85 protein-coding genes and 2 tRNA genes (1 of these 87 cut by a window edge) are annotated in these 90714 nt (G+C 61.0%); 48 read left to right on the top strand and 39 right to left on the bottom strand.

Going from position 1 to position 90714, the window contains the following annotated elements:
• The first annotated feature begins 519 nt into the window (after nt 1-519).
• The 23 genes from HBO24_RS19625 to recX all read left to right on the top strand — a co-directional run bounded on the left by HBO24_RS19625 (nt 520) and on the right by recX (nt 16112).
• On the top strand, nt 520-1248 hold the full coding sequence (locus HBO24_RS19625; protein WP_081044189.1) for an XRE family transcriptional regulator: 729 nt from the start codon (nt 520-522) through the stop codon (nt 1246-1248).
• A 599-nt stretch (nt 1249-1847) separates the two neighbouring features.
• The gene (locus HBO24_RS19620; protein ID WP_057439345.1) at nt 1848-2192 is read left to right on the top strand and encodes a phage holin family protein; all 345 of its coding nucleotides are present in this window, start codon (nt 1848-1850) and stop codon (nt 2190-2192) included.
• A 21-nt stretch (nt 2193-2213) separates the two neighbouring features.
• Nucleotides 2214-2726: a hypothetical protein gene (locus tag HBO24_RS19615; protein ID WP_170060129.1), complete on the top strand. Its 513-nt coding sequence runs from the start codon at nt 2214-2216 to the stop codon at nt 2724-2726.
• Nucleotides 2727-2730: 4 nt separating this feature from the next.
• Entirely contained in the window at nt 2731-3342 is a 612-nt protein-coding gene (locus tag HBO24_RS19610) for a phage baseplate assembly protein V (protein WP_057958617.1), read from the top strand.
• Nucleotides 3343-3351: 9 nt separating this feature from the next.
• Nucleotides 3352-3684, top strand: coding sequence for a hypothetical protein (locus HBO24_RS19605; RefSeq protein WP_057439347.1), 333 nt, complete (start codon nt 3352-3354; stop codon nt 3682-3684).
• Nucleotides 3681-4676: a baseplate J/gp47 family protein gene (locus HBO24_RS19600; RefSeq protein WP_057439348.1), complete on the top strand. Its 996-nt coding sequence runs from the start codon at nt 3681-3683 to the stop codon at nt 4674-4676. The genes HBO24_RS19605 and HBO24_RS19600 overlap by 4 nt, the downstream gene beginning before the upstream one ends.
• On the top strand, nt 4673-5311 hold the full coding sequence (locus tag HBO24_RS19595) for a phage tail protein I (RefSeq protein ID WP_057439349.1): 639 nt from the start codon (nt 4673-4675) through the stop codon (nt 5309-5311). Before HBO24_RS19600 ends, HBO24_RS19595 begins: the two co-directional genes overlap by 4 nt.
• Nucleotides 5308-5838 carry a phage tail protein gene (locus HBO24_RS19590; RefSeq protein WP_170060128.1) on the top strand — a complete coding sequence of 177 codons (531 nt, stop codon included), beginning with the start codon at nt 5308-5310 and terminating at the stop codon, nt 5836-5838. The genes HBO24_RS19595 and HBO24_RS19590 overlap by 4 nt, the downstream gene beginning before the upstream one ends.
• Before the next feature lie 70 nt (nt 5839-5908).
• Nucleotides 5909-6769: a hypothetical protein gene (locus HBO24_RS19585; protein WP_170060127.1), complete on the top strand. Its 861-nt coding sequence runs from the start codon at nt 5909-5911 to the stop codon at nt 6767-6769.
• A 5-nt stretch (nt 6770-6774) separates the two neighbouring features.
• Nucleotides 6775-7053 carry a hypothetical protein gene (locus HBO24_RS19580; protein ID WP_170060090.1) on the top strand — a complete coding sequence of 93 codons (279 nt, stop codon included), beginning with the start codon at nt 6775-6777 and terminating at the stop codon, nt 7051-7053.
• 81 nt (nt 7054-7134) lie between these two features.
• The gene (locus HBO24_RS19575) at nt 7135-7338 is read left to right on the top strand and encodes a hypothetical protein (RefSeq protein WP_057444703.1); all 204 of its coding nucleotides are present in this window, start codon (nt 7135-7137) and stop codon (nt 7336-7338) included.
• Nucleotides 7339-7340: 2 nt separating this feature from the next.
• A complete protein-coding gene (locus HBO24_RS19570) occupies nt 7341-8507 on the top strand; it encodes a hypothetical protein (protein ID WP_057439351.1) in 1167 nt (388 codons plus the stop codon).
• Entirely contained in the window at nt 8507-9013 is a 507-nt protein-coding gene (locus tag HBO24_RS19565) for a phage major tail tube protein (protein ID WP_170060126.1), read from the top strand. The genes HBO24_RS19570 and HBO24_RS19565 overlap by 1 nt, the downstream gene beginning before the upstream one ends.
• A 168-nt stretch (nt 9014-9181) precedes the next feature.
• Nucleotides 9182-9748, top strand: coding sequence for a phage tail assembly protein (locus HBO24_RS19560; protein ID WP_057439353.1), 567 nt, complete (start codon nt 9182-9184; stop codon nt 9746-9748).
• 128 nt (nt 9749-9876) lie between these two features.
• Nucleotides 9877-11241, top strand: coding sequence for a tail tape measure protein (locus HBO24_RS29645; RefSeq protein WP_233092098.1), 1365 nt, complete (start codon nt 9877-9879; stop codon nt 11239-11241).
• Nucleotides 11241-11624, top strand: a complete 384-nt coding sequence (locus HBO24_RS19550; protein ID WP_115128871.1) for a phage tail protein — start codon at nt 11241-11243, stop codon at nt 11622-11624. The genes HBO24_RS29645 and HBO24_RS19550 overlap by 1 nt, the downstream gene beginning before the upstream one ends.
• Nucleotides 11617-11829, top strand: coding sequence for a tail protein X (locus HBO24_RS19545; RefSeq protein WP_057439355.1), 213 nt, complete (start codon nt 11617-11619; stop codon nt 11827-11829). The genes HBO24_RS19550 and HBO24_RS19545 overlap by 8 nt, the downstream gene beginning before the upstream one ends.
• A gap of 9 nt (nt 11830-11838) precedes the next feature.
• Nucleotides 11839-12849, top strand: coding sequence for a contractile injection system protein, VgrG/Pvc8 family (locus HBO24_RS19540; protein ID WP_057439356.1), 1011 nt, complete (start codon nt 11839-11841; stop codon nt 12847-12849).
• Between the two features lie 17 nt (nt 12850-12866).
• On the top strand, nt 12867-13418 hold the full coding sequence (locus HBO24_RS19535) for a glycoside hydrolase family 19 protein (protein WP_115128869.1): 552 nt from the start codon (nt 12867-12869) through the stop codon (nt 13416-13418).
• A complete protein-coding gene (locus HBO24_RS19530) occupies nt 13409-13912 on the top strand; it encodes a lysis system i-spanin subunit Rz (RefSeq protein ID WP_170060125.1) in 504 nt (167 codons plus the stop codon). The genes HBO24_RS19535 and HBO24_RS19530 overlap by 10 nt, the downstream gene beginning before the upstream one ends.
• 81 nt (nt 13913-13993) lie before the next feature.
• A complete protein-coding gene (locus HBO24_RS19525; RefSeq protein WP_032858393.1) occupies nt 13994-14494 on the top strand; it encodes a CinA family protein in 501 nt (166 codons plus the stop codon).
• A gap of 83 nt (nt 14495-14577) precedes the next feature.
• Nucleotides 14578-15636, top strand: a complete 1059-nt coding sequence (recA, locus tag HBO24_RS19520; protein ID WP_029295312.1) for a recombinase RecA — start codon at nt 14578-14580, stop codon at nt 15634-15636.
• An 8-nt stretch (nt 15637-15644) separates the two neighbouring features.
• Nucleotides 15645-16112 carry a recombination regulator RecX gene (gene recX, locus HBO24_RS19515; RefSeq protein WP_057439357.1) on the top strand — a complete coding sequence of 156 codons (468 nt, stop codon included), beginning with the start codon at nt 15645-15647 and terminating at the stop codon, nt 16110-16112.
• A gap of 107 nt (nt 16113-16219) precedes the next feature.
• Here recX and HBO24_RS19510 read toward each other — a convergent pair whose 3' ends face one another.
• Nucleotides 16220-17332 (bottom strand): TIGR00730 family Rossman fold protein, encoded by a 1113-nt coding sequence (locus HBO24_RS19510; RefSeq protein WP_057439358.1) that lies wholly within the window; start codon nt 17330-17332, stop codon nt 16220-16222.
• Nucleotides 17333-17687: 355 nt separating this feature from the next.
• Nucleotides 17688-18122 (bottom strand): PA3611 family quorum-sensing-regulated virulence factor, encoded by a 435-nt coding sequence (locus HBO24_RS19505; RefSeq protein WP_057439359.1) that lies wholly within the window; start codon nt 18120-18122, stop codon nt 17688-17690.
• A 192-nt stretch (nt 18123-18314) separates the two neighbouring features.
• Between HBO24_RS19505 and HBO24_RS19500 the strand changes: the two genes are divergently transcribed.
• The 3 genes from HBO24_RS19500 (at nt 18315) to HBO24_RS19490 (ending at nt 20276) form a co-directional block, all read left to right on the top strand.
• The gene (locus HBO24_RS19500) at nt 18315-19025 is read left to right on the top strand and encodes a tRNA-uridine aminocarboxypropyltransferase (protein ID WP_057439360.1); all 711 of its coding nucleotides are present in this window, start codon (nt 18315-18317) and stop codon (nt 19023-19025) included.
• Nucleotides 19026-19187: 162 nt separating this feature from the next.
• Complete coding sequence (erdR, locus tag HBO24_RS19495) at nt 19188-19835, top strand: response regulator transcription factor ErdR (RefSeq protein ID WP_057958630.1); 648 nt, start codon at nt 19188-19190, stop codon at nt 19833-19835.
• Between the two features lie 72 nt (nt 19836-19907).
• Nucleotides 19908-20276 carry a diacylglycerol kinase gene (locus tag HBO24_RS19490; protein ID WP_170060130.1) on the top strand — a complete coding sequence of 123 codons (369 nt, stop codon included), beginning with the start codon at nt 19908-19910 and terminating at the stop codon, nt 20274-20276.
• On the opposite strand, the gene HBO24_RS19485 is transcribed toward HBO24_RS19490, so the two are convergent.
• Nucleotides 20273-21199 (bottom strand): LysR family transcriptional regulator, encoded by a 927-nt coding sequence (locus HBO24_RS19485; protein WP_032858383.1) that lies wholly within the window; start codon nt 21197-21199, stop codon nt 20273-20275. The two genes, HBO24_RS19490 and HBO24_RS19485, sit on opposite strands and share 4 nt — an antisense overlap.
• Before the next feature lie 126 nt (nt 21200-21325).
• On the opposite strand from HBO24_RS19485, the gene fpr reads away from it, so the two are divergent.
• On the top strand, nt 21326-22105 hold the full coding sequence (gene fpr / locus HBO24_RS19480; protein WP_003172178.1) for a ferredoxin-NADP reductase: 780 nt from the start codon (nt 21326-21328) through the stop codon (nt 22103-22105).
• Nucleotides 22106-22253: 148 nt separating this feature from the next.
• On the opposite strand, the gene tsaA is transcribed toward fpr, so the two are convergent.
• From tsaA to rimO, 5 genes are all read right to left on the bottom strand, one after another.
• Nucleotides 22254-22949, bottom strand: coding sequence for a tRNA (N6-threonylcarbamoyladenosine(37)-N6)-methyltransferase TrmO (tsaA, locus tag HBO24_RS19475; protein WP_057439363.1), 696 nt, complete (start codon nt 22947-22949; stop codon nt 22254-22256).
• A 3-nt stretch (nt 22950-22952) separates the two neighbouring features.
• Nucleotides 22953-23414: a DUF1456 family protein gene (locus HBO24_RS19470; RefSeq protein ID WP_057439364.1), complete on the bottom strand. Its 462-nt coding sequence runs from the start codon at nt 23412-23414 to the stop codon at nt 22953-22955.
• Nucleotides 23415-23480: 66 nt separating this feature from the next.
• The gene (locus tag HBO24_RS19465; RefSeq protein ID WP_057439365.1) at nt 23481-24191 is read right to left on the bottom strand and encodes an rRNA pseudouridine synthase; all 711 of its coding nucleotides are present in this window, start codon (nt 24189-24191) and stop codon (nt 23481-23483) included.
• Between the two features lie 128 nt (nt 24192-24319).
• On the bottom strand, nt 24320-24790 hold the full coding sequence (locus tag HBO24_RS19460; protein WP_057439366.1) for a GNAT family N-acetyltransferase: 471 nt from the start codon (nt 24788-24790) through the stop codon (nt 24320-24322).
• 103 nt (nt 24791-24893) lie between these two features.
• Nucleotides 24894-26222, bottom strand: a complete 1329-nt coding sequence (gene rimO / locus HBO24_RS19455) for a 30S ribosomal protein S12 methylthiotransferase RimO (RefSeq protein WP_169959842.1) — start codon at nt 26220-26222, stop codon at nt 24894-24896.
• A 321-nt stretch (nt 26223-26543) separates the two neighbouring features.
• Here rimO and HBO24_RS19450 point away from each other — a divergent pair, with 321 nt between their 5' ends.
• Nucleotides 26544-28445, top strand: coding sequence for a potassium transporter Kup (locus tag HBO24_RS19450; protein ID WP_169959690.1), 1902 nt, complete (start codon nt 26544-26546; stop codon nt 28443-28445).
• Nucleotides 28446-28645: 200 nt separating this feature from the next.
• On the opposite strand, the gene HBO24_RS19445 is transcribed toward HBO24_RS19450, so the two are convergent.
• The 4 genes from HBO24_RS19445 to HBO24_RS19430 all read right to left on the bottom strand — a co-directional run bounded on the left by HBO24_RS19445 (nt 28646) and on the right by HBO24_RS19430 (nt 33195).
• Nucleotides 28646-29926, bottom strand: a complete 1281-nt coding sequence (locus tag HBO24_RS19445; RefSeq protein WP_170060124.1) for a virulence factor family protein — start codon at nt 29924-29926, stop codon at nt 28646-28648.
• The gene (gene mprF, locus HBO24_RS19440) at nt 29926-32568 is read right to left on the bottom strand and encodes a bifunctional lysylphosphatidylglycerol flippase/synthetase MprF (protein WP_170060123.1); all 2643 of its coding nucleotides are present in this window, start codon (nt 32566-32568) and stop codon (nt 29926-29928) included. Before mprF ends, HBO24_RS19445 begins: the two co-directional genes overlap by 1 nt.
• 279 nt (nt 32569-32847) lie before the next feature.
• Nucleotides 32848-32924, bottom strand: a tRNA-Met gene (locus tag HBO24_RS19435).
• A gap of 194 nt (nt 32925-33118) precedes the next feature.
• Nucleotides 33119-33195 (bottom strand) — tRNA-Met (locus HBO24_RS19430).
• Between the two features lie 291 nt (nt 33196-33486).
• Between HBO24_RS19430 and dinB the strand changes: the two genes are divergently transcribed.
• Nucleotides 33487-34545 (top strand): DNA polymerase IV, encoded by a 1059-nt coding sequence (dinB, locus tag HBO24_RS19425; protein WP_057439370.1) that lies wholly within the window; start codon nt 33487-33489, stop codon nt 34543-34545.
• Nucleotides 34546-34682: 137 nt separating this feature from the next.
• Here dinB and HBO24_RS19420 read toward each other — a convergent pair whose 3' ends face one another.
• The 4 genes from HBO24_RS19420 to HBO24_RS19405 form a co-directional block, all read right to left on the bottom strand.
• A complete protein-coding gene (locus tag HBO24_RS19420; RefSeq protein ID WP_057958637.1) occupies nt 34683-35636 on the bottom strand; it encodes a hypothetical protein in 954 nt (317 codons plus the stop codon).
• A 20-nt stretch (nt 35637-35656) separates the two neighbouring features.
• On the bottom strand, nt 35657-37372 hold the full coding sequence (locus HBO24_RS19415) for a proline--tRNA ligase (RefSeq protein ID WP_057439372.1): 1716 nt from the start codon (nt 37370-37372) through the stop codon (nt 35657-35659).
• A gap of 129 nt (nt 37373-37501) precedes the next feature.
• Nucleotides 37502-39034, bottom strand: a complete 1533-nt coding sequence (locus HBO24_RS19410) for an AmpG family muropeptide MFS transporter (protein WP_057958638.1) — start codon at nt 39032-39034, stop codon at nt 37502-37504.
• A 43-nt stretch (nt 39035-39077) separates the two neighbouring features.
• Entirely contained in the window at nt 39078-39431 is a 354-nt protein-coding gene (locus tag HBO24_RS19405) for an MGMT family protein (protein WP_170060122.1), read from the bottom strand.
• 166 nt (nt 39432-39597) lie between these two features.
• On the opposite strand from HBO24_RS19405, the gene HBO24_RS19400 reads away from it, so the two are divergent.
• Nucleotides 39598-40605: a DUF481 domain-containing protein gene (locus HBO24_RS19400; protein ID WP_115128859.1), complete on the top strand. Its 1008-nt coding sequence runs from the start codon at nt 39598-39600 to the stop codon at nt 40603-40605.
• 128 nt (nt 40606-40733) lie between these two features.
• Here the strand turns inward: HBO24_RS19400 and HBO24_RS19395 are convergent, their stop codons facing one another.
• Nucleotides 40734-41492, bottom strand: a complete 759-nt coding sequence (locus HBO24_RS19395; protein ID WP_057958641.1) for an SDR family oxidoreductase — start codon at nt 41490-41492, stop codon at nt 40734-40736.
• 75 nt (nt 41493-41567) lie between these two features.
• Between HBO24_RS19395 and HBO24_RS19390 the strand changes: the two genes are divergently transcribed.
• From HBO24_RS19390 to groL, 4 genes are all read left to right on the top strand, one after another.
• Nucleotides 41568-42299 (top strand): HugZ family protein, encoded by a 732-nt coding sequence (locus HBO24_RS19390; protein ID WP_057439376.1) that lies wholly within the window; start codon nt 41568-41570, stop codon nt 42297-42299.
• Between the two features lie 66 nt (nt 42300-42365).
• The gene (locus tag HBO24_RS19385; protein ID WP_057439377.1) at nt 42366-42842 is read left to right on the top strand and encodes an FxsA family protein; all 477 of its coding nucleotides are present in this window, start codon (nt 42366-42368) and stop codon (nt 42840-42842) included.
• 229 nt (nt 42843-43071) lie between these two features.
• Nucleotides 43072-43368 (top strand): co-chaperone GroES, encoded by a 297-nt coding sequence (locus tag HBO24_RS19380; RefSeq protein ID WP_017846112.1) that lies wholly within the window; start codon nt 43072-43074, stop codon nt 43366-43368.
• Nucleotides 43369-43417: 49 nt separating this feature from the next.
• Complete coding sequence (groL, locus tag HBO24_RS19375; protein WP_057439378.1) at nt 43418-45064, top strand: chaperonin GroEL; 1647 nt, start codon at nt 43418-43420, stop codon at nt 45062-45064.
• A 74-nt stretch (nt 45065-45138) separates the two neighbouring features.
• On the opposite strand, the gene HBO24_RS19370 is transcribed toward groL, so the two are convergent.
• Entirely contained in the window at nt 45139-47088 is a 1950-nt protein-coding gene (locus HBO24_RS19370; RefSeq protein ID WP_170060121.1) for an LTA synthase family protein, read from the bottom strand.
• Between the two features lie 201 nt (nt 47089-47289).
• On the opposite strand from HBO24_RS19370, the gene colR reads away from it, so the two are divergent.
• From colR to HBO24_RS29640, 5 genes are all read left to right on the top strand, one after another.
• Complete coding sequence (gene colR, locus HBO24_RS19365) at nt 47290-47973, top strand: two-component system response regulator ColR (protein ID WP_029295378.1); 684 nt, start codon at nt 47290-47292, stop codon at nt 47971-47973.
• Nucleotides 47963-49243, top strand: a complete 1281-nt coding sequence (locus HBO24_RS19360) for a HAMP domain-containing sensor histidine kinase (protein ID WP_170060120.1) — start codon at nt 47963-47965, stop codon at nt 49241-49243. The genes colR and HBO24_RS19360 overlap by 11 nt, the downstream gene beginning before the upstream one ends.
• A gap of 189 nt (nt 49244-49432) precedes the next feature.
• Complete coding sequence (locus tag HBO24_RS19355) at nt 49433-50113, top strand: class I SAM-dependent methyltransferase (RefSeq protein WP_115128856.1); 681 nt, start codon at nt 49433-49435, stop codon at nt 50111-50113.
• A gap of 4 nt (nt 50114-50117) precedes the next feature.
• A complete protein-coding gene (locus HBO24_RS19350) occupies nt 50118-50834 on the top strand; it encodes a lipopolysaccharide kinase InaA family protein (RefSeq protein ID WP_170060119.1) in 717 nt (238 codons plus the stop codon).
• Nucleotides 50834-51061 carry a hypothetical protein gene (locus tag HBO24_RS29640; RefSeq protein WP_057958645.1) on the top strand — a complete coding sequence of 76 codons (228 nt, stop codon included), beginning with the start codon at nt 50834-50836 and terminating at the stop codon, nt 51059-51061. The genes HBO24_RS19350 and HBO24_RS29640 overlap by 1 nt, the downstream gene beginning before the upstream one ends.
• 303 nt (nt 51062-51364) lie before the next feature.
• Here the strand turns inward: HBO24_RS29640 and HBO24_RS19345 are convergent, their stop codons facing one another.
• The 7 genes from HBO24_RS19345 to HBO24_RS19315 form a co-directional block, all read right to left on the bottom strand.
• Entirely contained in the window at nt 51365-54403 is a 3039-nt protein-coding gene (locus HBO24_RS19345) for a multidrug efflux RND transporter permease subunit (protein ID WP_057958646.1), read from the bottom strand.
• Between the two features lie 3 nt (nt 54404-54406).
• Nucleotides 54407-55570: an efflux RND transporter periplasmic adaptor subunit gene (locus tag HBO24_RS19340; RefSeq protein ID WP_170060118.1), complete on the bottom strand. Its 1164-nt coding sequence runs from the start codon at nt 55568-55570 to the stop codon at nt 54407-54409.
• Nucleotides 55571-55745: 175 nt separating this feature from the next.
• Complete coding sequence (locus tag HBO24_RS19335) at nt 55746-58781, bottom strand: multidrug efflux RND transporter permease subunit (RefSeq protein WP_170060117.1); 3036 nt, start codon at nt 58779-58781, stop codon at nt 55746-55748.
• Nucleotides 58778-59938 carry an efflux RND transporter periplasmic adaptor subunit gene (locus tag HBO24_RS19330; RefSeq protein WP_170060116.1) on the bottom strand — a complete coding sequence of 387 codons (1161 nt, stop codon included), beginning with the start codon at nt 59936-59938 and terminating at the stop codon, nt 58778-58780. Before HBO24_RS19330 ends, HBO24_RS19335 begins: the two co-directional genes overlap by 4 nt.
• Nucleotides 59939-60162: 224 nt before the next feature.
• Complete coding sequence (locus HBO24_RS19325; protein WP_057958650.1) at nt 60163-61260, bottom strand: DUF1513 domain-containing protein; 1098 nt, start codon at nt 61258-61260, stop codon at nt 60163-60165.
• A 2-nt stretch (nt 61261-61262) separates the two neighbouring features.
• The gene (locus tag HBO24_RS19320; protein WP_057439384.1) at nt 61263-62327 is read right to left on the bottom strand and encodes an imelysin family protein; all 1065 of its coding nucleotides are present in this window, start codon (nt 62325-62327) and stop codon (nt 61263-61265) included.
• Between the two features lie 31 nt (nt 62328-62358).
• Nucleotides 62359-63789 (bottom strand): di-heme oxidoredictase family protein, encoded by a 1431-nt coding sequence (locus HBO24_RS19315; RefSeq protein WP_170060115.1) that lies wholly within the window; start codon nt 63787-63789, stop codon nt 62359-62361.
• Nucleotides 63790-63936: 147 nt separating this feature from the next.
• On the opposite strand from HBO24_RS19315, the gene HBO24_RS19310 reads away from it, so the two are divergent.
• Complete coding sequence (locus tag HBO24_RS19310; RefSeq protein WP_170060114.1) at nt 63937-64500, top strand: nitroreductase family protein; 564 nt, start codon at nt 63937-63939, stop codon at nt 64498-64500.
• A 147-nt stretch (nt 64501-64647) separates the two neighbouring features.
• Here the strand turns inward: HBO24_RS19310 and HBO24_RS19305 are convergent, their stop codons facing one another.
• The 7 genes from HBO24_RS19305 to gap form a co-directional block, all read right to left on the bottom strand.
• Complete coding sequence (locus tag HBO24_RS19305) at nt 64648-66786, bottom strand: methyl-accepting chemotaxis protein (RefSeq protein WP_170045684.1); 2139 nt, start codon at nt 66784-66786, stop codon at nt 64648-64650.
• Between the two features lie 126 nt (nt 66787-66912).
• Nucleotides 66913-67317: a YbaN family protein gene (locus HBO24_RS19300; protein WP_057439386.1), complete on the bottom strand. Its 405-nt coding sequence runs from the start codon at nt 67315-67317 to the stop codon at nt 66913-66915.
• 161 nt (nt 67318-67478) lie between these two features.
• A complete protein-coding gene (locus HBO24_RS19295) occupies nt 67479-68087 on the bottom strand; it encodes a biliverdin-producing heme oxygenase (protein WP_115128847.1) in 609 nt (202 codons plus the stop codon).
• Between the two features lie 127 nt (nt 68088-68214).
• Nucleotides 68215-70782, bottom strand: coding sequence for a TonB-dependent receptor (locus tag HBO24_RS19290; RefSeq protein ID WP_170060113.1), 2568 nt, complete (start codon nt 70780-70782; stop codon nt 68215-68217).
• A 115-nt stretch (nt 70783-70897) separates the two neighbouring features.
• Entirely contained in the window at nt 70898-71866 is a 969-nt protein-coding gene (locus tag HBO24_RS19285) for a FecR domain-containing protein (protein ID WP_169989570.1), read from the bottom strand.
• An 82-nt stretch (nt 71867-71948) separates the two neighbouring features.
• On the bottom strand, nt 71949-72467 hold the full coding sequence (locus tag HBO24_RS19280) for a sigma-70 family RNA polymerase sigma factor (RefSeq protein ID WP_057439388.1): 519 nt from the start codon (nt 72465-72467) through the stop codon (nt 71949-71951).
• 186 nt (nt 72468-72653) lie between these two features.
• Nucleotides 72654-73655, bottom strand: a complete 1002-nt coding sequence (gene gap, locus HBO24_RS19275) for a type I glyceraldehyde-3-phosphate dehydrogenase (RefSeq protein WP_029295415.1) — start codon at nt 73653-73655, stop codon at nt 72654-72656.
• 221 nt (nt 73656-73876) lie between these two features.
• On the opposite strand from gap, the gene edd reads away from it, so the two are divergent.
• The 4 genes from edd to HBO24_RS19255 all read left to right on the top strand — a co-directional run bounded on the left by edd (nt 73877) and on the right by HBO24_RS19255 (nt 78958).
• Entirely contained in the window at nt 73877-75703 is a 1827-nt protein-coding gene (edd, locus tag HBO24_RS19270; RefSeq protein WP_057439389.1) for a phosphogluconate dehydratase, read from the top strand.
• Complete coding sequence (locus HBO24_RS19265) at nt 75700-76656, top strand: glucokinase (RefSeq protein WP_115128844.1); 957 nt, start codon at nt 75700-75702, stop codon at nt 76654-76656. The genes edd and HBO24_RS19265 overlap by 4 nt, the downstream gene beginning before the upstream one ends.
• A 126-nt stretch (nt 76657-76782) precedes the next feature.
• Nucleotides 76783-77514 (top strand): response regulator transcription factor, encoded by a 732-nt coding sequence (locus HBO24_RS19260; RefSeq protein ID WP_057439391.1) that lies wholly within the window; start codon nt 76783-76785, stop codon nt 77512-77514.
• A complete protein-coding gene (locus HBO24_RS19255) occupies nt 77504-78958 on the top strand; it encodes an ATP-binding protein (protein WP_115128843.1) in 1455 nt (484 codons plus the stop codon). Before HBO24_RS19260 ends, HBO24_RS19255 begins: the two co-directional genes overlap by 11 nt.
• A 104-nt stretch (nt 78959-79062) precedes the next feature.
• Here HBO24_RS19255 and HBO24_RS19250 read toward each other — a convergent pair whose 3' ends face one another.
• Nucleotides 79063-79992 carry an AraC family transcriptional regulator gene (locus HBO24_RS19250; protein WP_057439392.1) on the bottom strand — a complete coding sequence of 310 codons (930 nt, stop codon included), beginning with the start codon at nt 79990-79992 and terminating at the stop codon, nt 79063-79065.
• Nucleotides 79993-80320: 328 nt separating this feature from the next.
• Between HBO24_RS19250 and HBO24_RS19245 the strand changes: the two genes are divergently transcribed.
• Both HBO24_RS19245 and HBO24_RS19240 read left to right on the top strand, forming a co-directional pair.
• A complete protein-coding gene (locus HBO24_RS19245; RefSeq protein ID WP_057958661.1) occupies nt 80321-80662 on the top strand; it encodes an antibiotic biosynthesis monooxygenase family protein in 342 nt (113 codons plus the stop codon).
• Between the two features lie 8 nt (nt 80663-80670).
• A complete protein-coding gene (locus tag HBO24_RS19240; protein ID WP_057439394.1) occupies nt 80671-80952 on the top strand; it encodes a hypothetical protein in 282 nt (93 codons plus the stop codon).
• Nucleotides 80953-81114: 162 nt separating this feature from the next.
• Here HBO24_RS19240 and HBO24_RS19235 read toward each other — a convergent pair whose 3' ends face one another.
• From HBO24_RS19235 to HBO24_RS19215, 5 genes are all read right to left on the bottom strand, one after another.
• On the bottom strand, nt 81115-81747 hold the full coding sequence (locus tag HBO24_RS19235; RefSeq protein ID WP_057439395.1) for a flavin reductase family protein: 633 nt from the start codon (nt 81745-81747) through the stop codon (nt 81115-81117).
• Nucleotides 81748-82048: 301 nt separating this feature from the next.
• Complete coding sequence (locus HBO24_RS19230; protein ID WP_057439396.1) at nt 82049-83368, bottom strand: MFS transporter; 1320 nt, start codon at nt 83366-83368, stop codon at nt 82049-82051.
• A gap of 274 nt (nt 83369-83642) precedes the next feature.
• Nucleotides 83643-84977 carry a sigma-54 dependent transcriptional regulator gene (locus HBO24_RS19225; protein ID WP_170060112.1) on the bottom strand — a complete coding sequence of 445 codons (1335 nt, stop codon included), beginning with the start codon at nt 84975-84977 and terminating at the stop codon, nt 83643-83645.
• Complete coding sequence (locus HBO24_RS19220) at nt 84971-86737, bottom strand: ATP-binding protein (RefSeq protein WP_057958664.1); 1767 nt, start codon at nt 86735-86737, stop codon at nt 84971-84973. The genes HBO24_RS19225 and HBO24_RS19220 overlap by 7 nt, the downstream gene beginning before the upstream one ends.
• Nucleotides 86738-86959: 222 nt before the next feature.
• Nucleotides 86960-88483 carry a fumarate hydratase gene (locus tag HBO24_RS19215; RefSeq protein ID WP_057960547.1) on the bottom strand — a complete coding sequence of 508 codons (1524 nt, stop codon included), beginning with the start codon at nt 88481-88483 and terminating at the stop codon, nt 86960-86962.
• Between the two features lie 248 nt (nt 88484-88731).
• On the opposite strand from HBO24_RS19215, the gene HBO24_RS19210 reads away from it, so the two are divergent.
• Entirely contained in the window at nt 88732-89664 is a 933-nt protein-coding gene (locus HBO24_RS19210; RefSeq protein ID WP_170060111.1) for an iron-sulfur-binding ferredoxin reductase, read from the top strand.
• Between the two features lie 28 nt (nt 89665-89692).
• Entirely contained in the window at nt 89693-90442 is a 750-nt protein-coding gene (locus HBO24_RS19205; protein WP_057960545.1) for an enoyl-CoA hydratase, read from the top strand.
• Nucleotides 90443-90621: 179 nt separating this feature from the next.
• Here the strand turns inward: HBO24_RS19205 and pyk are convergent, their stop codons facing one another.
• Nucleotides 90622-90714, bottom strand: the end of a protein-coding gene (gene pyk, locus HBO24_RS19200) for a pyruvate kinase (RefSeq protein WP_029295454.1). 1359 nt of this gene lie beyond the right edge of the window; only the last 93 of its 1452 coding nucleotides appear in the window; the start codon falls outside the window, past its right edge — the gene reads right to left on this strand; it ends in the stop codon at nt 90622-90624.

Here is a 90714-nt window from a genome sequence, read left to right as displayed (position 1 = left end):
TCGATGTTCATGGTGGGTCAATCCGAATGCTGTATGTGCATACAGTAATCGAGGTTTGCAGGTTGTGCGATGTGAGGCGACGAGCTGTAGGGGATTTTGGTTTGGTGTTCGGTCGGCAGGACGCCGGTGGAGGGGTGTTTTTGCTGTCTAATACTACCTCATCGTGCCGCGCATTCATTGAGCTTAAACTCGTTTAAATGACGGTAGAGTTTTAGACAGTAAACCTCTGCAAGCCGCGAGTTTAGCGGCGCGCGACCTTCTCCCGCCCATACTGCTGCATCATTGGGGTGTGGGAGGACAGATCGGAGGTGTTTTTACTCATTGGATAGTAGGCAAATTCGTTGAAAGTGATGGGGCAAAGGGGGCGCTTGGCCCAGCATTTTTTGCGATGGCGGCAAGGTTAACATGCAAGGTCCGTGCTTCGCAGTTCACAAACGGCCAGTACATCCACATACCCCATGCACAAAATATGCAAATTAGCATTTGCCAACCCCAAAAACTCCCGTCACTATCCCCGTTATGCAAAAACGCAACGTTTCAATCGTCTTAAGAGAGCTGCTCGATCGCGACGGGATCTCCCCCACGGAGCTTCACCGGCGTACCGGCGTGCCTCAATCCACTCTGTCACGGATTCTCAGCGGCAAGATCGTTGATCCGTCGGACAAGCACATCTCGCGTATCGCCGATTACTTCCGGGTGAGCACCGACCAGTTGCGCGGGCGCGCGGGGTCGGCGTGGCAGGATGAGCGCGACCCGATGCATTCGGAGCTCAAGGATATAAGCCTGTGGGACGACGACACGCCCGTTAATGATGACGAGGTGTCGATCCCCTTTTTGCGCGAGGTTGAATTGGCTGCTGGATCAGGAAGATTCGTCATCGAGGAAAGCGAGAAGGCCAGCCTGCGTTTTGGTAAGCGCAGCCTGCGGCATAACGGTGTGCAGTTCGACCAGGCCAAGTGTGTGACGGTACGCGGCAACAGCATGCTGCCGGTGTTGCGTGATGGCGCCACGGTGGGGGTGAATGCCGGCAAGAGCGGGATCGGCGATATCGTCGATGGCGACTTGTATGCCATCAATCACAACGGTCAATTGCGGGTCAAACAGCTCTATCGTCTGCCTTCGGGGATCCGCCTGCGCAGTTTCAATCGTGATGAGCACCCGGATGAGGACTACAGCTTCCAGGATATCCAGGAAGAGCAGATCAGCATCCTCGGTCACGTTTTCTGGTGGGGCATGTACGCCCGCTAACCCTTCTCTGTAAGAAACAGCCCGCCTGAGAGCGGGCTTTTTTTCGCCTATGGAAAACCGCCCAGGGCCCACCACTCAAGGGGTTTATGCGCCAATGCATTATCCGAGTAAAAATAAATGCATTTGTGCATTGACTGTATATGCATACATGCATATTCTCCATCTCAAGCCAGCCAACAAGGTCTGGTGGAGGCGGCAAGGATGCTGCCAAGGAAGACAAGGAAGGCACGCAACACTGGCATGGACGCCACCGAGTGATGGCAAGGACGCCAGGCAACACCGGCAAGGATGCCGACGCTCTTTAGTTCCACGGTTTACAACAGGCAGCGATGAACCGGCCTTGACGGTTCAGAGGGTTGGCAACTGACCCGGGTGTGCAGCGTAAAGCACCACAAGCAGTTATCCGGCAGACAGGGATCGTGGTCGGAAAAACATCGAGGAAAGATCCGTACCGCGCCAGTAGCGCCGAAAGATCCAAGGACCGCATTACTGAAAAGCCCGGGCTACCGGGCTTTTTGGAATGCCTACCGACACACCCATCCATCTATTTATCAAAGCACCGGCCACCTGCCGGTTTTACGCATTCCAGGAGGCGTGACATGACAAACGAGCAGCAAGCGTTGGCAGAAATGCCTATCTGGCTGGTGATTATTCTGGCCCTGATCGGCGGCGTGTCCGGGGAGATGTGGCGCGCCGACAAGGAGGGTGCCCGCGGTTGGTCGCTGGTCCGCCGCCTGGCCCTGCGTTCCGGGGCGTGCATGGTGTGCGGGGTGTCGGCGTTGATGCTGCTGTATGCCGCCGGCATGTCGATCTGGACGGCGGGCGCCCTCGGCTGCCTGACCGCCATGGCCGGTGCCGACGTCGCCATCGGCCTCTACGAGCGCTGGGCCGCCAAGCGCATCGGGGTGAATGAGCCGCCCGGTTCGCCCCCGGACTCAAAGTGATCGTTGCAAGGAAGCCACACCATGACCCTCATTGAAAAACCGTCACAACTGCCAATAGCCATCGGCCAGGCCCTGCGTACGGCGTTCCCGGCGTTACGGGTGGGCAGCCCGCCGGGCATCCTGGCGGCGGATGAAACCGCCGTGGCAATCACAGTCGAGCGTAATGGCCCGGGCGTACGTTCCCTTGAAGGACGCAAGGCCCATGTGTTGTCGATCTCGCTCAAGGTCATGGCCGCCGAAGGCGCGCAAGCTTTTGACGCCTGTGACCTGGCGAGCCGGCTGATGGACCTGGTGCTGGATAACCGTTGGCAGTTGCCGGCGGCCCAGTGCGATGTGCCAGTCAACATTGTCGCGCTGCCATCGACCCTGGCGGGGGCCGACACCCAGTACGACAGTTGGACCGTGTCCTTCAACCAAACCCTCTACATCGGCCCGCCGCTGCTTGACGACCCTATGGGCAAGCCGCTGTTTGCCCGCACCTGGGAGGTGTCGAATATCGACGACCCCGATCAATACCGGCCCCTGCAGGAGTAGCCCCATGTTCGACGCACTGTTACGCCTGCAATTGGCGCCCATCGTCGAGCGCCTGGCGCAGATGGAAACCCAGCTTGAAGACCTCTATCGGCGGGCCGAGAGCTTTTGCCGGATCGGCGTGTGCCAGGAGGTCGACGCGGCCAGCAACACCTGCAAGGTCAGGCATGGCGAGTTGCTGACCCCGGCGATTCGCTTTTTCAACCCCAGCGCCGGGGCGCAGACCGAAACGCGGATCCCCACGGTGGGGGAGCAATGCCTGCTGCTCAACTACGGCGGCGGCGAGGGCGGGGGGCAGTCGGTGGCGCTGTTTGGCCTGAACAGTGATCGCTTCCCGCCGCTGTCCAGTGTCGCCAGCCTGACGAGCCGGCGTTACCCGGACGGCACGCAAAGCGCCTACGACGCCGCCGGTCATGTGCTGGATTGGAGCAACGGCCCCACGGCATTCACTGGCTCTCGCGAGCAGGTGGAAATGAGTCTGGGCGCTGCCCGTTTGGTCATGACCGCCGCAAACATCAGCGTGCAGGTCGGTGCAGTCGGCCTGCTGCTGGATGCGTCCGGCGTTCACTTGAGTGGCCCGGTGGTGGACCACCAGGGTCGAGTTATCAGCACGGCATAAGGATTTGCCATGATCGGAATAGAGAGAAACACCGGAGCCGTGGTGGACGACTGGCCGCAATTTGTCCAGCGCGCCACCCGGGCCCTGACCACACCTTTGGGCACACGGCAGAAACGCCCGCTGTACGGTTCGCTGATCCCGCAACTGCTGGGGCAGAACCTGGGCGACGACCTGTTGATCCTCGCCCAAAGCCACGCTGCCCAGGCTTTTTACAACCCACAGAACGGCATCGCCGATTTTGATCCGCAAGTCATCGTCGCCAATCGCCAGGGCGCTGGCCTGTTGCTGCGGTTTGCCGGCACCTGGAAAAACCGCAAGCAATCCTTCGAGGTGGTGACATGAGCATGTTGATCCCCGGGCAGAACCAATTGGCGCCGCCCGACCTGATCGCCGTCGACGAGTTCGAGCCGCTGTTGGCGCAGTTCAAGGCGTTTGTCGTCGACTATGTCGCCGCCCGCGCCCCGCAAAGCGCGGCCAAGCTCAAGGTCAGCCTGGATAACGAAAGCGAGTTGCTGACCCTGGCCCTGGAAGCGTTTTGTGTGCGCCTGCAAACCCATGAGCGCAAGTACAACGCGCGCATCCAGCAGATGCTGGCGTGGTGGGCCACCGGCAGCAACCTGGATGCGCGCCTGGCCGATATGGGCCTGGAGCGCCAGGTGCTCGACCCCGGCGACCCGGCGGCGTTCCCGCCCGTGCCGCCGACCCTGGAAAGCGATGATGATGCCCGTCTGCGTTACTACCTGGCCCCCCACGCGCCGGCTGCCGGCTCGCGCATGCAGTATCGGCGCGAGGTCTTTACCCTCGGCGAGCGGCCGGCGGTGAAAGTCCACGGTACGGCTGCGGGGGTGGTGACGGTCAGCTATACCTTCGACCCGGATGGCTATGCCGCCCAGGTCAAGGACGGCAACGCCCGGCGCACCGCGCCTGGGCAAGTCATGGTCACCGTGCTGTCCCGCACCGGCAATGGCACGCCGTCGGCGGATTTGCTTGAAGGGGTGCGGCGCCATTTCGCCCGGCCCGATGTACGTCCGGAAACCGATTGGGTCACGGTGCAGGGCGCGCAGATCGTGCCGTACAAGATCCGCGTGGTGGCCAAGATCAACGCCGGCCCGGACTCGGGGCTGACACAAGTGGCGGCCCAGCAGTTGCTGCAGACCTATGCCGAGTCCTGTCACTGCCTGGAAGGGCGCGTGGACCCGAGCTGGATCGACTACACCATCCACACCGCCGGGGCGGCGCAGCTGGAGATTCTCGAGCCGCTGGCGCCGATCATCACCACGGCGTTCCAGGCCCCGTATTGCACGGGTGTCGAGGTGGAGGTGCGCAGCTTATGACTGAACAATCTCCCAGCCTGTTGCCCGCCAACAGTTCACCGCTGGAGAAGGCGCTGGACCTGGGCTTTGGTCGACTGCTCGAACGGGTCGTCCCGCCCTTCCCGGCGCTGATGAACCCGCTGCAAACGCCTGCGCCGTTCCTGCCTTACCTGGCCGCCGACCGCGGCGTCAGTGAGTGGAATGCCTCTGCCGACGAAACCGAAAAACGCCTCACGGTGGCGCTGTCCTGGCAAATCCAGCGCCAGGCCGGTACGCCCAAGGCGTTGAGCCACGCGGTCGAATCCCTGGGGTTTACCCCCAATATTCTGGCCTGGTACCAACAGCGCCCACAGGCCCAGCCCTACACCTTCGACGTGCAGGCGATCATCGGGCGCAGTTGGTCCAGTGGCGACCACAACCGCTTGATCCGCCGTATCAACGCGGCCAAGAGCGAGCGCGACCTAGCCACCATCACCCTGGTGCATGAAGTGCACGGTGGGCTGCCGATGACCGGCGCCGCCCACCGGGCGTTGAGCGACGGCGAGTTGTCGCTGTGGGGCGCGCTGCCGGAACTGATGCTCAGTTCAAGGCTTAACAGTGCGGGCGTGGCCCAGCACTACACCATTAACGACTACGACCTCAGGGCGCAGCCATGACCGATGACATCACACGCCTGGTGCGCTTCACCTCCAAGGGATTGGATGAAGTGCTGCAGGCAAAGAACCAAGGCTTGAAAGGCGAAATCACCCACATCGCCGCCGGCACCGGCCGCTACAACCCCACCGGCAACGAAACCGCCCTGCGCAATGAGCGCCAGCGGGTGGCGATTGTGGACTACGAAGACCTGGGCCAGCGCCAACTGCGCATGGCCGCGCTGTTTGATGGCGATGGCGAGTATGAGATTGGCGAGTTTGGGTTTTATCTCGCCAGTGGGACGTTGTTGGCCGTGTATTCGGTGGCGGGGCAGTTGCTGACGTATAAGGCGGCGGCTGCTCGGGTGCTGCAGAAGTTTACGTTGGATATTTCGCCGTTGCCGGCGGATAGCGTGACGATTGTGGTGGGGAGTGAGAACCTTAATCTGTTAATGGCTGAGGAGTTAGCGGTGCTTTCTGTTGCCACTATCGACAATATGAACAGAGGAGTGGCTATCTTGTTTCGTGTTATGGCTTTAGAGAATGGCTAGTGGTTTGATGTTTTGGTTTGTGTGATAGGTAAACTATGGATTTTGCAGGCTAATTAAAAGGAATTATATTTTGAGCGCAGAGCAAAAGTTGGTTGCGGTAGTTGATGCTGCGAATGATTTGACAAAAATGATCGCGGCTAAGATTGGTGATATTGATCTAAAAGTACAGCAGGCGGTCACTGTTGTTCCTCAAACAGTACGAAGGACGATGGATGTTGCGCTTTATGTAGATGCTGTCGCTGGGAGTGACGCGAACGATGGTGTCAGTTGGGCAACGGCAGTGAAGACTATTGCTGGAGCCTTTGCAAGAATGACTTCAGGAGGTAGGGTTTCTATTATTCTCAGGCCCGGCTCTGTGTATTCATTGGCAAAAGATCAGGTCTGTGACAATAAGACGATTTCTATCCAGCCTAGTGAGTTTGAAGCTTATGATACTAGCTCCTATGTGGAGCTGCAGACTGATTCTATTATAGGCGAAGATGATAGGGTTCAGTCGGGCGGTTTTCATCTTGGGTACAACTCGGTGTTGCTCTTTTATGGGTGCAGATTAAAAACGGCGAAACTTTCCTCTGCGCTTCAAGGTAAAGGGCATGATATTTGGCGTACGTCATTTGTGAAAACCCATAATTCTAAAAGCTTTGTTATGCTTCAGCATTGCGCAGTAGAGTTGAATAATGGTGCCTTTATGTATCAGCATACGTCTGGGTCAATTGGGGTTGCTGACTTGTTTATGCGGAATGTCTTATTGAATAAGGTGTCTGTTAGCACTTTGCCGATTGCTACAGGGTATCAGTTTTTAATGGGGAGCTACCATAACGTTTCTATCCCTTTTTCTTTATATGGGATAGAAATGGTTCGGCAGGGTGCTCCTACATGGGCTGGGCTTATTTCTCAGGATATGTCAAATGCTCTAACGAATCTTAGGGATTAAACTAAATGGAAACTATAAAAAGTTTGGAGTTTGCTTCGCGCAAATATAGTGAGTGTTCTTACGAGTATCTTGTTGGTGTTGGCGTTCCAGTAAATGTTATTGATGAAGCGTTAGTGGCGCAGCATGTAGTTGCTACCCAGCAAGTGCGGCGCGCGGCTTACGTCGCAGAAGCAGACCCACTTTATCTGGAGTGGCAATACGATCAAAAACCGGCTTCTGAAAAGGTGTGGCGGGATAAGGTTGCCGATATCAAGGCTCGCTTCCCACTGCCTGAAGGTAAGTAGTCCCCCCCACCGCGAAAGCGGTTTTTTTTCGCATCCAAGAAAGCCCCATCGCTGGGGCTTTCGCATTTCTGGAGTCCCCCCATGGCCAACCGCCAAACCTACACCGTCCTCATCCCATTCCCCACCGGAGGTGGCCACTGGTCCGCCGTCGGCCAGGAACTGGACCTGCTGGACGTCGAAGCAACCGCCCTGCGCACCGCCGGCCGCCTGGAATTGACCAGCGTGCTGGCTGCCGCCCAAGACACCCCACCGGCCAAGAAGGCCGTCACCAAGAAGGCTGAATAATCATGGCTGAGGTTTTGAACTTCGAGCATAACGGCATCACCGTCAATGCCAGCGAATCCCCCGAGGCCATGGGTGGCCTGGGTGACAACGTGATCGGTCTGGTCGGCACCGCGCCCAATGCGCACCTGTCGATCCCGAAAAACGCCCCGTTTCGCATCAACAGCTTCACCGCCCAGGCGCTGCTGGACCCGACGGGCGCCGAGTCGGGCACGTTGTTTCATGCGGTGTACCAGATCCTCAAAGTGGTCAAGGTGCCGGTGTATGTGGTGATCGTCGAAGAGGGCGCGACCCCGGCCGATACCCTCAACAACGTGATCGGCGGCAATGAGCCGGTAACCGGTCGCAAACTGGGCCTCGCGGCGCTGAGCAGCGTCCCCGAAGACCTGACCATCATCGGTGCCCCGGGCTTTACCGGGACCAAGGCGGTGGCCGGTGAATTTGCCGCGTTCGGCAAGCGTATCAAGGCCCGTGTGGTGCTGGACGGCAAAGACGCCAGCGTCGCCGACCAAGTGACCTACAGCGGCGAGCTGGGTGGTGCCGACCTGGGTTTCGACCGCTGCCTGCTGGTGCACAACATGCCGTCGGTGTACTCCAAGGCGGCGAAGAAAAACGTGTTCCTCGCGCCGTCGTCCCTGGCCATCGCCGCATTGGCCAAGGTCAAGCAATGGGAAAGCCCGGGCAACCAGGTGACCTTCGCCGAAGACGTGTCCCGCGTGGTCGAGTACAACATCCTCGATACCTCCACCGAAGGCGACCTGCTCAACCGTTACGGCGTGAGCTACTACGCGCGCACCATCCTCGGCGGCTTCTCGCTGCTGGGTAACCGCTCCATCACCGGCAAGTTCATCAGCTATGTCGGCCTGGAAGACGCCATCAGCCGCAAGCTGGTCAAGGCCGGGCAGAAAGCCATGGCGCACAACCTGACCAAGTCGTTCATGGACCAGGAGGTCAAGCGCATCAACGACTGGCTGCAAACCCTGGTGGCCGACGAAACCATCCCTGGCGGCAGCGTGTACCTGCACCCGGAACTCAACAGTGTCGAGAAGTACAAGAACGGCACCTGGTTCATCGTGATCGACTACGGCCGCTACGCGCCGAACGAACACATGGTTTATCAACTCAATGCCCGCGATGAAATCATCGAGCAGTTCCTGGAGGACGTTCTCTAATGTTTACCAACCGAGTCAGACAGGCCATTGCGGCCACCCTCCAAGGCCTGCCGCTGTCGGCGACCGTTGAGGAATTCAGCCCGCCGAAGATCGAGTTCGACATGGAGTCCATGTCCGGCGGGCGCTTTATCGCCGAAGAAATGGCCAAGAGCGCCAAGGTGCTGAACGCCAAGCTGGTGCTGCAAGGCGCCGGTCCCGAAATCATGCTGGCCCTGGGCGTGCGCCTGGGCGAAGACATCCTGCTCAACGTGCGCGAAGCGGGCCAGGACCAGGACGGCAAGACCTACTTCACCTACCACACCGTCGGCGGCAAGCTCAAATCCCTGGAGGAAGCCAAGCTGAAGATGGGCGAAAAGGCCACCACCACCCTGGACCTGTCCTGCCGCACCTACCATCGCCTGGACAACGGCGTGCCGGTGATCGACATCGACGTGCGCACCCAGAAGTTTGTGCTCAACGGCGTCGACATCCTCGGCGATGCCCGGCGTGCGGTGTTGATGCCGTAAGCCCTTCCACGAATCGGAAATAGGCACGGCCAGTGTGGGAGCTGGCTTGCCTGCGATAGCGGTCTACCAGTGACAAATGAGGCTGCTGACACAGCGCGATCGCAGGCCAGCCAGCTCCCACATTGACCGTGTCCACGTGTTCACATTGTTCATCAAGGAATTTCGCCCATGGCCTGGAAGCCACCCCTGCATATCCTGCTGGCGCCCATCACCGCCGACAGCGGTGCGACGATCGAGCAGATCCAACTCAAACCCTTGTTCTACGCCCCACAAAAACAGGCCCTGGCCCGTGCGGGCGATGATGAGGACGACCAGTTCTTCGAGCTGGCCAAACTGGCCACCGGCCTCTCGGAAAAGGAACTCGACCAACTCAAGCGCCCGGACTACGTGAGCATCGTCCAGTACGTGCACGACCTGTCGACGCGCCCGGCTTCGTTCTTTCTGGAAGGTTCCACCGAGCCTGGCGAGGAGGTGCAACTGCTGCTGCCACTGGAAGTGGCCGGCCGCGTATTGACCAGCGTCACCCTGGAAATGCCTGCCCTGCGTGCCACCAAAGTGATGAAAAAACTCGCCACCAACAAAGAGCGCGCCGAGTTCATTACCTCGCACTGCACCGGCCTGATGATCCCCGATCTGGACGGCCTGACGGTGCCTGATTGGACGGAATTGCAGGAGCGCATCGACGATTTTTTAAACAAACCGGCGGACTTCTTTCGCAGCGCGACATCGAAGTAATCCTCGACGTTGTACCGCTGGTTTACTCGGTAAACGAAGCGGAAATCCTCGAATGGGATGCCGCAAAAGCATTGCGCCGCTACGACATCGCGATCAATCGCCTTGGCGTCAAATAGGAGTAGAGCGAGATGCAAGACCCTCGATATACGCTCAAGCTCGCCGACGAAGACAAACGCTGGATGACCTTTCCCGCACTGGCCGAAAGTGGCGCCTTGCAACTGCCGGGCCTGCTTGAAGCACAGGACGAAAGTCTGGTTGGCGCCTCCAGTGTGGGCGGCGCAACCGAGCCGCCGTCTGAGCTGAGCCTGGCCCTGGCCAACGCCAGCCTGCATATCCACGCGTTGACCGAGGAACAGGTGCGCCTGCGCGAGAGCCTGGAAACCCTTAATGGCACCCTGTTTATCACGGGTGGGCCGCTGGGCGGCACGGTCGCTGAAACCATGACCAGTGCGCCGCAAGCTGCGCCCGAAGACAAGGCCTCGGCGACTGAGTCCTGGTTGAGCAAGAGTTCCAAATGGGTGGGTGAAAGCTTGCTTGATACGGTCAAGAGCCGGGTATCGGGCAAGGTAGTCGATGCAACGCTGGGCAAGTTGCCCTACGTCGGGAAATTGTTCCGGGATGATAGCAAGGACTGCTGCTGCCCAGGCGCCAGCGAACCCTTGACCGGGCGGGCTCGTTACGGGCCCAAAGGGTCACGAAAAACGGTGAGGCAAAACGGCACTGGCCGCACAAGTCCACCGGTGCCGAGAAAAACCTCAGGGACCGGCAGGAGCGCCACTGGGCCCATGGCAATCATGAGGAGCCTGGGCGAGCGCGCAGGCAAGGTGTTTGACGGCCTGAAAACGGGGTTCCTGGCGCGGGTGAGTTCGGTAAGCGCTAGCCTGCGAAGGGTTTCTACCCGTGGGTTGAGCGCAGGCAAGGCGTTGCTATTAAAGAGTGCATCAGCCCTCGGCCTGCGCAAGGCCCCAGCCTCCCGCCTGGTCCCAACCCTGAGCCGGCTGGGGTCTATAGGCGTGCGCAGGTTGACGCCATTGCGCTCCGCCGATGCCGCCATCAACGTCGTCCGGGGCGTGCGCAGCGGCAACATGCGAGCCGTCGGCAGCGGCCTCGGTACAGCCGGTGCCGCATGGGCCGGCGCTTCTGCCGGAGCGGCCCTTGGCACCCTGGTATTCCCTGGCGTGGGCACTGCGGTGGGCGGCGTTATCGGTAGCCTGTTGGGCGGCGAGGGCGGTAGTTGGTTCGGTGAAAAATTGTTCGGCCCCAGTGACCGCCTGCCATCGCCCGATGCCGTGAGCAAAGAGCTCAACAGCGCCCGCTCGGACAACGTCCAGGTCACCCTGGCGCCGAGCATCCAGATCACCGGCGTCAACCCTGCCGATGCCCAGCAGGTGGTCGACCGGGTCCTGCAAAGCCTGCAAAACCAATGCGTGCCGATGCTCAGCGATTCACTGGCGGTTCGGCGCAATGCGGCACTGACCGACGGAGGTGATTGATGCGACAGCAGATGGTGTTGGGCGACTTTATTTTCGGGCTGTCCCGAGGGTTCGCCTATTCCGCGCTCCAGCGCAGCAGTGATGGTGGCTGGGGCGACCTGGAGATTATTGCCAGCAAGCCCCAGTCGCGACAGAACGGTCAGAAGCTGGAAAAACTGACCTTCAATGGAACCGCCATGGCGGCCGTCGGCATGCAGCGCCTGGACCAATTGCGCGCCTTGCAGGATGCACGGGCACCGCTGCCGCTGGTCGATGGCATCGGCCGCAATTGGGGGTTGTGGCGCATTACGGCGGTCACGGAAAACCAGGCCAGTGTGATTGATGACGGCACTGCCATGGTGATCAAGTGGACGCTGGTGCTGGAGGAATTTATCAATGCGTAGAGTCCGAAGTATTGCCGGTGATTCGGTCAACCTCCTGCTCTACCGTGAGCTGGGGCGGTGCGATGACGCGGCCGAAGAAACCCTCTGGCGCTTGAACCCCGGGCTTGCCGAGTATGGCCCAGTGTTGCCGGCGGGCATCGGGGTGATCGTGCCCGAGATGGACGCGCAACCGGGTGTTGCAAAGCCGGTTTCGGCCTGGGATTAAGGAGGCAACATGGCAATGGGATTTACCCCGGTCGTGGAGATTTATGGCGCCAACGCGGCCTTGATCAACCCACGGCTGATGCAGTGGAAGCACACCGACGCGGCGGGGATCGAATCCGACCGCCTCGAACTGACCATCAATATCGAGGGCCTGGAAGGCCTGCCGAGCCTGGGCGCCAAGATCGGTTTGCGCGTGGGTTACCGCGAGTCGGGCCTGGTGGAAAAAGGCGAGTTTGTGATTACCCAGCGCACGCCTTACCTGTTTCCCATGCGCCTGGTGATTGTGGCCACGGCGGCGCCGTTCAGCGTGATGGACCAGAGTGGCTACCGCCAGCGCCGTTCCGCCAGCCATGGGCCCACGACCCTCGGTGCGCTGTTTCGCCAACTGGCGACGCGGCATGGGTTTTCGCCCAGGGTGGCGCCGTCGCTGGATGGGATTGCGATTGATCATATCGACCAGTCCAACGAGACGGACATGGGCTTTATCACCCGCCTGGCCGGGCGTTACAACGCGGTGACCAAGCCGGTCAACGAGCTGTATGTGCTGGCGGAAAGCGGCCAGGTCAAGTCGCTCTCGGGCCAGCAACTGCCGGATGTGCGGCTGTCGGTGACCCATGACAACCGTCCCGGCGAGCAGGCGTTTATCAGTGCCCGGGTTGATGAAAATGCGCGGGCCAAATACCAGGGGTGCCGTGTCAGTTGGTGGGATGCCGCGGCCTCTCGCCAGCGCGTGGTCGAGGTGGGGATCGCGCCGTTCAAGACGTTGCGCCAACGGTGCCAGAGTGAAACCGAAGCGCGCTCAGTGGCACAGGGCGAGTTGCGCCGGGTGGGGCGTGAAGGTTTGAGCATCACCATCGACTGCCCTGGTAACCCGTTGCTGTCCGCCGAAGGCCTGTTGTTGCTGGATGAAACCTGGCCGGGCTATATGCAGGGGCGCTGGTCGATTGACAAGGTGACCCATGTAGGCGACACGACGACGGGGTATCGCAGTTCGATCATGGCCCGTGGATTGGCCTCTTAAATGGTTGGAGATCAAGGATGATCACGCTGAAGCAGTTGCAACAGATCCTGCCTAACGCCCGCGCCCAAGCGGGCGTTTTTATTCTGGCGCTGAACGCCGCCATGCTCCATCGACACATCACCGGGCCTAAGCGGATGGCGGCCTTTATCGCCCAGGTCGGGCACGAGTCCGGCGAGCTGCGTTACGTGCGTGAACTGGGCGGCGAGCACTACCTGAGCAAATACGACACGGGCGCCTTGGCTGCACGCCTGGGCAACACTCCCGACGCCGACGGTGACGGCCAGAAGTACCGGGGCCGCGGCTTGATCCAGATTACCGGGCGGCGCAATTACCTGGCCTGCAGCCGGGCGCTGTTTGGCGATGAACGTCTGCTGCATTTCCCCGAACTGCTGGAGCAGCCGCAATGGGCGGCCGAATCCGCCGCCTGGTTCTGGCACAGCAACGGCTTGAATGAATTGGCCGACCAGGACCAATTCACCACCATCACCCGCCGTATCAATGGTGGCCTCAACGGACTGGAGCACCGCCAACAGCTGTGGGAAAAGGCGAGGGCGGTGTTATGCCGTTGAGCGGGCGCATATGGGCGGTTGCCCTGCTGATGGCTATCTCGGCGGCAGCCAGTTGGCAGGTCCAGGCCTGGCGTCATGGCCTGGCCTTTGAGCGCCAGGCCGCACGGCATTCAGCCCTGCTCAACCGGCAAAGCCAGGAAGCACAGGGCCAATACCGGGCCGAACAGGACAGGCGCCGGGCGTTGGAGCAACAGCTTCACGCCAGCGATCAACAACACACGCGGGAGTTGAGCGATGCACAGCGTCACCAGGTTTATCTGCGCGATCGGTTGGCCACTGCTGATGTGCGCTTGTCAGTCCTTCTCGACGCCACCGACCCCGCCAATGGCCGCGCAATGCCGGCCACCGCCGCCAGCAGCGTGGTTCATGGAGCCCCGCGAGGTCGACTTGACCCGGCGCATGCTCAACGAATTATCGGCATCACCGATGCCGGCGATAACGGACTGATCGCGTTGCGGGCCTGCCAGGCGTATGTAAGTGCCATCACCCGGTAATCTGTTGAAGCCGTCTGCAGCTTGCGTGGCCGATGAGCTCCTGTAGGGTAGGCAAACCCCCGCACTTTCCTGGAGACGACCGTGAAGGAAATTACCCAACTCGCCGCCGAACTTGGCCGACGTTTGCAGGTGCTCAATGCCCACGTCACCACCGCCGAATCCTGCACCGGTGGCGGCATCGCCGAAGCCATCACCCGTATTCCGGGGAGTTCGGCCTGGTTCGAGGCCGGGTATGTGACCTATTCCAATCGCCAGAAGACCCGTCAACTCAATGTGCCGGAAGGGTTGTTTCCCAAGGTCGGCGCGGTGAGCCGTGAAGTGGTCGAGGCCATGGCCCGGGGCGCCCAGGAAAAAAGCCTGGCGCGGTTTGCGGTGGCGGTCAGCGGCGTGGCGGGCCCCGATGGCGGCTCGCCGGACAAACCGGTGGGTACTGTCTGGCTGGCCTGGGGTGTCGGTGACGAGGTTACGGCTGAGTGCCAGCACTTCCCCGGCAACCGCGACGAGGTCCGCCGACAAACGGTAAAAGCCGCATTAGAGGGGCTGTTGCGACGAGCTGCAGCAGAAATAGAAAATCAGGGGTAGGCGATCCCCGATCTTTATGGAACAATACTGTCTACTTATACAGGTGTTGGCCGTCAGGCCTTATTGATTACGTGAGGACTTTAATGGACGACAACAAGAAGAAAGCCTTGGCTGCGGCCCTGGGTCAGATCGAACGTCAATTCGGCAAGGGTGCCGTAATGCGTATGGGCGATCACGACCGTCAGGCGATCCCGGCTATTTCCACTGGCTCTCTGGGTCTGGACATCGCGCTCGGCATTGGCGGCCTGCCAAAAGGCCGTATCGTTGAAATCTACGGTCCGGAGTCTTCTGGTAAAACCACCCTGACCCTGTCGGTGATTGCCCAGGCACAAAAAATGGGCGCCACCTGTGCGTTCGTCGATGCCGAGCACGCCCTGGATCCTGAATATGCTGGCAAGCTGGGCGTCAATGTCGACGACCTGCTGGTTTCGCAGCCGGACACCGGCGAGCAAGCCCTGGAAATCACCGACATGCTGGTGCGCTCCAACGCCATCGACGTGATCGTGGTCGACTCCGTGGCAGCCCTGGTACCAAAGGCTGAAATCGAAGGCGAAATGGGCGACATGCACGTCGGCCTGCAAGCCCGTCTGATGTCCCAGGCGCTGCGCAAAATCACCGGTAACATCAAGAACGCCAACTGCCTGGTGATCTTCATCAACCAGATCCGGATGAAGATCGGTGTGATGTTCGGCAGCCCGGAAACCACCACCGGTGGTAACGCGCTGAAGTTCTACGCTTCGGTCCGTCTGGACATCCGCCGTACCGGCGCGGTGAAGGAAGGTGACGAGGTTGTCGGTAGCGAAACCCGCGTCAAGGTTGTGAAGAACAAGGTGGCTCCGCCATTCCGTCAGGCTGAGTTCCAGATCCTCTACGGCAAAGGTATTTACCTGAACGGCGAGATGATCGACCTGGGCGTGCTGCACGGCTTTGTCGAGAAGTCCGGTGCCTGGTATGCCTACAACGGTAGCAAGATCGGTCAGGGCAAGGCCAACTCGGCCAAGTTCCTGCAGGACAACCCGGATATCGCGGCGACCCTCGAGAAGCAGATCCGCGACAAGCTGCTGACCCCGGCGCCAGACGTCAAGGCAGCAGCCAACCGCGAACCTGTTGATGACATGGCAGAAGCCGACGCTGATATCTGAGTCCAACGATGACAGTTGTACTCGATACGCTGGTTGCCGTACGGCGTACGGCAATGGACCTGCTCGCACGACGCGAGCACGGTCGTGTCGAGCTGACGCGTAAACTGCGTCAGCGTGGCGCCCCTCCCGAAATGATCGAAACAGCCCTCGACCGCTTGACGGAAGAGGGGCTGCTTTCCGAAGCCCGTTATCTCGAAAGTTTTGTTTCCTATCGGGCACGCTCGGGCTACGGCCCTGCGCGGATTCGCGAGGAACTGAGTCAGCGGGGCTTGCAGCGCGCCGATATTGAACTAGCGTTGCGTGAGTGTGGCATCAGTTGGCAAACGCAACTGGAAGACACTTGGCGTCGCAAGTTTGCCGGCCATCTGCCGATTGATGCCCGTGAGCGTGCCAAGCAAGGGCGCTTTTTGAGCTATCGCGGGTTTTCAATGGAGATGATCAGCCGCTTGTTGAGCGGTCGAGATCTGGACGACTGATTCTTCGGCAAGCGGCGATCAAAGGGGCTCGACAGCTCCCACATAAAACAGCACTAAAACAAAAGGCCCGCTATGAAAATAGCGGGCCTTTTTTGCGTTTTACGGCCTCACGCCGGTTCCGGCGCTACGCGTTGCTGTGTTTTACCCTGGGCTTGGGCCCAGTTCTCCGGCAAGTTGATGTAATCCACCAACTCCCGCAACCGCCCCTGATTACGCCCGGTGAAGTTGAACACCAGTCGCGTCAGGTGGCTGAAGTGCGCTTCATCGTGCTCTTCGCCCCCATAGGCCAATTGCTGGAAGTCATCACTCAGCCGCAGGTCAGCGAATGCCGTCTGTATATGCGCCAACGCACGCTCGCTGAGAGGGTGGTTCATGCGCACCACAAACTGGCGTTTCAACCAGCGGGTGGAGTGGAAGTTCGCGTAGAACTGGTTGATTTCGTTCACTGCCTCTTCGGCGCTGTGCACCAGGCGCACCAGCTTGAGGTCGGTGGGCAAGATGTAGCGGTTGGCCTCCAGTTGGCTGCGAATAAAGTCCAGGGCGCCTTGCCAGAATCCACCGCCGGGCTCGTCCAGCAGTACTACTGGAACCAGCGGGCTCTTGCCGGTCTGGATCAGGGTCAAGACTTCCAAGGCTTCATCCAGGGTGCCGAAGCCACCCGGGCACAGCACCAACCCATCGGCTTCCTTGACGAAAAACAGCTTGCGGGTAAAGAAGAAGTGGAACGACAGCAGGTTTTCCGTGCCATCAATGGTCGGGTTGGCATGCTGTTCAAAGGGCAGGGTGATATTGAACCCCAGGCTGTGGGCCAGTCCGGCGCCTTCGTGGGCGGCAGCCATGATGCCGCCGCCACCACCGGTGATGACCATCAGGTCCGAACGGGCCAGGGCCGCGCCCACTTCGCGGGCCAGGGCGTAGAGGGGGCTTTCCACTGGGGTGCGGGCCGAACCGAAGACGGTGACCTTGCGGCGGCTTTTGAACTGTTCGAGCACACGAAACGCGTGGTCCAGTTCATTGATTGCTTTCAAGGTGATCTTGGCGTTCCAGCGGTCACGGTCATCCTGGGCCATGCGCAGCACGGTGAGGATCATGTCGCGATACAGCGAAATATTCGGGCTACTGGGGGCAATCAGGTTGAGTTGCGCTTCGACCTGCTGGGCGAGGTCGGTCCCGTTTCCTGGAAAATGACGATTCAGCAGGTCATTCGGTTGATCAGGCATTCAGCTTCTCCTTCGTTACAGAGCCCCGGCGTCTTAGTGCAGGCTGCTGACGGCGACGAAACAGGCTCTGTATGTTCCTTGTGATTAAAAACCTTTGCACTGCAAGTCGCGCGAGGGCAACCTTTTTTGCCCTGGAAATGTTACCGGATGGCTCGATCATGAGCCCCTAAAGTCTTGTCTGGCAATAACTTAATAGGGATTGATCAAGGTTTTGCAGGAAGGGCTGTGGCGAGGAGGCTTGTCTTCCGTTGGGCTGCTTAGCAGCCCCCCTGAGGTCTGGCAGATAGGCCGACAACTCAGGTTTCAGGGCTGCTGCACAGCTCAACAGGGGCCATGTTGGCGCTTGGGGAGGGACTTACTTTTTCTTCTTGGCCGGAGCCGGGCAATCCGCTTCGACGAACTTGACCGACGCCACCGGGCGGTTGGTCTTGTTTTCGGTGATTTCGTAGCGCATCACCGCGCCCTTGGCCATCAATTCGCGATAGCCTTTATTCAGGCAGACGCTCTGTCCCAGCTGGAAATACACGGCCTTGGGGTTGGCGCGCATCTGTTCGGCGCGCTCTGGCAGGACGCTCAGATGGTCAATCAGTTGCATGCCTTCGACGGTGTAGGCCACTTCCAGGGTTTGTTCATCAATTTCCCTGGGCAGGTCCTTGTTGCTTTCTGCCGCGACGCTTTGCAGTTTCTTGTTCATTTGCAGCTCCACCAGGGAGGCTGCCTGGGCGCCTACGGGTAATACCAGCGCCAGGGCGACGGTCGGGGCGGCAAGACGCAACATAAGACGCAGCATGAAACTCTCCTGATTCGGTTACTGGTCCATAGACCCGTCACTGCGCTATGCGTTCAGTGGCGCGGGATTATAGGTGACCTGTCGCCGCGACGGCCAGGCGTATTGGTTGGGCGGCTCTGGTAAACTGCCGGCACTTTTGCTGCCCCGAGTTTTGCCCGTGTCGATTTTCATCGCTTCACAACGGCGCCCGCTATGAGTCATGCGGTCTTCCGTCTGCGTACCCAACGCCTGGCCCGTGCCGTCAGCCCCTTTGTCGCACGCGGCTCGCGTGCCGAACGTTGCCCCAGATGCCGGGTCATCCCCGAATACTGCTTGTGTGCGTGGCGCCCCAAGGTCCAGGCCAGGTCGGCCATGTGCCTGTTGATGCATGACGTGGAACCGATGAAACCGAGTAATACCGGTTGGCTGATAGCGGATGTAATCGACGATACAAGTGCTTTTCCCTGGGCGCGCACGGCCGTCGAACCTGAGCTGCTGGCGCTGCTGGCCGACCCGCAATGGCAGCCCTATATCGTCTTCCCCGGCGAGTTTGTAGCGCCGCAGCGGGTGGTCAGCGAGGTCAAGGTGGCGGATGGCAAGCGTCCATTGTTTATCCTGCTGGACGGCACCTGGAGCGAAGCGCGCAAGATGTTCCGCAAGAGCCCGTATCTGGAGCACCTGCCGGTACTGAGCCTGGAACCGGAGCAGTTATCGCGCTACAAGTTGCGCCGCTCCAAGCGCGATGACCATTTCTGCACTGCCGAAGTGGCTGCCTTGTGCCTGGAATTGGCCGAGGACCAGCAGGCCAGCGAAGTGCTGGACGCCTACCTGGATGTTTTCAGTACCCATTACCTGGCTGCCAAGTTCCAGTTGGCGCTGGATCCGACGGACAGTGTCCATACCCGTCTTGCACCTTATCTGTAGGACTTCGCGGCCAGATGACATTTGCATGATGGCACTGCATCGCCTGAGGCGGCTAAAATGCCATCAAGCGTAACTGTTCGTGACAGCCGCTGGCTGGCACCTCGTACGTTGGTGAGCACCGAACCCATCGGTACTCCCATAAAAAACAGGATCATTTAATAAATGGCCACATACGAAATCCTGATTGCCGATGACCATCCGCTGTTCCGTAGCGCGCTGCACCAGGCGGTTACGCTGGAGCTGGGCGCGGATGTACGCCTGGTTGAAGTGGGCAGCATCGCTGAACTGGAAACCCAGCTCACTGACAAGACTGATTGGGATCTGGTGCTGCTGGACCTGAACATGCCCGGCGCCTACGGGTTTTCCGGCCTGGTACTGTTGCGCGGGCAATATCCGCAGATTCCGGTGGTGATGGTGTCGGCCCAGGAAGAGGCAGACGTGGTAGTGCGCTCTCGTGAGTTCGGGGCCAGTGGCTTTATCCCCAAGTCCAGTTCCATGGAGCAGATTCGAGCTGCGGTGCGTACGGTGCTGGACGGTGATGTCTCATGGCCGCCCCAGGCATTTGAAGAAATCAACGTGTCTGCCGAAGCCAAGGCCGCCCAGGAAGGGCTCGCCAGCCTGACGCCCCAGCAGTTTCGTGTGCTGACCATGGTCTGCGAAGGCTTGCTGAACAAGCAGATCGCCTATGAGCTGAGCGTATCCGAGGCGACCATCAAGGCGCACGTCACCGCGATTTTCCGTAAGCTGGGCGTGCGCACCCGCACCCAGGCGGCGCTGCTCTTGCAACAGCTTGAGTCAATTTCCCATTAATAGAGCGGCGCTGTTCACGCTTTTTTGACTTGACGTGCTCTAGCTTCCTTCCATCATTTTTTGCTCAGTTGCCTGCCTATGTCGCCGTTCAAGGGTCAAACCGGTATCAAACGTATCTTCAACGCCGGGGGCTATTCCCTGGATGGTTTGCGTGCGGCTTTCACCGGCGAGGCGGCCTTTCGCCAGTTGGTCCTGCTCAACGTGATCCTGATTCCGGTGAGCTTCTTCCTCACGGTCAGCCGCGTAGAGCGCGCACTGTTGATTGCCGTGTGCCTGCTGGCGCTGATTGTCGAGTTGCTCAACTCGGCCGTGGAGGCGGCGATTGATCGGATTTCCCTGGATCGCCACCCGCTGTCGAAAAACGCCAAGGACATGGGCAGCGCCGCGCAATTCGTGGCGCTGACCATGATCACCGTGGTGTGGGCAGTCATCCTGATCTAGGCGATATTCGGCAGCACGATCTCGTCACTGCGCTGTACCCCGGCGGTAAAGGCGCGGCACAGCTCGAGAAATTCGCGCATGGCCGAGGTCTGGTACTTCTGTTTATGCCAGATAAAGTAGAACTGCCGGGCCAGGTCCAGGTCCGGGGTCTCCACCGGCACCAGGCTGCCGCGCCGGAACGCATCCCGTAGTGCCAGCCGGGAAATGCAACCAATCCCCAATCCCGACTCCACTGCGCGCTTGATCGCCTCGGTGTGCTCCAGCTCCAGGCGAATATTCAGCGCGCTGCGATGATGGCGCATAGCCTGATCAAACGTCAGGCGCGTCCCGGAGCCCTGTTCCCGCAGGATCCAGGCTTCATGGGTCAACTGCTCCATGGTCGCCTGCCCGCGCAGGGCCAGAGGGTGCTGGGGCGCGCAGAACACCACCAGTTCATCCTCGACCCAGGTTTGCACCTCGATGTCCGGGTGGCTGCAGTCACCCTCGATTAGACCCAGATCAATTTCGTAATGCGCGACCTGATGCACGATATGTGCAGTGTTCTGTACATGCAGCTTCACCTGGCTCTCGGGATGCTGCTGCATGAAGCTGCCGATCAGCAGCGTCGCCAAGTAATTGCCGATGGTCAGGGTGGCGCCGACCGCCAGGGAGCCGAAGCCGGACTTGCCGTTGAGCAGGTCTTCGATTTCCTTGGCCTGGTCCAGCAGCGCCACCGCCTGGGGCAGCAATTGATGACCCAGGGCATTGAGGCTCAGGCGTTTACCGGCGCGGTCGAACAATTGGCAGCTGGATTGGCGCTCCAGCTCGGTGATCGAGGTGCTGGCGGCGGATTGAGATAAGGCCAGAAGGCCAGCAGCGCGAGACACGCTTTCCTGCTGGGCGACGGCGACGAAGACTTGCAGTTGACGGAGAGTAAATCGCATATCTATATAACCGATAACCCTTATCTTAATAATCCAGTTAACAGATATTGTCGCCGCCATTAGAATACTGTGCAATTGCGCACCTATCATTTTTGGCGCTGACCCATTTCCAGGAGTTCCCCGTACATGAGCAACATGAACCACGAGCGTGTCCTCAGTGTTCATCACTGGAACGACACTCTGTTCAGCTTCAAGTGCACCCGCGACCCGGGCCTGCGCTTTGAGAACGGTCAGTTCGTGATGATCGGCCTGCAACAGCCCAATGGCCGCCCGCTCATGCGCGCTTACTCCATCGCCAGCCCTAACTGGGAAGAGCATCTGGAGTTCTTCAGCATCAAGGTTCCGGATGGCCCGCTGACTTCCCAATTGCAGCACTTGAAGGAAGGCGACGAGATCATCATCAGCAAAAAACCGACGGGCACCCTGGTGCTGGACGATTTGAAGCCGGGCAAACACCTGTACCTGCTCAGCACCGGTACGGGCCTCGCGCCCTTTATGAGCGTGATCCAGGACCCGGAAACCTACGAGCGCTTCGAAAAAGTGATCCTGTGCCACGGCGTGCGTTACGTCAACGAAGTCGCCTACCGCGAGTTCATCACCGAGCACCTGCCGCAGAACGAGTTCTTCGGCGAGGCGCTGCGTGAAAAGTTGATCTACTACCCGACCGTGACCCGTGAGCCGTTCGAAAACGAAGGCCGCCTCACCGACCTGATGCGCAGCGGTAAGCTGTTCAGTGATATCGGCCTGCCGCCGATCAATCCTGAAGACGACCGCGCCATGCTGTGCGGTAGCCCGAGCATGCTCGACGAGACCAGCGAAGTGCTGAACAGCTTCGGCCTGAAGGTTTCGCCACGCATGCGTGAGCCGGGTGACTACTTGATCGAGCGTGCGTTCGTCGAGAAGTAAGCACGACTATAAAAATGTGGGAGCCGCCCGGTGGGGGAGCTGGCTTGCCTGCGATGGCATCACCGTGGTGTAGCTGATACACCGAGGTGCCTATATCGCAGGCAAGCCAGCTCTCACACCGGCCAGCTCCCATATTTGTTTTTGGCGTTTATTCGGCCGCAACCACTTCAAGCACGCAAATCACCCCTGCCTCGGGATAGTGCCAGCGCACGTCCACATCCCAGAACCGCACACCATATTCGCGCTCCGGCCCTGGCGTCTGATACGCCGGCCGGGGGTCCTGTGCCAGGCACTGCTCAATCAGCTCCACCAACGGCTCGCCAAGGCGCTGGGCGTGTCCTTGTGCCTGGTGCAGCGCGGTCTTCAGCCACTGCACGGGAATCAGCTGTGGCGCGCTGCTTGCGATGCGGTTGGTGGCCGTGTCGATGATGTCGGCATAGGGTACATACGGCTTGATATCCAAGACCGGCGTGCCATCGAGCAAGTCGATCCCGGAAATCCACAGCCGGCCCGGCTCCACCTTGTCCAGCTTCACCACCGACTGACCGATGCCATTGGGGCGATGGGTCGCGCGGGTGGCAAATACGCCCATGGACGTGTTGCCACCCAGGCGCGGCGGGCGCACTTTCAAGCGCGGCTTGTCTTCCAGGGCCTGATGAAACAGGAACAGCAGCCACACATGGCTGACCTGCTCCAGGCCCTGTACGGCCTCACCCTGGTCGAACGGCGCCACCAACTCCAACACGCCCCTGGCGGCGGGCGCCAGTTGGGGTTGGCGCGGGATGGCGAACTTCTCCTTGAAGCAGGAGCGCACGAAACCTACGGGTGAGACGTTGTAATTCATGGCTTACGCGCGAACCCGCAGGGTCAGGCCCTTGAGGAAGTTACGCAGCAACTGGTCGCCGCACGGGCGATAGTTGGTGTGGCCGAACTTGCGGAACAGTGCGCTCAATTCCGGCTTGGACACCGGGAACTCGGCCGCCTTGAGGATGGCGTGCATGTCGTCTTCCTTGAGCTCGAAGGCCACGCGCAGCTTCTTGAGGATGATGTTGTTGGTCACCGGGGTTTCGATCGGCTGCGGGGGACGGCTTTCGTCCTTGCCGCGCTTGAAGATCACCAGGCCATCGAGGAAGTGCGCCATGACTTCGTCGGGGCAGAACACAAAGCCTTCTTCCTCGTCTTTCTTGAGGTAGGTCAGCAGGTCGTCCTTGGACACTTCCATGCCGCCGATCTTGATGATCTCGACCATCTTGTTGTCGCTGATGTCGAGCATGTAGCGCACGCTGCGCAGTACGTCGTTGTGAATCATGGTGGGCAATCCTGGTATTCGACTGTAGACATCGCCCGGGCGGGCGATCTCGAGAAATAGGGTGGCTTAGAACTTTTCCTTGCCGGACATGTAGCGCCATTGGCCGACTGGCACCTTGCCGATGGACACGCCGCCAATGCGGATGCGGCGAATGGCCACAACCTTCAGGCCAATGGCTTCGCAGAACAGGGCGATGATGCCGGGCTGCGGGTTTTTCAGGGCAAAGCGCAGGCGGTTCTCGTTCTGCCAGCTGGCTTTGACCGCAGGCAATTCCTTGCCTTTGTACATCAGGCCATGGGCGAGGCGGTTCAGACCGTGCTCTGCCACGTCGCCGGAGACCTCAACCACATACTCCTGCTCGATCTTGGCGGCATCGGCCGTCAGCTTGCGCAGGATTTTCCAGTCCTGGGTAAACACCAACAGGCCGCTGGCCTTAGCCTGCAGATCGGCGCTGGCGGTCAGGCGCAGGAAGTGGCCCTTGAGCGGGCGCTTGCTGAAGCGGTGCTCTTCAGACAGGGTTTCGGCGCTCAGGGACTGCATCGCGCTGTCGACATCCACACCAACCGGTGCATGAAACAGGATAGTCACAGGCTCTGGAGCCGTGGCCTTGGCCTCGGGATCAAGTTCGACTTTTTGTGTCGTGACCTTGAACTGTGGCTCATCAATCACTTCGCCATCTACCGAGACCCAGCCGCCTTCGATGAACAGCTCGGCCTCCCGACGGGAGCAACCGACCAGTTCGATAAGGCGTTTGGAGAGGCGTATGGGGTCAGTCATGACAAGGGCCGTAACAAAAGGGGGCGGCTATTGTACCTGCCTGGAGCCGGTTAATCCCGGCCCCATTTCGCTGCAGTTGCTTTTTGTGGGCGCAGGCAAGCCAGCGCCAACATTTGATTTGGGCTGTGTCAGCCGCTGCGTGTTTGCTGCACCTGGCGCAAACGCATATGCAGCAACGGATAGGGCTGGCCCATGCCGTCATGCTCGGTGCGCCCGATCACTTCAAAACCCTGCTTGAGGTAGAAGCCCAGGGCCTGGGGGTTTTGTTCGTTGACGTCCAGTTCATCGGCATTCATCGACGTAACCGCATACTGCAGCAACTGCTGCCCAAGGCCCTGGCCCCGGTAGTGCGGGTCGATAAACAGCATTTCCACCTTGCCCGCCGCAACGCCGGCAAATCCGGTGATCCGTTGGCGCGCGTCCTTGGTGCAGATCAACATCACGGCATCCAGGTAGCGCGTCAGCACCAAGTGTCTCAGGCGCTCGATGTAGCTATCCGGCAGGAAGTCATGGGTGGCTCGCACCGAGGCCTCCCAGATCCGGGTCAATTCCGGGTAGTCGCTGGTTTTCGGGGTGTGGATAACCGAGTGCTGGCCCATGCCCGCTGCTCCTTGCTGCTTGTTGGCGGTGATGGGGCAAACGATAGACCTAAAAAAGCCCCGCATCTTGTCCAGAAGCAGGGCTTTTTCAATTTTTTACCGCTTAGTCGCGTTTTTGCGCCCAGAGGTCGTACTCGTCGGCGTCGGTGACCGTGCACCAGACCTTGTCGCCGGGCTTGAGGCCGCTGGCATCGTCGATAAATACATTACCGTCGATTTCCGGCGCGTCGAAGAAGCAGCGGCCGACCGCGCCTTGCTCGTCCACTTCGTCGATCAGCACTTCGATTTCCTTGCCGATGCGCAGTTGCAGGCGGGCCGAGCTGATGGCCTGTTGATGGGCCATGAAACGCTCCCAACGGTCCTGCTTGACATCATCCGGCACCACCGCCAGGTCCAGCAGGTTGGCCGGGGCGCCTTCCACCGGCGAGTACTGGAAGCAGCCGACGCGGTCCAGTTGGGCTTCGGTCAGCCAGTCCAGCAGGTACTGGAAGTCTTCTTCGGTTTCGCCGGGGAAGCCCACGATAAAGGTCGAGCGGATGATCAGGTCCGGGCAGATCTCGCGCCAGTTCTTGATCCGCGCCAGGGTCTTGTCTTCGAAGGCCGGGCGTTTCATGGCCTTGAGTACTTTGGGGCTGGCGTGCTGGAACGGGATGTCCAGGTACGGCAGGATCTTGCCGGCGGCCATCAACGGGATCAGTTCGTCGACGTGCGGGTACGGGTACACGTAGTGCAGGCGCACCCACACACCCAGGCTGCTCAGGGCTTCGCACAGTTCGGTCATGCGGGTTTTCACCGGCGCGCCGTTCCAGAAACCGGTGCGGTACTTCACGTCGACGCCGTAGGCACTGGTGTCCTGGGAGATCACCAGCAGCTCTTTGACCCCGGACTTGACCAGGCGCTGGGCCTCGTCCAGTACATCGCCCACCGGGCGGCTGACCAGCTTGCCGCGCATCGACGGGATGATGCAGAAGCTGCAACTGTGGTTGCAGCCTTCGGAAATCTTCAGGTACGCATAGTGACGCGGGGTCAGCTTGATGCCCTGGGGTGGCACCAGGTCGATCAGCGGGTTGTGGTCCTGGCGCGGTGGCACCACATCGTGCACGGCGTTGACCACCTGCTCGTACTGCTGCGGACCGGTCACCGCCAGCACGCTTGGGTGCACGTTGCGGATATTGCCTTCTTCCACGCCCATGCAGCCGGTGACGATGACCTTGCCGTTTTCCTTGATGGCTTCGCCGATCACTTCCAGGGACTCTGCCTTGGCCGAGTCAATGAAGCCACAGGTGTTGACCACCACCACGTCAGCGTCCTGGTAGGTGGACACAACGTCGTAGCCTTCCATGCGCAGTTGCGTGAGGATGCGCTCGGAGTCGACCAGAGCCTTCGGGCAACCCAGGGAAACAAAGCCAACCTTTGGGTTGGCTTTTGCGATGGTGGTGGACATGTCTAACCTCGGTATTGAATGACGCCGCCAGTCGGGCACGACAGGGCAACGGATGGGCACTTGATGTGCCTCTGATCAAAAAGTGCGCAATTCTAGCGACGGGAAACGCGCTTGACCAGCTTTATGCAGGGAAATACGACGAGTGCTGCGTTATGCTGCGCGCCGTTGCACCGGGGGTAGATCGGTAGTCAACAAATAATCTGTTACTAGAAGTACAGCAGCACGCGCTGTGTATAGCTTAGCGTTGGGCTTAAGTGTATAGCTGTGCTGTTTATAAAAGACCTCAGGTCAAAAGGGCAGGAGTGGTTGATGGGTCAGGTAAATAGTCAGGCGGCAGGTGCCGGGCATTCCAGTGCAAAGCCAATCGGCATGTTGGTGGCGGCGGTCGGGGTGGTTTATGGCGATATCGGCACCAGCCCGCTCTACACCCTTAAAGAGGTGTTTTCCGGCAATTACGGGGTCCAGGTCAATCATGACGGCGTGCTGGGGATCCTGGCGCTGATTTTCTGGTCGCTGATCTGGGTGGTGTCCATCAAGTACATGTTGTTCGTGCTGCGCGCCGACAACCAGGGCGAGGGCGGCATCATGGCCCTGACGGCGTTGGCCCGACGGGCGGCGGGCAATCACCCGCGGCTGCGCAGTTTCCTGGTGGTGTGCGGCCTGTGCGGCGCGGCGTTGTTCTATGGCGACAGCATGATCACCCCGGCGATTTCCGTGTTGTCGGCCATCGAGGGCCTGGAACTGGCGTTCGACGGCCTGGAGCATTGGGTCGTACCCGTGTCACTGGTGGTGCTGGTGGGGCTGTTCCTGATCCAGAAGCATGGCACCGACCGCATCGGCAAGCTGTTCGGGCCGGTGATGGTCACCTGGTTTTTGGTGCTGGGTGGCCTGGGTATCTATGGCATCGTCCAGCACCCTGAAGTGCTTAACGCGATGAACCCGATGTGGGGCGTGCGCTTCTTCATGGTCCACCCGGGTATCGGCGTGGCGATCCTCGGCGCCGTGGTGCTGGCCCTGACCGGTGCCGAAGCGCTGTATGCCGACATGGGCCATTTCGGCCGCAAACCCATTGCCCGCGCCTGGTTTATCCTGGTGCTGCCGGCCCTGGTGCTCAACTATTTTGGCCAGGGCGCGATGCTGCTGGGTGACCCCGAGGCCGCGCGCAACCCGTTCTACCTGCTGGCGCCAAGCTGGGCACTGCTGCCGCTGGTGGGCTTGTCCACCCTGGCCACGGTGATTGCTTCCCAGGCGGTGATTTCCGGTGCGTTCTCGTTGACGCGCCAGGCGATCCAGCTTGGTTACATCCCGCGCATGCATATCCAGCACACCTCCAGCGCCGAGCAAGGCCAGATCTACATTGGCGCGGTGAACTGGTCGCTGATGGTTGGCGTGATCCTGCTAGTGCTGGGCTTCGAGTCTTCGGGCGCCCTGGCCTCGGCCTACGGGGTGGCCGTGACCGGGACCATGCTGATGACCACGATCCTCGTCTCCGCGGTGATGCTGTTGCTGTGGAAATGGCCGCCGGTCCTGGCAGTCCCGGTGTTGCTGGGCTTTTTGCTGGTGGATGGCCTGTTCTTTGCGGCCAACGTGCCGAAAGTAGTGCAGGGCGGTGCGTTCCCGGTATTGGCGGGGATCGTGCTGTTTGTGCTGATGACCACCTGGAAGCGCGGCAAGCAATTACTGGTAGAGCGCCTGGACGAGGGCGGGCTGCCGCTGCCGATCTTTATCAGCAGCATCCGCGTCCAGCCGCCCCATCGCGTGCAGGGCACGGCGGTGTTCCTCACCGCCCGCCCGGACGCGGTGCCCCACGCCTTGCTGCATAACCTGTTGCATAACCAGGTGCTGCACGAGCAGGTGGTGCTGCTGACGGTGGTCTATGAAGATATCCCGCGCGTTCCGGCCCAGCGCCGTTTCGAGGTGGATTCCTATGGCGACGGTTTCTTCCGCGTGATCCTGCACTTTGGCTTTACCGATGAGCCGGACGTGCCCGAAGCCCTGAAGCTGTGCCATCTGGACGACCTGGACTTCAGCCCTATGCGCACCACCTACTTCCTCAGCCGCGAGACGGTCATCGCCTCCAAGCTCGAAGGCATGGCGCGCTGGCGCGAAGGGTTGTTTGCTTTCATGCTGAAGAACGCCAACGGCAACCTGCGCTTCTTCAAGCTGCCGGTGAACCGGGTGATTGAGTTGGGCACCCAGGTAGAAATGTAGATCCAACAAAAAGCCCCCGTTGCCTTGCGGCAGCGGGGGCTTTTTGTTGTGCTGGCTATTAACCTGCAATGCGATCAACTGTGGGCGCTGGCTTGCCTGCGAGGGTTCATGATGACAGATGAACACCTGGCACCCCGGGGCGTGCCTACTGGCGTCATCGCAGGCAAGCCAGCTCCCACATTGACCGAGTCCATCAGACGTTACTCTGCCTTGACCTGACGCTTCTCGATGATATCCACCAGGCGCTTGGCCAATGCCGGGTAGTTTTCGTCGAAGTGATGGCCGCCCGGTAACTTCATGGCTTCGCCCACGGCGGTCTTGTCGGTGCAGCCGCTCTCGTCGACTTCTTCCTCACCGTAGATGCACACCACCTTGGCCGCTGGCAGCTTGGCCATTTCCGGGCCGGTGGCGGCTTCCTTGCCGGCGTTGCCCAGCCAGCCTTCCACTTCGATTTCGAAGCTGCCGGTGCGGGCAAAGGCCAGCAGGATAATGGCGTCGACCCGCTGCTGTTCGGCTTCCGGCAGGCGGTTGTAGATAGCTGGCAGTACATCGGCACCGAACGAGTAACCCGTCAGCACAAAGCGTTTGGTGCCCCATTTCTGCCGGTAGTGCTGCATCAGCTCGGTCAGGTCTTTGGCGCTCTGTTCCGGGCTTTTGTGCTGCCAGTAGTAGCGCAGGGTGTCGACGCCGACCACCGGGTAGCCGATCTTCGCCATTTCGCCGGCCACGTCGCGGTCCAGGTCGCGCCAGCCGCCGTCGCCGGAGAGGAACAGGGTCACGGTGTCCTTGGCCTGGCCGGCCGGCACTTCGACCACCGGGATCGCCAGGCCGCCATTGTCCGAACCCACCAGTTGCTTGCGCAGTTCATTGTTCAGCACTTGCGGGTAGTTGATGTCGTAGTCGCTGATGCTGGTGGTGGCACGCGGGGTGTCGCGTACGAAACTGGCGCTTTCGTCGTCGGGGTTGTCGTTCCAGGCCACCAGCCAGTTGCCGTGGGCGGCGGTTTTGGGCAGTGGGTCCGTGCAACCTTCCTGGACCAGGGCAAAGCCCACCGAGATGGCGTTGGCCTTGTCGTCGTTCTGCGTCGCCAGCCAGCGCCAGGCCAGGCCGGCGCCGGGGCCGATGCCGCTGACCAGGGTGGCCGGGCCCTTGAGTTGACCCAAGGCCGCTTGCAGGGCTTGTTCCTGCAGTTTGCAGTCTTCCTTGGGCAGGATCACTTGCACGATCTGGGCGCTGCCGCCCTGGCTCAAGGCAATCAGTTGGTGATCGGTCAGGCTGGCGTCGGCCATCACGGCGACCACTACGCGGGCCTTGGTGGTAGTGCCAGGTGTTACGCGGGTCATGCTCGAGCCGTCGGCCTGGGGCAACTGTTCCAGGGTCGGTTGAGGAGCAGGGCGATTCCAGTACCAGTAGCCGCCACCCAGGATCAGGGCCAGCACCACCAGACCTGCCAATACATACCGCCAGGAGCGTCGAATCATCAGCGTTTCACCAATCCAGTCAAGCCGCCCGCGATCAGGGCGGCGGTATCGGCCAGTGCCACCAGCGGATCAAGTCCTGCGGGCACGGCCATGTAACGAGGTTCCCAGTCAGGCTGGAACTTGTCTTTGAAGCGGCGCAAACCTTGGAAGTTATACAGTTGCTCGCCACGGCGGAACACCATCGAGCCCAGGCGCTGGGTCAGCGGTGCGCCACGACGCGGTTGCAGGCCCGACAACGGCACCATGCCGAGGCTGAAGCGTGCATAGTTGTGGCTTTTATAATGCTGGATCAAGCCGATCATCATGAACTCCATGGTCTGCTTTGGCGCGTCGGGGTGCGCGCGCATCAGGTCCAGGCTGGCCAGGTCATGGCTGTAGGTCTCCAGCAGGTTGGCGAAGGCCACCGGCTGCCCCTCGAAGCGAATCACCGCGATGCGAAAATGCTTGAGGTATTCATCGCTGAAACGGCCGAGGGAGAAGCCCTTTTCCCGCACGTTCTTGCCGGTCAGCCAGGCATCGGAAATGACTTTCAGCGCGTCCATGGGCGCCTGCCCCGGCTCGAAGATTTCCAGGGACAGGCCGTCCCGCGTCCCGCGGTTCCAGGTGTAGCGCAGGTCCTTCATCTCCTTGCCCTTGGCTTCCAGGTCAAAGCGCTTGAGATCGACCCGGGCTTCTTCGCCCAGCTTGATCGCCGTCAGGCCGATGTCCATATAGAAGGGCAGGTTCTCTGCGCGCACCTGGTAGAACACCGGGCGGGCGTGATGGATGTCGCACAGGTCGCGGAACTGCCAGATCATCTCGGCCCGTGGCTGGGTCGGGCCGATCGGGTCGTACAGCGCCACCAGGCTGCGGCCACGGCGGGCATACATCAGGAAGGCTTCGTCGTTGGGGTGGAATAGCAGGGCCTTGTCGCCGGTCAGGGCCAGGCCGCCGTCGGGTTGCGACGAGGCCATCAGGATCTTGGTGGCCCGCTCCAGCTCATCGGCGCTCGGCAGGTGGATCACCGGGCGGGCGGTGCGCAACAGCCAGGTCAGCGAGACAATCACCAACAGGATCGCGGCACCCAGCAGTGAGCGCAGGCCACGCGGGGCGTTGGCGTCGAGGGTGAACTGCCACCACAGTTGATGGCTATAAGGCACATCCTGATAGGCAAACAGCAGCAGCCAGATCGACGCACCGAGCACGCAGACGCTGGCCACCAGGTACAGCGGCGAGAACGGCAACTCGGTCAGGCGGCTGGCACGGTAGAACGAGCGGCGGAAGATCGCTAGCAGCACGGCGGTTATGGTCATCAGGCTGGCTTCTTCCCAGTCGAAGCCTTTGAGCAGTGAGAGCAGGGCGCCCACCAGCAGCAGCACCATGGTCAGCATCCACGCTGCCGACAGGCGCCGACGCAGGCCCTGGGCCAGCAACAGGCACAGCACGCCGATCAGGCTGGCGCCAAAGTGCGAGGCGTCAATCAGGCGGTGGGGAATCAGGAAGCCGATGTTTTCCAGGCGTGAGTCGATTTCCGGGGTGGCGCCGGAGAACAGCAGCACCACCCCGGACAAAAAAACCAGCACGGCCAACACCGGTGCCGCGAGGCCCGAGGCCACCCGCAGGCTCTGCTGGGTCTGGAACAGACGCTGAGCCTCGCTGATCAGTAGGAAGATGCACGCGATCAACAGCGGCAGCACCACGTAGATCATGCGGTACAGCAGCAGTGCGGCGGCCAGCGGTGCGGCGCCGAGCGTATCGGCAAATGCGGCCAGCAGGATCGCTTCGAATACCCCAACGCCGCCTGGTACATGGCTCAGGACACCGGCGGCAAGTGCCAGCAGGTAAACCAGCAGGAACGGACCGAATGGCGGCGCTTCTGGCAGCAGCAGATAAAGCACGGTAGCGGCGGCGGCGACGTCCAGGGCGGTGATGATCAATTGCAGGAAGGTCAGTCGGCGCCCTGGCAGGCGCAAGGTGCGGCGGCCGGCCCGGACCAGCAGGTTGTCGGGATAGGGCTGTTCTGGCAGTCGACGGCGGTAAATCCCGATACACAGTACGATCGAGAGCAATAGCACCGCACCGGCGATCCCGCCGAGCAACGTTGCGGGTAAGTGCAGGGCATTGGAGGCGGCGGGCAGGTTGCTGAGGGTGGCCAGGGCGGCGAGCGGCGGTAGGGCACAACCCAGGGCCAGGCTGGCAAACACGGTCATCCGGGCAACTTCCGAAGCCCCGACGCCATGCCGTGCATATAAGCGGTAGCGCACCGAGCCGCCGGACAGCATCGACAGGCCAATCGCATTGCCAATGGCGAACGCGGTAAAGCCGCCGTAGGCCAAAGTCTTGGCCGGCAGTTTTACCCCGGCGTAGCGTGCGCCGGAAAATTCGTAGCCCAATAGAATGATGAAACCGGCAATTGCGGCGGCGAAGGCGCCCAGCAAGGCGGGCTTCGGCACTTCCAGGATCGAGTCGTGGAGGGCGTAAAGGTCCAGCTCTAGCAGCAAGTGGCGGCAAGCGATCAAGGCAATGGCAAACAGCAGCAAAGTGACCGCCAGCCCAATGGGTTGGCGATACTTGCTCAACAGATCCAGCCAGCGCAGACGGGTGGGGGCGATCGGTTGTGTGGCTGTGACGGTGTCTTGTGGTTCAGACGAATTGGCGCGCATCAATCACCTCGTGGATTGTGCGCGACAGGATGGGGGTATCCAGCCAAGTTACCAATCCCTATGTACAAAATAATTACAAATAGTAACGCGGATCACCGGGTCCGGCGACAGCGTCCATTGGTCGCGCAAAAATGGGCTCGACACATGAGCATAGCTTGCAAATGGACGGGCTCTGAAACCCATGGGCGGTTTCATCTAAGATGCCATGCCATTGTTTCAAAAGAACTTTTCCATCAGACACAAAAAAGGCCACTCTTTCGAGTAGCCTTTCTTGATGTTTGGTTGCGGGAGCCGGATTTGAACCGACGACCTTCGGGTTATGAGCCCGACGAGCTACCAGACTGCTCCATCCCGCGTCTGTGGGCGGCATTCTACAGCGCAACGACGAGGTGTCAACCGTTAATGGCATAAAGGGCCAAATAACTGCAAATTAGCCTAAGTGCTCGATTGAACACGACTTTTCACTGCGTCGGCATATTGCATCAGGCGGCAGGGCAAAAACCTGCGCGCACAAAAAAGGCCACTCTTTCGAGTAGCCTTTCTTGATGTTTGGTTGCGGGAGCCGGATTTGAACCGACGACCTTCGGGTTATGAGCCCGACGAGCTACCAGACTGCTCCATCCCGCGTCTGTGTGTCGGCATTCTACAGAGGAATGACACTGTGTCAACCGCGGATTCAAAGAAAAGCGCTTGTGCTTCAATCGCTTAGCTCTCCAAATCAACTGCTGGAACGGTTTGCGGCCAGTCTGGCCGTGGCTTCCAGCTCTATTGGGGCGTGTTCTTCGATTGAGAAAATAAATTCATCCGGGCTTTTTCCTACCGCTTTGTCAGATGATTCAAAGTACTGGTGCTATATACAGGTGTGAATGCGATACTGGCGATCCGTCCACTTTATGTCCTGATCACGCCTCTCTTTATATGACGCAGCGCAAAATCATCCACGTCGACTGTGACTGCTTCTACGCTGCCATCGAAATGCGGGATAACCCGAGCCTGGCGCAAAAGCCCCTGGCGGTAGGTGGCTCGGCGGACCGGCGCGGGGTGATCGCCACCTGCAATTACGAGGCGCGGGCCTATGGCGTGCGGTCGGCCATGTCTTCGCGCCATGCGTTGAAACTGTGCCCCGACCTGACCATCGTCAAGCCGCGTATGGATGCCTATAAAGAAGCATCGAAAGAAATCCACACGATTTTCCGTGACTACACCGATCTGATCGAGCCGTTGTCGCTGGACGAAGCCTATCTGGATGTTTCCGATTGCGCGCATTTCGGCGGCAGCGCCACGCGTATTGCCCAGGATATCCGTCGGCGGGTCTCCAATCAGTTGCATATCACGGTTTCTGCGGGGGTGGCGCCGAACAAGTTCCTGGCCAAGATCGCCAGCGACTGGAAAAAGCCCAATGGACTGTTTGTGATCACCCCGGATCAGGTGGAGGACTTTGTTTCGGCGCTGCCCGTGAGCAAGTTGCATGGCGTCGGCAAGGTCACTGCTGAAAAACTGGCGCGGCTGGGAATAGAGGACTGCCTGCAACTGCGCGAGTGGAACAAGTTGGCGCTGGTGCGGGAATTCGGCAGTTTTGGTGAGCGGTTATGGAGTTTGGCGCGTGGGATTGATGACCGTGCGGTGCATAACGACAGCCGCCGGCAATCCATCAGCGTAGAGAATACCTACGATGTCGATCTACCGGACCTGCCCAGTTGCCTGGAAAAACTCCCTGAGCTGATGGAGACCCTGGCCGGGCGCATGCAGCGTATCGACAGCAGTTATCGGCCGGGTAAACCCTTTGTCAAAGTGAAGTTCCATGATTTTACCCAGACCACCCTGGAACAGGCGGGGGCAGGGCGGGACCTGGAGAGTTACCGGCAGTTGCTGACCCAGGCGTTCAATCGCGGGGGTAAGCCGGTGCGATTGCTGGGGATTGGTGTGCGCTTGCTCGATTTGAGCATGGGCAATGAACAGCTGGAGCTGTCCTGGTAGACGGCTGAAGGTGGGCCTTATGTGGGAGCGGGCTTGCCCGCGATGGCAGTGGGTCAGTCGAATAAATCTAACCTGACACTCCGCTATCGCGGGCAAGCCCGCTCCCACACAAGCCCGCTCCTACATTGAGTGCTGCCTCAGCGGGTACCCGGGTCAGCCACCAGACGGCCGCCATCCTGGGTCAGCGCCTTGAGAAATTCCTGCTGCAACTCCGGATCATTGCGCGTCAGTTCAATCAGGCTCTGTTCCAGTTCGCTGGCTTCTTCTTCCAGGCCCAGCTCCGACAAGCGCTTGACCCGATGCACCCATTGGCTGACTTCGTCATCCTCCAGGTCGTCGTAGATCAAGGCATGGGCTTCCAGCAGCTTGCCGCGCAAAGTGGTGCTGATGGCCAGGGATGAGTCCGAGTGCACGTCGTCCTGGGCATCTTCAATGCTGATCCGCAAGGTGCGGACCTGGCTCAGGTCCTGCTCGGCAAACGGGCTGTCCAGCAGGTTCAGGCGCAGGACGCCATTGCGGTCGGTGGTCATCTCGTGGGTCTGCTTGCCGGCCTTGACCTGCACCGGTCGCTCGCTCCACGGCAGGCTGGTGTATTCCAGGCGGCGGTCACGCTGGATTTCGTCGATGCCTGCCAGGTTCTGCTGCGCCCGGCCGTGTGACTGCACGTTCATGAACGGGTTGAGCCCGGCCACGCCGTAGCTGATCCAGTCATGGGTCATGCTGTCGGGCAGGTTGCCCAGGGCAAAGATGTTCGCCACGTTGGCCCCGGCGCCCGCGACCACTGCCACGGCACCCAGCGGGATCTCATAGAGTTCGCGCCAGGGCTGGTAGGGCGTGTAGCGATCATAGTGGCGCGTGACTTCAAACTCAGTGACTTCGAAAGTCCGCTGTTCATGAATACGCACGCGGCGTTGCGGCAGCTCAAGTACTTTGGGTTCGCCGACATCAATCTGCAGGCTGTGGTCGAGCAATTTGCGCTCGATCCGTTCCTCGTGCTCGCTACGCTGCGACATGTGATTGGCGCAGCCGCTGACCAGCAGGGCGCCGCACAAGGCGGCGCCCCCCAGGGCTTTGGTGTTTCGCTTGAACATGACTTCTCTTGATCTGGTTTTCAGCGACGAATACGCGCCTGAAGGAAGGGCAGCACGTCAGCCACCGGCAACGGTTGGGCTTCGGCTTCGGTCCGGCTCTTGTATTCCAGATTGCCATCGGCCAGGCCGCGGTCACTGACCACGATCCGGTGAGGGATGCCAATCAGTTCCATGTCGGCAAACTTGATGCCCGGGCTGGTCTTCTTGTCGCGATCATCCAGCAGCACTTCGAAACCGGCGGCCGTCAGTTCGGCATACAGTTTGTCGGTGGCTTCGCGAACCTGCTCGGTTTCGTAGCGCAGCGGTACCAGGGCGATCTGGAACGGCGCCAGGGTGTCGCTCCAGATAATGCCTTTGTCGTCGTGGTTCTGCTCGATGGCAGCGGCCACCACGCGGGAAACGCCAATGCCATAGCAGCCCATTTCCAGGGTCACCGGCTTGCCGTTTTCGCCCAGCACTTCGCACTTCATCGCCTTGCTGTACTTGTTGCCCAGCTGGAAGATGTGCCCCACTTCGATACCGCGCTTGATTTCCAGGGTGCCCTTGCCGTCCGGGCTTGGATCACCGGCCACCACGTTGCGCAGGTCGGCCACGGTTGGAACCGGCAGGTCACGCTCCCAGTTGACGCCGAAGTAGTGCTTGTCATCGATGTTGGCACCGATACCGAAGTCGCTCATCAGCTCGACCGAGCGGTCGATGATGATCGGCAATGGCAGGTTCAGTGGGCCCAGGGAGCCGGCGCCGGCGCCAATGGCGTCACGCAGTTCGGCGTCCGAGGCCATGACCAGCGGGCTGGCGACGCCAGGTTGCTGGGCAGCCTTGATTTCGTTGAGTTCGTGGTCGCCACGGATCACCAGAGCGATCAACTTGCCTTCTTCCTCGGCATGCACGATCAGGGTCTTGATGGTCTTTTCAATCGGCAGATTGAATTTTTCGACCAGGGCCGCAATGGTCTTGGTGTCTGGGGTATCGACCAGGCGCAGTTCTTCAGCCGGCGCAGGACGGGAAGTTTCCCGTGGCACCGCTTCGGCTTTCTCGATGTTGGCTGCGTAGTCGGAGCCGTCGCTGAAGACGATATCGTCTTCGCCGGACTCTGCCAGCACGTGGAACTCATGGGAGCCCGCGCCGCCTATGGAGCCGTTGTCCGCTTCGACCGGACGGAATTTCAGGCCCAGGCGGGTGAACACGTTGCAATAGGCCTGGTGCATGCGGTCATAGGTGACCTGCAGCGAAGGCTGATCGGCGTGGAACGAATAGGCGTCCTTCATGATGAACTCGCGGCCACGCATCAAGCCGAAGCGTGGGCGGATTTCGTCACGGAACTTGGTCTGGATCTGATACAGGTTGAGGGGCAGCTGTTTGTAGCTGCTCAACTCGTTGCGCATCAGGTCGGTGATCACTTCTTCATGGGTCGGGCCTGCGCAGAAGTCGCGACCATGACGATCCTTGAAGCGCAGCAACTCAGGGCCGTACTCTTCCCAGCGCCCGGATTCCTGCCACAGTTCAGCCGGCTGAGTGCTCGGCATCAATACTTCCAGAGAGCCGGCGGCGTTCATTTCTTCGCGAACGATCGCTTCGACCTTGCGCATCACCTTCAAGCCCATGGGCAGCCAGGTGTACAGGCCAGAGGCCAGTTTGCGGATCATACCGGCGCGCAGCATCAGCTGGTGGCTGATCACGACCGCGTCGGAAGGCGTTTCTTTCTGTGTGGCGAGCAAATATTGACTGGTGCGCATGGTAGGCCGTTGTCGGTTGCTTGGACTTGAAGTGACCTGGGATTGTACGGGCGGTCGCCGCCAGAGTACAGGCATCAGGTGGTGACTGGATTTCTGTGGGGTGCTGGCTTTAGCCAACCCCCACAGGTATCAGCCTTCTTCGGGCGGGTTCAAACGGATCCGCCGGCTTTCCTGGTACCAATGCAAGGCAATCAGCAGCAGTGTCGGCACACCGAGCATCGCGGTGATCAGGAAGAAGTTGTGATAGCCGAACTTTTCCACCATGACCCCCGAGTAACCACCGATCAATCGTGGCAACAGCAACATGATCGAGCTGAGCAGGGCGTATTGGGTGGCGGAGAACTTCAGGTTGGTCAGGCTCGACAGGTAGGCGACGAACGCCGAGGTCGCCAGGCCCGAGCTGAAGTTGTCCAGGGAAATGGTGAAGATCAGCATCTGCAGGTCGGCGCCCATGTCGGCGAGCATCAGGAACAGCAAGTTGGTGCCGGCCGAGGTGATGCCACCGATAAACAGGATCGGCAGGATGCCGAATCGCACGATCAACAGGCCACCCATGCCAGCGCCGACCAGGGTCATGATCAGGCCGAAGATCTTGCTGACACTGGCGATCTGGTCCTTGGTGAACCCCTGGTCGATATAGAACACGTTGGCCATCACGCCCATCACCGTGTCCGACATGCGGTAGGTGGCGATCAGCCCCAGCAGCAACAGGGCCTGCCAGCGGTAGCGCAGGATAAAGTCGTTGACCGGCGTCAGCACCGGCGCCAGGCCTCGACGGCCCATGGCCGAGAGGCACAGGGCGGTGAGGGTGATATAGAGGATGGCGCGCAGGAAGGCGCGGTCTTCCAGCAGCAGGTCGAGCAGGCTTACGCCTTCGAACAGCACGCTGGCGAAATCGGTGTTGTACAACTGGGTGAACATCGCCGGGACCGACACCAGCAGGACGATCAGCACAAACACCGACATCAGTTGGTGGGCAAACGTGTAGCGCCCGGCCTGCAACTGGGTGCGCAGGGGCACATCGGGTTCACGCATGAAAAAGCTGGTGAGCAGGGCAGGGATCATCAACACGCCGAACAGCACGTAGGTGCCGGTCCACGCCGAATGCTTGTAGTTGAAGCCGGTGGAACCAAAGCCTTCGGCAAAGAACAGCGCGCCCGCCGTGGCCAGCAGGGCGGCGATGCGGTAGCCGGACATATAGCTGGCGGCCAGCGCGGCCTGGCGGCTGTCATCGGCGATTTCCAGGCGATAGGCGTCTACCGCGATGTCTTGGGTTGCGGAGGCGAACGCGACGATAACGGCAATGGCGATCAGCCACGACAGGTGTTTCTGCGGGTCGCAGAAGCCCATACCGATCAAGCCGAGAATTACCAGGGATTGGGACAGCACCAACCAGGAACGACGACGACCCAACTTGCCCAATAGCGGCAGGCGCCATTGGTCCAGCAGGGGTGACCAGACCCACTTGAACGCATATGCCAGGCCGATCAGGCTCGCATAGCCAATGGTCTCGCGTGCCACACCGGCTTCGCGCAACCAGACTGAGAGCGTCGAGAACACCAACATGTAAGGAAGACCGGCGGCAAAGCCGAGCAATAACAGCACTAACGTCGAGGGGCTGGCATAGGCAGCGAGCGCGGCGCGCCAGGTTTTACGGGGCATGGGCTGGAGTCTGCCTCAGATTTACGGAAACAAAGCGCGCACTCTAACCGCTGTGCTCTACCGGGCGCCAGCCATGGCGCTGAATATCAACGCGATTGTTCAGGATACTGACACCTTCGCTGCGCAAACGCGCACGTTGTTCATCACCTGAAGCGCTGCCCGCCGGCAGACTTATCCGACCGCCGGCGGCGACCACCCGGTGCCAGGGCAATTTCGAACCCTCTGGTAGCTGGCTCAGGGTGCGGCCTACAAAGCGTGCGGCACGCCCCAGTCCAGCCAGGTGCGCCAGTTCGCCATAACTCACCACGCAGCCTTCGGGCACTTGGGCCAAGGTCAGGTACAGCGCGGTACGGCGCATTTCGGACGGGGTTTGCGGCGCTTCGACGGGCTCGTTCACTGTTCTGGCTGGCTCGGTTGAAATCAGTCGTTTCTATGTAAGAAACATCTGTAAAGATGGCGTTGAGAATTGAACTCAATAGAAAACCTTGAGTCAGTCCTTGCTAAGACTTCAGCTACGCCGATAATGCCCCTTTTTTCGCCAAACTTGAGCCCCGTAACCGCTTATGTTGTCCAGAACCCTGCTGTGCCTCGCTGTTTTTACTGCCTCTACCCCTGTGCTGGCCGATACCATCTGGTTGAAAAACGGTGATCGCCTGACCGGCAAGATCAAGGTTTTCGACGGCGGCAAGCTGTTGATCCAGACTGAATACGCCGGGGCGATCCCGGTGGACTGGAAACAGGTGAAAACCCTGGAAAGCGACCAGGAGCTGCTGGTCAAGCAAGACGCCTACACCGGCGAGAAGGCCAAGTCCCTGCACCCGGCCGAGGATGGCAAGGTGATCCTGGCCAACGGCGAGGCTCCCAAGACGGTGGAGTTGGCCAGCATCCAGCAGATCATCAAGCCAAAGCCGGTGATCGAGGATCTGGTGTGGAAGGGCAATGTCGACGTGGCGCTGGACTACAAGCGTGCGGAAAAAGACACCGACGACTACGACATCGACTTCAAGACCACCGCCCGTCACGGCAAGTGGCGGCATATTGCCGAAGGCGAATACAACCGCGAATTCCAGAACGATGTGGTCACCACCGACAACTGGAGCGCCGAGTACGCGCTGGACCGCTTTATTACCGACCAGTGGTTCTGGCAGGGGCGCTTGACCTACAAGCACGACAAGGTTGAAGACCTGCGTCGCCAGCGCACCGTCGGTACCGGTCCGGGTTATCAGTTCTGGGACGATGAACTGGGAGCGTTCTCCCTGGGCTCGCTGCTCAACCGCACTGACTATGAGTACCAGGACGGCGGCAAGGACAACTTCTATTCCCTGGCCATGAAGTGGGACTACAACCGTTACCTGATCGGCAAGACCGTGGAGTTCTTCACCAACGGCGAAGTGGGCAAACCCCTGGCCGGTCCGGCCGACTACGCCCTCGATGCCGAAATGGGCCTGCGCTATAAAGTCACCGAATGGGCTTCGCTCAATCTCAAGGCCGAGCGCGACATCATCAGCGGCGCCTCGGACAGCAGCCTGAGCAAGACCCGTTACACCGCAGGGTTTGGCGTGACCTGGTAACTGGAATGTAGGAGTTGGCTTGCCTGCGATAGCGCCACCGCGGTTTCTCAGTATTACCGAGGCGATGCTATCGCAGGCAAGCCAGCTCCCACACAAGCCCGGCCCTACACGAGATTTTGCGGTGTCAGTTACAACCGCAGCCCGCCATCCAGCTCCAGGATGCGCCCGGTGTAATAGTCGTTCTCGAAGATGTACGCCGCCGAATGGGCGATTTCTTCCGGGCGGCCCATGCGCTTGAGCGGGATCCCCGACGTCATCTTCTCCAGCGCTTCAGGCTTCATGCCCAGCGTCATCTCGGTCTCGATAAAGCCCGGCGCAATACCCGCCACGCGAATGCCATAGCGCGCCAGTTCCTTGGCCCAGGTCACCGTCGCTGCGGCCACGCCGGCCTTGGCCGCCGAATAGTTGGTCTGGCCCACGTTACCCGCGCGGGAGATCGACGAGATGTTGATAATGGCGCCCTGGTTGTTCAGCTCCACCATTTTTGCTGCCACTTCGCGGGTGCAGAGGAACACGCCGGTCAGGTTGACGTCGATCACCGCCTGCCACTGGGCCAGGCTCATCTTGGTCATTTCGCCGTCCTTGACCTTGAGCAACAGGCCATCACGCAGGATCCCGGCGTTGTTGATCAAACCGTGGATCGCGCCGAAATCCTCGGCGATCTGCGCTACGGTATGAGTTACCTGATCTTCATCTGCCACATTGCACAGATAGCTGCGTGCGGTGACACCGTGGGACTGGCAGGCAGCCACGGCCGCGTCGAGCTTTTCCTGATTGAGGTCCACCAGTGCCAGATGGGCACCTTTGCTTGCAAAATACTCGGCCATGGAGCGGCCCAGGCCCTGGCAACCGCCGGTGATAATGATTACTTTGTCGTTGAGATGCATTCGCATGTCCTATGAGCAGATTTAAGCGGTTGCCCCAGTCCGTTTTCTGACGGAATTTATCGAAGGAGTCATAAATTGAGCGTCCACGTTGCCAAGAATGCACGAGAACTACTGCTCAAGGAATACCGTGGGGCGCTGGCCACCCACTCCAAGGCCATGCCCGGCTTCCCCTTTGGTTCGGTGGTGCCTTATTGCCTGGATGCCGAAGGCCGGCCGCTGATCCTGATCAGCCGTATTGCCCAGCACACCCACAACCTGCAAAAAGACCCCAAGTGCTCGTTGTTGGTGGGCGAGCGCGAGGCTGATGATGTGCAAGCTGTCGGGCGTCTGACCTATCTCGCCGAAGCCGAAAAGCTCGAGGACGAGGCGGCCATTGCCGCCGCCGCCGAACGCTACTACCGGTATTTCCCGGACTCGGCCAACTACCACAAGGCCCATGACTTCGATTTCTGGGTGCTCAAGCCGGTGCGGCATCGCTACATCGGCGGTTTTGGCGCGATCCACTGGGTCGATCAGTTGACCCTGGCCAATCCGTTCGCCGGCAAGGCCGAGTTGAGCATGATCGAGCACATGAACAGCGATCACACCAAGGCCATCGCCCACTATGTCGAACTGGCGGGCCTGCCGACGTCCGAGCCGGCGCAACTGGCCGGTATCGACAGCGAAGGCATGCACCTGCGCATCGGTCAGGGCCTGCACTGGTTGCCCTTTGCGGGTACTTGCAACACGCCGACACAAGTGCGCGAGGCCTTGGTTTTCCTGGCTCACGCCGAGGCTTGGCCGAAAAAAGCCACCTCGCAAGCTTGAATTCACGAAAGGGCGACGTCATCTAGGGTCTAGTAGCAAGGCATTCTTGCGTTGAGGAACCATTTGATGCGCCCTTTTTTATTGCTCTTTCTGCTGTTTCCGGTGCTGGAGCTGTTCGTATTCGTCAAGGTCAGCGGGGCTATAGGGTTTTTCCCGGCGCTGCTGCTGATTATTCTCGGCTCGATGCTCGGCGTGTTCGTGCTGCGTATCGCCGGCCTGGCCACTGCACTGCGTGCCCGTGAAAGCCTGAATCGCGGCGAATTGCCGGCCCAGACCATGCTTGAAGGCTTGATGATGGCTTTGGCCGGTGGCCTGTTGATCGTGCCGGGTTTTGTCAGTGATGTGCTGGGTTTGATCCTGCTGCTGCCATTCACCCGGCGCTTGTTGGCAGGCAAGCTGCGCCAGCGTGCCGAAGAAGCGGCGATCCGCCAGCGTGCGTTTGCCGATGACCTGCAGCCTCGTGGTGGCCCGGCACCTCGCCAGCCGTTGGGGCGTGAAGGTGATGTGATCGAAGGTGAGTTCGAGCACCGCGACTCCAAGTAACGCCATCCCTGGCAGGGCACCTTCGGGTGCCCTGCTGACACAAAAATTTTCATCTGCGGCCCTTGTAATAAGCATATACGCCCTTATGTAACGGTCACCGCAAGGTTTCTGGTGGCGACACCAGACAGACTTCCGCGTTTCGCTTGGCGAACCGCGACCGGCACCGCCGGAATACCACCCGCCGGTACTGATACCGGCCGATGAAACTTACAATTAGGAGAGATCGACAATGAGCAAGCTTCGTCCTCTGCACGACCGCGTCGTTATCCGTCGCAGCGAAGAAGAAAAGAAAACCGCTGGCGGTATCGTTCTGCCAGGTTCGGCTGCTGAAAAAGCCAACCACGGTGTGATCGTCGCTGCAGGCCCAGGCAAGACTCTGGAAAACGGTGAAGTGCGTGCGCTGGCCGTTAAAGTCGGTGACAAGGTTGTATTCGGTCCTTACTCCGGCAGCAACACTGTGAAAGTCGACGGCGAAGACCTGCTGGTTATGGCTGAGAACGAGATTCTCGCTGTACTGGAAGGCTGATTCCCCGCTCATTTTCCCGTTACTACAAAGTATTTAAGGAATATCGATCATGGCTGCTAAAGAAGTTAAATTCGGCGATTCCGCCCGTAAGAAAATGCTCACCGGTGTCAACATCCTGGCTGACGCAGTAAAAGCGACCCTGGGCCCGAAAGGCCGTAACGTGATCATCGAGAAGAGCTTCGGCGCTCCGACCATCACCAAGGACGGCGTTTCGGTCGCCAAAGAAATCGAACTGGAAGACCGTTTCGAAAACATGGGCGCGCAGCTGGTCAAAGACGTTGCCTCCCGTGCCAACGATGACGCCGGCGACGGCACCACCACCGCCACCGTTCTGGCTCAGGCCATCGTCAACGAAGGCTACAAAGCCGTCGCTGCCGGCATGAACCCGATGGACCTCAAGCGCGGCATCGACAAGGCGACCATCGCCATCGTTGCTGAGCTGAAAAACCTGTCCAAGCCATGCGCTGACACCAAGGCTATCGCTCAGGTAGGTACCATCTCCGCCAACTCCGACAGCTCCATCGGCGACATCATTGCCGAAGCCATGGAAAAAGTCGGTAAAGAAGGCGTGATCACCGTTGAAGAAGGCACTGGCCTGGAAAACGAACTGTCGGTTGTAGAAGGCATGCAGTTCGACCGTGGCTACCTGTCCCCGTACTTCGTCAACAAGCCAGAGACCATGGTTGCCGAGCTGGACAGCCCGCTGATCCTGCTGGTCGACAAAAAGATCTCGAACATCCGCGAAATGCTGCCAGTACTGGAAGCCGTTGCCAAAGCCGGCCGTCCACTGCTGATCGTTTCCGAAGACGTTGAAGGCGAAGCCCTGGCGACTCTGGTTGTGAACAACATGCGCGGTATCGTTAAAGTCGCAGCCGTCAAGGCTCCAGGCTTCGGCGACCGTCGCAAGGCCATGCTGCAGGACATCGCCGTCCTGACCGGCGGTACCGTAATCTCCGAAGAGATCGGCCTGAGCCTGGAAAGCGCCACCCTGGAAAACCTGGGTAGCGCCAAGCGCGTGACCATCTCCAAAGAAAACACCATCATCGTTGACGGTGCTGGCGTTGAGCAGGACATCCAGGCGCGCATCACCCAGATCCGTGCCCAGGTTGCCGAGACTTCCTCGGACTACGACCGTGAAAAACTGCAAGAGCGCCTGGCCAAGCTGTCTGGCGGCGTTGCAGTGATCAAGGTTGGCGCTGGTTCCGAAGTTGAAATGAAAGAGAAGAAAGCCCGCGTTGAAGACGCCCTGCACGCAACCCGTGCGGCCGTTGAAGAAGGCGTGGTACCTGGCGGTGGCGTTGCGCTGATCCGTGCTCTGGAAGCCCTGACCAACCTGACCGGCGACAACGCTGACCAGAACGTCGGTATCGCTGTGCTGCGTCGTGCTGTTGAAGCACCGCTGCGCCAGATCGCTGCCAACTCCGGCGACGAGCCAAGCGTTGTAGTCAACGAAGTCAAGAACGGCAAAGGTAACTACGGTTACAACGCTGCGACTGGCGTCTACGGCGACATGATCGAAATGGGCATCCTGGACCCTACCAAGGTGACTCGTTCCGCGCTGCAGGCTGCAGCCTCCATCGGTGGCCTGATCCTGACCACCGAAGCTGCAATCGCTGACAAGCCGAAAGCAGAAGGCTCGGCTGGCGGCGGTATGCCAGACATGGGCGGCATGGGTGGCATGGGCGGCATGATGTAAGCCAGCCTTACCCCCGATGCATAAAAGCCCCGCCTGAGTGATCAGGCGGGGCTTTTTTATGGGGGCTTACCGGGTCAACGCTGGCTCAGTTGAGGGGCGGTGGTTTTCGGGGGTTTCCAGCTCAGCAGGTGTTGCTTGAAGCCATAACTGGCCGCCTGGTAATAAGTGATCGCACGCTGGATCAGCGGGTCATTGCTGTCGACCCGGAACTCCTGGCTTGCGCCCAGGGCCTGGTCATGGCGACGCAGGCCTTGGCGCGGGCTGAGGATCGCCAGGTTGGTGCCGTCAAACAAACCCAGGTGCTGATAGTTGCCGACTACCACACGAGGAGGAAGTGGGTTGTCTTGCAGCAGGTTGCGTCCGAAAAACGTCGATTCATAGCTCAGGTTCAACAGGCCCAGGAGTGTCGGGGCGAGGTCGATCTGGCTGGCCAGTTGCGCGCTTTCACGGGCCTCGACCCATTTCGGCGCATAGATAAACAACGGAATCTGGTAGTTGGCGATGGGCAAGTCTTCCTTGCCCGCGCTGCCGGCGGTGTGGTCGGCGACAAACACGAAGATCGTATTGTCGAACCACGGTTTCTGGCGCGCGGCCTGCAGGAATTGACCGATTGCGTAGTCGGTGTATTTCACCGCACCGTCGCGCCCATTGCCGGACTTGATATCAATCCTGCCATCCGGGTAGGTGTAGGGGCGATGGTTGGAGGTGGTCATCAGTTGCAGGAGGAACGGCTGCTGCCTGGCGTAGTCGGCATCTGCCAGTTTCAAGGTCTGGTTAAACAAGTCTTCATCGGCCATGCCCCAAGCGTTTTTAAAGCTGATGTCTGCCTCGGCAACACTGCTCTGGTCGACCACCCGGTAACCGTTACCGCTGAAAAACGCATTCATATTGTCGAAGTAGCCGCGGCCGCCATACACAAACACGCTGTCATAACCGATTGCGCCGAGCTGTTGGCCCAGGCTGGAAAAGCCGCTTTCCCGGCCAACCCGCTTGACGATGGAGCGCCCCGGAGTGGGCGGAATGGCCAGGGTAATGGCTTCCAGGCCTCGGTCGGTGCGGGTGCCGGTGGCGTAGAAGTTGCTGAAATACAGGCTGTGTTTACGCAACTCATCAAGGTTGGGGGTCAGGTTGCGGTCGTCGCCATTGCTGCCCATGTATTTGGCGCTGAAGCTTTCGATAGTCACCAGCACGATATTGGGTTTGCGCAGGGTGCCGGGGTTGTCGATGGCACGGCGGATATCCAGTGGGTCGCTGCCGATGAAGCGGGCATTGGGTTCACTCAGCTCAGTGCGTAATTGGCGGGCCACGATATCGCTCGGCAGGCTTTTGTAGAACTGGCTGTAGTCCAGTTCATTGTTGCGGAACGCGGCGAAGAATTGGTACGGGCCATTGCTGGCCAGCTCATTGTTATAGGCGTTGCCCCCCTGGGTGCGCGGGCTGTCCTGGCTGACCAACTGTAGGCTCAGGCCGGCAACCACCAACAATCCCAAGGCATTGAGCAGGCGCCCGCGCATGGCCGGCAGCGGCGAGTCGAGTGCCACGTTGAACAGCTTGCGCAAGGCCAGGCTCAAGACAATTGCCAGTATCGCCAACAGGCCCAACAGTTTGCCGATTGGGTAGGACTCCAGCAGGTTGTTCAGCACTTCATCGGAATACACCAGATAGTCGACGGCGATAAAGTTGAAGCGCACCCCGAACTCATCCCAGAACAACCATTCGGCCACCGAGGTGAACAGCATGGCGAACAGGCTGGCGGTCAGTACGCCTTGCAGGAACCAGCGGTGGCCGCGCCGCCGCCACAAAGCCGGCGGGCACAGCAGCAGGTACAGGCCCAGGGGCAGCGCGGCATAGGCCAGGAACCCCAGGTCGTAGAGCAGCCCCACGCCGAATACCGGTAGCAGGTTGCCGCTGACTTCATCCAGGTGGGTAAGGAGCAGTACGCTGCGGGTCAACACAAAAATGGCCAGCCAGGTGCAGGTCAGCAGTAGCAAATAACGCATTGGCGCAGTCTTGGGCGGGCCCATGTCTATATTCCTGAGAGCGATGGGCGGCGATCTTCACCCTGACACTGTGGTCAGCTTGTGAACCTATAGTGAAAAACTCGTTAAGCCGCTCAATCGGTTGAAAACAGTAATCGGTTGACCGTTCAGGCCTAGCGGTAAGCCATACTTGGCCTTAAGCTGCGCGAGCCAACACGGCTGTTACCGCGTACGGAGACACTGCCCATGCGAATTTTATTGGTTGAAGACAACCGCGATATTCTGGCCAACCTGGCGGATTACCTCGGACTCAAGGGCTATACCGTTGACTGTGCGCAGGACGGTTTGTCTGGCCTGCACCTGGCGGCCACCGAGCATTACGACCTGATCGTGCTCGATATCATGCTGCCTGGAATTGATGGCTACACCCTCTGCAAACGCCTGCGTGAAGACGCGCGCCGCGACACACCGGTGATCATGCTCACCGCCCGCGACCAATTGGACGATCGCCTGCAAGGCTTCAAGTCGGGGGCCGATGACTATCTGCTCAAGCCGTTTGCCCTGTCGGAACTGGCCGCACGTATCGAAGCCGTGCTGCGTCGCGCCCAGGGTGGCGGCCGGCGCGAGCTGCAAGTCGGCGATCTGTCCTACGACCTCGACACCCTGGAAGTGACCCGCGAAGGGCGCCTGCTCAAGCTCAACCCTGTCGGCCTGAAATTGCTCGCGGTGTTGATGCAGAAAAGCCCGCATGTCCTGCGCCGCGAAGTGCTTGAAGAGGCCCTGTGGGGCGATGACTGCCCGGACAGCGACAGCCTGCGCAGCCATGTCCACCAACTGCGCCAAGTGATCGACAAGCCATTTGCCAAACCCTTGCTGCAAACCGTGCATGGCGTGGGTTATCGCTTGGCCGAGGGGCGTGATGGAGTTTAAGCAAAGCCTTGCCCAGCGGATCATCATTGCCTTTGCGCTGATGAGCGCGCTGGTGGCGGGGGCCTTCGCCATGGGCATCGTCGCCACGGTGCACCTGGTGGAAGAAAAACTGATTTCGGCGGGGCTGGGCGGCGACCTGCAGCGTCTGCTGTTAATGGACAGTGTCGAAGACTGGCGCCACCGTCCCGAGCCGGACCAACTGTTCTATTTCAGCGGCGGACGCGGGGATTTCCAACTGCCCAAGGACTTGCGGCATCTGGACGCCGGCTTTCACGAAGTATTTCGCGACGCGCTTTCCTACCATGCCATGGTCGAGATCGTCGACGGCCGTCGATATGTCCTGCTGCAAGACCAGAGCGATTTCGAAGAGCGCGAGCGCGTGTTGTTTGCAGTGGTGCTGGTAGGGTTTGTACTCAGCCTGGCACTGGCGGTATTCCTCGGCTGGGTCCTTGCCCGTAAGGTGATGGCACCGGTGGTGCGCTTGGCGCGCCAGGTGCGGCATCGTGACCAATTACTGGGGCTGGCGCCGCCGCTGGCGCCGGACTATGCGGCCGACGAAGTGGGCGAACTGGCAGTGGCCTTCGACGCCACCCTTGGCCGTCTGCGCCAGGCCCTGACCCGTGAGCGCTTGTTCACCAGCGATGTCAGCCATGAACTGCGCACGCCGTTGATGGTGCTGGCCAGCTCCTGCGAACTGCTGCTGGAAAACCCGGCGATTGATTCACGGGGGCGTAAACAGGTCGAGCGTATCGCCCGGGCCTGCGAGGAAATGCGCGAGCTGGTGCAGACCTTCCTGATGCTGGCCAGAGCCCAGCATGACGACACCACGATGTCGCCCCAGGTCAGCCTCTCCGAGGTTGCGGAGGGCTTGCTGGGGATCTGGCGCGAACCTATCGAGCGCAAGGGCATCGAGTTGTTCTACCTGCAGGGCAACCCACTCGACACCCGCTACAACGCCACCTTCCTGCATGCGGTCATGGGCAACCTGCTGCGCAACGCCCTGCACTACACCGAACACGGGTTTATCCGCCTGACCCTGGAGCCTACTGGCTTTGTAGTGGAAGACAGCGGGGTGGGGATTCCCGAAGACAAGCGCGAGGCTATGTTCGAGCCGTTTGTACGCGGTAACGAAAAACGCGGTGACGGCCTGGGCCTGGGTTTGTCACTGGTCCAGCGCATCTGCGAGAGCCAGGGCTGGGTGGTCAGCCTCAGTACCATGGAGCCCAGTGGTTGTCGCTTCCATGTTGAATTGAATCAGGTCAAATCCTGAGCCCTTTCCTGCCCCTTCCCCAGGGGCAGGTTCCCGCCTGTTCGGCGAAGATGGCTTCATGCCATGCTTTTTCCCTGTAAAACCTTGTAATTCTTTAGGGTTAGACGGGACGTTTTTTTCACAAAGGGTTGACCTGCGGATGACGTGCGACTGCTTAAGGTTGCAGGCATCAGTCTAGGAGATCCGTTGATGGCTACCCCTATCAAACTTGAATTTTCCGCCAAGTACGACGACCGGCACGCTCAACAATATCTGCTTAAACATCAGGGCAAGTTGGCGCGGCGGCTGTCGCACAAACGGGATGAGCAATTGGCCCGCGGTGCGCTGGCGATGGCCGGTGAGCCTGGTCTGGTGTTGGATTTACCGTGCGGTGCCGGGCGCTTCTGGCCACTGCTGGCCGAAAAGCCCAACCGGGTGATTATCGGCGCGGACAATTCCGAGGCCATGTTAAGCATCGCCACTGCGTCGCAACCGGCGGATGTGCTCAAGCGGGTACGGCCCTTGCAGACATCAGCGTTTGATATCGACCTGCCAGACAACGCAGTGGACAGCATTTTCTGCATGCGTCTGCTGCACCACATCGGCGACCCGGCGCATCGGCTGGCGTTATTGAAAGAATTTCAAAGGGTTACCCGCGATAGCGTGATCATTTCGTTGTGGGTGGATGGCAACTTCAAGGCCTGGAAACGCAAGCGCCTGGAAGTGCAGCGCCGCAACAAAAGTGAGCAGGAGAGTTACCGAAATCGTTTTGTGTTACCGGCTGCTACTGTTGAAGCTGAGTTTGAGCAAGCTGGTTTCCGCGTCCAGGAGTATTTGGACTTCATACCGCTGTACGCCATGTGGCGAGTGTATGTATTGCGCAAGAGGTAGCAGGATGGCAGTTGAGTACGCAGCAGGCAGTCACGTAGCTCCCGAAGAGCGCTTCGATTACTTCTGGCGGCAGCAGGGCGAGTGGGTCGAGGAGCCCAATCGGCGTCGAGGGGGCGAAAGCGGTGTACAGCGGGTAATCGGCACCAGTGGGCGCTTGCTCTACAGCAAGCGCCAGACAGGTCACACTTATCGCAGCTGGCTGCATCCTTTTGGGCGGCCCACGGTGTTGCGCGAGCGCGATGCGCTCAGGGGCCTGCGCTTGCTCGATGTGGGGGTTCCGGAACTGGTGTTCTGTGGCGCCCGTCGTGATCCGGACCAACAGTGGAAGGCTTTGCTGGTGACGGCGGCTTTGGATGGCTTTGTGGATATCGACAGCTGGTACGCCGCCGGTGGCCGCGCGCAATGTGGGGAACTGGTGCATGAGCGCCTGCTAGCTGAGTTGGCGCAAACCCTGGCGCGCATGCACAAGGGGCGCTGGCAGCATGGCTGCCTGTACAGCAAGCATATTTTTGTGCGGGTCAGCGGGGCGGCAGAGGGCGCGACGGTCGAAGTGGCGCTGCTGGATCTCGAGAAGAGTCGCCAACGCTTGACCGCCCGCCGGGCCGCTGACCATGACATGCAGCAGTTGCGGCGCCATTCGTCGTGGAATGCCGCCGACTGGCAAAAACTCAGCTACTTTTACGAAGCGGCGTTTGGCAGCGCTATCAAGGGTTTAACCTAATGAAGCTAGAAATAGCACGAGGTTTGTTTCTGTTGGGGGCCTTGGGCATCGCCTCCCTGGCCCTGGCTGCCTGGGAGCAGCCCCGCACAGAAGTCCTCAGCGCGGCGCACAACGGCGGGCAATGCCCGGTGCCGCGGATCGCCAAGACCACGGGGGTTACGCAGCCTGATCATCAGCTTTTGCTGTTTATGTTTGGGATGTCCCAAGGGATGAGGCCTGCGAGTTGAAGAGATTGACGCCCCTGTAAAAGGCCCCGCAGTGCGGGGCCTTTTGTTTTTTGCGTGTTGCTGCGTTCTTGGTCTGGGATGGCGGCTATACGCTCAGCCCTGGCGGGGCGCCTCAGATCAAGATCAAAAGCAGAGCCACAGTAGAACCGGAGCGCGAAGCCGCGTTCCCCGGTGGGTGTGGGAGCTGGCTTGCCAGCGATGGCGCCGGCACTGCTAGCCTTTATGTTGTCTGACACACCGCTATCACAGCCTCGCAGGGCGAGACAGCTCCCACAGGGGCCGCAGAAACGGATAGGTACTCAATCAATCCGCCGCCGCCAAGGCCTCACGCTTGGCCAACAACGTATAAACACACGGCAACACAAACAGCGTAAACAACGTACCCACAGACATCCCCGTAGCAATCACCATCCCGATATCAAACCGACTGACCGCCCCGGCCCCTGTGGCAAAGATCAACGGCACCATGCCAAACACCATCGCTGCCGTGGTCATCAATACCGGGCGCAGGCGAATCGCCGCCGCTTCTTCCACTGCTTCACGGGGCGTAAGGCCCTTGTCCTTGCGCAGCTGGTTGGCAAACTCGACGATCAGGATACCGTGCTTGCTGATCAGCCCGATCAAGGTCACCAACCCCACCTGGGTGTAGATGTTCATGCTCGACCAACCCAGGAACAAGGGGATCAACGCGCCGCAGATCGACAGCGGCACCGTCACCAGGATCACCAGCGGGTCACGGAAGCTCTCGAACTGTGCCGCCAGCACCAGGAAGATGATGGCCAACGCCAGGCCAAAGGTGACCCACAGCGCGCTGCCTTCCTGGATGAATTGGCGTGAGGCGCCGCTGTAGTCGAAGGCGTAGCCGGCCGGGGTTTCTTCGATGGCGATCTGGCGCACGGTGTCGATGGCCTCGCCCATGCTGACAATCGGGAAGCCCGATATCAGCGCCGAGTTGAGTTGCTGGAACTGGTTCAGTTGGCGCGGGCGCGCGCGGTCACTGATGCTGATCAGGGTCGACAGCGGCAACAGCTCGCCCTGGGTGTTTTTCACGTAGTAACTGTTCAGCCACTCGGGGTTGTCCCGGTAGGCCCGCTCGACCTGGGCGATGACCTTGTAGCTGCGCCCATCAATGGTGAAACGGTTGATTTCCGCTTCCGCCAGCAAGGTCGCCAGGGTGCTGCCCAGATCCTGCATCGACACCCCCATCTGCGCCGCCTTGGCGCGGTCGATGTCCACCACCACCTCGGGTTTGTCGAATGCCAGGTCGATATCGACAAAGGCGAACTTGCCCGACTCCATGGCCCGTTTCTTCACGCGGTCGGCCACTTGCAGCAACGACTCATAGTCATTGGGTGTGTTGATCACAAAACCGAAGGGCAGGCCTTCGCCGGTACCGGGCAGTGATGGCAGGTTGAAGCCGAATACCTGCAAGCCGGGGATCTGCTCCAGGCGTTTCTGCACCTCAGGCAGGATCTGCATCTGCGTGCGGTCGCGCTCGTTCCACGGTTTGAGCAGGAAGCCGCCGATGCCCGATTGCACCCCGTTGAACCCATTGATCTGGAACGAGGAGTAGTACTCCGGGAAGTCCTTGAAGATCGTGATGAACTCGTCGGTGTAGGTGTTCAGGTAGTCCAGGTTGGTCGGCTGCGGTGCGCTGGCCATCATAAAGATGATGCCCTGGTCTTCATCCGGGGCCAGTTGCGACTGGGTGAATTTGAGGAATACCGGGATCAGGCACAGCACGATCAGGGCAAATACGATCACCACCGGCCGGGTGTTCAATGTGCCGTGCAGCATTGTCTGGTAGCGGCGCTTGAGGCCTTCGAAGATGCGGTCCAGGCGATGGGCCAGGCCCGTGGGGTTTTCGTCGTGGCGCAACAGCAGGGCGCACATCATCGGTGACAGGGTCAGGGCGACGATGCCTGAAATCACCACCGCACCGGCCAGGGTCAGGGCGAACTCCTTGAACAACGCCCCGGTCAGCCCCTCGAGGAAACCGATGGGCGCATACACCGCCGCCAGGGTGATGGTCATCGACACCACCGGCACGGCAATCTCCCGCGCGCCTTCCAGCGCAGCGTCCAGTGGCGTCTTGCCTTCTTCAATATGGCGGTGGATGTTCTCCACCACCACAATGGCATCATCCACCACCAGGCCGATGGCCAGCACCATCGCCAGCAGTGTCAGCAGGTTGATGGAGTAGCCCATCAGTTGCATGAAAAACAGCACGCCAATCATCGACAGCGGGATGGTCACCACCGGGATCACCACCGAGCGCAGCGCCCCGAGAAACAGGAACACCACGACGATCACGATCAGCACCGCTTCAAACAGGGTCTTGACCACTTCGTTGATGGACGCCTGGATAAACAGCGTGGCGTCGTAGGCGATTTCTGCCTTGAGATTGGGCGGCAACTGGGATTCCAGCTCCGGCATCAGCTTGCGTACTTCTTTGATCACATCCAGCGGGTTGGCACTGGGCGTGGCCTTGATGCCGATGTACACCGAAGGCGTACCGCCAAAGGAACTGATGGCGTTGTAGTTTTCCGCGCCCATTTCCACCCGGGCCACGTCGCCCAGCAGCACCCGGCTGTCGCCATCGGTCTTCACGGTGATGGCGGCGAAGGCCTCGGCGGTCTTCAAATCGGTGTTGGCGTTGATGCTGGTGACCACATACTCGCCCTTCACTTCGCCGGCGGCGGAGAGGAAGTTGTAGTGGCGCACGGCATCGGTGACGTCACTGGCGCTCAGGCCAAAGCCCGCGAGCTTGACCGGGTCCAGCCACAGGCGCATGGCAAATACCTGGTTGCCGAGGATCTCGGCTTCGGCCATGCCGGGCAGGGTCGCCAGCTTGGGCTGGATCACCCGCGACAGGTAGTCGGTGATCTGCGGGTTGCTCAGTTGCTGGCTGGAGAAGCTGATGTACATCAGCGCCGAGGCATCTGCGGCCTCCTTGCTCAACACCGGGTCTTCGGCGTCCTGGGGCAGTTTGTTCTTGACCTCGTTGGCCTTGGCCAGCAGCTCGGTGAACAGCCGGTCGCTGTTGGCGCCGATCCGCGCATAGATGGAAATCACCGAGAAGTTCTGGCGACTGACCGAAGTCATGTAGTCGATGCCTTCGGCACTTGCCAGGCTTTGCTGCAGCGGCTGTGTGATGTAGCCCTGGATCGTCTCGGCATTGGCCCCGGGGTACGCGGTAGTCACCGTGATCAGGGCATTTTCCATGGATGGGTATTGGCGCAGAGGCAGTTTGCTGTAGGCCTGGAAACCCAGGAGCACGATCAGCAGGCTGACCACCATGGCCAGCACCGGGCGGCGGATAAACGTGTCAGTAAACGCCATGGCTCAGTTCCTTGAACCGTCGTTGCGCGGAGGTTGGCCAGGGGCGGCCGGCAGGTTTTTATCCGCAGTGATGGCGATATGCGCACCGGTGTCGAGCTTGATCTGCCCGGCGCTGACCACTTGCTCGCCACTGCTCAGGCCTTTGGTGATCAGCACCAGGCCATCGCGCCGTTCGCCGGTTTCGATAAAGCGCCGTTCGGCGATCAGTATCGGTTGACCGTTGGCATCTTTTTCGAGGCTGCCGTCCTCGGTCTTTTTCTGTGTTACCACGTAGGCTGAGTTGCCGTAGAGGGTGTAGGTAATGGCACTTTCCGGTATCACCACCTGCGCTTGCGGGTCGGGCAACAGCACTTGCACGCTGCTGAACATGCCCGCTAGCAGTTTATTGTCCGGGTTGGCCAGGGTCGCTCGAACCAGCACGTTACGGGTGCTGCTCTCGACTTTCGGGTTGATCGCACTGAGGGTGCCGGGGAAGGTCAGTTTCGGGTAGGCCGAGACTTGCACCTGCACCCCCTGGCCCACGGCCAGCTTGGGCACCGACTGCTCGGGCACATAGAAATCCACATAGAGGCTGCTCAGGTCCTGCAAGGTGGCAATCACCGTGCCGCTGGCCAGATAGTCGCCCACATCGACCTGACGAATGCCGATAGTGCCGCTGAACGGCGCGACGATGTGTTTCTTGGCCAGAGACGCCTTGAGCTGGTTGACCGTGGCCTTGTTTTTTTGCAGTTGCGCCGAGAGCCGGTCGAACTCGCCCTTGGAGATCGCCTGGCTGCCCACCAGTTGGCTGCCGCGCCCGTAATCGAGCTGGGCCAGGCCCAGGTCGGCCTGGGCGGTTTGCAGCAGGGCGTCTTCCACCGCACTGTCGAGTTGCACCAGCGGCTGCCCGGCCTTGACCTTCTGCCCCGACTCGAACTGCACGTCCTTGACCGTGCCGGCAATCTCCAGGGCGAGGTTCACCCCCTGCAAGGCCTTGAGCGTACCCACCGCCGGCAGGCGCTGTTGCCACGGTTGTTCGACCGCGGTGGCCACCGCCACGCTGATCGGCGGTTTGGGCGCGGAAAAGACCTGGATCTGCTGATAGATGGAAAAGGCTTTATAGCCCCCCAGCAGCAGGACGATGAGCAGCACAACGGCCAACATGATCAGCATGCGACGACGCAGCATATTCCGGTTCCTTGGAAAAAACTGAGGCAGACGAAGACGAACGATTCGGCACATTACTCCGAGTTTCGGGGGGATTCCAACTGGTAAATTTCAGCGCTCGCGGGCAGGCTCAAGCGCAATGGTTTTAAGGCGCAGGGGAATAGGGAAAGGGGTGTCAGGCCTTTCCCATATGAGGTCAGGGGGCGGGCATGTCACGCTTGGCCAGCGCCGTATATACCGACGGCAGGACGAACAAAGTGAACAAGGTCCCGATCGACATCCCGGTGGCGATCACCATGCCGATATCAAACCGGCTGACCGCGCCGGCACCGCTGGAAAACACCAGCGGGATCACCCCCAGCACGGTAGCGATGGTGGTCATTAGCACCGGCCGCAAGCGGATCGCGGCGGCTTCTTCGATGGCGGCACGCGCCGACAGCCCCTGCTCCTTGCGCAACTGGTTGGCGAACTCGACGATCAGGATGCCGTGCTTGCTGATCAGGCCGATCAGCGTGACCAGGCCGATTTGTGTGTAAATGTTCAGGGTCGACCAGCCGAGGAACAGCGCAATCAATGCCCCGCAGATCGACAGCGGCACCGTCACCAGGATCACCAGCGGGTCACGCAGGCTTTCAAACTGGGCCGCCAGCACCAGCCCGATGATCGCCAACGCCAGGCCGAACGTACCCCATAGCGCATTGCCCTCCTGCACAAACTGGCGCGTGGCGTTGCTGTAGTCGAAGGTGTAGCCCGCCGGAGCCTCTTCCTGGGCGATGGCTTGTACGGTCTCCAGGGCGTTGCTCATACCGACAATCGGGTAAGCCGAGACCAGCACCGAATTGAGCTGCTGGAACTGGTTCAACTGTCGCGGGCGTACCTGTTGGCTGGAGACGGTGATCAACGTCGACAGGGGCAGTAATTGGCCCTTGGCATTTTTGACGTTGTAGTGACTCAGCCAGTCCGGGTTGTCGCGGTAGGTGCGCTCGACCTGGGCAATGACCTTGTACAGATTGCCATCAATCCTGAAGCGGTTGATTTCCGTTTCAGCCAGCAGGGTCGCCAGGGTCAGGCTCAGGTCCTGCATGGACACGCCCATTTGCGCGGCCTTGGCCCGGTCAATGTCGATCACTACTTCGGGCCGGTCGAAGGCCAGGTCGATATCCACGTAGGCAAACTTCCCGGAGTCGATGGCCCGCTGTTTGACGCGCTCGGCCACCGCCAGCATCGACTTGTGGTCCTGCTGGGAACTGATGACAAAACCAAAAGGCAGGCCTTCGCCCGTACCCGGCAAGGACGGCAGGTTAAAGGCAAATACTTGCAGGCCGGGGATGCTGTCGAGCTTTTTGCGCAGCGGCGCCAGCACCTCCATCTGCGTGCGCTCGCGCTGGTCCCACGGGCGCAGTTGGAAACCGCCCACCCCCGAATGCACGCCATCGAGGCCATTGATCTGGAACGAGGCCTGGTACTCGGGCAGGGTCTTGAACAGCGCGATAAAGTCCTGGGTGTAACGGTTGAGGTAGGCCAGGTTGCTCGGCTGCGGTGCGCTGGCGAGGATAAAGATCAGGCCCTGGTCCTCATCGGGGGCCAGCTCGGAGAGGGTGAAGGTGAGCATGGCGGGAATCAGGCCGAGGATCAGCAGGGCGAACACGATGACCACCGACTGCGCCTCCATGATCTGATGCAGGCGGCGCTGGTAACGCTGCTTCAGATGGTTGAACAGCCGGTCCAGGACCAGGGACAGGCCCCGTGGCTGTTCTTCAGGGCGCAACAACAGGGCGCACATCATCGGTGACAGGGTCAGTGCAACGATACCGGAAATCACCACGGCCCCGGCCAGGGTCAGGGCAAACTCCTTGAACAGCGCCCCGGTCAACCCCTGCAGGAAACCGATGGGCGCATACACCGCGGCCAGGGTAATGGTCATCGAAATGACCGGCACGCACACCTCCCGCGCGCCTTTGATCGCGGCCTCAAGGGGCGACTTGCCTCGTTCGATATGCCGATGAATGTTCTCCATCATCACAATGGCGTCATCCACCACCAGGCCAATGGCCAGGACCATGGCCAGCAGCGTCAGGACGTTGATCGAGTAGCCCATCAGTTGCATGAAGAACAGCGTGCCGACCAGCGACAGGGGAATGGTGATGACGGGAATCACCACGGCGCGCAAAGAGCCTAGAAACAGGAACACCACCAACACCACAATCAGGATGGCTTCCAGCAGGCTCGACAGCACATGGTCGATAGAGGCGTTGATATACAACGTCGAGTCGTAGGCGATATCGGCTTGCAGATGAGGCGGTAACTGCGCCTGCAGCAGGGGCATCAGTTCGCGTACGCGCTTGCCCAGTTCCAGCGGGTTGGCGTCGGGGGTCGGCTTGATGCTGATGTAGGTCGCGGGCAGGCCATTGAATGAACTGAAGCTGTCGTAGTTCTGCGCACCCAGCTCCACCCGCGCCACATCCCCGAGGCGGACCTGGCTGTCGCCGTTGGTTTTCAAGGTGATGGCCCGGAAGCCTTCAACCGACTGCAGTTCGGTATTGGCCGTGACACTGGTAACGACTAATTCACCTGTGGCGTCGCCGGCAATGGACTGTACGTTGTAGCGCTTGATGGCCTGGGTCACATCGCTGGCGCTCAAACCAAAGCCTGCGAGTTTCAGCGGATCAAGCCAGATACGCATGGCAAAGCTTTGGTTGCCGATGATCTGGGCCTCGGCCATGCCCGGCAGAGTCACCAGGCGAGGCTGGATCACACGCAGCAGGACGTCGGTGATTTGCGCATTGTTCATGGTGTCGCTGGAAAAACCCAGGTACATCAGCGCGGTGTTATCCGCCGCGACCTTGTTCAGCACCGGATCCTCTATGTCCCGGGGCAGTTGGTTCCTCACTTCATTGGTCTTGGCCAACAGCTCGGTGAACAACCGGTCGCTGTCGGCCCCGACCCGCCCGTAGATGGAAATAATCGACACATTCTGCCGGCTGGTGGAGCGCATGTAGTCGATGCCTTGCGCGCTTGCCAGGCTTTTCTGCAGAGGTTGTGTGATGTAGCTCTGCACGGTCTCGGCACTGGCGCCTGGAGAGACCGTGGTCACCGTGACCAGCGCACTTTCCATCTGCGGGAATTGGCGCAATGGTAATTGCCCAAAGGCCTGCCAGCCCAGCAACACGATCAACAGGCTGACCACCAGGGCCAGTACGGGGCGGCGGATAAACAGGTCGGTGAACGTCATTTTTCGTTCTCCCGTTGGGCCGCCAGTGGACGCTCATCAGGTTGGTTCCGGTGGATGCTGATGCGCACCGGGGTACCGTTTTGCAATTTGATCTGGCCGGCAGTAACGACCTGTTCGCCCTTGGCCAGCCCTTTGGCAATCACGATGGTGCCGTCGCGTCGCTCGCCCGTTTCGACCAGGCGTTGTTCGGCGATCAGCAGCGGCTTGCCCTCGGCATCCAGCTCGTCACGGCCTTCGCTGTTTTTGCGCGGGGCTACGACGTACACATACTGGCCATAGGGGCTGTAGGCGATTGCGCTCTCCTCGATCACGATATGCAAACCCGGGTTCGTCAGCAGCACCTGCAAGTGGGCGAACATACCCGGCAACAGGTCGGCGGGCGGATGAGTCAGGGTGGCGCGTACCAACACATTTCGCGTGTGGGTGTCGACGATGGGGTCGATGGCGCTAATGGTGGCGAGACTGGAAAGTCCTGGGCGTGCCGAGACTTCAATGCGCACGGACTGGCCGATCTTGATCAGTTGAACGGCGTGCTCGGGGATGTGGAAATCGACGTAAAGGCTATGGGCGTCCTGCAGGCTGGCGATCACGGTGGCGCTTTGCAGGTAGTCACCGATGTTGACTTGGCGGATGCCAAGGGTGCCGTTGAACGGGGCGACGATGCGTTTTTTGTCCAGCGCCGTGCGACGTTGTGCAACGACGGCATTGTTGCGGTTGAACTCGGCGGACAGTCGGTCGAACTCCTCTTGGGAGATGGCGTTGATCGCCACCAGCTCGCGGCCGCGCTGGAAGTTCTGCCGGGCCAGGCTGCGGTCCGCCAGGGCTACGTCCAATGCGGCCTGCTCGGCCTGGTGTTCGAGTTGCAGCAGGGTTTGCCCTTGCTTGACCACTTGCCCGGAGTCGAAGTGCAACTGGGTGACGACGCCGGGCACCTCGATACTCAGGTTGATGCCCTGCAATGCCTTGAGGGTGCCAGCGGCGGGCAACTGGCGCTGCCAGGGTTGTTCGAGGGCGGTTGCCACCGCCACGCTGACGGGCGGCTTTGGCGCATGCAGCAGCTGAAGCTGTTGGTAAACCCAGAACGCTTTATAGCTGGCGAGCATCAGCACGACCAGCAGTACGATGCTGAGCATGGTAATCATCCGGCGGCCCGGCATAGTTGCTTCCTTGTGAAGGTGACAGGGTGCGGAGGGCGCGCGCAGGGGCGCTCGCTGGCACGATGAGCCAGGCAGTCTTCATCAGAAAGGCGAGTGCTATAAGGCGGAAAGTCGGACGTGTCTGTGAGATGAGTAGTCCCCGTGGCGGGGTTTTTTCACAGGTTGCGTAGGGTTTTTCTGGTGAGTCGGCTCCCAGGTGTGGGCCTGGGAGCGCGACAGTGGCTTTAGATCAGATGCAGGTGGTTATCCCAAAACCCAGCTGGCAGATCCAGGGGCTTGGCCACCAGTTGGGGCTGCCGGCAATCGTAGAAACGGCAACGACCCTGGCCAGAGGTCACGACAAACCCGTCGGCCACTGCGCCGACGCCGGCGCAGTCAGGCAACGGCCCGTCCAGGCGCAGTTCGCCACTGTCCATGTCCCAGATAAAGAAGCGATTGCCCCGTGGCGCGGTCAGTGCCACCAGACGCAACTCGCTGTGTACGGCCACGCTGGCGGTGTAGTGCCCCATGGCCTGCAATTGCTCATCGGCCACCGGGAACGCCACGAACGGTTGCCCTGGACGCTTGATCGCCAACAGTTCGGAACGCTCCTGGGAAGGCCCCATAAACTGTTGCCCGGTGAGGATCGTGCCATCGCTGGCGATCCCCATATGGCGCACGCTGTTCATTGGCTGGCTCAGGGTTTCCTTGCTCAGCAGGGTGCCGTCGCGCTGCATCAGCACCAGGCTCGGCTCCATGGCGTTGAGGTTCATCTCGACCCGGCTTTCGGCCTCGGTGCGAATGCCACCATTGGCCACGATCAGAGTCTCGCCATCGGGCATCCACGACACCTGGTGCGGGCCGATGCCGTGGGTGGACATCTCCCCGCTGTGTACCAGGCGCTCACCTTCGAACCTGTACACGCCCAGTAGGCCGCGACCGGGGTCGGTGGTGTCGTTTTCCGTGGCGTATAGCCAGTCGCCGCTCTTGTGGATGACTGCATGCCCATAAAAGTGCCGGTTGGCCTGGGACGTCACGGTTTGCAGCAGCGTGCCGTCGCGCAGGTCCACCAGGTAGCTCTCGGTGCCCGGACGGCGCGCCACGAACAGCGCGATGGGCAGGCTCGGGTGGTTGATGATGTCGTGGCAACGCTGGCCAACCTGGGTGGCGAACACCTGGCTGCCGTCCAGGCGATAGCCCACGGCGTAGTGCTTGCCGTCGGCATCATCCCGGGCCGACAGCAACAGCGGGCTGTCGCCCTTGCGCTTGAACAGCGTCCAGCCGCCCAGGGTGATTGCACTGAGCAGCACGCTGCCGATGGCCAAAGCCTGTCGCCTGAGCATCATCAGTCACCGTCGTTGGCATTGAAGCCCAGTTGGATGCCCAGCGCCTTGGCCAGTTCGCCTTCATGCAGGCGGTGGACCACGTTGAGGCTGTCGTAGATAGCGTTGAGTTGCTCGCGCCCGGCGTCGTCGGCCAGCAGTTCATTGAGCGAACGCTGGTTGCTGTCGAACAGCTTCAGGGCGGCGGCGTAGGCGGCGTCGATCTTTTCGGCCAGAGGTTTCTGGTCGGCAGGCAGCAGGCCGCGCAGGCCTTTGTTGTCGACCCCGACCCACACGGTCTGGGCCGCCGCGAGGCTGGCTCGCAAGCCTTGCAGGGACGACTGGCTGCGCCACGCATCGGCCTGGAATGGCTGCGGGATGCCCTTGGACAGGCGACCCATCGGCGTGCCGAGTTTTTTCTTCAGGGTATCCAGGGCCGTGACCTGCACGCGCAGCAGTTCGGCGATGGCTTCGTGGGAATCGGCGTAGCGCTGGTTAGGAAACTTGGTCATCTGCGCGAGCATGCCGTCGGTGCTGTTCCAACTGGCCAGAATCTCTTCGGCCAATTGCTTCTGGCGCTCGCCGATGGCCATCAGCAGCGGGCAGTAGCGGGCTTTCTGGGCGTCGTTGGCGATGTCGGTCTTGGCGTCATACAGGATGTATTCGTAGGCCGACAGGCCTTGCACTACCACGCTGGACTTGGCCAGGGCGGCGGCGTCGATCTGTGGCTGGGCGGTGGCCAGTTGCTCGACCTGGCGGCCGACGAGGTTTTTCTTGTCGGGCCAGAACTGCACCTGCCAGGCGCGATTGCCTTCGGCCAGCGGGCCGATCAGCAGCGGTTGCAACTCGGCCCAGGCTTTTTGCGCATGGAGGAAGTCGGCGCGGGCGGTCTCCAGGGATTCCTTGCCTTGGCAGTAAGCCAGGGCGCTGACGGCCAACTGCCGGTCAGCTTCGACCCAGCGGCTGTAGGTCGGCAGGATCACTTGCTTGGCGATGGCTGCCGAGGTGACCGCTTGCGGATCCTGCGGTGAGCAGGCGCCAAGGGCCAGGGCGGCCAGGCTGGTGAACAATAACTTGGGACGGAACATGTCGAGCTCCCTTCAATAATTGGGGCAAAGCTTATAGAGAATTCAGGAACGCGAGCAATGCTGCTCGCTGCTGCGCATTAAAAGACAACACCTGTTGCTGCGCCGCCTGGGCCTCACCGCCGTGCCACAGCACGGCTTCGAGCAGGTTGCGGGCACGGCCGTCATGCAGGAGCTGGGTGTGGCCACTGACGTTTTGCGTCAGGCCAATGCCCCACAACGGCGGCGTGCGCCAGTCGCGGCCACCGGCCTTGAACTCGCTGCGGTTATCGGCCAGGCCCTCGCCCATGTCGTGCAGCAGCAAATCGCTGTACGGGCGGATGACCTGGTTGGCCAGCTCCGGTTCGGCAGCATTGCTGGCGGTGGTGAACTTCGGTGTGTGGCATGCCTGGCAACCGGCCTGGAAAAACAGGTTCTTGCCGTCCAGCACTTGTTGCGTGTTGACGTCGCGTCGGGCGGGCACGGCCAGGTTCCGGGTGTAGAACAGCACCAGGCGCAGGATGTTATCGCTGACTTCCTGCTCGCCATTTTCGCCGTTGCCGTTGGGCGCCTGCTTACAGGCAACCTGTGCGTCGGTGCAGTCGTCCATGGGCCGCAGGCTGGTGGTCAGGCCCATATCACCAGAGAACGCGTGAACATTTTGTTGATTGAGGTTCGGCTGCCCGGCTTTCCAGCCAAAGCGCCCGAGCACGGTTTTTTGCTGGGCATCGTCCCAGACCCAGTTCGGGCGGCCGAGCACACCGTTTTTGTCCGGGCGTTTGCTGGCGTTTTGCAGGATGTCCGCGTCGCTGATGGCTTCGAGCAGGCCCAGGCCGATCATCGGCGGTGCTACACGGGCGGAAAACCGCGTATCCGGGTGCATCGGCCCGTAGCCGAGCTGGGTGATCTGCAGGCTCGGCTTGCGCAACTCCACCACCGTACCGTCCTTGAACGTGACGTTGACCGGTGTGTAGTCGACCCGCACCTTGCCTTCCGGGACGACACCGGGCACGGCCATGTCCTGCAACTGCCCGCCATACACCGGCTCGGGCACGATCCCCAACTGTTCGATGACCTTGGCATAGGGCGGCGAATCCGGGATCGACAGGCGTACCAGCATCGACACCGCATTGTTGGCCTCAGGCGCGGGCGGATGGCCGCGCCCGTCCTTGATATGGCAGTTCTGGCAAGCATTGGTGTTGAACAGCGGCCCCAGCCCGTCGCGGGCGGTGGTGGTGGCCGGGGCGATCACCCATGGATTGCGGAAAAAACTGTTGCCGACGCTGAAGTCCAGGCGGCGTGTTGGTGCCAGGTTGGCCGACGGCAGTGAAAAGGCATTCTGGTCGGTCTTGCGCACCGTGGTGCTGTCCCCCGAACGGGCTTCACCGGGCTCGGCCTGGGTAAACGTCGGCGGCGGGGCGTCATCGCAGGCACTCAGGCTCACGGCCATCAAGAGTGCAGACAGGCGAAGAAGCAAACGGGGCATCAAGAATCCTGGAAGACGGGCGAGGGTGGATGAAACTCAGGGGCAAAGTCTAACAGGGCGGGGCGGATTGAATAAGAGCAATTATCGTTTGCTCCAATCTGATGCATTCCCGCTAGAATGACCGCACATTTTTTTTGGAGGTGGCCAATGCAGGCTCTCGACGCTTTGCTCAACCGTGTTTCCGTACCGCGCCTGCTGGAACCGGCCCCTACTGCCGAGCAGCGCGAAGTGCTGTTCGCGGCAGCCATGCGTGCGCCGGACCACGGCCAACTGCGGCCGTGGCGCTTCCTCACCGTGGAAGGCGCAGCTCGCGAGCAAATGGGCACCCTGCTGGCCGAAGCGGCCCGCCTGCAAGACCCCGAGGCCCCGCAAGCGGTGATCGACAAGGCGCAGAATGGCCCGTCGCGTGCGCCGTTGGTGGTGGTGGTGATTGCCCGTCTGCAGGAGCACTTCAAGGTGCCCAAGTCCGAGCAATTGCTGGCGGCGGCCTGTGCGGCCCACGGTATTTTGCTGGCGGCGTATGCCCAGGACATTGGTGCGGTGTGGCGGACCGGGGATTTGTCGTATTCGGCGCATGTGGCCAAGGGGTTGGGGTTGAGTGCGGGTGAGGAAGTGATTGGCTTCCTTTATTTGGGCACTGCGCAAAACCCGCCGCGGACGGCGGCGAAAGAAGACATCACGGCGTTTGTCAGCGCCTGGACCGGTGTCTGACTCACCGCAAATCTGCTGGTGCTTTATGTGGGAGCGGGCCTGCCCGCGATAGCGCAGTGTCAGTCGCCGGATTTATTGACGGGTCCACCGCTATCGCGAGCAAGCCCGCTCCCACATGGGGTATTTCATCGTTTTCCGGACCTGGGTCTACACCCGGAACTGATCCATCAGTTTCATCTGCTGGTTGGCCAATGCATTCAACTGGCTGCTGATCGCCGCCGATTCAGTGGCCTGACCGGTCAAGGTCTCGGTCACGGTACGGATCGCTGAAACGTTGCGGTTGACCTCTTCGGCCACGGCGCTCTGTTCTTCGGCAGCGCTGGCGATTTGCAGGTTCATGTCGCTGATCACCGTCACCGCATCGCTGATCTTGCCCAGGGCCTGGACCGCCTGCTGGATCTGCCCGGCGTTGTTCTGCGCCTGGCTCTGGCTCGAATGCATGGTGGTCACTACCCCACGGGTAGCGCTCTGGATACGTTCGATGACCAGGCGGATTTCTTCCACTGAGTCCTGGGTGCGTCGCGCCAGGTTGCGCACTTCGTCTGCCACTACCGCAAAACCCCGTCCGCTTTCCCCGGCGCGTGCCGCTTCAATCGCCGCGTTGAGCGCCAGCAGGTTGGTCTGCTCGGCAATGCTGCGGATCACCTCCAGCACCGAGCCGATCTGCTCACTGTTGACCGCCAGGGCTTCGACCTCGGTCACTGCCTTGCTGACTTCTTCGGCGAGGGTGGTGATATCGCGGGTACTGCGCTCGATAATCGCCATGCCTTCACGGGCCGATTGATCGGCGCCGCGTGCTGCACTGGCCGCATTTGAGGCACTGTTGGCCACCTCATGGGCGGTGGCGCTCATCTCGTTGGAGGCGGTGGCCACCTGGTCGATCTCGCGAAATTGCACCTGCATGCCTTCGCTGGTCTGACGCGCGATTTCCGAGGACTGATCCGCAGTGCCACGGGCTTCAGTGATGCTCTGCTTGATCTGGGCGATGGTCGGCTGCAGCTTGTCGAGGAAGCGATTGAACCAACTGACCAGCTCCCCCAGTTCGTCTTTTTTCGTGTAAGTCAGGCGCTGGGTCAGGTCGCCGTCGCCGCTGGCAATATCCTTGAGCATCGCCGCCACGCTGTTGATCGGGCGAGTCACACCCGTCGCGGTCAGCCATATCAGCAGCAGGCCCAGCAGGCCAGCCACGGCGCCCACCAGCAACGCCTGGAGTGTGCCGCGGGCCTGGGCGTCGTCGAGCACGCCTTGCAACTTGACCGAATCAGCCAGCAGCACGTCCTTGGGCAGCGAAATCAACACGCCCCAGGGCTTGGCACCGGCAATCGGCTTGAGCGGATATACCGCGCGGATCGTGTCGTTTTGCTCGCGGACCTTGCGCGTTTCACTGGCCAGTAGTTGCACGATCTCTTTGCCTTCGCCGCCAAGCATATCGACGATGCTCTTGCCGACCTTGTCCGGCTCGCCACTGTAGCCGGCGATCAGGCCACTGCTGGAGAGGATTTCCATGATCCCGGCGCCGTCGAACAGCTCTTTTTGCGCGGTATTGGCCGCCGCTTGCAGGGCGTCCAGGGCAATGTCGATGCCGATCACCCCAATCACCTTGCCGTCGGCCAGCAGCGGCAGGGAGATGGTGGTCATCAGCATCGACTTGCCGGCCACTTCGTCGGCGTACGGGTCCAACAGGCAAACGCTGCGGGTATCCCGTGGGCAGGTGTACCAGATGTTGTAGGGCGTGCCGCTGAGATTGAGGGTGGTCTTGGTCAGGTCCGCTTCCACCATGATCGTGTTCAGGCCTTCACCGCCGGCCCGGCTCCAATAGCTGGAGAAACGCCCGGCTTCGTTGGAGGCGCGCAGCTTGTCGTCGATAAATTCGCTGTCCTTGCCATCCAGGCCGTTGGGTTCAAACGACAACCAGATCCCCAGTACCTTGGTGTTGCGCTCGAAGGCGGTCTTGATCTGCTGATTGAGCTCCTCGCGCACGGCCCCTGCTTCCAGCGAACGCTTGGCGGCCATGTTGCGCAAGTCCTTGACCTGATCGGCGAGTGCGGTGACCACCAACAGGCTCTCGCCGAAGGCTTTCTGTACTTGCACCGCCTGCTCGGCGGCCTTGGCCTGGAGCAGGTTTTCCACGCTGGTGGTGAGCATCTGCGAACTTGAGGCGCTGACCAGTTGGTCGTTCTGGTTGGTCTGGTAGATGTTCAGGCTGACGATCAGCGCAATCACCCCCAACAGGCAGAGGCCGGAGAGCAGCACGATTTTCAAGCGGATGGAGAGGGTGTCGAACATGGGCTTACTCGCGATTGGACTTGTTGGTGTGCAAGCAGGGCAACGGCCAAGTCCATTCGGCGCTATGCCCGGAACATCGGCACCGACGGGTAATTCATGAGGAACAGGCGATGAGCGGTAGGGCGCTCAGGCGGGGGTTCGCGCCAGGCGTTCGGGGCGTGACCAGATCCACAGGTTGCCCAGGCTCATGCCGGCGATCGCCAGGTAGATCGGCCACCCGTGATCGAGCATCACCAGCATCAGGCCGGCACACAGCAGCATGCTCACGGTGGCGCTGACCTTGGCCCGGCGCGCGATGATCTTGCCGTTGCGCCAGTTGAACAGGATCGGCCCGAACAGCCGGTGGTTTTCCAGCCACGCGCTCAGGCGCGGCGAGCTCTTGGTGGCAGCCCAAGCGGCCAGCAGGATGAATTCGGTGGTGGGCAGGCCCGGTATGACAATTGCGATCAAGCCGATCCCCAGGCTGACATAGGCCAGCAGGCCGAACAGGATTCGGGCGAGCTTGGAGGAGGAGGGGGCGGGGGCTGTCATAGGTACGATTTGTCTGGGTTTCGAAAAATCTGCAAATGGAGCGCGATCAACATGTGGGGGCTGGCTTGCCTGCGATGCGGACGCTTCGGTGTATCAGTTAGACCGAGGCGATGCTATCGCAGGCAAGCCAGCTCCCACATTCATGACATGCCAGCAGCGGGTCAGGCCAGTTCTGGGGCGCTAGCGTACGCCTGTTCCAGCAACACGGTGAAGCGTACAAAGGCATCCACTGCACCTTTTTCCGCCGCCGCTTCTTCTTCGGCGCTCAGCTCCAGGCTATCGAGGGTGCGGGTGAAGCGCTTCCAACCTTCGGCACGGCCACCGGCCGGCTCGCCGAGGTGGCGGGCCCCGAAGGTTTCGCTCAGGCCCAGGCCAACGGCACGTTTGATCAGGAATGCCGCGCCCAGCTTGGAGCCTTCGGAGACGAACAGCCAGCCCAGGGCCTCGGCCTTGCTCGGGTTCTGCACGGCACCGGCCACGGGGGCAGGCACTTCGGTTTCCAGGTCGGCCAGGTCCAGCTTGGCGGCGTCGGCGCGGCAGCGCTCGGCCAGGTCGGGCACCAGCTTGATCAGCTCGGGATCGTTGTACAGCGCCACCAGTTCCGACTGGAACAGGTACTGCGCGACCACGAAACGGGCGAAGTTGGCCTGGGTTTCAAACGGGGCGTGAGCCTTGACCAGGGCGTCGAGCTTGGTGTGTGGCTCGTGGGTGATCTGGTTCAGGCGCTGGGAGCGCAGGCTTGCGCGTTCTGTGGTGGTGGAAGCGGTCATTGGATGTCCTTGAGAAGGAAAAGCGCCTTGTTGCCAGGCTGTTATTACTAGACGAACAAGAAGACGCGTCACAGTAAAAAATCCTCACCCGGCCGGCGATAAAGCCGGCGAGGCGGGGGGGCGTGGGTCAGATGTCCCAGATCAGGTTGATCGCAAAGTTACGCCCTGGCTGGGTCAGGCGGTCCAGGCTGGCCGGCGAGGTCACGCCGGCTTCGCCCACGCCGTCGTAGCTGCGCACGTCATCCCAGTTCCAGTATTTCTTGTCGGTCAGGTTGTACAGGCCGCCGTTGACGGTCAGCTCGTCGGTGACTTTGTAGAAGCCGGTCAGGTCGACGATGCCAAAGCCCGGGGTCTTGAACGGGCCGTTGGCCTTGATGCCGGTCGGGGTAAAGAACGTGGCGCTGTCCACCCGGTTCTGTTTCTTGACCAGGGTCCAACTGACCAGCGCACCGTAGGTGTCCTGGTCGTAGCCCAGGCCGAATACACCCTTGAGCGGGTTGACGCTGTTCAGCGGCTGGCCGGTTTCATCGTTGCGGCCGTGGGCGTAGGCAATCGCGCCTTTGCTGTACAGGCCTTGCGGTGCACCGAAGGCGTCCAGGTTCAGGCGCCCTTTGACCTCCATGCCCTTGATGGTGGCGCGCTTGATATTGCCGGGCTGGAAGATGGTACCGGTTGGGCTCAGCGCGGCGTTGTCCTCGTCAATGAAGTCACGGTACTTGTTATAGAACACTGCGACGTCGAAATTGCCTGAGTCGAAGTTGCCACGGATTCCGGTTTCGTAGCTTTTGCTGGTTTCCGGCTTGAGGTTCGAGTTGGGCTCGACGACATAGTTTTCTTCCAGGTTTTCAAAACGGCCATACAGCGCTTTGGCTGATGGCGTGCGGAAACCTTCGGCGTACTGGCCAAACCAGGTGTACTGCTCGGTCAGTGCGTAGGTCACGCCCAGTTTTGGCGAGAAGCGATGCCAGGTTTTGTTCGAGTCGTCGTGGGGGTACTTGCGGTCCGGGTCGGTGGTATTGAGGAACGCTTCGGTCAGTTTGGGTTTGAGCTGGATGTAGTCGTAGCGCAGGCTGGGCAGGAAGGTCCAGTCATTCCAGCTGATCTGATCCTGGGCAAACAGCGCGTAGCTGTTGATGGTCGGATCGGGGAAATCGCTGGCTTTTTTCACGCTGTCGGCAGGGGTTGGGCTCGGTGCGCCGATGGCAGTGCAGCCCGCGCCTACAGCCAGGCAGGTCGCCGCACCTTCGCGCGAACCGGTGACTTTCTGCTGCTTGATCGTGGTGCCGTAGGTCAGCAGGTGATCGGTAACGCCGATGACGAAGGCCTTGTCCAACTGCGCGTCGAACACCCACTGCTTTTCTTCGTAGAGGGTGTCGCGGGTACGCAGCACGCGGCGGCCGGCCTGATAGATTTCGCTGGTGGCCTGGTCGGTCTTGGCGATCTGGTAGTTGAGGCTGGTCTTGATGTGATCGGCAATCGGCGAGTCGAGTGAAAACTTGTTCTCCAGGCCAAAGCGTTCGCGGGTGATGGTGTCGTTACCGCGGCGGTCACGGTACATGTTCGTGCCCTGGCCCTCGAGGAAGATCCCGCCTACCGCACTTTTCTGGTTGATGTCGCGGTCGTCCTTGTACTTCTCGTAGGTCAGGCCCAGGCGGTTGTCTTCGCCGTAGTTCCAGCCCAGCTTGGCCAGCACGTTGGTGGTGCGCACGTCTTCCGGGTTGGCGCCGGTGCGGGCCAGGCCGGTGGCGTTGTTGCCGTTATGAGACTCCATCTCGTGGCCGTTGCGCTGGCTCAGGTGCAGCAAACCGTCGAAGTCCTGCACCCGGCCGGCGACGGTGCCGGAGGTCAGCCAGCTTTCGTCCGCCGAGCTGTAGCCGGTCTTCAGCCGCGCGCCCACATCCTGGCCGGGCTTGATGATGTCATCCGGATCGAGGGTGAAGTAGCTGACGGCGCCGCCGATGGCGCTGCTGCCGTACAGGGCCGAGGCCGGGCCACGGATGATTTCCACGCGCTTGACGATTTCCGGGTCGACATAGTTGCGCCGGGTCTTGGCGTACGGGCCGTTGAAGAAGTTGTCCGGCACCTCTACACCGTCGACCTGGGTGAGGATGCGGTCGCCGTCGATCCCGCGAATGTTGTAGCCGGAGTTACCGGAGCGGGTGCCCGCGCCACCGACCGAGACGCCCGGTTCGTAGCGCACCAGTTCGCGGATGGTGTTGACGTTCTGGCGGTCCAGCTCCTCGCGCCCATGCACGGTGACGGTGCTGGGCACGCTGTCTACCGCTTGTTCCTGACGGGTGGCGCTGATGGTCATTTGCTGCAGGGTGATAGCACTGCCCGCCGTGCGCTTTTCCAGGACGATGTTGTTGTTACCCAGTTTGCGGTAGTTCAGGTTGGTCCCCACCAACAGCCGATCCAGGGCCTTTTCCGGTGTCAGTGAGCCCCGTGCGCCGGGGGAGGAAACCCCTTGGCCCAGTTCGGCGGGCAGGCCGATCTGCCAGCCGGTGACGGCGGTAAAGGCGTTGAGCGCCGACACCAGGGATTGCTGCTCGATGCTGAAGGTGTAATTGGCGTGGCTGCGCGCAGCGGGTTCGGCGGCAGTGGCCGTCAGGACCGGGCTGCCTGCCAACAGGATCGCGGCGGCCAGCAGGCAAAGCGTGGGCGAAGAGGACCGGCGGTTGAAACGAGAGGACATCGAGAGCGCTCCGAGGTACGAGTCTTATAGTTGCGAGCCTGAATCAAATAGGAATCAGTTGCATTGGCTAAGACGAGACGTACCAGCAGAGGTTATCGAGTAAAAATAATTATTCTCAATTGAGAATGACTAGCGCGGGGAACTCCGAGAGCCTGGCCGAGGTGATATGCGCCAGGGAGCGCACCACGTCCAGGGGCTGGTCCAGGCGGTAATTACCGGTCACCGCGACGCTGGCCAGTTGCTCGTTGGTGTTGACGATCCAGCCCGGGTAATAGCGCCGCAGCTCTGCCAGCACTTCACTCATCGGGCAGTTTTCAAAGACCAGTCGGCCCTGGACCCACGCCAGCTCCTTGGTCGCATCGAGCTTGGAGGGTTGGCCGAAGCCCTTGGGGCCGACGCGGATGCTTTCGCCGGCACTCAGGCGCACCCGGTTGTTGCCGAAGGGGGTACTCAGGTCAACGTCTCCGCGTTGCACCTGAACCTGGGCCTCACCGTTGAGATAACGCACAGCGAATGCCGTATCGCTGACACTGGCGCGCACTGGGCCGGCGTCGATTTGCAGGGGCAGGCCACGGTTGGCCGCGACTTCGAAAAACGCCTCGCCCTGGTACAGGCGGGCGATGCGCTGATGTTCGTCGATGGTGCTGGAAAACGCCGAATTGGTATTGAGCAGCACCTTGGAGCCGTCATCCAGCTGCAGGCGCTGGCGCTCGCCGACCACGGTCAAATGGTCGGCCTGCAGGCGCACCGGCAGGTTGCTGAAGCTGAACAGCCCGAGCAGCAACACCGCCGCCGTGGCCAAGGGCTTCCAGTGCGGCTTGATGCGCCGCCAGGCGCTGGGCTTGCGCGGTGCATTGAGGGCCACGGCGGCGCTGTGTACCGGCGCACCGCCCCAGGCGGCCTGGGCTTTGGCGAAGGCTTGGGCGTGACTCGGGTCGGCGGCGAGCCAGGCCTGGAACTCGGCCTGCTGGCCTGGCTGCGGGCATTGCAAAGCGATCAGCCAGTCGAGGGCTTGGTCCATGGCCGCATGTTGCAACACCTCATGAGCCAGCTCATGGGGGTGCAGTTTGTTCGGGTCCGTCACGGTGTTCCTCGGGTCTTCGCCACGTTTTATTCAGTGTCTTGCGTATTTTTGCGACATTTCTGTCGGCTTGTCCCGACAAAGCTTAAGGGTGATCGAGTCGTTCGGCCACACCTATGCAGATGGCCATGATCAATTTCAGTTCCTTTTGCACGGTGCTCAAGGACACCTGCAACTGGTCGGCAATCTCCTGATAGCTGCAGCCGTGCAGGCGGCTGAGGATAAAGATCTGCTGCTGGCGGGCGCTCAACTGTCCGAGGCTGACACTCAGGTGCTCCAGCAATTGCTCGGCGTGGGCGGCATCTTCGGGCGTCGTGACCGGGGAGGCGACGCTTTGCAGGACATCCAATGGGACATCTTCCTGCAGGGTGCGGGACTGGATCCGACGCGCGCGCAGATGGTCGAGGGCCAGGTTGCGTGCGGTCTGGAACACGAAAGGTTCGAGGTGATCAATCGGTCGCTCGCTGAGCGCCCGGGTGACGCGCAGGTAGGTTTCCTGCAACAGGTCCTCGGCGGTGCTGTGGTTATTCACCATCCGCTGCAAGGTGCGCAGTAGCACCACCCGTTGGGTGAGGAAGACTTGATTGAAGCGAGATAGGCTCACAGTGATACCGGACCAATTGGCAGTTAATGATAATGCTTATCATCAACGCAAATGGCAAGTGGCTATTTCTCTGAACCCACGCAAGACAAATGTGGGAGCGGGCTTGCTCGCGAATGCGGTGGGTCAGTAATGAATGTATTGACTGACCCACCGCATTCGCGAGCAAGCCCGCTCCCACAGGGGGGGTTACTCGGCGTTACACAGCGCCAGGCAGTTATCCAGCATACGGTTGGAGAAGCCCCATTCGTTGTCGTACCACGCCAGTACCTTGAGCAGCTTGCCGCTGGACTTGGTGTGGTTGGCGTCGAAGATCGACGACAGCGGGTTATGGTTGAAGTCACTGGAAACCAGCGGCAGGGTGTTGTAGCCGAGGATTTTCGAGTGTTGGCTGGCTTCTTTGAGCAGCGCGTTGACCTCATCGGCCGTGGCTTCTTTTTTCAGTTGCACGGTCAGGTCCACCAGCGACACGTTGATCACCGGCACGCGCACCGCCATGCCCGTCAGCTTGCCCGCCAGTTCCGGCAGGACCAGGCCCACCGCTTCGGCTGCACCGGTCTTGCTCGGGATCATGTTCTGCGTGGCCGAGCGGGCGCGGTACGGGTCGGTGTGGTAGACGTCGGTCAGGTTCTGGTCATTGGTGTAGGCGTGGATGGTGGTCATCAGGCCGCTTTCGATACCCAATTCGCGGTGCAGCACCTGGGCCACCGGCGCCAGGCAGTTGGTAGTGCAGGAGGCGTTGGAGATGATCTGGTGGGATTGACGCAAGATGTCATGGTTGACCCCGTAGACCACGGTGGCATCCGCGCCCTTGGCCGGGGCCGAGATAATGACCTTGCGCGCGCCGGCGCTAATATGGGCCGCGGCCTTGTCACGGTCGGTGAACAGACCGGTGCATTCGAACACCACGTCGATCTTGTGCGCCGCCCACGGCAGGTCGGCGGGGTTGCGAATGGCACTCACGGCGATCCGGTCGCCATTGACGGTCAGGCTTTCCTGATCGTGAGCAACCTCTGCATCGAAAGTGCCATGGACGGTGTCGTATTTGAGCAGGTGGGCATTGATCGAACTGTCGCCCAGATCATTGATGGCGACGATCTGCAAATCCTGGCGGTAACCTTGGGTATAAAGTGCGCGCAGGACGTTGCGGCCAATACGGCCAAAACCATTGATTGCAATCCGAAGAGTCATTTGAAAGCGCCTGTCGTCGATTTGTTGTAAGAATTACAAGATTATTCGCATAAAAATAGAAAACAAGCCTTTTTAGTGGCAATATTTTGTTCAATCTACAACGAGTGACCTGAATCAACTGGTCCGATGATCCAAACGACTCCCTGCCATCCCATGAGCGGTGGGCGTTTGATCAGCATAGACACTCAGGTCGCCACATCCGTTAGCCTGGAGTTCTACACATGCATCCCCGCGTACTTGAGGTCACCGAACGCCTTATCGCCCGCAGCCGGGCAACCCGTGAGGCGTACCTTGCGCTGATTCGCGGCGCGGCCAGCGACGGGCCGATGCGCGGCAAGCTGCAATGCGCCAACTTTGCCCACGGCGTGGCCGGGTGCGGCACTGAAGATAAAAACAGCCTGCGGATGATGAATGCCGCCAACGTGGCAATTGTTTCGTCATATAACGACATGCTCTCGGCGCACCAGCCGTACGAACATTTCCCGGAACAGATCAAAAAAGCCCTGCGCGAAGTCGGCTCGGTCGGCCAGTTCGCCGGCGGCACCCCGGCCATGTGCGACGGTGTGACCCAGGGCGAGCCGGGCATGGAACTGAGCCTGCTCAGCCGCGAAGTGATTGCCATGTCCACGGCGGTAGCGCTGTCCCATAACATGTTCGACGCCGCGCTGATGCTGGGGATCTGCGACAAGATCGTCCCGGGCCTGATGATGGGCGCCCTGCGTTATGGCCATCTGCCGATGATCTTCGTGCCCGGCGGGCCGATGCCCTCGGGGATCTCCAACAAACAGAAGGCCGATGTGCGCCAGCGCTATGCCGAAGGCAAGGCCAGCCGCGAAGAACTGCTGGAATCGGAGATGAAGTCCTACCACAGCCCCGGCACCTGCACCTTCTACGGCACCGCCAACACCAACCAGTTGCTGATGGAAGTGATGGGCCTGCACTTGCCCGGCGCTTCGTTCGTCAACCCGTACACACCGCTGCGCGATGCACTGACCCGCGAGGCCGCGCACCAGGTCACGCGCCTGACCAAGGCCAATGGCAACTTCACACCGATCGGCGAGATCGTCGACGAAAAGTCCCTGGTCAACTCCATCGTCGCTCTCAACGCCACCGGCGGCTCGACCAACCACACCCTGCATATGCCGGCCATCGCCATGGCCGCGGGCATCATCCTCACCTGGCAGGACATGGCCGACCTCTCGGAGGTGGTGCCGACCCTGTCCCACGTGTACCCGAACGGTAAAGCTGATATCAACCACTTCCAGGCGGCGGGCGGCATGTCGTTCCTGATCCGCGAGTTGCTGGAAGCCGGCCTGCTCCACGAAGACGTCAACACCGTGGCCGGCCATGGCCTGAGCCGCTACACCCAGGAGCCATTCCTGGTGGATGGCGAACTGGTCTGGCGTGAAGGCCCGATCGAAAGCCTCGACGAAAGCATCCTGCGCCCGGTGGCCCGTGCCTTCTCCCCGGAGGGTGGCTTGCGAGTGATGGAAGGCAACCTCGGCCGTGGGGTGATGAAAGTCTCGGCCGTGGCCCTCGAGCATCAAATCGTCGAAGCGCCGGCCGTGGTGTTCCAGGACCAGCAGGACCTGGCGGACGCGTTCAAGGCCGGCCAGTTGGAGAAGGATTTTGTCGCGGTCATGCGCTTCCAGGGCCCGCGCTCCAATGGCATGCCGGAATTGCACAAGATGACGCCGTTCCTTGGTGTGTTGCAGGACCGGGGTTTCAAAGTCGCATTGGTGACAGACGGGCGCATGTCCGGCGCCTCGGGTAAGATTCCCGCCGCGATTCACGTCAGCCCCGAAGCCCAGTGCGGTGGGGCGCTGGCGCGGGTCAAGGATGGCGATATCATTCGCGTCGATGGCGTCAAAGGCACCCTCGAGCTTAAGGTGGACGCCGAAGAATTTGCAGCGCGCGCGCCTGCCACGGGCCTGTTGGGCAATAACGTGGGGGCCGGTCGCGAGCTGTTTGCATTTATGCGCCTGGCCGCAAGCTCCGCAGAGCAGGGCGCCAGCGCCTTTACCTCTGCCCTGGAGACACTTAAGTGAAACTTGCGCTGGTTGGTGACATCGGCGGTACCAACGCCCGGTTTGCGTTATGGCGGGACCAGGCACTGCATTCGATCCGGGTGCTGGCCACGGCGGATCACGCCAGCCCTGAAGAGGCGATCAAGGTCTACCTCGCCGAGGAAGGCCTGGCGCCGGGTTCCATCGGCGCGGTGTGCCTGTCGGTGGCCGGGCCGGTAAGTGGTGATGAGTTCAAGTTCACCAACAACCATTGGCGCCTGAGCAAGACCGCGTTCTGCAAGGCCCTGCAAGTGGACGAGCTGCTGCTGGTCAATGACTTCTCGGCCATGGCCCTGGGCATGACCCGCCTGCAACCCGATGAGTACCGCGTGGTCTGCGCCGGCACCCCGGAGCCGTGGCGCCCGGCCGTGGTGATCGGCCCAGGCACAGGGCTGGGCGTGGGCACCTTGCTGGACCTGGGCGCCGGTCGCTGGGCCGCGTTGCCGGGCGAGGGCGGGCATGTCGACCTGCCCCTGAGCAGCCCACGGGAAACCCAGTTGTGGCAGCACATCTACAACGAGATCGGGCATGTCAGCGCCGAGACCGCCCTGAGCGGTAGCGGTCTGCCACGCCTGTACCGGGCGATCTGCGCGGTGGACGGCCATCCGGCGATATTGGAAACCCCGGAGGCGATTACTGCGGCAGGGTTGGCTGGCGATCCGGTGGCGATGGAGGTCCTCGACCAGTTCAGCATCTGGCTGGGCCGCGTGGCCGGCAATAACGTGCTGACCACCGGCGCCCGGGGTGGGGTGTATATCGTGGGCGGGGTGATCCCGCGGTTTGCCGAGTTCTTTATCAACAGTGGCTTTGCCAAGAGCTTTGCGGACAAAGGTTGCATGAGCGACTACTTCAAAGGGATCCCGGTGTGGTTGGTGACGGCGCCGTATTCCGGGTTGACCGGGGCGGGTGTGGCGTTGGAGCAGGCATTTGCGTAGGCAGTGATGGCCCCATCGCGGGCAAGCCCACTCCCACATTTGATTGTGTTCACAAATCAAAATGTGGGAGTGGGCTTGCCCGCGAAGAGGCCCTAGAGAGCACCCCATAACAACAAGGAGGCCCCCGTGAGCGTAATCAGTAAATCCATTCTTCTCGTCGATGACGACGAGGAAATCCGCGAGTTGCTGCAAACCTACCTCAGTCGCGCCGGCTTCCAGGTGCGGGGCGTGCCCAATGGCGCAGGGTTTCGCCAAGCCATGGACGAAGCCCCGTGCGACCTGGTGATCCTCGACGTCATGCTGCCCGACGAAGACGGCTTCAGCCTCTGCCGCTGGGTACGTCAGCACCCGCGCCAGGCCCAGGTGCCGATCATCATGCTCACCGCCAGTTCCGACGAGGCCGACCGGGTCATCGGCCTGGAGCTGGGCGCCGACGATTACATCGGTAAACCCTTCAGCCCCCGTGAGCTGCAGGCACGCATCAAGGCCCTGTTGCGCCGCTGCCAGTTTGGCCAGGAGCGCAGCGGTGGCGATGTGCTGGTGTTTGATGAGTGGCGGCTGGACATGATCAGCCATCGCTTGTTTCACGTTGATGGCGAGGAAGTCATCCTCTCCGGCGCCGACTTCGCCCTGCTCAAACTGTTCCTCGATCACCCGCAGCAAATCCTTGATCGCGACACCATTGGCAATGCCACCCGTGGCCGTGACCTGATGCCCCTGGACCGCATTGTCGATATGGCCGTCAGCCGCCTGCGACAACGCCTGCGCGACACCGAGAAACCGCCACGGCTGATCCGCACCGTGCGCGGCAGCGGTTACCAACTGGCGGCCAGTGTGGTTGCCAGCAATGCCCACTGAGCGCCGGCGCATTCCGGTCCCGCGTTCCTTGTTGGGGCGCATGCTGCTGCTGACCCTGTTGGCGGTGCTGTTCGCCCAGGCTTTATCCAGCGTGATCTGGGTCTCGCAGCTGCGCGCCACCCAGCTTGAGGGCCTGGTCACCAGCGCCCGCAGCCTGGCCCATTCGATGACCGCCAGCGTCAGCTATTTCCGTTCCCTGCCGGTGGCTTATCGCCCGCTGGTGCTCGACCAGTTGCGCAGCATGGGCGGCACGCGCTTTGTGGTGACGCTCAACGACAAGCCGCTGGATATGCAGATCTTGCCGCAAACCCCGCGCAAACAGGCGGTGCTCGGCGCGGTGGACGAAGTGCTGCGCCAGACCCTGGGCAGTGATGTGCATTTTTCGGTGGAGTTTGTCAGTGCCGAAGACCTGCGCATCTTCAATGCCGGCCTGAAACTCGATGAGCTGCCACGTTCCTGGGCGCATTACGCGCTGACCCTGGAGCCGGTCAACCCGCCGGTACTGGTGACGCAGATCGAATTGGGCGCCGGCGAATGGCTGTATATCGCCTCGTTGCTGCCCGAGCCCTACACCAGCCTCGAAGAACAGGGCCTGCCGTCCCAGCAAGTGTGGTTTATCGTGCTGACCAGCGGCTTTCTGTTGCTGTTTATCGGCTTGCTGGTGCACTGGCAAAGCCGGCCGCTCAAGCGCCTGGCGCGGGCGGCGCGGGACCTGTCCCTGGGCGCCGACGTGGAGCCGGTGGCCGAAGGCGGCGGCAGCGAAGTGGTGGAGGTAGGCCGCGCGTTCAATGCCATGCGCGAGCGGATCAGCCGCTACCTGACCGAACGCAGCCAGTTGTTCAGCGCAATTTCCCACGACTTGCGCACACCAATCACACGCCTGCGGCTGCGGGTGGAACTGCTGGAAGACGAAAAGCTGCAAGCCAAGTTCGGCCGTGACCTGGATGAGCTGGAACTGCTGGTCAAGGGCGCGTTGCAGTGCGTCAAGGACACGGACATCCACGAGAACATCGAGCCGGTGGACCTCAACCATGTGCTCGACTGCCTGGTGGAGCCGTATCTGGCGCCCAACGGCAATGGCCGGGTGACCCAGCACGGCCGGGCGTTGACGGCCTATCCGGGCAAGCCGCTGGCGCTCAAGCGCTGCATTGGCAACCTGATCGACAACGCCTTGAAGTACGGGCAGAACGCCCATCTGCGTATCGAGGACGATGGTGCGCAGTTCATCCTGCATGTGGATGACGAGGGGCCCGGTGTACCGGAGCAGCGTCTGGAGCAGGTCTTCGAACCGCACTTTCGCCTGGCCGGGCAGCAGCAGGGCTATGGCCTGGGGCTGGGGATTGCACGCAATATCGCCCATAGCCATGGCGGCGAAGTGAGTTTGCAGAATTTGCGCGAAGGTGGCCTGCGGGTGACCTTGCAACTGCCCCGCACCCCGGACTAAGTAGCGCTGCCGAGCCTATGTGGGAGCGGGCTTGCCTGCGATAGCGGTACATCTGACCCACCGCCATCGCAGGCAAGCCAGCTCCCACAGCGGTCCGCAGTAGGTCAGAGGCTCTGGCGCAACCTGGCCAAATCTCTAAGCGGCGGCGCCCCAAACAATCGGCTGTATTCCCGGCTGAACTGCGACGGGCTCTCATACCCCACCCGATACCCCGCCGCCGAGGCTTCCAGGCCTTCGGCGATCATCAGGCGCCGCGCTTCCTGCAAGCGCAGTTGCTTCTGGTACTGCAACGGACTCATGGCCGTGATGGCCTTGAAGCGGTGGTGCAGGGTCGACACGCTGAGATTCACTTCCTTGGCCAGGTCATCAATGCGTAGCGGTTGTTCGTAGTTGCCGTTCAGCCAGGTGATTGCGCGGCTGACCCGATGGCTCTGGCTATTGGCCACGGCAATTTCGTACAGGCGATAGCCCTGTGGCCCACGCAGCAAGCGGTAGAGGATTTCGCGATTGATCAACGGCGCCAACATCGCGATATCTTTGGGCGTATCCAGCAGGCGTGCCAGGCGCAAGACGGCGTCGAGCAACTGGGTGTCGATCCGGTCGACATACATACCGCGCGCGGTCGGGCGCGTGGGCACCCCCATCGGGCCGGCTTCGGCAATCAGGGCGGTCAGTTGCGCCGGGTCGATATTGATGCGCACCGACAGGTTGGGGTCTTCGACCGTGGCGTCGATGACTCGCCCGGCCACCGGCATCGCGACCGAGAACACCAGGTAGTTGAGGGGGTCGTAGGCAAAGATTTCGTCGGCCAGGCGCACTTCCTTGCTGCCGTTGGCGAGGATGCACAGGGCAGGTTCCACCAGCACCGGCATGAAGTCGCGCGGCGTATTGTGGCGGTTCAGGTAGAGCGAAGTGATCGCGGTGCCGTAGGAACCGTCCTCCCAAGTGTGCCGGTGCACAATGCTGGCCAGTTCGGCGCGCTGTTTTTCCATCTCGGCATCGAGGGGAATGGACTGCTGTTCGGGCGACGACATGGAGCGTCCTCTGCATGCTTCTTTGATGGGCACAGCTTAGCGGTGGCGCTGCAAGCCGTGTTATGTCGATTCTGCACAATCCTTGCCTGATCCTGCGGCGCGTCTGGAATCAGGCAAGCCCCCCGGCCTGTCATCTGCCTGAAACAAGGCGCTTGTCCCTGCAATAAAGCCTGGGGCCGAACCGGGTGTCTACGCTTCTGGCAGGATTGTGCAATAAGCCGGCAGGAATCGACTAACCGCGCAGGGGCCTGCGCCCGTATCTTTGATTGTGTGGCAACACGCCCTCACAGTGCTTGCCGAGCATCACTTCTCAACGGGAGAGTCGAACATGTCCACCCCCATTCCCGCGAGCCATCTGGCCTTCATCCGCGCCCGCAGCGGGTGCAGCACCGAACTGGGTGCACGCTTGAGCAGTTTGATCGAACCGGGCCGTCAGGCTCAGGGTTGCCTGCAATTCTCGTTGCAGCATTCCCAGGTTGACCCCGATGTCTGGCTGGTTTCAGGTTTCTGGAGCAGCGAACAGGCCATGAGTGCCTACTTCAGCTCGCCGGCGCTGGTGCTGTTTACCGAGTTGTTGAACGACAGGGTCGTGCGCAGCATGGACTTCCAGACCTTCACTGACGCCTGCGCCGACAAGGCTTATGGCGAGTACCTGCAACTGGCCGGTTAGGGTTTAGAATGGCCGACTTTCCATTGGCCAGGACCTGCAACATGGCACGTAAAGAATTTGCCCACCACGAAGCTGTTTCCGCCCTAGTGCGCGAAGACCAGGGCGGCTATAGCGCCGCCATTGCCGTCAAGGCACTGGACGGCATGAGCGCACCGCGCTTTCACAAGATCCTCGATGGCCAACTGTTCAAGACTGCCGACGACGCCGACGATGCGGCGGCCCAGCAACTGGAGCGCTTGAGCGATATCGACGAAGAGGGCCAACTGGCCTGGGCAACCGCAACAAACTAAAGAACACCACCGACCCAACGGTGGGCGCGGGGTTTGTGTGGGAGCGGGCTTGCTCGCGAAAGCGGTGGATCAGTTCCAAATTGGCTGGCTGACACGACGCTTTCGCGAGCAAGCCCGCTCCCACACAAGCCGCTCCCACATTTTTAATTGCATTCGATCCAATCAGGGTTTGTTAGCCCCTGGGCGGTACATCTTGAACAGCGCTTCCGGCCCCAGCTGGAAATAATCCGCCGGGCCGCCGCCCCGCAGAATCGGCTCGGCCGCCGCAGTGTCGTACACCCCATCCTTGAGCAACCATTTGGCGATATGCACCGCGACCACTTCGCCAAGCACCAGCCAACTGGGCACCAGTTCCTTGTCGGCCCGTTGCAGCTGAATGATCTGCGTGACCTTGCACTCGAACGACACCGGGCTTTCGCCGACCCGCGGCACAGCGATCACTTTGGAGGCCACTGGCGTCAGCCCGGCCAATTCAAACTCGTTGACCTCTGGTGACACGGCGGCGCAGCTCTGGTTCATCTGCTCGGCCAGCGGGCGCGTGGCCAGGTTCCAGACAAATTCGCCGGTCTGTTCGATGTTATTCAGGCTGTCTTTACGCCCGACACTGGAAAAACCAATGATCGGCGGGATGTAGTTGAAGGCATTGAAAAAACTGTAGGGCGCCAGGTTCAGGCGGCCTTCGCGGTCCTGGGACGAAATCCAGCCAATCGGGCGTGGGCCGACGATGGCGTTGAACGGGTCATGGGGCAGGCCGTGGCCGTTGGCGGGTTCGTAGAAATGGATATCGTCAGGCATGGACGGGGGTTCCTGCTGCGGGGAAAAGCGCAATAGTGCAGGCCCAAGGGCAGGATTTCCATCGGATTGGTGGTGCCGCATGGAGTTTTCCTCCAGCAACCACCTGTTTTTTACCGCCCTGCGGCCAGTCTGCACGCCCGGTCGATGATCCTGCTCGTCTGGTTGCTGGTGATGATCGCCGGTGCCCGGTAGGTACGGCGCAGGGACAGCCGTCCGCCACTGGCAGGGCTGTCGTGACGGGATGAAAAAAGGGGCCATATCATTTGCATGACATGGCCCCTTTTCTACACCTGGCGAACCCTTAGTCCGTGGTGATCCGCGAATGCTTGCGGGTGTCTTTCATGGTGATGTAGACCAGCAGCGACACGGCAATACACGCGGTGACGTACCAGTAGTAGCCGGTTTCCATGCCGATGCTCTTGAACCACAGGGCGATGTATTCAGCGGTACCGCCGAAGATCGACACGGTCAGTGCGTAAGGCAGGCCGACGCCCAGTGCACGGATTTCGGTAGGGAACAGCTCGGCCTTCACCACGGCGTTGATCGAGGTGTAGCCGCTGACGATGATCAGCGCCGCCATGATCAGGAAGAACGCGCCCCACCAGGTCTGGACGGTGTGCAGAGTGGTGAGGATCGGCACGGTGAACAGGGTGCCGAGGATGCCGAAGGCGATCAGGATCGGCCGGCGACCGACCTTGTCCGACAGGCCGCCGACAATCGGTTGCAGGCACATGAACAGGAACAGCGTGGCCGCAGAAATGGTGGTGGAGTCGGAAATGCTCATGCCGACAGTGTTCACCAGGTACTTCTGCATGTAGGTGGTGTAGGTGTAGAAGGCCAGGGTGCCGCCCATGGTCAGGCCGACCACGGTCATCAGTTCCTTGGGGTGGCGCATCAAGGTGCGCATTGCGCTTTCCTTGGCTTTTTCCTTCTTGGTGAACGACTCGGTTTCTTCCATGCCGCGTCGCAGGTACAGGGCTACGACTGCGCACAGTGCGCCGATGGCAAACGGGATACGCCAGCCCCAGGCATACAGCTCTTCGGTGGTGAGGATCTGTTGCAGCACGATCAGCACCGCCAGCGCGATGAGCTGGCCGGAGATCAGGGTCACGTACTGGAAGCTGGAGAAGAAGCCGCGACGTTCCTTGGTCGCCATTTCACTCAGGTAGGTGGCCGAGGTGCCGTATTCGCCACCGACCGACAGGCCTTGCAGCAAGCGGGCGAACACCAGCAGGATCGGCGCGCCGACACCGATGGTTTCATAACCGGGGCTCAGGGCGATGATCAGCGAGCCGAAGCACATCAGCAGCACCGACGCCATCAACGCGGCTTTACGGCCTGCGCGGTCGGCGTAGAGGCCCATCAGCCAGCCGCCAATCGGGCGCATCAAAAAGCCCACGGCGAAGATCGCGGCGGTGTTGAGCAGTTGGGCGGTGGTGTCGCCTTTAGGGAAGAAGGCCTTGGCGAAGTACAGCGAGAAAGCAGCGTAGACGTACCAGTCGTACCACTCGACCATATTGCCGACCGATCCGCTGAAGATCGACTTGATGCGGCTGGAGGTGGTGCGTGCTTGCGCCGGCGCAGCCGCCGACCCCAGAGGCAGGGAATTGGAGTTATCCATTGAAGGATCCTTCATGTCATTGTTTTTGTGGAGCGCGCGTCAGCGCAGCCTGGTTGGACCTATAGCAGGAGCTGTGCCAAGCAGGTGAGGGCCCGATCTAGAAGGGTTGGGGGATTTTTTTGAGCGGAAAGTCGCTGATGATTTTTTGTCGATGAGCGGAAATCCGCTTATGGCGGCCGTCCTCATCGCAGGCAAGCCAGCTCCCACATTCTGATTTGCGAATACATTCAAGTGTGGGAGCTGGCTTGCCTGCGATGAGGCCCTCGGGGGGACCTCAATCCATCGACAGAAACATTTCCCGGGTCAGCCCATGGCGCTGCATCTTCTCATTGAAGGTCCGCCGTGGCAGTTGCAGTTCGGCCAGAACCGCCTTGATATCGCCCTTATGCCGGGTCAGCGCGGCTTTCAGGCAATGGGCCTCGAATGCCTCCTGCTGCGCCGCCAGGGATTGCCCGGCCTCGATACCTTCCGGCTCCGGCTCGCCCAGGCCCAGCACCTGGCGTTCGGCGACGTTGGCCAGTTCGCGCACGTTGCCCGGCCAGTCATGGCTCAGCAACTGCCCCAGTTGCGGCCCGTTGAGGGGCACGCTCTCGCGGCCCAGGCGTTCGGCGGCTATCTGGGTAAAGTGGTCGAACAGCAGTGGGATATCTTCGCGGCGTTCGCGTAACGGTGGCAGGCGCAGTTGTGCCACCGTCAGGCGGTAGGCCAGGTCTTCACGAAAACGCCCGGCGCGGGCTTCGTCCAATAGGTCGGGCTTGGTGGCCGCAATGATGCGCAGGTCGACCTTGATGCTCTGGTTGGAACCCAGACGCTCCAGTTTCTGTTCCTGCAACACCCGCAGCAGCTTCACCTGCTGGGCCAGGGGCATGCTTTCGATCTCGTCGAGAAACAACGTGCCGCCGTTGGCGTACTCCAGCTTGCCGATGCGCTTGCCCTGGGCGCCGGTGAAGGCGCCGCTTTCATGGCCGAACAGTTCGGCTTCAAACAGTTGCTCGGGAATCGCCGCACAGTTGAGCGCGACAAACGGCTTCTTTGCCCGGGGCCCGAAGTCATGCAGGCAACGGGCGACCAGCTCCTTGCCGCTGCCGGTCTCGCCGCGGATCAGCACATTGACCGGCAAACCGGCCAAGTCCAGCACCTGGCGCCGCAGGTTCTGCAGGCTGCGCGACACCCCCAACAGGGTTGACTCCAACTGGGCGCGATGATCGGCCTGTTGGTGCAGGCGGCGGTTTTCCAGGATCAGTCCGCGTTTGTCCAGGGCCCGGCGCAGGCTGGCGAGCAGGGCGTCGGGGCTGAAGGGTTTCTCGAGGAAGTCGTAGGCGCCGTCGCGCATGGCTTCGACGGCCATCGGCACGTCGCCATGGCCGGTCAGCAGGATCACTGGCAAATCGGTATCGCGCCGTTGCACCTCGGCCAGCAGCTCCAGGCCGCTTAGGCCCGGCATGCGCACGTCGCTGAGAATCACCCCGGGGAAATCCCTGGGCAGTTTGGCCAAGCAGTCCTCGGCACGGCTGAACAACTGCACCTCGAACCCGGAGAGGCTCAGCCACTGTTCCACGGCCGTGCGGATACTGGCCTCGTCATCAACCACGATCACCGCGTTCAGCATAGGTCTGGCGCCTCCAGCGCGATGGGCAGGATCAGGGTGAAGACGGCGCCGTCCCCCTGGTTGGCAGCAATCAGGCGCCCCCCCAGTTCATGCACGATAGCGTACGACACCGCCAGCCCAAGTCCGAGCCCGTCCCCCACCGGCTTGGTGGTAAAAAACGGGTCGAAAACATTGTTCAGGTGTTCCTCGGCAATCCCACCGCCGCTGTCGCTGACGCTCAGGTGCCACAGTTGTTGATCAGCATGCAGGCGGATTTCCAGGCGCTTGCGTGGCTTGTTGGCCATGGCGTCCAGGGCATTGCGCAGCAGGTTGATCAGTACTTGTTCCAGGCGAATGGCATCGCCGCGCACCCAGGCCGGGCGGGTCAGGTCGAGCACGGTGCCGATGGCTTCGTCCCGCAGGCGTGCGTCGAGCAACTGCAGGGACTGGTCGACCACGGTCGCCAGGTCCAGGCGTTCGCGCAGGCCACTGGGGCTTTTGCGGGCGAAGGTCTTGAGATGGCCGGTGAGGGCGGCCATGCGGGTGAGCATGTCGTCCAACGGCGTCAGGGCCTGGTAGGCGTCGTCGATACGCCCGTGGTCGAGCAGCAGGCGCAAGGTGGCCAGTTGCATGCGCTGGGCAGTCAGTGGCTGGTTGATTTCATGGGCCAGGGCCGCGGACATCTGTCCCAGCGCCGCCAGCTTGGCCGACTGCACCAGGCCATCCTGGGCGGTGCGCAAGGCCCGGGTGCGTTCTTCCACCAGGCTCTCAAGCTCTGCGCGGCTGCGCTGGCGCAAGCGGGCGAGGCGCCAGCGCTGGCTGAGGAACAGCACCAGGAACACCAGGGTCAACCACAGGCCAGCGGCGGCGAGGCCGGCGTTACGTTGGTCTTCAAAGGCGACCTGGGGTTTGCGCAGCAGGTGCAAGGTCCAGCCTTCGGCTTTGAGAGGCAGGGATTCCCAGATGTAGTTGGCATTGCCTTCGGGCCCGGCGACGCGCATCAAGTGACTGTTTTCGTCAAAGCGCTGCAAAGTCTGGGTGTCCAGGGGCTGCAGTTGTTTTTTATCGTATTGGCGCGTGGCTTTGAGCTCGGCCAGATCGTTGGCCGACAGCGGGCGCAGGTTGCGGTAACGCCATCCGGGTTTATTGGCGATAAACACAATGCCCCGGGCATCGCTGACCAATAGCAGGTCGTCGCCCTGGGCCCATTCGCGCTCCAGTTCCGGGAACTCCAGTTTCACCACCATGGCGCCGAGAAACTGCTCCTGCTCATCCAGCACTGCGCTGGACAGGAAATACCCCGGAATCCCGGTGGTCACCCCCACCGCATAAAAGCGCCCGGTGCCCTGGCTGCGGGTCTGGCTGAAATACGGGCGAAACGCATAGTTGTGGCCGACATAGCTACTGGGCAACCGCCAGTTGCTGGCCGCCACGGCCAGGCCGGTGCGGTCCATCAGCTCCAGGGTCGACGACTGCGCGGCACCGTTGATGCGTTCCAGTTTGTGGTTGAGCACGTCCTGGGTCGCCGGATCCAGCGGGCCTTGCAAGGCGCGGATCATTTCCGAATCCAGGGCCAGTACGGCGGGCAGGGCGCGGTAACGTTCAATCAGGGTGTGCAGGGAGTTGGCATACAGCGCCAGTTGCTGGTTGGCACGGCCGGCATCGTCCACCAGGGACTGGCGTTCAGCCTGGCGCATGGCAAGAGCGGCGGCCAAAACGGCACCGGCGATAATCAGCAGGGAGTAGAAGGTCAGACGCAATGGGCGAGGGATCGCGATCATACGAGAATGAACAGCTGCAGTAGGGGGCGAGCACCATACCATGCAGCAGGACGAGCGCAGTACTTGTGGCGAGCGGGCTTGCCCGCGATTGCATCGACGCGTTCTGCAGCCAGACCGCAGTGCCTGCATCGCGGGCGAGCCCGCTCCCACAAAATCGTCGGTGATAAAAAAGGCGACTGCGGCATGGAGCCACAGTCGCCTTTTATCCTTGCGGGGAGGTGCTTACTGCACCTCTACCGCGAGGCTCTCACTGATCTTTTTCTGCCAGATGGCAGGACCGGTGATGTGTACCGACTCGCCCTTGCTGTCGACGGCAACAGTGACCGGCATGTCCTTGACGTCGAACTCGTAGATCGCTTCCATGCCCAGTTCGGCGAAAGCTACCACGCGCGACTTCTTGATGGCTTGCGCCACCAGGTAAGCAGCGCCGCCGACGGCCATCAGGTACACGGCCTTGTGGTCCTTGATCGCTTCGATGGCGGTCGGGCCGCGCTCGGATTTGCCGATCATGCCCAGCAGGCCGGTTTGTTCGAGGATCTGGCGGGTGAACTTGTCCATCCGCGTGGCGGTGGTCGGGCCAGCCGGGCCAACCACTTCTTCGCGCACCGGATCTACCGGGCCGACGTAGTAGATAAAGCGACCCTTGAGGTCCACCGGCAGGGTTTCGCCCTTGTTCAGCATCTCGACCATGCGCTTGTGCGCCGCGTCGCGACCGGTGAGCATCTTGCCGTTGAGCAGTACGGTTTCGCCCGGCTTCCAGCTTTGCACGTCTTCCGGGGTCAGGGTGTCGAGGTTGACGCGACGGGCCGACGGGCCGGCTTCCCAGACGATTTCCGGGTACGCGTCCAGCGGTGGCGCTTCCAGGGAGGCCGGGCCGGAACCGTCGAGCACGAAGTGCGCGTGACGGGTGGCGGCGCAGTTGGGGATCATGCACACCGGCAACGAGGCGGCGTGGGTCGGGTAGTCCATGATCTTCACGTCGAGCACGGTGGTCAGGCCACCCAGGCCCTGGGCGCCGATCCCCAGTTGGTTGACCTTCTCGAACAGCTCCAGGCGCATCTCTTCGATACGGTTGGACGGGCCGCGCTTTTTCAGCTCGTGGATGTCGATGGATTCCATCAACACTTCCTTGGCCATCACTGCGGCTTTCTCGGCGGTACCGCCGATGCCGATGCCGAGCATGCCCGGTGGGCACCAGCCGGCGCCCATGGTCGGAACGGTCTTGAGCACCCAGTCGACAATCGAGTCGGACGGGTTGAGCATGGCCATTTTCGACTTGTTCTCGGAACCACCGCCTTTGGCGGCCACGTCCACTTCCACGGTGTTACCCGGGACGATGGAGTAGTGGATCACTGCCGGAGTGTTGTCCTTGGTGTTTTTGCGCGCACCGGCCGGGTCGGCGAGGATCGAGGCGCGCAGGACGTTTTCCGGCAGGTTGTAGGCGCGACGCACGCCTTCGTTGATCATGTCGTCCAGGCCCATGGTGGCGCCATCCCAACGCACATCCATGCCCACGCGTACGAACACGGTGACGATCCCGGTGTCCTGGCAGATTGGGCGGTGGCCGGTGGCACACATGCGCGAGTTGATCAGGATCTGCGCCATGGAGTCACGGGCTGCCGGCGATTCTTCGCGCAGGTAGGCCTCGTGCATCGCCTGGATGAAGTCAACGGGGTGGTAGTAGGAAATGAATTGCAGGGCGTCGGCAACGCTCTGAATCAGGTCGTCTTGCTTGATCACGGTCATGAGTCGCGCTCCTCTATAAGGGAACATTCAATAAAGGTGGCTTCAGATGGGTGCATCGGTCGCTGAAGCCACCTTTTCCAAGGCACGCCGGGTAGTGCTGGCGCGACGCTAAAAAGGCGCGGCAGTATAACCCGGCGCGATGGCCGATACACCCGACGATGGTCAAACGCTGCCGACCACCCTCCTGGAGGAGCCGACTCCTACAAAAAGCAGTTACAGTGATCGCACATTTTGATGTGAGGCCTTTCATGCCTGAACTGCACGTCGGCGAACGCCGCTGGTCGGTCTCCACCGGCAGCAATCTGTTGGATGCCTTGAACCAGGCCGGTGTGGCTGTGCCCTACAGTTGTCGCGCGGGCAGTTGCCATGCGTGTTTGGTGCGCTGCCAGGGCGAGGTTGATGACAAGCAGCCCGATGCCCTGAACCCGGCACAACGCCAGGACGGTTGGCGTCTGGCCTGCCAGTGCCAGGTCGTGGGCGATGTTCAGGTCGAGACCTTTGACCCCTTGCGCGACGGCGCGGCGGCAACGGTGCTGAGCGCCGATTGGTTGAGCCCGACAGTGTTGCGCCTGCGCCTGCAAGCGGAACGTGGGTTGCGCTACCGGGCCGGCCAGCACCTGGTGTTGTGGGCGGGCACGGTGGCGCGGCCGTATTCCCTGGCCAGCCTGCCCGAGGAAGATCCGTTCCTGGAGTTCCACCTCGATTGCCGCCTGCCCGGCGAATTCAGCGACCTTGCGCGGCAGTTACAGGCCGGCGATCCATTGCGCCTGGGCGAGTTGCGCGGCGGCGCGTTGCACTACGATCCGGACTGGCAATCCCGGCCGCTGTGGCTGCTGGCATCCGGCACTGGAATGGGCCCGTTGTGGGGCGTGTTGCGTGAGGCGTTGCGCCAGGATCACCAGGGCGCCATTCGCGTGATTCACCTGGCCCATGATGCCGACAGCCATTATCTGGCCGAGCCCCTGAGGCAACTGGCCGCGAGCCATCCCAGCCTCAGTGTGGAGCTGTGGACGGCGGCGCAGTTGACCGAGGCTTTGGCGCAACTGCGGCTTGTTTCCCGGCAAACCCTGGCCTTACTCTGCGGGCACCCCTGCAGTGTCGAGGCCTTTTCCAAGCGCCTGTTCCTGGCTGGCTTGCCGCGCAATCAACTGCTGGCCGATGTGTTCCTGCCCCGTGGTTGAGCGCTGATGTCTATCTGCGAGACTCACCATGACCGACGCCATCCTGCTGCACCGTGACCGTGGGCTGCTGATCCTGCAACTCAATCGCCCCGACAAGAAAAATGCCCTGACCCGCGCCATGTACAGCCAATTGGCGGCGGCGCTGGAGCAGGCCGATGCCGACACGACGGTCAATGCCGTGCTGATCCAGGGCAGCAGCGACTGCTTTACCGCCGGCAACGACATCGGCGACTTCCTTGAGCAGCCGCCCACAGACCTGGACAGCCCACCCTTTCATTTCATGCAAAGCCTGCTCAACTGCCGCAAACCGGTGATTGCCGGCGTGGCCGGGGCGGCGGTGGGCATTGGCACCACGCTGCTGCTGCATTGCGACCTGGTGTATGTCAGTCGCGATGCCCGGTTGCGCATGCCATTCGTCAACCTGGGGCTGTGCCCTGAGTTTGGCTCCAGCCTGATCCTGCCGCGCTTGCTGGGGCACGCGAAAGCCGCCGAGTTGCTGCTGCTGGGCGAAGGGTTCAGTGGAGAGCAGGCTGCGCAGTGGGGGATCGCCACCGAAGCGTTGGGCAGCGGCGAAGCGGCCCTGGCCAAGGCGCGGGAAGTCGGCGGGCGCTTTGAGACCCTGGCGCCGGGGGCGGTGCAGGTGACCAAGCAATTGATGAAGAGCGTCGACCGCGAGCAATTGCGCCAGGTGATCGAGGAGGAGGGTGCATTGTTTACCCAGCGTCTGAGGTCGCCGGAGGCGATTGCGGCGTTGTCGGGGTTTATTGCCCGGCGCTGAAATCCAAGTGGTTGGACTGGCGTTATCGCGGGCAAGCCCGCTCTCACACTTGAAATGCGCTCCAATGTGGGAGCGGGCTTGCCCGCGATAACGCCAGCCCAGTCACCACATCACCATGACTTGAAATGCAAAAGGCCCTGTCACTCACGTGCCAGGGCCTTTGCTTTTCAGCGGGTCACTCAGACCATTGGATCGCCAACGTGCAGGATCTTCATGCCGTTGGTGCCACCGATGGTGTGGTAGCTGTCGCCCTTGGTCAGGATCACCCAATC

Source organism: Pseudomonas sp. WS 5410, from assembly GCF_012985645.1.
Taxonomy (GTDB): domain Bacteria; phylum Pseudomonadota; class Gammaproteobacteria; order Pseudomonadales; family Pseudomonadaceae; genus Aquipseudomonas; species Aquipseudomonas shahriarae.
Note: the sequence above shows the minus strand (reverse complement) of the source record. Positions and strands in the feature narration are given on the sequence as shown.

Excerpts from the sequence above, each read along its gene's own strand:
- HBO24_RS19605 (WP_057439347.1), top strand. The coding sequence starts at position 3,352 with ATGATCGGAATAGAGAGAAACACCGGAGCCGTGGTGGACGACTGGCCG.
- HBO24_RS19510 (WP_057439358.1), bottom strand. The coding sequence starts at position 17,332 with ATGCCTGATCAACCGAATGACCTGCTGAATCGTCATTTTCCAGGAAAC.
- HBO24_RS19350 (WP_170060119.1), top strand. The coding sequence starts at position 50,118 with ATGGCAGTTGAGTACGCAGCAGGCAGTCACGTAGCTCCCGAAGAGCGC.
- HBO24_RS19420 (WP_057958637.1), bottom strand. The coding sequence starts at position 35,636 with ATGTTCAAGCGAAACACCAAAGCCCTGGGGGGCGCCGCCTTGTGCGGC.
- HBO24_RS19385 (WP_057439377.1), top strand. The coding sequence starts at position 42,366 with ATGCGCCCTTTTTTATTGCTCTTTCTGCTGTTTCCGGTGCTGGAGCTG.
- HBO24_RS19410 (WP_057958638.1), bottom strand. The coding sequence starts at position 39,034 with ATGCCCCGTAAAACCTGGCGCGCCGCGCTCGCTGCCTATGCCAGCCCC.
- HBO24_RS19550 (WP_115128871.1), top strand. The coding sequence starts at position 11,241 with ATGCGACAGCAGATGGTGTTGGGCGACTTTATTTTCGGGCTGTCCCGA.
- HBO24_RS19310 (WP_170060114.1), top strand. The coding sequence starts at position 63,937 with ATGCAGGCTCTCGACGCTTTGCTCAACCGTGTTTCCGTACCGCGCCTG.
- HBO24_RS19500 (WP_057439360.1), top strand. The coding sequence starts at position 18,315 with ATGAGTCATGCGGTCTTCCGTCTGCGTACCCAACGCCTGGCCCGTGCC.
- HBO24_RS19360 (WP_170060120.1), top strand. The coding sequence starts at position 47,963 with ATGGAGTTTAAGCAAAGCCTTGCCCAGCGGATCATCATTGCCTTTGCG.
- HBO24_RS19560 (WP_057439353.1), top strand. The coding sequence starts at position 9,182 with ATGGCCTGGAAGCCACCCCTGCATATCCTGCTGGCGCCCATCACCGCC.
- HBO24_RS19330 (WP_170060116.1), bottom strand. The coding sequence starts at position 59,938 with ATGCCGGGCCGCCGGATGATTACCATGCTCAGCATCGTACTGCTGGTC.
- gap (WP_029295415.1), bottom strand. The coding sequence starts at position 73,655 with ATGACTCTTCGGATTGCAATCAATGGTTTTGGCCGTATTGGCCGCAAC.
- HBO24_RS19610 (WP_057958617.1), top strand. The coding sequence starts at position 2,731 with ATGTTCGACGCACTGTTACGCCTGCAATTGGCGCCCATCGTCGAGCGC.
- HBO24_RS19230 (WP_057439396.1), bottom strand. The coding sequence starts at position 83,368 with ATGGATAACTCCAATTCCCTGCCTCTGGGGTCGGCGGCTGCGCCGGCG.
- HBO24_RS19240 (WP_057439394.1), top strand. The coding sequence starts at position 80,671 with ATGGCCGACTTTCCATTGGCCAGGACCTGCAACATGGCACGTAAAGAA.
- HBO24_RS29640 (WP_057958645.1), top strand. The coding sequence starts at position 50,834 with ATGAAGCTAGAAATAGCACGAGGTTTGTTTCTGTTGGGGGCCTTGGGC.
- HBO24_RS19320 (WP_057439384.1), bottom strand. The coding sequence starts at position 62,327 with ATGTTCCGTCCCAAGTTATTGTTCACCAGCCTGGCCGCCCTGGCCCTT.
- tsaA (WP_057439363.1), bottom strand. The coding sequence starts at position 22,949 with ATGAATTACAACGTCTCACCCGTAGGTTTCGTGCGCTCCTGCTTCAAG.
- HBO24_RS19470 (WP_057439364.1), bottom strand. The coding sequence starts at position 23,414 with ATGATTCACAACGACGTACTGCGCAGCGTGCGCTACATGCTCGACATC.
- HBO24_RS19625 (WP_081044189.1), top strand. The coding sequence starts at position 520 with ATGCAAAAACGCAACGTTTCAATCGTCTTAAGAGAGCTGCTCGATCGC.
- HBO24_RS19620 (WP_057439345.1), top strand. The coding sequence starts at position 1,848 with ATGACAAACGAGCAGCAAGCGTTGGCAGAAATGCCTATCTGGCTGGTG.
- HBO24_RS19570 (WP_057439351.1), top strand. The coding sequence starts at position 7,341 with ATGGCTGAGGTTTTGAACTTCGAGCATAACGGCATCACCGTCAATGCC.
- recA (WP_029295312.1), top strand. The coding sequence starts at position 14,578 with ATGGACGACAACAAGAAGAAAGCCTTGGCTGCGGCCCTGGGTCAGATC.
- mprF (WP_170060123.1), bottom strand. The coding sequence starts at position 32,568 with ATGCGCGCCAATTCGTCTGAACCACAAGACACCGTCACAGCCACACAA.
- HBO24_RS19565 (WP_170060126.1), top strand. The coding sequence starts at position 8,507 with ATGTTTACCAACCGAGTCAGACAGGCCATTGCGGCCACCCTCCAAGGC.
- HBO24_RS19400 (WP_115128859.1), top strand. The coding sequence starts at position 39,598 with ATGTTGTCCAGAACCCTGCTGTGCCTCGCTGTTTTTACTGCCTCTACC.
- groL (WP_057439378.1), top strand. The coding sequence starts at position 43,418 with ATGGCTGCTAAAGAAGTTAAATTCGGCGATTCCGCCCGTAAGAAAATG.
- HBO24_RS19340 (WP_170060118.1), bottom strand. The coding sequence starts at position 55,570 with ATGCTGCGTCGTCGCATGCTGATCATGTTGGCCGTTGTGCTGCTCATC.
- HBO24_RS19465 (WP_057439365.1), bottom strand. The coding sequence starts at position 24,191 with ATGACTGACCCCATACGCCTCTCCAAACGCCTTATCGAACTGGTCGGT.
- HBO24_RS19215 (WP_057960547.1), bottom strand. The coding sequence starts at position 88,483 with ATGACCGTGATCAAGCAAGACGACCTGATTCAGAGCGTTGCCGACGCC.
- HBO24_RS19345 (WP_057958646.1), bottom strand. The coding sequence starts at position 54,403 with ATGGCGTTTACTGACACGTTTATCCGCCGCCCGGTGCTGGCCATGGTG.
- HBO24_RS19615 (WP_170060129.1), top strand. The coding sequence starts at position 2,214 with ATGACCCTCATTGAAAAACCGTCACAACTGCCAATAGCCATCGGCCAG.
- HBO24_RS19335 (WP_170060117.1), bottom strand. The coding sequence starts at position 58,781 with ATGACGTTCACCGACCTGTTTATCCGCCGCCCCGTACTGGCCCTGGTG.
- HBO24_RS19575 (WP_057444703.1), top strand. The coding sequence starts at position 7,135 with ATGGCCAACCGCCAAACCTACACCGTCCTCATCCCATTCCCCACCGGA.
- HBO24_RS19505 (WP_057439359.1), bottom strand. The coding sequence starts at position 18,122 with ATGCTGCGTCTTATGTTGCGTCTTGCCGCCCCGACCGTCGCCCTGGCG.
- HBO24_RS19235 (WP_057439395.1), bottom strand. The coding sequence starts at position 81,747 with ATGCCTGACGATATCCATTTCTACGAACCCGCCAACGGCCACGGCCTG.
- HBO24_RS19445 (WP_170060124.1), bottom strand. The coding sequence starts at position 29,926 with ATGATTCGACGCTCCTGGCGGTATGTATTGGCAGGTCTGGTGGTGCTG.
- HBO24_RS19595 (WP_057439349.1), top strand. The coding sequence starts at position 4,673 with ATGACTGAACAATCTCCCAGCCTGTTGCCCGCCAACAGTTCACCGCTG.
- HBO24_RS29645 (WP_233092098.1), top strand. The coding sequence starts at position 9,877 with ATGCAAGACCCTCGATATACGCTCAAGCTCGCCGACGAAGACAAACGC.
- HBO24_RS19315 (WP_170060115.1), bottom strand. The coding sequence starts at position 63,789 with ATGCCCCGTTTGCTTCTTCGCCTGTCTGCACTCTTGATGGCCGTGAGC.
- HBO24_RS19250 (WP_057439392.1), bottom strand. The coding sequence starts at position 79,992 with ATGTCGTCGCCCGAACAGCAGTCCATTCCCCTCGATGCCGAGATGGAA.
- HBO24_RS19300 (WP_057439386.1), bottom strand. The coding sequence starts at position 67,317 with ATGACAGCCCCCGCCCCCTCCTCCTCCAAGCTCGCCCGAATCCTGTTC.
- HBO24_RS19355 (WP_115128856.1), top strand. The coding sequence starts at position 49,433 with ATGGCTACCCCTATCAAACTTGAATTTTCCGCCAAGTACGACGACCGG.
- HBO24_RS19460 (WP_057439366.1), bottom strand. The coding sequence starts at position 24,790 with ATGGGCCAGCACTCGGTTATCCACACCCCGAAAACCAGCGACTACCCG.
- HBO24_RS19325 (WP_057958650.1), bottom strand. The coding sequence starts at position 61,260 with ATGCTCAGGCGACAGGCTTTGGCCATCGGCAGCGTGCTGCTCAGTGCA.
- HBO24_RS19210 (WP_170060111.1), top strand. The coding sequence starts at position 88,732 with ATGCCTGAACTGCACGTCGGCGAACGCCGCTGGTCGGTCTCCACCGGC.
- HBO24_RS19245 (WP_057958661.1), top strand. The coding sequence starts at position 80,321 with ATGTCCACCCCCATTCCCGCGAGCCATCTGGCCTTCATCCGCGCCCGC.
- HBO24_RS19530 (WP_170060125.1), top strand. The coding sequence starts at position 13,409 with ATGCCGTTGAGCGGGCGCATATGGGCGGTTGCCCTGCTGATGGCTATC.
- HBO24_RS19295 (WP_115128847.1), bottom strand. The coding sequence starts at position 68,087 with ATGACCGCTTCCACCACCACAGAACGCGCAAGCCTGCGCTCCCAGCGC.
- HBO24_RS19535 (WP_115128869.1), top strand. The coding sequence starts at position 12,867 with ATGATCACGCTGAAGCAGTTGCAACAGATCCTGCCTAACGCCCGCGCC.
- HBO24_RS19380 (WP_017846112.1), top strand. The coding sequence starts at position 43,072 with ATGAGCAAGCTTCGTCCTCTGCACGACCGCGTCGTTATCCGTCGCAGC.
- erdR (WP_057958630.1), top strand. The coding sequence starts at position 19,188 with ATGGCCACATACGAAATCCTGATTGCCGATGACCATCCGCTGTTCCGT.
- HBO24_RS19540 (WP_057439356.1), top strand. The coding sequence starts at position 11,839 with ATGGCAATGGGATTTACCCCGGTCGTGGAGATTTATGGCGCCAACGCG.
- HBO24_RS19205 (WP_057960545.1), top strand. The coding sequence starts at position 89,693 with ATGACCGACGCCATCCTGCTGCACCGTGACCGTGGGCTGCTGATCCTG.
- HBO24_RS19395 (WP_057958641.1), bottom strand. The coding sequence starts at position 41,492 with ATGCATCTCAACGACAAAGTAATCATTATCACCGGCGGTTGCCAGGGC.
- dinB (WP_057439370.1), top strand. The coding sequence starts at position 33,487 with ATGACGCAGCGCAAAATCATCCACGTCGACTGTGACTGCTTCTACGCT.
- recX (WP_057439357.1), top strand. The coding sequence starts at position 15,645 with ATGACAGTTGTACTCGATACGCTGGTTGCCGTACGGCGTACGGCAATG.
- edd (WP_057439389.1), top strand. The coding sequence starts at position 73,877 with ATGCATCCCCGCGTACTTGAGGTCACCGAACGCCTTATCGCCCGCAGC.
- HBO24_RS19545 (WP_057439355.1), top strand. The coding sequence starts at position 11,617 with ATGCGTAGAGTCCGAAGTATTGCCGGTGATTCGGTCAACCTCCTGCTC.
- HBO24_RS19485 (WP_032858383.1), bottom strand. The coding sequence starts at position 21,199 with ATGCGATTTACTCTCCGTCAACTGCAAGTCTTCGTCGCCGTCGCCCAG.
- HBO24_RS19225 (WP_170060112.1), bottom strand. The coding sequence starts at position 84,977 with ATGCTGAACGCGGTGATCGTGGTTGATGACGAGGCCAGTATCCGCACG.
- HBO24_RS19580 (WP_170060090.1), top strand. The coding sequence starts at position 6,775 with ATGGAAACTATAAAAAGTTTGGAGTTTGCTTCGCGCAAATATAGTGAG.
- fpr (WP_003172178.1), top strand. The coding sequence starts at position 21,326 with ATGAGCAACATGAACCACGAGCGTGTCCTCAGTGTTCATCACTGGAAC.
- HBO24_RS19305 (WP_170045684.1), bottom strand. The coding sequence starts at position 66,786 with ATGTTCGACACCCTCTCCATCCGCTTGAAAATCGTGCTGCTCTCCGGC.
- HBO24_RS19415 (WP_057439372.1), bottom strand. The coding sequence starts at position 37,372 with ATGCGCACCAGTCAATATTTGCTCGCCACACAGAAAGAAACGCCTTCC.
- HBO24_RS19450 (WP_169959690.1), top strand. The coding sequence starts at position 26,544 with ATGGGTCAGGTAAATAGTCAGGCGGCAGGTGCCGGGCATTCCAGTGCA.
- colR (WP_029295378.1), top strand. The coding sequence starts at position 47,290 with ATGCGAATTTTATTGGTTGAAGACAACCGCGATATTCTGGCCAACCTG.
- HBO24_RS19370 (WP_170060121.1), bottom strand. The coding sequence starts at position 47,088 with ATGGGCCCGCCCAAGACTGCGCCAATGCGTTATTTGCTACTGCTGACC.
- HBO24_RS19600 (WP_057439348.1), top strand. The coding sequence starts at position 3,681 with ATGAGCATGTTGATCCCCGGGCAGAACCAATTGGCGCCGCCCGACCTG.
- HBO24_RS19255 (WP_115128843.1), top strand. The coding sequence starts at position 77,504 with ATGCCCACTGAGCGCCGGCGCATTCCGGTCCCGCGTTCCTTGTTGGGG.
- HBO24_RS19290 (WP_170060113.1), bottom strand. The coding sequence starts at position 70,782 with ATGTCCTCTCGTTTCAACCGCCGGTCCTCTTCGCCCACGCTTTGCCTG.
- HBO24_RS19220 (WP_057958664.1), bottom strand. The coding sequence starts at position 86,737 with ATGATCGCGATCCCTCGCCCATTGCGTCTGACCTTCTACTCCCTGCTG.
- HBO24_RS19590 (WP_170060128.1), top strand. The coding sequence starts at position 5,308 with ATGACCGATGACATCACACGCCTGGTGCGCTTCACCTCCAAGGGATTG.